Raw genomic sequence first — 115,343 nt, 5'->3', positions numbered from 1 at the left:
CGCGCGGTAAGCGTCCTGCGCGCGCTCCTCGAACGCGGGCATGGCGCCTTCGCTCTTCTCGCCTTGTGTGGCAATGGCGGAGTCGCGTCCCAGCCCGCCGCCCAGCACCGTCGCGCCACCCGGCAGCGGATCGCTCACGACTACCCAACGCATGTCGGCCTGCGCGTCGATATCGAGACGCACGCGCAGCACGGCACCGCGTACGAAGCTCTCTCCCGAGCGCTCGGCGGCGTCCTGCACCTGAACGCTGCGCGTCACACGATAGCCTGCCGAGAATGGCGCCTTGAGCGGCACGGCGGCCAGGCTCTGAATCGTCGCCCACGGCTTGCCGGCACCGGATTGCTCGAGACGCAGCACGTCGCGCGCAGAATCCGAACCAGCCGTCGCGTGGCCCAGCCAGGGCAGCGACACCGCAGGCGGCAGCGTGCCCGCCTTGAGCTTGTCCCAGTCGACGGTTTGCACACCGCCAGTCGTCTGGTTGTCGCGCTGCCACTGAATCGCCGTCTGCCCCGTGGGCGTGTCGCGTTCGAACCGAGCCGAGAAGCGATCGACCGCCAGACCGCCCCAGACATTGGCGGTCGTCGTCGACCAGGCCCCTCGCGTCTGCAATCCCAGCAGGCCGATCACCAGGCGCGGCATCTCGTCCTTCCACGCCGGGTTCGCGTTCATCAGAAGCGCCAGTCTGGCCGCATTCGTTTCCGGACCCACCATCAGCCACCACAGGCCGTCGCTGCCCTGTGTCGAGAACCCGACACGCGTGCCCTGATACGACAGGCGCGCACGCAGGATCTGCTCGGCCTGCGCCAGACGCTCGGCCCGTTGCGGCACATCCGGCAGCCGTTGCAGGATTGCATACCAGTCGATGACGGCGGACGTGGGCCAGTCGTTCGGTGCGAGCGTGAGCGAGCCCAGCATGCGCGCGTTCGCCCGGCCATAGCGCGACAGCGCTTCGATGGCGGTGAGCTTGCGCAGGGTCAGGTCGTCGCGCGGAGCCCAGAAGCGGCGCGTGAGACGCCCTTCCACGAACGCCGTCAGACCGTCTTCCATTCGCGCCAACGCATCGTCGGGCAGTCCATACGCGGGATCGAGCGCCTTCGCCTCATGGCTCACGGCCAGCAGGTAGGCGGTCAGCGTATCGCTACCCTGGCTCGCAAATCCTTCCTGCGGCGGGAAATAGCTCGCCAGGCCGTCTTCGTCGAGATACGACGGCAGCATGCCCATGACGCGCTTCCACTGGGCGACGTCGCGCAGGCCGAGCGCCTTCGAGGCCTGCTGTTCCAGACACGCGTACGGATACAGCTCGAACCAGCGCCTCACGCCCGGTAGCCCCTGCGACAGACGCGGCTGCATGCTGACGCGCACGCCGCCGCGCAGCTTGCCCGTACTGTCAGCCACGGCGCCGGCAGGCGGCGCCATCGGCAGCGTGAGACTGCCTTCGACCTGGGTGAGCACCGACTGCTGCACGCTTGCGGGCAACGACGGCTGCACGTCCTGGCCAACCTTGATCGCGTCGCTTGCGGCGGGCGCGCCCCCTGCCGCGGGTGCCTGCGCACTGACTTCCCACACCAGCCGCTGCGCGCGCGTGTCGGCCGCGCCCGTCGGGGCCGTGACTTCCCACGCCACTTCGCGCGACTCGCCGGCCGGTACATCGATGCGTTGCGGCGCCAGCGTCAGTTGCGTCGCACGCGCCGTCAACTGCACCTGCATGGCGTGTTGCGTCGTGTTGCGCACGGTGAATTGCGCCCGGTAGTTGTCGCCCTCGCGAACGAGCGGCGGCAAGCCGGAGATCAGTTGGAGGTCCTGCGTGGTGCGGATGGTCGCCGAGCCCGTACCGAACCAGCCGAGCGCCTGCGCGCCGGGCTTGCCGTCGTCCGCCACGGCCACGATGCGGAAGCTCGACAACGCGTCGTTGAGCGCAACGTCCACGCTCGCCTCGCCCTTGTCGTCGAGTACGACGCGCGGCTGCCACAACAGCAACGTGTCGAACAATTCGCGCGTGGGACTCTTGCCACCGCCGCCGCCCGCCGGTACCGCCTTGCGGCCGTAGTGCCGGCGCCCGATGATCTCCATCTGCGCCGTGGCGGTCGTCACGCTGTAACTGCGGCGTTGCCACATGGCGTCGAGCAGATTCCAGCTCGTGTTCGGCGCCAGTTCCAGCAACGCCTCGTCAACGGCCGCCACCGCGACCTCGGTGCCTGCCGCAACGGGCTTGCCGTCCGGCTGGGTCACCTTGATGCGCACTTTTGCGTGGCCGCGCACCGGATACGTCGCGGCATCCGGTTTCACTTCCACGCCGAGCCGCTGCCCCGCCGTGCCGACACGCAATTCCGTCAAGCCGAAGCGATAGGCCGGCTTGCCCAGGTCCACGAGGCCGGTGGGCGCCTGATACTCCCGTCCCTCGTACCAGAACGCCCGGAACCATTCCAGCGGTTGCTTCCAGCCCCACTGGAAGAACGAGTACCAGGGCACTTCGTGGATCCGCCCGCGCACCGCGAGCACCGACACGTAAACGTTCGGTCCCCACGATGGCTCGACCTTGAGCGAAACGTTCGGGTCCTTGCCCGAGATCTCCATCGTGCGCGTTTCCATCACACCTTCGCGCTCGATCGCAACCAGCGCCGTGGCCGACCGGAACGGCATGCGTACCTGAAGCTTGGCGGTCTCGCCCGGCTCGTAGGTCTTGCGCTCGGGCAACACGTCCATGCGGTCGGTGTTGTCGCCCCCGAACCACACCTCGCCGCGCCCTGTCACCCAAACACTCGTTGTCGACGTGCTCAGGTTGTTCCTGTCGTCCTTCGCCTGCGCCACCAGCGTGATTTCCCCCGGCTGCGAGAGCGAGACATCACACGACAACAGGCCGTGCTCGTCGGTCTTTCCACTGCATACCGTGCCGAGGTCCTTCACCTCGGTTCGATTGTCATAAGCATAGAAGCCGCCCACCATGCGCTTGCGGCTGCTGGTGGTGATACGCGCCTCGGCGCGTACGTCCATCGCCACGCCGGATTTCGGCTTGCCTTGCAGATCGAGCGCCAATGCCTTGACGGGCAGTTTGTTCGTCACCGACACCCAGCTTTCGCTGCGCACGCCGGTGATCAGGTTCGCGGGCCACAGCGTTGCGTTGCCGCGAAGCGTCTGAATCTCGCCGTTCGGATCCGCAAAGCTGGCCTCGAGCACCAGGTCGCTCGGACGGTCGACCTTCGGCAGGTCCTTGAGCATGAGGCTGCCCGCACCGTTGCGATCGAGCACGAGACGTTGCTTGTCGGCCACCAGCTTCTGGTCGCTCGACCCCGAGCTCTCGTCGTTGCCCGGCTCATCGTCGCCGGCTCCCGACTGCGCCTGAGGCGGCCGATACGGCGTAAAGCTGAAGTCGTCGTATCCGTCGAACGTCAGGTCACGCACGCGCAACAGTGCCGACACCCGCACCGGCAGGTTACCGGCCGGGCCGCCGGCCACGTAATTGACCTGCACGTTCACGGGCGCTTCGGTCTTGTTGATGAGCGGCGATTTCGCCGCGTCACGCACGCCGATCGATCCGGCCAGCACCGGCAAGCGGAAGGCTTCCACTCGGAAATGCCCGGCGTCGAGCGACGAAGGATACGCTTTCGGACGCGAATCAGTGTCGGTGTAATCGAGCGTGACCGAGTACTCCCCGAGTTTCGCCCCTTGCGGGATCTGGAAAGTGTTCTCGGCCAGGCGTCCGTTACGCCACTGAACCGGCTGCGTATAGGTCTGCCCGGAGCCTTCGTGCGTAATCGTCAGTTGCGACGGCAGGCTGGCGGGCAACGCCAGTCCCCGCATCGTTTCCTGGCGAATGAAGTGCTTCATCGAGACGGTTTCGCCTACGCGGAACAGCATGCGGTCGAAAACCGTCTGCGCGCGAATCGTGGGACTGTCGCCGCCGTCCGTCGGCACGTGGAAGCGCCAGGGTTCGATACCGCGATTCCAGTCGGACGACACGAACGCCATGTCGGGGTCGCTGCCTTGCGTGCGCGCCACCACGAAGTAGCCCGAACGCATCGTCTTCTCGCAATATCGGTACTTCTCGAGCGACTTGTCGATCTTCGCCACACCGGTCTTGTCGGTCACGGCGGTGGCCACTTCGCTGCCGTCGCAGTCGAGCACCCGAACTCTTGCGTTGGCCACGGGCTGCCCCTTGTCGAGCGTTGTGACCCACGCCACGGCATTCTCGCGGCCCATCTTGAAATGCACGCCCAGATTGGTCACAAGCACCGTGGTGCGCACGTACATCGGCAACGACTTGCCGAGCAGTGCCGCGCCCAGCGACGGTGAAGCCAGTTCCACCACGTAGAAGCCGGGCTTCTGAAACGGTATGCCAACCACTTCGAACGGGCGCGGATTGTTCTCCTTGGGCACCGGCAACGTCAGCGCCTGCACGCCCGGCAAGCCGGACAGCAGCGACAGACTTCGCGTGTCGTAGCGGGTGACCTTGTCCTGGACGATCGCCGCCGCGTTCGGCCCGAACGCCTCCTTCGCCGCCGGCGCGGTGAGGATCGAGGGCATCTCCTGAGCGATCTGCTTGCGCGTCATCGTCGTTTCGTCGAAACGCCGCACCCGCGAGAGCCAGTTCATGACCTCGGCATCGTCATCCACGCGCAACTGCATCGTGCGCCCGTTCGCTGCCGTGGCAGCCACCTGGCCCGACATGCCGAGTCCTTGGATCTGCAATGCCGGCTCCACCTTGCGCAGCGTGACCGGCAGCATCGGCGGCATGCCCGGCTCCGCGAAGCGCTCGACAATGCCGAATGGCGCCGCGGCAAACTTGGCCAGCGGCGGCATGGTCGCCGTCTTCGTCTTCAACGGGAATTCGCCCGCATTGTCGAGCGCGCGACCGCTATCGTCGGTGAACCCCTTCGGCAAGGTGAGGGTGAGCTCGGCTTTCTCGGGGAACGGGGCATCGAATGTCACGTCGCTCACGCTGGACGTGCGGTCGGTGTCGCTGAACTTGGGCGAGCGCTCGGCCCCGGCGCCCTGCAGGCGGATCCTGGCGGCCATGTCGCGCGCGACCGGCGAGTTGAACGTCAGACGCAGCGGCCGCAACGGCGTGCACGGTGCATTGGCGTTCTCGCGCTCGCAACTGAAGCTGGCGGTAAATGGCTCACGCACTTCGTACTCGAACCGGCGCGCCTGCTTCGTCGGCACCCCCGACGGCGTGGCAATCCCCGCACCCCATACCAGATGCATCTTTGCCCCGGCAGCCAGGGTGCGGTTGCATTGCAGCATGACGACGCGCGGCGCCTGCTTTTCGAGGTTGAATCGCTTGAGCAAGGCCGTGCGCGTGTCGCCTTCGATCGACTTCACCCCGATGCGCTCGCCCAACCCTTCGGTCTCGCACCAGGCGTTCTTGCGCACCGTCTCGGTCGCAGCCTCGCCATTGAGCGTGAGGATGAAAATCTGGTTTTCGTCGATGGGACCGTACGACGGACGGATAGACGTGACAGCCGGGCCGCCCGTGTTGAAGCCATAGCGTGTCGTGCCGGAAAGCGCCGTGCCCGAGACCGCCGCCAACGTGCTGCGCATCTCGACCGAGCACTTCGCGCCCGGCGGCAACGGTTGCTTGAAATCGTAGACCCAGATCTTCGGTTCGAGCCAATGGCCGTCGCCGGTGAGCGATGCATCCGCGCAGCGCACGGTGGCCGGCGCCTGGGCTCGCGGGTCGCCCGCCGGGACCATGGCTTCGTCGAACTTGACGACCACCTGATCGACCGTTGCCACCTCGCCTTGCGGGCTGACACTGACAACGCGCGCCGCATGCGCGAACGGCGTGACCCACATTCCCAGACACAGTGCTGCCCACGCCAGCGGCGCGGCCGGCCAAACGCGTTGCGATCGGCTGTACATGCCGGACTCCTCTCGAGTTCAGGTGAGGCGATTCTAACTCGCAGTCTTTGGCATCTCGAACCGTTTCCCAAGCAATGTGAGACGGAAAACGACATTTGGGATTCGTGGCATGGACCCCTCGGAATAGTCTGCGTCCGAAGTCGGGCTATGTCACACTGGCGTCTTCCCGTGCCTGACTGTGCGCCCTCATGTCCATCGCCTTTCTCCATCCCAAGAAAAACGCGCTGGTCTATCTGGTCAAGATACTGAGCGGGTCGCTGATCGTGTGGTTCGGCCTTCGTGCCGCCGGCTTCCCCGAGCCGTACTGGGCCATGATCTCGCTCATCATCGTGACCGAACCCGATCCCCTGCAGGCGCGCAGCAACTTCAAGGCACGCTCGATCAACACGATCACCGGTGCGGTCGTGGCCTGTGCGGTGCTGCTCATCATGGGGCCGGGTTTGGCGGCAATGCTCGTGGGGATCACCGTCGCCACGCTCGCGGCGATGCTGGTGCAGAACTATCCCGCCAATTGGCGCCTCGGGCCGGCCACGGTCGTGATTCTGATGTCGGCCGCCCTGAGCGGTCAGGGACAAGGACTGCACGAAGAGCTCAGCCTCGCCATGCTGCGCGTGATCGAGGTGTTGGTCGGCTCGACCGTCGCCCTCATCCAGTCGCTGGTCTATGGCCGCTACGTGAAGCCGTGGCTGATGCCCGCCGACTGATGTCGGACCGTCTCGTTGCGTGATCGAGCCTTGGGCTCGCAGACGCTACAAGAAGCCCGGACAGGTCCTCGTCGCCTCCCTTCAGCGCTGCGACTGTCGGTTCGCCAGATAGTGCAGCGGCAGTGCATTACTGCGCTTGAAAGCGCTCAGCACGATGTTCGAGCGCACGTTCTCGACGCCCGGCACCTGCATCAGCCGCTTCATCACGAACGCCGACAGGGCGTTCAGGTCCGGAACGACGATCCGTAGCAGGTAATCGGCTTCGCCGACCACCGCGTGGCATTCGAGCACTTCGGGCAGCAGATCGATCTCCGCCTGAAATCGTTCGATCACCTGATCGCCATGATGCTGCAAGCGCAGCGTGGTGAATGCCGTCACAGCCAGACCCAATGCCTCGGGTCGCAACACCACGCGATACCCCTCGATCACGCCCGCGGCTTCAAGCCGTTGCAGGCGGCGGCCGATCTGCGACGCGGAGAGCGCCACGTGTTCCGCCAACTGGTGATGGGTGGCACGCCCCTCCTTCTGCAGCGCATCCAGAAGGGCCAAATCGAAGCTATCCAGATCAAGCATGACGAATCTCCGCAATAAATCATGTTTTTATGCGAAATTTATGCAAACGCCTTTCACCACAGGCGCATTATGCGCCCATTTCGCATGCCATGCGCACTACACTTTCAATCATTGTCACCGCTTGATTGAGTCGTTCGCATCATGTCCCTTACTGCCATGCTCGAAGAGCAATTCGCCGCCGGTCTCACGACCCGGCCCGACTTCACCATCGATCAGCCCGTCGAGCAATACGGCGCGGTCGATCACGCGGTGTGGCAGCAGCTTTACGAACGTCAGACAGCCTTGCTGCCGGGCCGCGTCTGCGATGCCTTCATGGACGGTATTCGCGCTCTGGACATGGACGCACGCCGCGTGCCGGAGTTCGAACGTCTGAATGAAAAATTGATGACCGCCACCGGCTGGCGAGTGGTGGCCGTGCCCGGCCTGGTGCCCGACGATGTCTTCTTCGACCATCTTGCCAACCGGCGCTTTCCGGCGACGTGGTGGATGCGCCGTCCCGACCAGCTCGATTACCTTCAGGAACCCGACTGTTTCCACGACGTGTTCGGCCACGTGCCGCTGCTCGCCAACCCCGTGTTTGCCGACTTCATGCAGGCTTACGGCAAAGCCGGCAAGGTGGCGCAATCGCTGGGGGCGCTCCCGCTGCTGGCACGCCTGTACTGGTACACGGTCGAATTCGGTCTGATGCGTGACGGCGACGGCTTGCGCATCTATGGCGCGGGCATCGTCTCGAGCCGCGCGGAGACGGAATTCTCGCTGACCTCGCGCGAGCCGAACCGCATCGGGTTCTCGCTCGAACGGGTGCTGCGCACGCAATACCGTATCGACACCTTCCAGCAAACCTATTTCGTGATCGACGACTTCGCCCAGTTGTTCGAGGCCATGCGCGCCGACCTGCCCGCGCTGTTCGGGGCATTTGCCCAAACCGCAGCCTTCGAAGCCGGCGAGCGTCGCGTCGACGACACGCCAATCCTGCTGCCGGCATGATGGCACGGCCCGGGTCGTCCGGGCCGAATTTTCCGTCACGCCCACTCCGTCCACCCGGGCCGCCCGGCGCGATCCCGGTTTCACACTATCGGAAGGCGCTTACACACGCGCCACATCCGCCTGTGGAACAATAGATCGCATGAATCGGCACCCCCGCCGGTCTTTGAAAGGAATGCCATGACAACACGACTCTCTTCCGAGGCACGCGCGAGCCTGGCCGAAGTGCTGCCCGAGTGGCACCAGGTGGTCGGCCGCGACGCCATCCAGCGCAGTTTCACGTTTCACGACTTCAGGGAAGCCTTCGGCTTCATGGTTCAGGTCGCATTGAGCGCCGAGAAGATGAATCATCATCCCGAGTGGTTCAACGTCTACAACCGTGTGGACATTACGCTCTCGACGCACGACGCCGACGGCCTGACCCAGCGCGACATCGATCTCGCACGTGAAATCGACCAGTTCGCCGGCGACCGCGCCTCGAGCTGAGCGCCGCCGGGCGAAATCACAGGCTCAGCGCTTCGGCGCGAGCAGCGTGCCGCGGCAGTCCTTGCTGCCGCAATGACAGGCGTATTCGCGTTTGAGCTTTGCCGTGTACCGCGCGTCAATGACCAAACCGTAGTCGTAGAACAGCTCTTCGCCCGGCTCGATGTCGCGCGTGGCGTAGATGTAGACATGCTCTCCCTCTTCCCGCGCTTCACAATTCGGCGAGCAGGCGTGATTGATCCAGCGGGCGTTGTTGCCGTCAACCTTGCCGTCGATGCAACGGCCATCTTCCAGGCTGAAATAGAAGGTGTGCGTCGGATGCGCCGGATCATGCGGATGTCGGCGCAAGGCTTCGCGCCACGAAATGATCTCGCCCTTGTATTCGATCACGCGATCGCCCTTCTTGAGCCGCTTGACCGCGTACACCCCTTTCCCGTGGACGCCCGATTTCCTGACTTCGATTCTGCGCTTGGCTGCCATCTGTATGCGACGAGGTTTCGTGGATGCAAAAAAGCGCAGTGTACAGGCACGCGACGTTCATGTGCGTGACAAGTCGCGACGAAAAAAAACGTCACCCGGTTGCGGATGACGTTCTCTCCCCCCTCTGTGGCGCCCTGCGTGCGCCGGGACGACCGCGGCGCAACTCAGGTTTTGCTGTACAGCTTCCAGACCCTGCGCTGCGTGACGATGTCGGCGCCCTCGTGCGCGTTGCAATCGAGCGGCAATCGCGAATCGTCGTATGTGACGTTGAAGTGATTGCAGTGGTATTGCGCCTTGCCACGCGCCGACACCTCGAAGTGGCTGCAGGTCAGGCACATGCGTTGCGGCGGCATGTCGCCGCGCTCCTGCATCATGAAGATCATCTTCACGAGCGAACGGTAGAGCTGAGCGCCCTCCTTCTCGCCAAGCGAGTCCGAGGCACTCGTCAGGAAGTTCGGCCATTGCGACGCTTTCTTGGCCGCCGTCTTGCCACGCGCGGTCAGGCGCAGCGCCAGGGCGCGTCCATCATTGGCATCACGTCGTTTCTCGACTAGCCCTTTGTTCTCCAGCGTGCTCACGGCCTCGCTGACCGTGGCCGACGTGAGCGCGGCGTCCTCCGCGATCTCGCCCAAACGCATCGGCACGCCGCGCATGAGCAAGAGCGTGAGGATCTCCCCCTGTGTCGGTGTCAATCCAGCCAATGCCGCGCCCTCCCAGGCGTGGCTCCGTAACGCGGTCCCCATACGCAACAAACCTGCTGTCACTCGCTTGGAGAGCGCTTCATCTAGTGGGGTCGGAGTAGCCATGATTTTCGTTAGGATTTCTAAAAACTATACGTCGGTAAAACAGCTTGTCAAATAAACTCACAGGCGGTGCATCACACGTCTCATCAACAACTTTCCTGATATTTCGGCGCCCCGCCCGGGGGAAACCCTAAACGACCACTTCCGTGTCGATACGCGACGGCAAGTCGCTGTTGAACCTGCCGCCCCACCACGATTCCATTGTGTGTTCTGAGTTGGATTTTGGCGTATCAGTTCTTGTACTGATCTCCCAAATCCTACTCAGGATGTTTACAAAATATTGGTGTCCTGCGCACTGACGTCGAGCCGCGTCGCATGTCCGAAAACACTTCGCATCCCATGCGAACGACATGAGGCGTCAAACAGATGCGCCGCACGACGTCACGCAGAACCGCCTCGTATCCCTCACCAAAATCCCGTCTTCGTGCGAAGCCTCGCCAGGCATGGCTCACAGCCCTTGGCGATCCTTTCACCCACCCTGCGTTCCCGCACGCGCCGCGCGGAAATTTCTCTCGATCCTCGAAGCGCCCTGTCGCGCGTCGCCCACTTTTTCGGGCGCGCACCAACCGTCCTGCGATTCGGACAGAACGCAAATGATTCGAAACGCAACCGTCAGTCGTCAGTGACCGAAGGCCGCGATCAGCAAAAAAGTCGGATTCGCGCGTCCGCCGAAAACGCTTCGGGACACGCAGCAAGAGAAATTTGACAGTACCGGCGATTTCGCTCGTTACCGCCAGCAAAACCAGCATCAATCATTTGTTACACCACGCACGGCAAGTCGGAAATCGAAGTGGCGAGATTGTATCCGCGAACCAGACGGGTCACGCAAAAACATCAAAATTATCCACAAAACCGTGTTTTCGGCACCCCGATGCACAAAAAATAGGCGCCTGTGGATAACTTTCTGGATAAGTTGTCGGACTAGATGTGCACGGGTTCGGGATAACTTCCGAATCTTTCCACAGGGGCCAAAAACTGTTCCGAGTTGTTCCCGGGATACCCGCTGTTTGTCCATCCAGTTCTCATTACTCCAATGTCCTGTTTACACAGCGTTAACTGTGGTTATCCACAGGAATGGACCGCCTTTGTTAACTACTACTATGTATACATACAGTAAACCTATTAAAACCTTAAAACCTTGCTACGAGCGACGCGAAAAGCGGAAAACCGGTGCTGCCTGAACGGTGGAAAACGCAGCGCTCGCGATGCGTGATTCGAGCCTGTCCAGCGCACCGGAGCCCCCACGCGGCACAAAACGGAAGCACTTCCTGCCGGGTGCCGCACAAACGGCAGGGCCGGCGACGCCCGGGCAATAAAAAACCCCGCCAAGGCGGGGTTTCCTCACACCGACGGCATAACCACCGGCACTGCCGACTACAAACCGGGCGTGAACCCCACGGTTTGCGGTGCCTTCAGGTCATGCAGCCCATCGCAGGCACTGCTGACGCACCATTTCGTTGAGCGACTTCGCGTCGGCATGCACTTCGCGCAACCACACGGCGTCGTTCTTGCCCGATGACACCAGTTGCGCGATCTCGTCGCAGGCCGCTTCGGCCTCGAGCACCGCTGCATGGGGCTTGATGATCTCCAGCGTTTGCGCAATGTGTTGCCCCAACGTGGTGCGCTCACCGCTTTGTGGATTCACGTATGCGCCTTCCAGACCGAAACGGCAGGCCTCGAAACGGTTGAACGTATAGACGAGGTAATCGTCTTCGCTGAGCACGAACGGACGCTCCTCGAGCAGATAACGGGCCAGAGACTGGATATAACAGGCGATGGCGGCCGCGCGGTCGACCGAGAGGGGGGTATCCATCACCCGGACCTCAATCGTCCCAAAACCCGGTTTGGGACGGATGTCCCAGTAGAAGTCTTTCATGCTCTCCACGACGCCGGTCTTCACCATCTTGTCGAAATACGTCTCGAAGTCTTCCCACTTGAGCACGAACGGCGCGCGACCTGACAGCGGGAACGCGAAAACGGAGTTCAGACGGGCTGAATGGAACCCGGTGTCCACCCCTTGGACATACGGCGACGAGGCCGACAGCGCGATGAAATGGGGGATGTAACGGGACATCGCGTGCAGCAGGTAGAGCGCACTGTCCGGGTCCGGACAGCCGATGTGCACGTGCTGGCCGAAGACCGTGAACTGCTTGGCCAGGTAGCCATACAGTTCCGAGAGAAAGTGAAAGCGTGGCGAGTCGTAAATCGTGCGCTCGCTCCACCGCTGGAACGCGTGGGTTCCGCCACCGCACAGGCCGACGTTGAGCTGCTCGGCGGCGCCGACCAGCACGTCGCGCACCCTGCGCAGTTGGGTAACGGCGTCGCTGTGGTGATGACAGATATCGGTCGACAACTCGATCATGCTCTCGGTCATCTCGGGCTTGATCTCGCCGGGGTGTGTCTCCTTGGCGACGAGGCGCATCAGGTCGGCGGCCGCTTTGGTCAGATCGTAATCGTGACGATTGACCAGCTGCATCTCGAGCTCCACACCGAACGTGCAAGGCTTCGAAGGAATGAATTCTTCTAATGACATGGCTTAATCCTTCCGTTCGCCGACAAGGGCCAATGCCCAATAGACCACCAGCGGTCCGGCCAGTTGCAGCAGCGCGATGGCACACATCACCACGGCCTTGAGCATTGGATCGAACTGCGGGTAGATGTCGTACGTGTCGGCAACGAGTACGAACGCGAGACTGGCCATCGGGCACAGCGACATCCCGAGCGCGACGGCCTGCCTGTAGCTGATGCCCGCCTGGTGGGCCACGGCCACCGTGCCGACCACCTTGGCCAGGCCGCGCACGACGATGATCGCCAGTGCGGCGAGTCCGCCGAGCACGAGGTACTCCCACTGGAACGCCAGCGACGTGAGCACGAAAAGCACCACGGCAAGCAGCCAGCCGGCGGTGCCGAAGTAGGCAGGCCAGAGCTGCGGGCGCTCGTCGAGATTGCGAAAGATGATCCCGGCGAGCAGCAGCGTGAGCGAGTTCGGCAGCTTGAGCATGTGCACCAGCGCGACCATCAGCATGATCAGACCGATGAGCATCACAAAGGCGTGATGATCCTGGCTGCCGAACTTGCGAAACACCAGATTGCAGGCCTTGGCGAGCACGAACGCCAGCACGATCGAGCCGACGAGCAGGTACAGCGGGTGGAAAAGCACCACCCAGAAGCTGGAGTGGTACGCCTGGTGCATCCAGCCATAGACCAGCTTGACCGCCACCACGGCGTACACGCTATTGAGCGCTGCCAGGGCCATCAGACGCTCGGTGACCTGGCCTTCGGCACGAAGTTCGTTCTTCAACTGGATGACCACCGCCGGCGAGGTCGCCATGCTGATGGACGCGATGAGCACCGCCGTCAGGGCAGAGACGCTGAAGACACGCAGCACGGCATAGACCGCGATGAACGTGAGCAAAGCTTCGAGCGCACTGGTGACGATGATCCAGGGATTGGCCCGCATCCACTTCAGATTGAGGCGACTGCCCAGCTCGAACAGCAGCAGGCCGAGCGCCAGGTCGATCAGTAGCCGTATGGCAGCGCTGGTCTGCGCATCCAGCATCGATGAAAGACCCAGGGTGCCACCGACCAGCCCGACCACCGCGTAACCGGTGATGCGCGGCAGGCGCAGTCTCCGGAAACAGATTTCCCCCGCAAGGCCGGCAAATACCAGTGCCAGCCCGGCGAAGAAAACGGGATCGGGCGCCGGCGGCCAGCCCGGGAAAAGGGACAGTTCCGACGTCATTAATGCTCGCTTTGCGCCGCTTGACGGCGCATCAAGTGGTGAAAAGGAAAGAAAGTCGCGCGCGGGGTTGCAGATAAAGGACAAATGCGCGACGAACCCGAAGGGTTGGGCTCATTTTGCCACACTCGGTTTGCGGCGCTTTCAAACGGCCGCTCGACCGGCATGAGGCGTGCGCGCCGATGGCGCGACGCCCCCGCACGGAGCGGGCTATCAACCCATTGAGGGTCAGATTGAAATTTCAGAGCGATGCGCCGTCCACATCAAGTATTCCTGGCGGCCGGGGACTTGGGGCGGTTAAGGTTCGTGGGGCTTGTCAGGCCTTCCGAAGCGATTGCATGAGATAGCGCGCCGGGTCGACCGCATCGGCCAGATCGCTGCCGATCGGCCACGGCTCGCCTTCGATCTGGCTGGCCACCAGCTCGGCGCAAAGCGACGCGAAGACCAGCCCGCGAGAGCCGAAGGCAAAACTCGCGTAGAGCCCGTCCAGGCGCGGGATGTCACGCAGGTGCCCGCCCGCCAGACGTTTTCGCTGCGGCTCGATGGCAGCGAGATCAGGCAACTGGCCCGCCATCGGCAACCGGTCGGGCATTAACGCCCGGAACGCCGTGCGGCCGCCCAGCTCGGCGGCGGCCTGTTCGCTCGCGAGGCCGGCCTCGCCGAAAGCGTCGGCGTGGCCCGGCAACAGTGCCGCGAGACGTCGCAGGTTGGCCTGATGATCGCCGACACGGACGTCTTCAGCGGGGTCATCGAAGCCGTACGTCGCTCCGGTGACAGGGCCGGCGCCGCCGAGCGGAGGCGGCGCGACGTAGCCGTCGCCACACACGGGGATGCGCAGCCCGGCAAGCGTGTCCGGAGGCAGGAACGTCAACTGCCCCCGCACGCGTTTGACGGGTACGAATTCGGGCGGAAGATAGGCCGAGAGCAAGGTTTGCGAGACGTCGGCGGCGGTCACGATGGCCACGTCCGCCTCCGCCAGCACGCGGCCGGTTTCGTCGAGCGCAGCCCAGCGGCAGGCGGTGGCCCCACGTCCGTCACCGGCTACAGGGTCCGCACCGCCACCCACCCTTTCGAGACGTTCGACGCTCACACCGTAGCGTGCGTCTAGCGAAGGGCCCGCCGCGACCAATTCGGCACGGCAGAGCATCGCCGGCGCCAGCGAGCCCCCCTCGGGATACCACACACCGCCATGGGCGAGCGTCTCGCCCGCCAGCGCCGATGCGTGTTGCGCGTCGACCCACTTCGCATACGTTTCGGGATAGCCATGCGCGGTCACGAGTTGCGCCATGGCCTCGGCCTCAGCCTCGCTCGTGGCGACCTGGAGCAGGCCGTCCGCGCGCCCCGGCAGTCCGCCAGGGAGCGTGCGCCATTGCGAGAGCGCGTAAAGAAAGCCGGCGCGCGTCAGTCGAGACAGCACGTTGTCGTCGGCCGAGAGCTGGGGATGGAACACGCCGGCGGGATTGCCCGAGGCCGCCATACCGGGCGCCTGCGCACGCTCGAACAGCCGGACTCGCCAGCCGCGCGCTACCAGACGCCGCGCCATCGCGGCCCCCGCCATGCCGGCGCCGACGACGATGGCCTCCCGCGCCCGTGGCGGCGCTGGTGGCGGCGGATCGTGGCGACGCATGCGATAGGGGGGCGCGTAACGGCCCGCGAGCATGTCGCGCTTGCGCCCGTAACCGGGGCGCCGTGCCACGTCGAAACCCGCGGCGATCAGGTCGCGCCGGACTTGTCCCGCGGCGGTATAGGTGGCGATCGTCGCGCCGTCGCGCGCCAGGCGCCCGAGTGTCCTGAAGACCTCCGCCGACCACATGTCCGGGTTCTTCGACGGGGCGAAGCCGTCGAGATAGAACGCATCGGCCCCGGCGCGCAACAGCGGCATGAGGTCGAAGAATTCGCCGAAGCCCACGCTCAGGATCACACCCGGCGCAAGTTCGAGTCGGTGCCACCCTGCCACGGGCGATGGCCAGACATCGCACAGCCGCTGCATCAGGGGCGCGAGCGCCGTCATGCCGGGCAGCACCAGCATGGGCTCCAGCATGCACCGCAGATCCTTGGCCCGGAACGGCGACTTCTCCACCGAGACGAAATGCAGTCTTTCCGGGCGCTGCGGGTCGTCGCGCCACGCGGCCCAGGTAGCGAGGAAATTCAGACCCAGGCCGAAGCCCGTTTCCACGATCACGAACTGCTCGCGGCCCCGCCAGCGTTCCGGGAGATCGTTGCCACCCAGAAAAACATGCTGCGCCTGACCGAGTGCGCCGTCGGTGCTGTGGTAGACGTCGTCGAATACCGTGGAGTACGGCGTGCCGTCGTCGGCGGTTGCCGGTTCGGCCGGCCGGATCGGGCCGACGCCTGGACGCCGGCTCATTCGGCCCCCCGCTCTTCGGTCACGATCTCGATCAGCCCGGGCAGCGACACCACGCCAAGCCATTTGCCTTGCGCGTTGGCGACCGGCACCCAGTCGGCGTGCATCTTGCCCACGGAGCGTAACGCGCTCACAAGCGCCATGTCGCCATCGAGCGCCTTGCAAGGCGTGATGGCGTCGGCCCACTGCGCCGGCTCGCCGGTGGCCTGCCGTCGCCACCAGTTCGCGGCGTCGAGCGTGCCGGCCAGACGCCCGTCTTCCGCGCGCACGACGAGATTGCGGTAGCCGGTGGCGATGAAGCGCTCGCCAATGGCATCCGCCGGCTCGGCGGCGCTCACCACCGAATCATTGTCGACCGCGAGCGAAGACAGACGCATCTCGCTGCCCTCACCCGTCATCGAAAGCCAGCGGCCCGCGACCTGATTGCGACGCAGCGACTTGGCGTAGACGGAGTCCGATCGCAGCGTGTGCGCGGTCAGGTACGCCGTCACGCAGGCCAGCATCAGCGGCAAGACGACCTGATAACTCAGCGTCATCTCGAAGATCATCAGAATCGACATCAGCGGCGCGTACGTCGTTGCCGCGAGAAACGCCCCCATGCCGACCACGGCGTAACTGCTCGCCACCGATGCGGTGGACGGGGCGAGCGCGTTCATGGCAATGCCGTACAGGCTGCCCAGCGCCGCGCCAACGAACAGCGTCGGCGTGAATACGCCGCCCACCGCGCCCGAGCCGGCGGACGACGCCGTGGCGAGCACCTTGAAGACCAGCACCATCGCGAGGGCCTGCCAGGCCCAATGCGTATGCAGGATCGAGTTCACCACGCTGTAGCCATTGCCCCAGACCTGCGGGACCTGCAACGAGAGCACGCCGACCACAAGTCCGCCCAGCGCGAGTCGCAGGAACAGCGGCACCGGCATCGAGCTGAAACGCTGCTTGGCCGTATCGAGCAAACGAAGGAACAACGGCGCCAGTATCCCGGCGAGCACGCCGAGGCCCACGTAGAAGAAGACTTCCCAGCCGGAGACGAAATCGAAGCGCGGCATCTGGTACACCGCTTCGTAGCCGAGGAACTGGCGAATCACGATGTTCGCGATGACCGAGGCGACGACCAGCGGTCCGAGCGTTGCCGTCGAGATCGAGCCGTACACGATTTCCGAAATGAACAGCGCTCCGGCGATCGGTGCGTTGTATGCCGACGTGATCCCCGCGGTCGCGCCGCAGGCAACGAGCAGGCGCAGCCTTTCGGGGGGAAATGCGAGGATGCGGCCGACGAGCGAGGCAAACATCGCGGCGAGCTGCACCATCGGCCCTTCGCGGCCGATCGAGGCGCCCGACGCTACCGAGCACAGCGACGACAGGCTCTTGACCAGCGTCTGGCGCAGGCTCAGCACGCCGGTGCCGATGGCGATCGCTTCCATGTAGTCGTCGGCGCCTTTTTTCGGCACCCACAGCGTGGCGTACTGGAGGATCAGCCCAGCCACCAGCCCCCCGACGGTCGGCAGCAGCAGCCGCTGCCACCAGTTCAGGTTCTGCGCCAGTTCGACCATGCCGCTGCGATGCCCAGCGAGCAGGAACTGCATCCCGGAGAGCGCCTCGCGAAACGCCACGGTTGCCAACGCCCCCAGCAGACCGACGATGCCGGCAAGCAGCAGCGTGATTTGCAGGGTGTTCGGTGCGAATTGACGCCGCACCCACACAACGACGGGCAACTTGGCCCAGGCGGATACTGCTGACACGGATAGGAGACGGTCGTGATCGGAATTGGGTCTCATGGTATCGACCGACGCCCATTTTTGAAAGCACACCCCGGCCACACCGGCTGGCGTCGGTACGATTGGCGCTCAAAACTGAGGATTGCTCAGCTAACGCATTTTTTCCCGACGAATTTCGGTTGGCGGCGGCGTGCGACCCATTCCGGGATCTCGAGACAGGCTCGGAAAGCCGCCCCTGCGATTTCATGATCCCATTCGCGCCACGGACCGCTCGCGGGATGGCTCCGCATCGCCTCAGGCATCCGGCGTACCGGAATCCCGAACCTGCTCCCGGCCTCACCCCGCCTTTCTCCCTGGCTTCTCACCCCGGCTTCTCACCCCGGCTTCTCACCCCGGCTTCTCACCCCGGCTTCTCACCCCGGCTTCTCACCCCCGCTTGTCCCGGGCGAATTCCTCCTGAAACTGAGGCGGCCTCAGATAAAGCATTTTTCAACGCCATGCGCCGGGGGATCGGCTCGCAGACAGATGGTGTCGGAAGTGAGCGCACAGCCTGCCGGATGCCGATCGGTGCCGAGCTCGCGCGAGTGGATAGCTGCGGCGGCGTCGAATGCGGCTGCGCGTAACCGCAGCACGGCGCCGACACCGAGCCGTATTCGGGTAACCGTAAATTGCTTTCGTGGAAGGCGGCTTGTCGTCGGTGGGTCACTGCCATCACGCAACTGGCGACATTCCACGCGGTGAAATAGAATGGCGCGCAATCGAAATGGAATTGAGACGTCGTACGAGAATGGCCGTTAGCAAAAAGGGCGCACAGAAATCCCCAGTGCGTCTGGAAGAGCAGTTGGGGTTCGCGTTGTACTCGGCGTCGCTTGCCATGACAAAGGCACACAAGCCGATGCTCGACAGGCTGGGTCTGACCTACTCGCAATATCTCGCGATGGTCGTGCTATGGGAGCAGGACGATATCGCCGTCAATCAGTTGGGGGCGCGCCTCGGACTCGACTCCGGCACGCTCACCCCGCTGCTGAAAAGACTGGAAACCATGGGACTTTTGACGCGCCGTCGTGGTGAAGCGGACGAGCGTCAGGTGTTCATCGACCTCACGCCACGCGGCGTGAATTTGCGTCGTGAGGCGCGTCAGGTGCCCGCCCAGGTGCAGGCGGTCACCGGTCAGTCCGACGCCCAGCAGAAGGCCTTGCGTACGTTGCTGCTGCAACTGCGTGACGCGCTGGCCGACGCCTGAAACGCAAAACACGCGCTGTCTTTCGAATGAGCGCGCGTCATTGAGTTGTGCGCAATGCATTTCGCAATGCATTGCGCAATCGGTGATGTATCAATGTGCGGGAACCAGCATTTCCAGCCCGTCGATCTTCTGCACCGTGTAGCCCGCGTCGCGCCATGCGTCGAGCCCGCCGAGCAGCGGCCGCACCTCGGCGAAGCCCTGCTGACGCAGTTGCTGCGCCAGGCGTGCGGCCGTCACCTCGTTCGGACAGGCGCAAAACACCACGATCCGGCGATCTCGCGGAATATCGCGCAGTTTTTCGCCGATCTCGTCGGGCTCGATGGCGAGCGCCCCGGGAATCGTGAACGGATCGATGGCGCGGCGCGCGGCCGAACGCACGTCGATCACCACCGGCGTGACTTCGTCCTTCATCCAGGATTCCAGCGTGGCAACGCCAATGCGCGCCATGCGCAACGAGCGCAGCAGCCGGTAGCGGTTGAGCCAGCGGTTGAGCAGGTACAGCACGAAGACAAGCACCACGAGCCACAGCACGCCGCGACCGAGCGTGTCGAAGGCGTCGAGCACCGACACGATGTGCGACGCGAACACCACGCCGAGCGCCACGGCGACACCCGACCACAGAAGCGCGCCGATGGCGTCGTAGAGCAGGAACGTGCGCCAGGACACACCAAGCGCGCCGGCCATCGGCACCGACAGGGCCGAGAGACCCGGCACGAAGCGCGCAAACATCAGCACGCGCACCCCGTGACGGCCCATTGCCCCTTCGGTACGGCTCACGCAGGTGTCCGGCGAAATCGACAGGCGGCACATCAGACGCAGGATGTGATGACCGTACCGCCGCCCGGCGAGGAACCAGAGGGTGTCGCCCAGCAGTGCCGCGAAGACGGCGAGTGCGACGATCAGCATCGCCGGGAAAAGCGAAGTCGACGCCGTGACGATGAGCGTGGGATAGGCCGGCAGGGGCAGCCCGAGTGCCTGTCCGAAGATGTTCAGAAAGACGAGCCAGAGTCCGTAGCGGGCGATCAGTTCGAACAGCATGCCGACACCTGTTGCAAGAAGAGTGAGCGCAATCCGGCGCAATACGGCATGGTAGCGCCCGGGCGTGACGGCCAGAAGCCGGCAAGCCGAAAAGTACTGTTGCTTTTCTGGAACGATCGCCGGCCGGCGCCGGGTCAGTGTCCCACGGCGGCTTTGGTGCCGCGCTTCGGCCGGGTCAGCCAGACCAGCGCCGCCATGGCGAGAAACACGTAGCCGGACAGGTGGAAGATGTCGTTCGTGGCCAGCATGAAGGACTGGCGGGTGACCAGATCGTTGAGCATGCCGAAGTCGGACCCGTTGCCAAGCCCCAGTCCCTGACGCAACTGGTCGAGGTAGCTCGTGGTTGCGCTCGAATACGGCGTGATGTTCTCGGCCAGACGCGCGTGATGGTAAATGGCCCGGTCTTCCCACATCGTCGTGCTCACTGCGGTGCCGATGGCCCCCGAAAGCGTGCGAAAGAAGTTCGACAGGCCCGAGGCCGCGGCGAGCCGGTCGTCGGAAATGCTCGATAGCGTGATGGTCGTGACCGGCACGAAGAAGCAGGCGATGCCGATGCCCTGCACCAACCGCGGCTCGATCACTTTCGCAAACGACAGATTCAGCGCGAAATGCGAATTCCAGAACGACACGCCCGCGAACACGAAGAATGCGAACGAGGCGACCGCGCGAAGGTTGAGCCGCTCCATGTTCTGACCGATGATCGGGGATAGCACGAGGGCGAGCAGGCCGACAGGCGCGGTGGCCAGACCCGCCTTGCCCGCCGTATAGTCCATCACCGTTTGCAGCCACAGGGGGAAGATGACCACCGAGGCGAAGAACGTCATGAAGCCGAAGGAAATCACCACCACGCCCAGCGCGAAGTTGCGATCCCTGAACAACGTGAGGTCGACGATGGGCTTGTCGGACGTGAGCTCCCAGATGACCAGAAACGACAGACAGATCGCCGCCGTGAGCGCGAGCGTGACGATCAGGCTGTTGTTGAACCAGTCGCGATCCTTGCCGAGGTCGAGCATCATCTGCAGCGAGCCCACGCCGATGGCGAGCAGCGCGAGGCCGATCAGGTCGATCGGCAGCTTCTGCGTCTTCGTCTCGTGCCCGCGCAGCAGAATGAAGCACGATATCGCCGAGAAGATGCCCACGGGCACGTTGATGTAGAAAATCCACGGCCATGTGTAGTTGTCGGTGATCCATCCGCCGACCACCGGGCCGAAGATCGGTGCGACGATCACCGTCATCGCCCACAGACCGAGCGCGAGGCCGCGCTTCTTCTCCGGAAAGCTGCGCAGCAGGATGGTCTGCGAGAGCGGCACCATCGGGCCGGACACGAGGCCCTGGAGCAGGCGAAAGAGGACGAGCGTCTCCATGTTCGGCGCCAGGCCGCACAGCATCGACGCGACGGTAAAGGCCGCGACCGACATCACGAACAGCCTCGTCTCGCCCACGCGCCGGGCCATCCAGCCTGTGAGCGGCACGGCGATGGCGGCGGCTACGGCGTAGGAGCTGATCACCCACGTGCCCTGACTGTTCGAGACCCCTACGCTACCCGCAATGGTCGGCACCGCCACGTTGGCGATGGACGTGTCGAGCACTTCCATGAACGTACCCAGCGCAAGGCCGACCGTGAGTAGTGCCAGTCGCGCGCCGGTCAGCGGTGCCCCCTGCGGCGCCGGGGTGGCGGTGGAATGGGTCGTGACCGCGTCGGTCATGTGAGACGTCTCCCTGAAATGGCGGCCGAGCCTCGCCGGGCCCGGTCAGTGTCCAACCTGGATGGTGCCGCAGTTCGGCGCCCATGTGCGACGCGGGTTTGGAACGCCGACTCTAAATGTCGGTGCCAACCCTCCACGGCTCGAGGATGGCGTCGCGCGCTGCGGCAATCGTGCGCCGGGCGGGGGCTTGCGCGACGATGCGCTCGACGGTTTCGGCGCCGGTGCGGCAAATCGACGTCGTCTGGCGAATCATGGTCGGTTTTACCCCTTGACGCCGACGGACCGTCGAGATTGAATCGCGCTGACGCCCGACGTGTTCGATGCCACGTCGTGTCCCCCTGGGCGTAGTCGTGCAGGCGCAAATAATAGATCGCTCTTCGTCGTCCTTTGGGGCGTTCCGACGGTAGCAAAATCACAGGACAAGCCTATGCAGCCAGGAAGCGTCGTTCCCCTTCAATACAGTGAGTTTCTCGTTCTGCTTTCGTTCGTGATATCGACGTTGGGCGCGTATGTCGCTTTGGTGGCGGCGTCGCGCATTCGCGACGACGACGGCGGCATCAGCCTCGGTTATCTGACCGTATCGGCACTCGCGCTGGGGGGTATCGGCATTTGGGGCATGCATTTCATCGGCATGGCTGCGCAACGCATGCCGTTCCCCGTGTCGTATTCCCTTTGGCCGACGCTCGGCAGTCTGGTGCTGGCGGTGTTGGTCTCGGGGGCGGCGCTCTGGTACGTGGCCAGGGCGCCCTATCGCAATGCGATCCGATGCGTGATCGCCGGCGTGGCCGGCGGGCTCGGCGTTGCCGGCATGCACTATCTCGGCATGAGCGCGGTGCGCACGCAGGCGTATTTCGAATGGGACACGACGCTCGTGGCGCTGTCGGTGCTCATTGCGATCGTGGCGGCCAGTGTGGCGCTCTGGCTGGCGTTTCACCTGGAGACAAGCCTGCAACGCGCGTTGGCGGCGCTGGTGATGGCTGTCGCCGTCTGTGGCATGCACTACACGGGCATGCGCGCGGGCACGATCATCTGCACGACACAGACACGTGCGCAAGTCAGCATGCGATTGCACGGCGACACGTTGCCGTACGGGGTGTTTGCCATCGCCTGCGTCGTGCTGCTTGCGATGGCGGTGTTGCTCTACCGCACGTCACGTCGGCGGCGCGAGCGGATGGCGGCGCGTCTCGACGCGCTCGTGCGCCAGCGCGCGGGGCCCGTCTGATGGGGGCGCGAAAGCCGCGGGCACCGGAAAAGCAGAAACGCCGGCCAGTCTCTCGACGGGCCGGCGTTTCGGTATCCGGGCGCCTGTCGGCGCGGCACGCTGTTCAGTGCAGGATGGGGCTGCCTCCTACTGGCATGACATCGCCCGTTTCGATCAGGTCGACAATGAAAAACGGTTCGGTGTTGAGCTCTTTCGATGCCCCGGGCTGTCCGGAGTACCAGCGCACCATCGCCATATCGCCCAGTACACGGGTCACGATCCCCATGGCGCCTTGCGGTACTGCGATGTGATTGGATTTGACGATCGATCCGACTTGCACTTGAACCTCCTGCGAATGACGAAAAACCGACGTGCTGCCGTTCGGCCGGCGCGTCGTCATCCGACTATACCGTATTGCGTTGCGGGCATTGACGAATTCTCGTCCGGCGCGGCCAAAAAGCCTTCCGGCGTCGTGCCGTGATGCTCGGCGAGCACACGGTAGTGCGGCCCGCGCGGCGTGCGAACGGAATGAACGAGCGCATAGCCGTCGCATTGCCAGAGGAGCGGACGCGGATGCGGGTCCGACGGCGCGCGCCGCGCATGGCGCAGCAGTGTCACGTGCGGGCGGAATGCTTGCGTGAGCACGCGGGCCCCGGTGGCGCCCCATTGCGAGAGCAGCGCATCGCGTGTCGCGACGAGATTGTCCGGCACGGCCGCCGCACCGGCCCAAACGATCTTGCGATCCGACCAGAAGCCGAGATGATCGAAGGTGAGCGTGAACGGTGCGAGCGGTGTGCGCTGCATGAGTGCCAGAAGGATCGGCAGGCGGGCCGGATCCACTTCGTCGAGAAAGGCCAGCGTGAGATGCAGGGTCTGGGCGCGCAGCACACGTCCGCCGCATTCGGCATGCGCCGACACGGCCCATTCGTGAAGCTGCGCGCGTACGCCCGGCCCAGGCCACAGGGCGAGGAAAAGTCGCATGAGAACACCAGGGATCGGAACCTGCTGATGACTCTCATAGTAGACGCGCGTCCGGTCGAATGCCAGCCGCGCGCTCCGCACGGTCCGCGCGATCAGTTCGTTGAAATACCGGGCGTAATGCCACGACGACCGCGACGGGGCGATTCCGCCGGCTTGTCTTCGGGCCTGGCCTGCACCGGCGGGTGCATGATGCTGTTCCAGTTGTTCTGGATCGCCGTGTCCGTCATGTCGCGCGAGACGGCGCGCGAGATGTCGGCACTCGGGTTGATCGCCTGGCCCGGTGCCACGCCCGCTGCGGCGCTGTTGGTCGTGCCTGCGCTCGACGGGGCTGCGGTGTTCTGCGCGTGGGCGCGCGGCGCGAACGCGATCGAGGCGACCACCGTTGCGAGAGCGACGGCCAGCATGCGCCATGACGACTTGCGCAGCGACGGCGTTTGCACGGGGAGCGTCGCGACCGAGGTGCGGGAGGTGCGCGAGAGACGCGATGCGGACGAAACTGGCGAAGCGAGCGTTACGGGTGAATGGCGGGCCATTGGGTGTCTCGGATGAAGCGACGCGAATTCGCCGGCGACGGCCCGTCGCGGGACCAGCGTCGGCGTCACGCCTTATGTGTGGAATCAGTACCCGGGCGGCGGCCGCCATCCCGGAGGCGGGGGCGGCGGCGGCGCGTACCGTTGCACCGGTTGCGAAGGCATCATGTCCCCGCGCACGGGCACGCGGTTGCCGCTCGCATACATGCACTGAACGTAGGCCTGATCATAACGGCTTTGCGTCAGGTATGCAGACGACTGCGCGTTGCCCATGCCGACGGCGCTGCCGGTGAGCAGGCCGGCACCGGCGCCGATGGCGGCCCCCGAGCCGCCCCCGAAGGCGGCGCCGGCCGCGGCGCCGATGGCCGTGCCGATCACGGCGCTGCCGATCGCGCTGTTATTGGCGGCGGTTGCCGCGTCCATGCCGCCGTTCTGGCCGGACGCGAACTGGCGGCAGTTGAAGTCGTCCCGCCGGAACTGGTCGAAGGTCTTGCTGGTACCCGGCAGCGCCATGACGCTCGGACCGGTGGGCACGACGGCGCAGCCCGCGAGCGCGGCGGCGGCAAGTGTCACGGCGAGTGGCGCGAGGCGGCGCCACGCTCGCGGTGGGTGTTCGTTGCGACGCATGTGTGTGGGTGCCGACGACGGCGACATGCGCGCGCCGCGAACGAGAGTAGCAAAGGCCATGGCGTGTCTCCCGATCAGTTCGACGCCGGTTGCGCGGGCACTTCGCGCCATCCGGCCGGACACGTTTTCACGTACGGGTAATAGGCGCCCGCCTTGTCGCAGTAGTACCAGGTGTCGCCGTTGGTGCCGGGGAGATTGCCCTGTGCGCCGGGTTGCGGCTGCTCGATGTACTGCTGCGGCTGACTCGGCACGACGACGACCGGCGGCGCGTAGTACGACGGCGGCGGGTAATAGGGATAGCTGTAGGGATAGGGGTAATAGCCGGGACCGACCCAGACACCCACGCGGCCATGCCAGGCAAAGGCGCTGCTGCTCACGGCGGCAGCGGCCACGGCGACCAGGCCGAGGACAACAGGAAGACGTTTCACGACACGGACCTCGAAGAACGAACGCCGGACGCGGTGGATTCCGCATCGCGGATACGCGTCGCGAACGAGAGGCTTGCGACCTTTCGCGACGCGATACCGCTCAGGTGTTCATGCTCCCGAGTCTAGGCGCGACGGCCTTCCCGGGCAATTACGACACGTGTCGGAAGTGTTTCAAAGCATTACGCTTTTCGTATGCAGGGGGTCACTTCCCGATGCAAAACCGGCTGAAAATCACGCCGAGCAGATCGTCGGAAGTGAATTCGCCGGTGATGGTGCTGAGCTGTTCCTGCGCAAGACGCAGTTCCTCGGCGAAGAGATCGAGCGCATTCGCGTTGCGACGCGCATGTGCGTCCGCCATTTCGATGTGCTCGCGCGCGGCGCGCAACGCCGACAGATGACGTTCACGGGCGAGAAACACGCCTTCGTTACCTGCCTGCCATCCGGCAATCCGCAACAACTCCGCGCGGAGCAGATCGATCCCCTGCCCGCCCTTGGCCGACAGACGCACGCCGAGTGGCGCCGCGCCCTCCTTGGGCAGCACCGTCGCCGGTTCTCCCGCGAGATCCGTCTTGTTGTACACGCGCACGATCGGCACGTGCTTCGGCAACTGCCTTGCGATCGCCTCGTCTTCCGGCGTCATGCCAGTACGGGTGTCGAGCAGGTGCAGCACGGCGTCTGCCTTCGCGATCTCGCTCCAGCTGCGCGCGATACCGATGCGCTCGACCTCGTCTTCGGTCTCGCGCAGCCCGGCCGTGTCGATGATATGCAGCGGAATGCCGTCGATCTGGATCGTCTGCTGCACCTTGTCGCGCGTGGTGCCGGCAATCGGCGTGACGATGGCCAGTTCCGCGCCGGCCAACGCATTGAGCAACGAGGACTTGCCGACGTTGGGCTGCCCCGCCAGCACCACGTTGATGCCCTCGCGCAGCAACGCCCCCTGGCGCGCCTGCGAGAGCACCTGCGCCAGTTGTGCACGAATTCGTTCGAGTTGACCGAACGCGTCGGCCGCCTCCAGAAAATCGATCTCCTCTTCCGGAAAGTCGAGCGTCGCTTCGACCAGCATGCGCAAATGAATCACCTGATCCACCAGTGCATGAATCTCGCGCGAGAACGCGCCATCGAGCGAGCGGCTTGCCGAGCGCGCCGCGGCCTCGGTACTCGCTTCGATCAGATCGGCCACCGCTTCGGCCTGCGCCAGATCGAGTTTGTCGTTCAGAAACGCGCGGTGCGTGAATTCGCCCGGCTCCGCCAGCCGCACGCCAAGCTCGGCGCCCTCGTCGAGGCAACGCTGCAGCAGCAATTGCAGGACGATGGGACCGCCGTGGCCCTGCAGCTCCAGCACGTCTTCGCCCGTGTACGAATTCGGCCCCGGGAAGTACAGCGCGATGCCGCGATCGAGCGCCTCGCCGTTGGCGTCGAGAAAAGGCAGGTACGACGCATGGCGCGGCTTGAGCGGCTGCCCGACCAGGCGCGCGATCACGCGTTGCACCGCGTCGCCGCGATGCTTGCCGAACGACACGCGCACCACGCCGATCCCTCCGCGTCCGGGGGCGGTGGCAATGGCGGCGACAGGAACGGCGGAGACGGAGGCGCTCATGGAAGGATTCGTGGAAAACAGAGGCTTATTTTGACATGCACCAAACAAAACCGCCCGCGAGAGACTCGCGGGCGGCATCGTCAGACGGTCCGGACGCGAAGCGTCAGGAGGTCGCCTTCTTTTCCTTCTTGGTGCCGAGCATTCGGTTGATCGACCATTGCTGCGCGATCGACAACGAGTTGTTCACCACGTAGTACAGCACCAGGCCCGAGGGCAGGAAGAGGAACATGACCGAGAAGATCAGCGGCATGAACATCATCATCTTGGCCTGCATCGGATCCGGCGGCGTCGGGTTCAGCTTGGTCTGGATGAACATCGACACGGCCATGAGCACCGGCAGGATGTAATACGGATCCTGCGTGGACAGATCGTGAATCCAGCCCAACCAAGGCGCGCCGCGCATTTCCACCGACGACAGCAGCACCCAGTACAGCGCGATGAACACCGGAATCTGTATCACGATCGGGATACAGCCGCCGAACGGATTGACCTTCTCGGTCTTGTACAGCTCCATGAGCGCCGCGTTCATCTTCTGCGGATCGCTCTTGTAACGCTCGCGCAGCGCCTGCATGCGCGGCGTGATTTCCTTCATGCGCGCCATCGACTTGTAGCTGGCGGCCGAGAGCGGGAAGAAAATCAGCTTGATGATCACGGTCACCGCGATGATTGCCCAGCCCCAGTTGCCCAGCAGGCCGTGCAGCTTCGAGAGCAGCCAGAACAGCGGCTTGGCGAGGATCGTGAAGTAACCGTAGTCCTTCGTGAGCTCCAGGCCCGGCGCGATCTGCTCGAGCATGTGCTCTTCCTGCGGACCGGCAAACAGACGGGCATCCACCGTTTCGGTGCCGCCGGCAGGAATGCTCGCGAGCGGCTGCTTCACACCGACACGATACAGGCCGTTGTCGAGCTTGCCGATGTAGTTGTCGCGCTCGGCGCCCTCCTTCGGAATCCAGGCCGTGGCGAAGTAGTGCTGCACCATGCCGATCCAGCCGTCGCTCGACTGCTTGATGTACTTGGCCTTGTCCTTGTCGATGTCGCTGAACGTGATCTTCTGGAACTTCTCGTCGCTGCTGTAGACCGCGGGCCCCGTGAACGTGTGCGAGAACTTCGCGCCGCTGATCTCGCGGCCGTCGCGCACCAGTTCCATATACAGCGTGGGCTTGATGGCGGCGTCGGTCTTGTTGACGATCGTGTTCGACACGTCGATCACATAGCTGCCGCGGTGGAACGTGTATGCACGTACCAGCTGCAGACCGCCCTTGACCGGCGACTCGAACTTCACCGTCAGGGTGTCGCCCGTCATCGTGGTCGGACCCGGCACCTGCGTGAAGATGTCGTTGTGATTCGGGAAGTCGCCGCCGATCAGACCCGTGCGCGCGAAATACTGCTGGCTCGGCGTGTTGTCGAACAACACGACGTGCTTGTCGGCTTCCTCGGCGTCGGGCCACTTGGTGAGCGCGAGGAACGACAGCGTGCCGCCCTGCGTGCTGATGTCGGCCTCGTAGACGTCGGTCGTGATGCGCACCTTTTGAGCGGTGGCGGCGGCCGGCGCGTTGCCCGGTGCGCTACCCGCGGCGGCACCGGCGTTGGCGCCTTGCGGCAGGTCGTTGGCCGGCGTCTTGTTCGTGCCCGTGGCGGCCGGGGTCGAAACCTCGGGCGTCGGGAAGAACAGCGACGAATGGCCATTGGCGCGTTGCCAGTTGTCGAAAAGCATCACGACAGACAGCGCGAAAATGACCCAGAGTACGGTGCGTTTGATGTCCATGCGGTAACTCGTGGTGGACGAAACTCAGGAATGGCCCGGCGCGCGGCGCGTAACTGCCGATGCGGCCGCGGGCCCGGTCGAGACCGTCCGCTTCGCTCGCGACGCATCGCTTCCGGCAACCGTGTCGGCGCCTTCGGCAGGAGAGTCGGGGACGTTGCAGACGTGTCGTGCCGGCGGTACGGGATCGAAACCACCGGGGTGAAACGGGTGACAGCGGCATAGACGCCGGGCCGCGAGATAAGTGCCGTAACCGGCACCATGCTCGATGATGGCCTCGCGTGCGTAGTCGGAGCAGCTCGGATGAAAGCGGCAACGGTTCCCCAGCCAGGGACTGATCGCCAGCTTGTAACCGCGCAGGAGCAACAACAGCACGCTTCGCATCTCGATTCCGCCTGTCAGTCCGGCCGAGAGGCCGGGTGGCGGCGCATGCCCGGGAGTCGGGCGCTACCGTGTGAGGACTAACTACCTTCCGTCTTGTCGCCGGTCGGGCGATGCCTGCGGGCGGCCTTTTCCGCAGCATCGAAGAGCTGCGTGAATTCCGCGTGACACAGTGTGTTCAACACTGGTGCCGCCGCCGCCGTGTACGTCCCCTTGTCGAAACGCCGGGTCAATCGCAGCACGAAATCCCAGCCCGCCAGAGCCGCGCGGCGCTGACGGAACATCTCGCGCGCCTGACGCTTGATCAGGTTGCGAGTGACCGCGCGAGGCGCATGCTTCTTGCCGACGACAATGCCGATGCGGCCCTCTTGAGGCATGGCATCGACAGGGGTGTCCGGCGCGCTGTCGCGCCGGCGCATGTACAACACGAAGTGCGCGCTGCGACGCAGGGGGCGCAAACTAAAAACGGATGAGAACTCATCCGTTTTGAGAAGTCGCGCGGCTTTGGGAAACCCCAGGGCCGGGACTTCGCGCCTTGCGGATTTGACGCGCAAACCGCGGTACGACCGAGATCCGCGATTAAACGGCCAGGCGCTTACGGCCCTTGGCGCGACGAGCGGCGATGACCTTGCGGCCGCCACGGGTCTTCATGCGAACCAGGAAGCCATGGGTGCGCTTGCGGCGCGTCACGGAAGGCTGAAAAGTACGTTTCATGATGCACTCACTGTGTGAAAAAATTCCCGCGCAGCAGCATCGTGAAACGCCACATGAGCACCGTGAAAACCTGCAAATTCAAGGACTTTCACGCTCGGCCCAGCCGTCGGGAGTTGGATAGGAATCCGGTTATCTTTCTAACGAACCCGCTATTTAATCGGCTTTTCCGTTGTGTGTCAATAGGTTAGCCATCACGGAAGATGCGCATGTGCACGATCGGTGCCTGGGTTCTCGCAGACGCGCCATCCGGCGGTACCGGGGCTGTGGATAATGGCAGGAAAACGACGGGGCATCTTTTTCTGCCGGTGGATAAATGCCGTTCAGGGGAGATATTCACGCGCTCGCGGCAAAACGACACCATTGCCCCGCAAATGCGCAGCCGTCGCGCGAAGTCAGGCCGGTTAACGCGGCGAGGCCGCCCGGAGATGCCGGTGCTGTGGGCATTCCTGTGGATAACTCGCTTTGCCGACGCTTTGGCGTTAAAATCCCCCATCAATTTTTTACCCAGCAGAGTACCGGTGACGCCGCCATGTGGATAGCGCGCCGGGTTTTGTCGTTTGCGCGCGCCGAAGCCGGCCGCCCGCGCGAGACAAGGCCCGAACGCAGCGCCATGGTCGAGGATTGCCGGTGGTCTGCATTGCGCCGCCGGTCCGACACGACCTGGCCGGTGACCCCGTCGGAATTACGCATCGAGACGGGCGCGCCGGCTTGGTTCTGGCCGTTCTGCCCCCATATCCAATGTTACGGATGGTGGATGGCCAGAGCGCCGGACGAAGCCCTCGGACAAGCCCCGCGCCACCCTGGATAACACGCTGCATGAACGACTTCTGGCAACACTGCGCGACACGTCTCGAACAAGAGCTGACGCCCCAGCAATTCCGCACCTGGATCAAACCGCTGGCGCCGCTCGACTTCGACGAACAGGCGCGCACGCTCAAGATCGGCGCACCCAATCGCTTCAAGCTGGATTGGGTGAAGAGCCAATTCTCGGGGCGTATCCAGAGCATGGCGTCGGACTATTGGAATGGACCGATCGAGGTGACGTTCGTGCTCGATCCCAAGGCGGGCGTGCGTGTTCCCTCGTCGACGCCCGCCCCGGCGCCCGTACCGGTTCCGACCACGCCGGCCGTGCCTGCCGGCGTGGCGCGCCAGAATCCGGCCGCGGCTGCGGCGCAAACGGCGGTGGCCGGTGCGCATGCGGCCGATGTGGCGTCGCTCGACGGTGAGCGTCCGGATCTGGAAGCGAGCGAAGCGGAGGCGGTGCGCCGCAATTGGCGCGTCACGCCGCAGGAGCCCGCGCAAATCAGCGAGGCCGAGTCGATCTACGAGCGTTCCAAGCTCAACCCGGTGCTCACGTTCGACAACTTCGTGACGGGCAAGTCGAACCAGTTGGCGCGCGCGGCGGCGATCCAGGTCGCGAACAACCCGGGCACGTCGTATAACCCGTTGTTCCTGTATGGCGGCGTCGGCCTGGGCAAGACCCACCTGATCCATGCCATCGGCAACCAATTGCTGGCCGAGAAACAGAATCCGCGAATCCGGTACATCCACGCGGAGCAATACGTGTCCGACGTGGTCAAGGCATACCAGCGAAAGGCGTTCGACGAGTTCAAACGTTACTACCATTCGCTCGATCTGCTGCTGATCGACGATATTCAGTTCTTCTCGGGTAAGAGCCGCACGCAGGAAGAATTCTTCTACGCGTTCGAGGCGCTGATCGCGAATCGTGCGCAGGTGATCATCACGAGCGACACGTATCCGAAGGAAATCACGGGGATCGACGACCGTCTGATTTCGCGTTTCGATTCCGGCCTCACCGTAGCCATCGAACCGCCCGAGCTCGAAATGCGCGTGGCGATTTTGATCAAGAAGGCGCAGGCCGAGGGTGTGGGCTTGTCGGAGGACGTGGCGTTCTTCGTGGGCAAGCACCTGCGCTCCAACGTGCGTGAACTGGAAGGCGCGTTGCGCAAGATCCTGGCGTACTCGAAGTTCCACGGCCGGGAAATCACCATCGAGCTGACCAAGGAAGCGCTGAAAGATCTGCTGACGGTTCAGAATCGTCAGATTTCCGTCGAGAACATTCAAAAGACGGTGGCCGATTTTTACAATATCAAGGTCGCCGACATGTATTCGAAAAAGCGGCCTGCCAATATTGCGCGGCCGCGTCAGATTGCGATGTACCTGGCGAAGGAGCTCACCCAGAAGAGCCTGCCGGAAATTGGCGAGCTGTTCGGCGGACGCGACCACACGACAGTGCTGCATGCGGTACGCAAGATTGCGGAAGAGCGAGGCAAGGATGCGCAACTCAATCACGAGTTGCACGTGCTGGAGCAGACGCTCAAGGGGTAAACCGGTGTGTCCGGGGGACGGCGAGGCGGGGTCGCCGGCGTCCCTGTGGATAAGCTGGGGGTGGTTTGGGGGGCACTGGTGTTTTCGGGCACAATAGCGGATCGGCGCACAACGCGTCCCCGGCTCGTCCACCGTGTTTTCCGCCCTGTTATCCCATCTGCAAGCGATTGATAGATAAGGGAATCTTCGGGTTTTCAGCCGCAACCGGCACCCGTTAACAGTTACTACGAAGGATAAATATGCAATTGGTCAAAACTCAACGAGACAATCTGCTGCGGCCGCTGCAAATTGTGAGTGGCATCGTCGAGCGTCGCCACACGTTGCCGATTCTGGCCAATTTGCTTATTCGCAAGCACGGGCAGGACATTTCGTTCCTGTCGACCGACCTCGAGTTGCAGATCACCACCACCGCCGACTGCGGTGCCGGCGCCGACGATGTGGCGACGACCGTGGCGGCGCGCAAGCTGCTCGACATTCTGCGCAACATGCCGGACGCCGAAGTGGCGTTGTCGCTGTCGGACAAGCGTCTGACGGTGCAGGCAGGCAAGAGCCGTTTCCAGTTGCAGACGCTGGCTGCGGAAGACTTCCCGACGGTGGCCGAGGCGAAGGATTACGCCGCGAGCTTTGCGCTGCCGCAGCGGGCATTCCGTCAACTGCTGGGCATGGTGCACTTCGCGATGGCGCAGCAGGACATCCGTTACTACCTGAACGGCATGCTGCTCGTGGTCGAGGGCGAGAAGATCGAGGCGGTCGCCACGGACGGTCACCGTCTGGCGTACTGCAACACGACGATCGCGGGCGAGAAGTTCGCGCGTCAGGAAGTCATCATTCCGCGCAAGACGATTCTCGAGTTGCAGCGTCTGCTCGAGGACATCGACGATCCGGTGCAGATCGACGTGGCGCCGAGCCAGGTGAAGTTCCGTTTCGCGAACGTCGAGCTGGTGTCGAAGCTGGTCGAGGGTAAGTTCCCGGACTTCAACCGCGTGATCCCGAAGGGGTACAACAAGAGTTTTGTGATCAGCCGTGAAGAGTTGCATCGCTCGTTGCAGCGTGCGGCGATCGTGACGTCGGACAAGTTCAAGGGGGTTCGCTTCCTCGTGAGCGAGAACCTGCTGAAGATCAGCGCGAACAACACCGAGAACGAAGAAGCGCAGGAAGAAATCGAGATCGACTACACGGGCGAATCGGTGGATATCGGTTTTAACGTCACGTATCTGCTCGATGTGCTGTCGAACCTCAAGGTCGAGCAGGTGAAGGTGAGCCTTGGCGACGCCAATTCGAGCGCGCTGATCACCTTGCCGGACAACGACGATTTCAAGTACGTCGTGATGCCGATGCGCATTTGAGCGGAGTTTCCGCCATACGCGCCGTCACATGCGCGAAGGGGCCGAGCGCCCCTTTGGCGTTTCTAGAGAATTATCCTTTTGCGGGATAAGCCGACTTCGTGGCGCCAAAAGCGCACGGAGACGACAGGTCATGAAGCAGTAATTCGTCAGTTAATGACGCAGTAACCGGAAGATTGTCATGAGCGAACAGCAAAAGCAGGCCGAAAGCGGCTATGGTGCAGCCTCCATCCAGATCCTCGAGGGTCTGGAGGCTGTGCGCAAGCGTCCCGGCATGTACATTGGCGACACGTCGGACGGCACGGGCCTGCATCACCTGGTATTCGAGGTGCTGGACAACTCGATCGACGAGGCGCTTGCCGGATACTGCGATGACATCCACGTGACCATTCACGCGGACAACTCCATTTCCGTGACGGACAACGGTCGCGGCATTCCCACGGGCATCAAGTTCGACGACAAGCACGAGCCGAAGCGTAGCGCGGCGGAAATCGTGATGACCGAGCTGCATGCGGGGGGCAAGTTCGACCAGAACAGCTACAAGGTGTCGGGCGGTCTGCACGGCGTGGGCGTGTCGTGCGTGAATGCGTTGTCGTCGTATCTGAAGCTCACCGTGCGTCGCGATGGCAAGAAGCACTTCATGGAATTTCACCGTGGGGTGCCGCAGAATCGCGAGATCGAGGTGGTCGACGGCGTCGAGACGTCGCCGCTGAAGGTGTTGGGCGATACCGACAAGCGCGGCACGGAAGTGCACTTCCTCGCTGACGAAACGATCTTCGGCAATGTTGAGTTCCACTACGACATTCTCGCCAAGCGTATGCGCGAGCTGTCGTTCCTGAACAATGGCGTTCGGATTCGTCTGACGGATCTGCGCACGGGCAAGGAAGACGATTTTGCCTTTGGCGGTGGCGTGAAGGGTTTCGTCGAGTACATCAACAAGTCGAAGACGGTGCTGCATCCGACGGTGTTTCACGTGATGGGCGAGCGCGACGGTATCGGCGTGGAAGTCGCCATGCAGTGGAACGACAGCTACAACGAGACGGTGCTGTGCTTCACGAACAACATTCCGCAGCGCGATGGCGGCACTCACCTCACGGGGTTGCGCGCGGCCATGACCCGCGTGATCAACAAGTACATCGTTGAGAGCGAGATGGCCAAGAAGGCCAAGGTCGAGACGACTGGCGACGACATGCGCGAGGGTTTGACGTGCGTGTTGTCGGTGAAGGTGCCGGAGCCGAAGTTCTCGTCGCAGACGAAGGACAAGCTGGTGTCGTCGGAAGTGCGTGCGCCGGTGGAGGAATACGTGGCGAAGGCGTTGGAGGACTTCCTTCAGGAAACGCCGAACGACGCCAAGATCATTTGTTCGAAGATCGTCGAAGCCGCGCGCGCGCGGGATGCGGCGCGCAAGGCGCGTGAGATGACGCGTCGCAAGGGCGTGCTCGACGGCGTGGGTCTGCCGGGCAAGCTGGCGGATTGCCAGGAGAAGGATCCGGCGCTGTGCGAGATTTACGTGGTCGAGGGCGACTCGGCGGGTGGCTCGGCGAAGCAGGGTCGCGATCGCAAGTTCCAGGCGATTCTGCCGTTGCGTGGCAAGGTGCTCAACGTTGAGAAGGCGCGTTTCGACAAGCTGATTTCGAGCGAGCAGATCGTGACGCTCATCACGGCGCTTGGTTGCGGCATCGGCAAGGACGACTACAACATCGACAAGCTGCGTTATCACCGGATCATCATCATGACCGATGCCGACGTGGACGGTGCGCACATTCGCACGCTGCTGCTGACGTTCTTCTATCGTCAGGTGCCTGAGCTGATCGAGCGCGGTTACGTGTACATTGCGCAGCCGCCGCTGTACAAGGTCAAGCACAACAAGGACGAGCGTTACATCAAGGACGAAGGCGAGTTGGCGCAGTACATGCTGAAGTTGGCGATGAACAATGCCGAGCTGACGCCGTCGACGGGCGCCGCGCCGATTTCGGGCGATGCGCTGGGCGAGTTGACGCGCAGCTATCAGTTGGCTGACAGCGTCATCGAGCGATTGAGCCGGCTGTATGAGGCGTCGGTGCTGACGGCGGTGACCGAAGGCGTCGAGATCAATCTCGACAACGAGGAAGCGGCGAAGCAATCGGCGCTGGCGCTGGAGGCTGCGTTGAGCGACGATCCGCTGGCGCCGGAGATCACGATCACGGCGGTGATGGAAGACGTCGAGAATGCGGATCCGGTGGCGGCGCTGCGTGTGGAGCGTCGGCATCACGGCAACGTGAAGTTGAGCATGATCACGCAGGACTTCCTGCAGTCGGCGGACTACGCGCAGTTGCAGAAGACGGCCGAGACGTTCAAGGGGCTGATTGGCGAGGGTGCGACGATCAGGCGCGGCGAGCGTTCGCAGCCGGTGTCGAACTTCAAGACGGCGATGAAGTGGCTGATGGCCGATGCCGAGAGCAAGGTCTCGAAGCAGCGCTACAAGGGGCTGGGCGAGATGAATGCGGAGCAGTTGTGGGAAACCACGATGGACCCGACGGTCCGCCGCCTGCTGCGCGTGCAGATCGAAGACGCGATCGCTGCCGACGGCATCTTCACCACGCTCATGGGCGACGACGTCGAACCGCGCCGTGCATTCATCGAGACGAACGCGCTGCGGGCCGGGAATATTGATGTTTGAGTTTTTTTGTAGATAGACGCATAACCCGAGAAAAAAGGACCCATAAGTTGAGAAACTTATGGGTCCTTTCTATTTATAGTTCGGATTCATCAGCGCACATCTGTGCTCGTCGGATTTCACGAGCGCGGTCGTTGACGTCTGTCAGTTCAAAGTAGACAAAACGCGGAATTAGGCAAATTTGGTGACGGTGAACGGAATGCGAAACAGCACAAAGCCGCGTTGGCGATGATGAAGAACCGGGACATATCAGTCGCTGAAATCAGTCGACAATTCGGTGTGTCGAGGTCGACGTTGTACAACCTGCAAGCCAAAAGCAATCGAACTGTCGAGTTGCGAGTTTGCGGGACGCGTCCCGCGCGTCAGAAGATGCAATGCATGCGTCGTGACATTCGACGAACTAGTAGCGAGCTGCGGCTGGCGTTGCCTCTTCACCACTAGTACGCCGCGCAGGTTGTCGTCAAACCGACAGGCCAATCCCAGATGGGCTACCTTCCGGAATCAAGTCGTCGATAGCGGATTCCACGACTCGCAGTTGCAACAAACGAATAGACATAGCCTGCTCGCTGACGCCGAACATCTTTGCCATTGCGGCAATATCTAGCTCGTCCCAGAGGTTGCGTTGAAGCGCGGCATGCTGGAGAAGTGGAGCGGGCATTAAAAGCGCTGCAGCAAACCTGTTTGCCTCACGTTCTTCTTGCGGGGTCGTCGTTGAGTCGGGGGCCATGTATTCCCCCGGTTGCCCCACTCTCTGATAGATACGCATCTCGGTATCTATAAATACCCGGTCACTGCTTCGATGATGAAGCCTTAAATGGCCCAACTCGTGAGCGATGGTGAATCTTTGTCGATTGGGATGATGCGCAGCGTTGACAATAAGGTGACACTCGTTCCCCTTAGCTATCAAGGCGCCTGACACCTGTGGCTCCAATTCATCATATCGAAGGGTCGTGTTGTAGGCAGACACCACCCGACCTAAGTCCACAGGAGTAGAGACTGCGCCAGCGTAGCGCAACGTTTCCTGTGCGATTTGTTCGATTGCCTCAGCAGAATAATTAGCCATTACTGCCTCGTGCGTTCAGTAAGGTGTCCAGAAGCTCTTTAACTTTCGGCGTCGTCTGGAATACTTGCTCACCGAAGGCGAACTTCTCCAATGCAGGTCTCTCAACTGTTGGTTGCTGCACTTGCTCGAGAACAGGAAGCATTTCGTTCAGAGGCACGTCAAAGACGCTACAAATCCGGTAGAGCACATGCAAAGGCACTTTTTGAGTGCCCTTCTCAATGTTTGTTATCGATGTACGCTCGAGCCCGACTAGCTCGGCCAGCTCAGCTTGGGTTTTCCGCCCATCTGCGGCGTTTTCGCGCAATTCGCGAACCTTCGAGCCAATCGTCTTATATAAGAGTTGGTCGTCTATCACTTCTTTTCTCCCCAGTGCGCCTCTAATGTAGGTGCCAGTGAGCCGAATGTCAATAATGTTGACATCGAGTGCAAGGTTTTCCTGCGAGCAAAATGTCATCCATAATGACAATGTCAGTAAAAATCACATGAAAGTGCTATTATGGCAGCATGTGGAAAATCGCATGTGACGTTTACCAATATCGTGAGCCGTGGTAGAGTGTTTCAAGCACTTACCTATGCGGCAACGACCACAGGAGGAAAAATGACCAGCCAATAAAAAAGGGTCAACCTTTCGATTGACCCTTGTGCGAACTCGCCAAAATGGCTCGTTCGGCGTCAGAACCTCGAGTTTCGGCGTGTTCGTGCGCGGCGTCAATCCTTTTAGCGTTTCCAAGCAACTACTTGCCCACTCGGTCGAGTGGAATGGGCAACTATTGACTAAAGGATTGTCAACAATGCCAGCCAAACATGTAAGTATTACGGTAGACCGCACCAGTCGTTCCATCGAACCCGGTGCCGTTTATGGGCGTCAATTGCGCGAAGTCGGCCAGGTCTCGGACAGCGATGAGGTGCTGCTCGAGGTCAACGGGGATGTGGATGTGCCCGTCGGCCACGACGACATCGTTTTTATTCGCGGCGGCGAAGTTTTCAGCATCGCAGCGAAAGGCAATATCGGCGAAAACCCCGTGCTGCGTAAGCCGGTACGCTTCACTCTGAACGATGCACCGGTGCCCGCGTCGTCGCACGGGCCCCATGCGAAATTCCTCGGTGCACAACTGAAACATCTCGCTGGCGTAAGCGAGGACGATGACCTGTGGTGTGACCTCGAGGGTCTCGCCGACGTGCGTCTCGAAAGTGGTCAGCGCGTTGTGGTCCAAGAGGCTGACCACTTCTTCACGGTTCATAGCGATGACCATCGCTATGATGTCACCGTACTCGTCGACGGCGAGGCGCAAAAGCGCCGTTTCCCTTCGCGTATCACGGTTCGTCAAGCGATTCGCCGCTGCCTCCCCCGCGCGGACCGGGACAATGTCGACTCGTTTCAAATGGTTGACACGCATCTGGGCATGAATCCGCTGCAGCCGGAAAAAACGCTCCATGACTCTGGTGTTCGCGACGGGCACGTTCTGTCCATTACCAAGAAAGACGGCGGAGGTGGAGCGAAATGAGCACAGCGGCCATCGTCAACCCCGAGAAGTCGAAAGACATCTTCACGAGGGCGATTCGGCCGCTACTGTCTGAAGCTGATGCGTACTCGAGCGCGGGCATCGTAGTTATCGCGTTCGAGTATCCGTACCTCGATGTCGAACTGGGCTGGCATTTGCACGGCACCAGCATCCGTTTGCGCATCGACGGTACGGATTACAGCTACAGACCAGTTCGCGGCTGGTGGATTGACCACGCCGGCAATCCACTTCTCTCTGGCCGAGGCAGCGTTCCAAACGGCCCCGGATTTCATCACCATCGCGTCACCGATGAGCCGGGTTGCTGGTTCTGCTTTCTCGGTTGGCGGGAATATCACGACCATCCCGGCCATCAGCAGGTGTCTTGGGCTGCACTGCGCTCGCAGAAACGCTACGGCGTTTGTGGGCTCATCGCGCAGCTGCATCAGGACATAAACCGTCCAGGGGTAACCAAATCATGAAGTTCGGAACTTGGTTCATACCGATTGCTGTGCTTGAGCAGACCGAGAGGGCGTTTATTTCAGGAAACCACGAAGTCTTCGTCATCTGGACGGCCTCGGCGTCACAAAATCCTCTCGTTGATGCTAACGTCCTTCGAAGTGTCGTACCGCAACAGCAGCCAGGCGAAACGCCTACCGGCGTCTACGTGCATATCCCCGGGGCCGAATTACAGCGGATTCAAGTCGACAACTACGCGAGAGGTGAGCGGTCCGTCGTCCAGCTTCACACACACCCCGGCCCCGATGTGCGCATGTCGGATTTGGACCGTGAATGGGAAGTTGTCCGGCACGTTGGTGCGCTAAGTATCATTGTTCCGTTCTACGGTCGCGGCGGCCTTAGTTCGTTCGATGGGGCGAATGTCTATGAGCGCGAAGAAGCGGGTTGGCGATTGTGGACGCCGGCGGAAGCCTCCACTCGTCTGGTGCGCGTATGACTCAGGCCTTTGACAAAAACGTGCAGGCGCTTGAATCACTCTTCAAGTCCAAAGACCTGGCCTTACGTCTGGCTGGTACACGCATCGCCGTCGTTATGCCTCCGTCGCAGGCATCCAAGGCGGCGTTGCTGCTCGCCGACTTCTTGGTCGATTGCCTTGCGCGCCTCTGGCCGCAAATCGACTTTGTTGGTGAAGGCAATGAGCAGCTAGTCGAGCGCGCTGTGGGTGTGGCGAGGTCGGGCGGAGGTGTCACGACTGGCTTTACGTCGCAGTGGAGTCCGCCATACGCGTGCGTTATTGCGGTCGGATGCGACGCGCCAAGCCAGGTCAGCCCAACGGTACGCATTGGGGCCGACGGATGGGGGGCGACGATAGGTGAAAATGCGAGTTGCGGGGATAGCGCAAATCCAACCGGTCCGGCGTTCGCCGCGGCATTAGGCGCCGCGCAGCTTTTCTTACAGGTGTTCAAGCTGGAACTCCGGGACACGGGAGCGTGCGAAATCGAAAGCTGCGTTTTCGACGTGCGGACCATTTGCAGCGCGCCTGGCCTTGAAGTTACTGATTTGCATCTATCGCACACGACCTTCGTAGGCGTTGGCGCCGTAACGCACGGGTTGATGGGTGTCCTTGAGCGCTGGCCGTTTCCTGTCACTGGCGACGCACGTTTGGTGGATGCTGATTCGTACAGCGCGTCCAACGGGCAACGCTACGCGTTCATGAGTTCAGACAATGCCGGCAAACTGAAGGTTGAAGCCGTACGAGCGCGGCTGGCTGCAGTGCACCCTAACCTGCGTTTGGAATCATATGCGGAGGACCTGAACACCCATTGCGCGTCACACGGTTACCCGAATGGCGAAGCGCGTTATGTTGTTGGTCTTGATTCCGCTGAGTCACGCCGACACGCCGCGTTAAAGTATCCGGGGCACTGCGTCAATATGTGGACTGAGGGCGTACGAATTGGGGCTGCACGATATTTTCCGACAGACGAGAGCGCGTGTCTCGGTTGCGACTATTTGGAGGATGTCAGCAAGTTGCATGACGAAGTCGCGGAAGTTCATCAAATCACTGGCCTGGCTCCTCACGTCGTTCGCGAGCTGCTGGACAGCGCGCGCGGTCTCACGCAAGCGGAGGCGACGACAGTTTCGGCCACGGCAGGCCTGCCAATCGACCGAGTTGTTGGTGAGCCATTGCGCTCAGTGCTTCCACTTGCGTGTGCCATTGGGAAGCTTCAGGTGGCAAAGAGCGGTGAACTAGCTGACGTTCCGTTTGCTTTCTCGTCGCTTATGGCTGGTGTGGCTGGCTTCGTCATGTTGCTTCGTGACGTCACTGGTCCGTTCGACCGGAGTGAGGGGTGGACCGAGCACGTTTTTAAGCCGCCACACCAGTTGATGTGGACGCGGCGCATAGCGCGGCTGGAATGTGCATGTTGCGCTCCGGTTAACGCGGCGGAATCGGAACCGTGCTAGTTGTTCCCGGACACCGTGTACGGCGCGGTGTCCGGGACTAGGGTTTGGCCGAGGGGGCTACACGGAGCCGCCTTCGAGCTTTTTGATAAAGACGAGAATTTTCGATTTCGTCGGGGGCCGAGCGCTGCAGGGGTGCAAAGCAGCGCTAGCGTGTCTTCCCACGAAAGCGGTAAAGGTCATGTTTCGCTACTCAATCGCCGAATTTACCCCGCCGGTTTAGGCGCGGCTTCTACCGTCACAGTGGAGCCAGTAAATCCACTTGATATGTACAGCGGTCGGCCATAGAATCATTTTGAATCAGCGCCGCTGCAGTGGTTGTTTAAAAATTAGTACTTCATAGCAGTTATCGAGACAAGACTAAATTCTAGATGCAAGTCCGGACGCCGACAGAACACGTTGTTTCTCGTAAAGACTGTCTCGGATGTTTCTGCCTGGGCTCCCGAGGGCCTGGCGAGCGACGCGTTTCGCATTTTAATCGTTGTTCCCCAGAAGACATTGATGATGCCGCAGTGATGCGCGTTGCTTGCGCTCGGTCGCTCGCTTCGCGCTTGCTCCGTCAATTGAAATCAGCGAGACTTTTATATGCAAATGTTGTTGACGTCGCCGGATGCGGTGTTGGTTGCGGGGATTCCAAGTCCTGCCATTGCTGAAGTGTTATCGGATTTTGCGGCGTTGGGAAATCCAGTGGCACTTTTGTCGAACCACTCCGAGCCAGCTTGGTTTAAACAAACATTTGTCAACTCGCAAGTTCAGTTCCTGCGCAGTCCGGGGCGGCAGGACGGTGGTGTGGTGGCCCACAATGCGCAACGCTTCAACCTGAAGAGCCACGATGTGCTTGTCCTTGCGAGCAAGCTAGAGGACATCCAGATGGCGAAGAATGGGCGTGCGGTTGTTATTGGTGCTGGATGGTCAAGCAATCAAACCGTCTCGGACCTTGGCATTCGAGCTGCCAACCCGACGGACCTCTCGCAGGTAATTGCGCTGACGGCCGGCTGGCCTGGGCAATGGTGGTACCAGGGAAACGCGCAGCGTTATAGCGTTTATGCATTGGCGGACCTGTCTCAGTTGGGCAAAGGGTTCGACCAGCAAGTCTTCGCTGGAAAACTGAAAAGTACGGTGAAAGGGGGAGGCGTTCACCTCAACGCGCTTCTTGCGGTTACGGCTCGCTCGCTCCTCATGCTCGGTGCCGGAGAGGTGAAGAACTTCGTCTGGGGTGTCTACCCATCCTCTAACAGCAGCAACACGGACGACGAAACGCTGAGTGATTTCACGCATCGACTTCGAACGACGGTCTCCCGCGTTCATTACGCAAAGCGGGGGGAGCCCCTCTTCGTTCGCCATGCACCGTCTGTCAAGCGTTCCGGAAGCGGTTACACGGGCGATAGGCATGACCCAACCGGACAAATGACGACTGTGCATTTGAACCCGTTCTATCGAAAAAACGGCAGCCTGCGGGGTAAGAAGATTGTTGTCGTTGATGATTGCACAACTTACGGCGTTTCGTTCGGCGTAGCCGCTGCGTTTCTTCTGAAAGCCGGCGCAGAGTCCGTGACTGGCATTGCTCTTGGCAAATTCGGAAACCGACTGAGCGCTTACCAGATTGACTTGGACAGCGACCCGTTTGCACCGGTCAGTCCGAACAACTTTACTTGGTCACACGCCGCCCTTACCGGTGCCTCGAACTCTGGCAGTCAGGCAGCCCTCACATCGCTACTGACGTAGCCGGTTGGACTAGGATGCTCTCGCCTGTGCGCCATCAAAAAATCAAAATGAGGTCAATGGAAAAATGAAGAAGGTCGTCCTTTTCGATTTCGACAGCACCTTGGCAAAAACAAAGTCGATTCGCGAAATACGAGAATCGCTCGATTATGATGCGCTGACGAGCGAATCGATGCAGCGTGTGGAACCGTATCGCCCGGTCCCGGAGTTGCTCAAGGCGCTGAAAGCAAAAGACGTCTTGGTTGGAATCGTCACAAATGCGGGGCGTGGCTACATTGACCGCGTACTTGACCACCTAGGCATGGTGAACGACTTCGACGTTGTTGTTTCCTACACCGACGTGAAACGAGCGCAGAAGCAGCCCAAGCCCGCACCGGATGGAATCCTGCTCGCCTTGGAAGCGCTAGGCGTAGAACCCGGCCCTCACGTGTTGTTCGTTGGCGACGAATATATCGACATTGTCGCTGCCTATAACGCGGGCGTTACGCCAGTCGTTCCAAGCTGGGCATCTCGCGAGACCGTTTCGACGGCACCGGCGGTTACCTTGTCGTCGAAAAATGTGATGGATTACTTTGACGACCCCACGAACTTTCAGCTGTTTGGGGAGCGTGCCGCCCAGCATGCTTCCATAGAGTTTCCGCGTAACGCGACCTTTTTCCTCCCGCTCGACCTTTCAGGCAACGTTGTTACCGTTGTCGAGCAAATGAGGATTCTATGCTTGGGCCGATACTTCAACCAGAAGTCGGTGGTCACTGCCACTCTTCATGAATCGCACGCGCTGTCGCAGCACATTGTGCTCAAGGAGAGTACTCCCTCGTTTGAGTTGCAAGACTACTGGGAGGACGTGGTGTTGCACGTCCTTCGGAAGGGGCCGGAATATATTTTCCGCAATGAGCATCCCTTCGACCTTATTTCGGTCGTACCTGGCAAGGCGGGAGGGCATCCGAGACTTGAAAATTTCCTCACACGGGTTCAAGAGCAAGCCGGGAAGGAATTCTCGGATACCTGCTTTGATGGGACCCTATTAAAATACGTTAACGACGCGCAGAAGCAGAAGACGTTGTCGGGTGACCAACGTGCGATTGAAGCGGTGCGGGCCCTTCAGTTGTCTGAAAACGCCGGCGGCCGTATCGCGGGGAAGCACGTGTTAGTCATCGACGACGTGGTCACAACCGGGTCGACGCTATCGCGAGCTATCAACCTGATGGAGCAATCCGGGGCGGCCTCCGTGACAGGGCTCGCGTTTGCGAAAACGGTCAGCGTCCAACAGGACGATAAAATCTGTCCAATGTGTACGCGAACGATGCGTATTCGGCGAAATGCCGCCCATGGAAGCCACTTTTGGGGGTGCTCTGGCTACGGCGCAGACGAAAACCCATGCGCCTACACGGAGGATATGCAGAAGAAAGCTTGCCCTGCATGTGGTCGCCCAATGGTGCGCCGGATGAACCGAAAAGACGGTTCACGGTTCTGGGGTTGCAGCGGCTACAATCTGACTCCGTCCTGTAACAATACTGAAAATCTCGAATAGTGCCCGTATCCGACTACACAAGCAGGGTGTTGATAGCAAGCAAAGTTAAGGGAGTCGGGCGCAAGACTCTTCGAGCATTGACGATGGAGCCGTTGTTTTTCCAAGTCAAGCTTGAAGAACTGGCCGAAACTTTCCCCGAACTGGCTGCGTTTCAGCCCGCCAGTCTGGTTTATGAGAAGGCGCTCCGGGAAGCTGAGGAGGATGTCCGGCAAGCAACCGAGCACGGTCATGCGATTCTGTGTCCCCTAGATTCCACGTATCCTAAATTACTTGCCCAGACCGACGACAGACCGGCGCTTTTGTACGTGGCCGGTGACTCGTCGCGATTTTCATCGAAGGCGCTCGCGGTTATCGGCACTCGCAAGCCATCGCTGCACGGCATAGTCACAGCCGAACGCATAACGGAATTCTTTGTTACGGCTGGTTGGCAAATAGTCAGTGGGCTGGCACTAGGCTTGGACACGGTTGCTCACAAGCAAACGTTACTCCATGAAGGCTCAACAGTTGCGGCGCTCGCTCACGGACTAGACACGATATATCCAAAGGAAAATGCTACTCTGGCCGAGTCCATTCTGAAAAAAGGCGGGTTGCTGGTTTCAGAATACAGCTACAAGACGCCTTCCTTCGCTGGACACTTCGTCGAGAGAGACCGGATACAAGCGGCATTGTCGCGGGCAGTTGTGATGACCCAGTCGGACAAGGGGGGGGGGAGCCTACACGCAAGCCGAGCCGCCCTCAGATATGGGCGCTTCCTCATCGTCCCAATCGCGACTCGCAAGGACGTCACCACTGGCTACGAGAAGGCACGAGGAAACATTGCCCTGACGACTGGGACAGTGCAGGAGAAGACTTCAATCCTCAAATGCAGTGAGTCAGACCTCGAGCGGCTGCTCATCCTCTCTTCCAAGCGCGAATACGACTTTATAGAGAAGAAGTTGTCGGCGTGAATGCTGGTGGGCTGTGTGGCGACCGAGATTGAATGTTGGCGGTCGCGACGCACGGCCGAAGACCTCTCTTCGTTCTACTGGAACCTCAATGCTGTGCCGCATCGGTTTGACACCAATATGCTGGCCACGGGGCGGTTACCGGGGAAAGAAGTTCATGGTTGGCACTAGCAGATACCTCGGCGAGCTCGTATATCACGAATTGTGCAAATCGTAAGCGAGTGGCCTTGGGCTGAGTTTTTCCACGTCGTCTCGATGCTCGAAGAAAACCTTCGGAATTCGGATGGGAAGCGGAAGAATCAGCGGCATTATCCGTTTAGCTTGAAAAAATGTTCCGCATTGACTACGTTAGGTTTGTATCAGCGCAACGCTGATATTCAGTTTGATGAAATGAACCTGTCTTAGCAGTGTGCCCGCACTCGCGGCCGAGCCCTATTTATGAGAGGGTACGACGCAGGAGCGGGCAATGGAACAGGTCATCTTCTGGAGGGCTCGGTGGGGCGTCTTGTGGCGCGACGCCGAGGGATACGCTTATACCGTCGCCGTTTCGACGGATGCTGCTGCCATTCACTTCGGACAGCAACAGGCTGCTGGGGCGCACACGGGGGAATCGTGCCAAGACAGCGGTTGTCGCCAAATTTGTCACTGCCACAAACTAGGCAAGGTTCGATGTCATGAACCGTCCTTCGGCCACGTAAATCCTGGTCTCCCCCCGCACCATGTTGGGCGCCGCAACTCCGATTTCCGACACCTTGTAACGCTAACGTTACAAGGATGTAACGCAAAAAATATTTTTACCGAAAAAATCCCTTCGCAGTTAATCATTTTTTGCGAGTTCGCGTGTAACGTCGGCGAAGGCACATCTATTTTTTGCGAAAATACTTCAGTAAGCTGCGCGGTTCATAGCTCGATTGACCGCCTGATGCTCAACAGCAACCGCACTTCATTTTCGTACGTGCCCACTTTCACAGGGTGGTTTGCACGCGTCACAACGCGCACCCCGGGCAACGCACTGCGGCGCAATGCCGGAGGTGCGCTGTGAGTCCAACGCCCGCATCCTACGGCCGGCGCGGCCGTCTGAACTCGGCCAACACCGGCATCCGTCACAACGCTTCAACTTACGGCAAGGCCAAGCTCGGCACCTATTGCGAGAAGGGGGATGGCCATCTCATCGTCGAATCCGATGCTGAACGATTCGTCGCTCATCTTCTTGCCATTGACCCGCGCGTCATGGCTTTTCAGCCGCAACCGTTTTGCGTCGATTTGATTGACCAGCGCCTGCTGTTTACGCGGCAGGCTGTGCGGGACGCGTGGCACAGGCATCGCGACGTGCCAGGGCCAAAGTTCTACACGACCGATTTCAGTATCGACTGGCAAGACGGTTTGCACGATGCCGTTGAGGTCAAGGTCGAGGGATTTGAGGGCGACGACGTGTACTGGGCCAAGGTCGCCCGGGCTCGTTCGATTCTGGCTGCCAATGGTTACCCACTGCGCACAGTCGTCCTTCCTGCGAGCGAGGCCCATCCTGTACGGATGAATTCGTGGACGCTCAAACAGGCGACGCACCAGATTCGTACGTACCTGACCGACGAACTCGTTGAGCGCGTCACACGTCGCTGTGAACAAGGCCCCGTCCTGTTGCATGTGCTGTGTTCGGACCTCGCGCTTTTGCCAGGTCTAATTCCCGTCCTGCTAGTGGCTGGTGTGCTCAGTGCGGACCTCGTGCGTCACCGCATCTGCGGCACGCTCGAATTGTCTCTCGCGTATGGCGACCTCGACCACCTCTGCCTGCTGGAGGGCGTCGAAAAGTGACCCACACATTGCTTCTTCACGATAGGCTCGCTCCGCCTGGAAATCATGATGCCTATCTAGAAGTCCTTGACCCCAAACCAAGGGGAGGATGCGTCAAGGTGTTCGATGCCAACAGGCGCGAGGACAGGTACATCGAGGTAGCGTCCGTTCTCGGTGACCTCTACGCCGGCAAGCTAACCGTCCTTCGGACGGGAAAGCCGCGATTCAGCCTCGCGGCGCAACCCGACGACGAGGCACTGCACGAACGAACGCGTTTTCTCTCGAACGTCATGCGGCGCATCACCGTTATCCAGAAACAGCGAGGCCTCAGTTTCCGGCAGGCATACGCTATCGCGAAGGATGCGTACAACCTGGAAGCCACGCCGCAGTCGCCGCCCTTCCCCCCGCAATCCACCATGTATCGATACCGGAAGTGCGACATGGCTGGACTTCCGCTCCTTCGTGGGGACAAGAACAAGGGCAATCGCACACCCCGCTACCCCGCGGAAGTCATCAATACGATATGTACAGCTGCCGAGCAGCATTTTCTTGTGCCAATGTCTCGGTGGTCGCTGGCGCGACTGACCGACTATGTCGACCATGCCGTGCGCGGTACATGCCTGCCTGCGACGCACCCTCCGATAAGCTCCAGGTTCGTCAGAAGGACCATTGAGCGCTTCGTGACGACGGATACGGAGCGCGACCGGATGCTCCCGAGTGATGTCGGCGCAGCCAAGTCGCTCGCCAAAAGGCGCATCCGAGCAGAACTGCCATTTGAGCGTGTCGAGCAGGACGCGTTACACCTGCCGTTTGTCGTGCAAACGCCAGGCGGTGTCAGCAGCACGATTTACCTTGTGCATGCCATTGACTGCTGCACGAGTTATCCACTCGGTTGGCGCCTGGTTGTCGGCGCACCTGTCGATGCCGACACACTCGCGTGTGCGGAGATGTACATGTCAGCCATGAAGGTGAAGCGTTTCGAGGAACTGGCCATCGACCACGCCATGAACGTGTGTGGCACACCGGGACAACTCATCTTCGATAACGGTGCAGAGGCCAAAGGCAGCCGTATCCAGAACCTGGAGAAACTTGGCACGGACGTCAAACACTGTAAATCAAGAAATCCTCAAGAAAAGCCGTTCATCGAGCGCTCGAACCGTTCGCTCAAGAATGGCATGGAGGGGCTGCCTGGTTGTACGCGTGTGGACGGAGAAGACGGAAAGCGTGACCCCATCGCGCTTGGCGACGAGCTCATGACGCTTGATGCGCTTGAGCGCTGGATTGTCCGCTGGTACTACGAAAAGTGGGTGCACACGCCGCTTGAGCGTCTGCAGTGGGACGTCGTCCTGACGGATTCGGTGACCGGCGATACGCCGGCCGAGCGCTGGAAGCACTTCGAGTCATCATGCTTCGCGATTTCGCTACCGCCGTCGCGTTCGGAATGGCTGGCGACGCTTTACGAACACACGGAGCGCAGGTTGAGCCGGAAGACCGGCATCACGATAGAGGGGTTGCATTACAAGGGCAATGACATACCAGCATTGCTTGAGAAATATGGCGAGCAAAAATTCCTGAGGGTGCTGTTCAACCCGGATGACTTCAGGCACGTCTACGTCTATGAAGGCGACGACCTTCCTGTCGTCACGCTCTCGTTCGAGCACCTTCGACCCGAAACGCCGGCCTGGTCGTTCACTGAGGCGAAGGAGCGATTCAAGAAGCATAAGGCGTCCTTCAAGCAGGCACCACAAGCCGAAAAATTCGACCAAGACATGCGCGATAAAGTCGTCGCCGACTCGCATGCGAGCAGGGGGAAAAAGTCGAGCAAGCGCGAACGAAACCGCGAGACCGCGCGCCGTGCAAAGGAGGCTCAAGCCATCGAGCGTGCCTCCAGGCAACCAGTCCCGCATCCGCCACCAGCAGGAAAACCGTTGGCGACTAAGGACATGGTACCTGCTGCGCTACCGCCTATGGCAGTAATGCTTGACGACGTGTCCCCACTACCCTTGCTGGACCGTAGTAGCGGAGATTTACTGTAATGACACCCGCAAAGCAATTACGCGTCGCAATCGAAAAATGCGAACTCCCTCATCCACTGTTCCTGGAGCACTTCAAGCCGCTAAGGCGACGCATTGAGGATGCGATAGACGGAGGGGCGAGTCGCATTGAGCGTGTCATGGGGCCGTCGCGCGTCGGCAAGTCGATGCTTATCAATGCATTGAGGCGCGCATTTCCCGAAACGCCAGTGAATGGACGACGCCATGTGCCGGTGCTGGTGGTGCCTGTGCCCACCCCCGTATCGCCTTTACAGTTGCCATCAAGCGTTCTCGCCGCGCTTGGCTTGCCAGTGCTACGCAGTATTACGACGGTGGCAATGCGCGGCAGGATGCTGGACCAGTTAAATCTTGCTGGTACGCGCGTTGTGATGTTCGAGGAGGCGAGCCACCTCGTCGAGCCAGGTGCCCGCATGCCACCGCGCGGAGCCGGCGATTGGTTCAAGGAACTGGCGGACTCGGGTAATCGTACTGTCTTCATGTTTGGCGTGCCTCGTCTGGAGCGCCTATTCGAATGTAACGAGCAACTGCGCACCAGAGCGTCGGCTCGACGCCTGCTGCTTCCCTATGACTCGCGAGTCCCTGAGAACATGCAAGCGTTTCACACCTGTGTGGCGACGTATGCGAATCTCTTTCGCGAATCGGGTTATCCGATAGACCTGCCGACACCAGGGCTTACCTTGCAGTGCTATCTCCTGACCGGCGGACTGATTGGCGTGCTGAGCCGGTTCATGCAGGAGTTGGCGGGCCAGATGGCGTATGAGTCGCCGCGCTCGCTCACGTTTGCTGACTGCCAGGCGGCCGCCAATGCTATTGAATCCGCAGGGTCGCGTCATTTTCGAGCGTTCGAGCATCCTGACGCTCTGCGTACAGGTGTCGCGCCTGCTGCTCTGCATCAGGCCTTCGTGCAGGTGATGAATGACAACGACCTCTCGGTTCCCGTTTTTCATGAACAGCCCGAGGGTGCCCAATGAGCCTGGTCGTAACATCTGCGCCCCACGACGACGAATCGGGAATGGGGTACTACCGCAGGCTCGCGGCCGACAACGTGCTGTCCAACTGGCGCGAACTGGCAGGAATCGCCGGCGTCCAGCGTTCGCGCGGCGCGTTACTGGGGCATGCTGATTTCGTTGCCGGCCAGCTTGGCTTGGAAAGCGAGTGGGCACGTCAGGCAAGCGCACAGGAAGCGGTTTCCCGTAGCTGGGGGCGCCTGCATCGCTCTCAGACCGACGCTGTTTGCCCGGCCTGCCTAGACGAACCGTATCTGAGGCATTACTGGGAACACACGTACGTCACGGTATGTCCTCATCATCGCATTCACCTGGTTGACCGATGCAGCGATTGCGGAGAGTCGTTGTCTGTGCATCGGTATCATATCGACCGGTGCGATTGCGGTCATGAACTGCGCATGCTTCCCCGCGTCGCCGCGACGCATGCGCAGCTCTGGCTATCGACGTTGATTGCGAGCGCTGGCAAACAGTCGAACGGCGTCGCACCGGATGTGCATGGCGTTCATGTCGAGATTCTTGCGCGGGTTGTTCAAGCACTCTGTTTGTATGCCGACCCGACACGGCCATTACCTCGTCGAAGCGCGGCATTGCCGAATTCCGTCGCCGAGGCCGTCGATTTCCTGGCGCCTCTCGAAGAGCTGCTCGCAGACTGGCCCGCAGGCTTTGGTGCTCACGTCGACAAGCGTATCGCAGCAGGCAACCCCGAAGCGCGAACGCTCAACACGCTGCTGGGGCGCTGGTATGTTGACCTGCGCAAGCTCTGTCAGGACACCGCCCTTGAGCCGTTCCTCAAAATCATTATTGAAGTTGCGGCAGAGCGATTTGACGGCATCCTTGGGCTTGACTCGGCGAAAGCTCTCGCGGAGGACGCGACAGAATATATACGTGCTCCCGACGCAGCTAGAGCCATCGGCATCAGCGTATCCCGACTACACAAGGCCATCCAGAACGGAGAGTGCGGATGCCGCACGCGGCGCGCTGGAACCCGTGGCCAGCTCTATGAAATCCCGCAGGCGGAAGTGGCGCGAATTCAGGAGCGGCGCGGCCAATGGATGACCAGCGCGCAAGCCTGTGAACTCGCGGGCGTACCGTCGTCGGTGCTAGAGCACATGATGGCCGCCGGTGTGATTTGCTCGGACGTCAACTGGCGTCAGGACATCCTGAAAGGTGGTCTGGTCGAGCATCGCTCCATATTGGAACTGGTCGACCGAATCCGAGAAGCTGCCGAACCCACATCGGCCGCAGACGATGAGAAGCTCACGTGGGCCGGGCTGACCAGCAGGAGGATGGGTGACCGGCAGGCCATCCAGTCCGTGATGCGGGCTATTGCTGAAGGCCGGGTGAAGGCTACCGCGTGCGGTCGTCGGCTCGGCGACATGGCATTCCTTCGCGCCGATGTGGCCTCATACTTCGGCACACCATTACTCGAAGCGGGCATGTCGATTCAGCAGTTGTCCAAGTTCACGGGGTGGAAGTGGGAGAGCATTTCGCATTGGATAAACGAGGGCCTGCTGGATTCTCAGTCGATTGTGCTGCGCGGTCAGGGCTGCCGGGTGGTGCTACCTCATCAACTGTTGGCGTTCCGGCAAACTTTCGTGCCGCTCGCGGACCTGGCGCGTGGCATGGGTACCAAGTCATCCGCATTGTCGAGATTGTTGCCTGGCGTCGAACTCGTGGGTGCGCAGCGACTCCCGGGCGGTGCTGTTCGCGGCGGATTGATTCGCATCGCGGAGCTGGGTCGGCTGGCCGTTATTGGGGCAAAGGCTGGGCAGGACCTGTTCGTGTCCGCCTCCCCGGTTCAGTGAGAGCATGGAGTCTCTCGTGCCCGTTCGAGAATGCGAGACGACCTCGCAAGTCTGGCTAGCAATCCGATGGCTACCCCCGGAGACAGGGAAGGATGGTGACTCTGTCCAGGGCTGTCTGGTATCACGCGGTTTCATCGATTTTGAAACTTCTCACTTTCAATGAAACCGCGACACCGACGCGAGGTGCACATGGCAAGCATGACTTCGGCATGGCATGTTTGGAAACATCAGGAATCAGTGAAAGCGAGGTCCCATCGCTGCAACTGCAGACACGGGCTGAACCGACCAAACCTTCGCTATCCTCTTGCTCACCTAAAGGGTTCAGCCAGAAAAGCAGGTGTACACCCTCACAACCTCGCTACGGGTGGTGAGGCTGAGCCCAGCCCTCCCTGGCGTGTTTGCCTGGGATGCGCCTTCACTCAGCCGCCACCCAAACCACTACGGTATGGAGCCGGCCTCGCCCGGCAGACTTTCGTTCCGCGCCTCTGCCTTCGCCAGCGCGCCGGATTTCTCAGAACTTCCCCCCAGAATCCGGTGTCCCCTGCGCGCTGGTGCTTGTCGCCTCGTCCGCGCAGGCGGCAATTACTACATCACCGAGGCCCATCGATGGATGGGGCGGCCCTTCTATCCGGCGGCGTGGCGCTCGGCGGAAGCACGTAGAGTCTTGCATAAGAGTATATGCATCTCCGATGGGCATGAAATGCGAATGGATTTGGATGGTCGATGTGCCAGGCAGATGATGGGAAGAGGACCTAAGCTAACAGGAGAGCGCTGTCACTCACGCTCATCGCGGGGAGTGAGCCTGCCACGCCAAAAAAGGAGAACGATGATGTCGTCAGAAAATCAAATCGCCCTGGACATTGCGCTTCGCAAGTTTCACGAGCTCGGATTGGCAGATGGCGACCTGGGCTATGAGTATTGGTATCGAGTTGCCCAACTGCTCAAGCGGGCAGCCGGGATGCAGTCGGAAATCGATGCACTGTCGCGAGAGCTCGAAAAGTGCCGCGCGATGCAAAGTAATCCATATCGGCGCTCGCTCAAAAAGGCCTAGCCCGGCATGTCGGACGTGGGTAGCCGGATTTTCGCGTAGTAGGGCAAAAGTTTTGCGGGCACTCTGACGCGTCTCTTGTACGCCTTTCTCTGAACGAGCGCCTGTCAACTGGTCTGCAAGTCAGGCCATGCCCAATGTGTTTGGTTGGTCTATATCGGGCTCAATGCGCGAGATGGCGGTCAGCCACCGCCCACTCCGAACTCTCCGACAAAGTCCCTGGTATTTGAAAGCGCTAGTTGGTACTCAGGCGGTGTCTGTCTGGCCGGCTCAGTGGCAATGCGTAGGTCTTGGACCGTGTACCCAACCAAGCATCGGCGTACTCGCAATGTTCTGCTTTCCTCGCCGCCTAGGTACTCGTCCCGAAGAAGCCGGGCTTGCCCGTCCGGTAGACCTGGATGAGCTTGCACGATTAGTTTGACGAACTCGGACCAGTCCTTGTCCGTCTGCGCGGCGGCCGGCGCTGGTTCAGCATCGAGAGCAGCTTGCGCGATGCGTCCTAGCGCGAAGTCTCGAAAGGCTTGCCGTTGTACACACCATGCACGAGCGTGCCACCGGCGCGCAGCTCGAACGAGCACATGCGGGTAGACAAGGCGGTCCTGGCCTTCCGGGGCTGCCAGCGACCGATAGCGGATGCGGAGCCCTACGCGTCTACGGCAGGCCTGAGTGATGATGGCAAAGAGGGCTGGGCGGACCGGTGCCAAATCAAGTCGTAGGTCTTCGACCGTGGAGTCGATGTGTGAGGCGCCAAGCTTTTGAATCAGTTGCAGGTACTCGTCAGGGCTTTTGCCGGCCAGCCTTGGTCGGAACGACTGTGTGGCGGTGATGGGCGCGTACGGCGTGGCTCGCGTGACCGTATCGGTGAACTCCGCCAAGAACGCCGCCAGCAGGCGGCTGGCCTGTACGGACTGGATGCCGAACACCTCGCGCAGACGACTGTTATCAATTTCGCCTTCCCAACGAAGCAGCAGTTCCATGTCTCGCAGGCGCAGCTGCGCTGGGGTAAGTGGCATGCCCATATGTTATCTTGCAAGATAAGTTATCCTTGAAGATAATACTTCAAAAGTGCATGGACCAGGCAAGGTCCAGTGGGAGCAATCAGCCTTGATACCGTCTGACCTGTTGCCGGACCCCATGACCCCACCAGCGGGTCATCCTGTGTTCTTTGAGGCTGAGCGTCAGCGGTTCTTCCGTGCCCTGAACAGCTCTCGCCGGGAGCTTGTGGCTGCTTGCCTACGGGCACTCTATGACCGACTGCACGGCCCTATGGCTGACTATGCCCACAACCTCACGCGGGATGCGCTGCGCGAGCTCCTGCTGCCGGTTGTTCGGCAGTACCAAAGCGTCAAGGCGCAAGAGGGTGGCGACGATGAGCTGAGCAGAGCGGAAGCCGATGACCCGCAGGCGCTCGTCGGCATGGTCATCCGGGCACTGCTAACCGACGCTTGGCTGGAGCAATTCGCCGACCGCACCGGCCTCGTCACGGCCTTCCGATTCTCTCGACCAGGGAAGCTGTTCGCGGAGGCCCTCTGGTCGTTGGACCGCCCGAGCCGCAGCCGGCAACGGAACATGCGGGGCTGTCGCAATGCATTGGAGGCGGCACTCTCCGACCGAGGTGACGCGCACGACCTAGTCGACGCTTACGAGTACGCCGAGAAAGTCATCGAGGATTTGACCGATGGCATCGACTACTTCCAGGAGCTGGTCCGGCACCTGATGCAGACCGCTTCGGTGCAAACGCAATGGAGCGAGTTCGTCGAGTTCCTGGACCGCTTCCAGCGTGACTATTCCAAGCAGCTCACTGCCGATAACGCAATGCTTAACCGGCAGGCCATCGTGCAGAAGCTGGAGCGGCTTCGTCTCGTCCCCGAGGCCAAGTTCAATCGGATGGACGAACAGCTGCGAGACATTGCCCATTGGGCCGTGAAGGAATACGTGGGCACGTCCGTCTATGACTGGCTACTGACCCGCATTGAAGACATCGTCGATGCTGCGTGCCAGTCGAAGCAGCCTGGCTTCCTGAAGGCCATGGAGACTTACCTCAAGCGGGTCAATGGCTTGGCGCTGCAGTCGATGATGCTGCGCGCAGGCCAGACCCGGCATGCCTACCTTGCTGCGATTCAGCAGGTCGCAGAGGCCTCCAAGGAGCAACAGGACCAGCTGCTCATGCACATCGGGCAGTTTCTGGCGCCAGCTGAGGTGCGGTTGCTGGACCCCGCAAGCTTCAAGCTCCGGACGGCCGCCCAGCGCCGCAAGGCGGTCACGATTTCCGTTCGGCCGCGACCCTCTCGCGAAGAGCGCTTGGCTGCTGCTATGGCCCGCGCCGAAGCGGAGGCCTTCTCCATCCCCAACGAAGAGGTTGCTCAGCTGCTTCGGCGCGACCTGCGCATCTTTCAGCATCCCATTCGAGTCTCAGCGCTCCCAACGGCCACCGCCCGCGAAACCCTCCGTGCCATGCAGGCCGTGGAAGCGGTTCGAAGCGAGGTCGGCGCAGACCTGTCCATCAAGAAGCTGCCCACCCCCTTGGAAAACGGGCTCTACAGCGGCAACGACTACGAGATTGACCTCAAAAAATGAGCCTCCTGTCGCACGTCAACGAACAACTAGCGCTTGCCAACATCAAGCCAGACCGGTTCCGGGAAATCATCAACCGCCTGATGGCTTACGGTGCCATCGTGCGTGAAGAGGACCGGGTTGAGCAACTGCTGTATGACGACGCAAGGCGCGTCGAGGGCTTGCTGGAGGACTACTTCGACATTGCTGGCTTCCGTTTGCACCACGACAGCAATAATCAGTTCTATCGCCTCTACGTGGCGGGCGCCGTAGTCGATGGACTGCCTGAGGACATCCTGGAGCCGACGCCATCGCTGCGGACTCGGGTGTCTCCCGACTTCGTTGCGATGGCCCTTGCTCTGCGCTTCCTGTACCAGAACAAGCTCAATACGGGCGACATCCAGCCCCAGGGCGAAGCGCTGGTTAGCTTCGAGGAAATCGCGGCCACCATGCAGACGCAATTAAAGCGTCCTCTGCCGAACGGCATGGGCGACAAGATGACCTTGCTGGCCGAGTTGAAGCGGCATCGCCTGCTCAGCTACACGGCCGAGTTTTCGATTTCGGATGAAGACGCGCTGCTCGCAATCCGGCCAACCATCCTGGGCATCGTGTCCAACGACGCGCTGAGTGCAGCTCTGGAATCAGAAGGCGTGGTTGACCAAGAAACGTCCGTCGAGGAGAGCGACCAATGAAGCTCGACCGCTTGGTTCTTGTGAACTGGGGACAACTGCAGCCCGGCAACTACGAGCTGGGAAACATGACGCTGCTCACTGGCCCAACGGGTGCGGGCAAATCGACGATGCTCGATGGTCTTCAGACCATCATGACGGCAGCCTACCAAGGTATCGTGGCCTACAACCCTGGCCAAGAGGAAGTTCAGCAAAACCATCGCCGCGGCAAATCCAAACGCACCCTTGAATCCTTCGTGGTCGGCGCTGAGTACAGCCTCTTCTCTCGGCCGGCAGGTGCCCAAGGCTACCTCGCGGCGGTCTTTCGTCCAGGGCCCGAGGACGGCTCGGCCAAGATGTTCACTGCGCTCGTAGCAGCCTCGGCGCGCGTGGAAGGCTCAGGAGAGCGGCGAGACGCGAAGCTGGAGCGTCTCGTTCTGGTCATCGTCGAAGACGCTGCGCTGTCGGTCGAACAGTTCTTTGAGGACATGGACCAAGGTATCTGTGTGCCGGTCGAAGACATCGTCAAGCGACTGAGGGCTAAGTACCCGAAGGTCATCACCTACGACGACCACAAGCGCGACTACCTCAGCGGGCTTTATGGCAGGTTCCGCGGGCGCATGTCCATTCCCTGGGACGAGGCTCAGAACGCGGCTCGGGCATGGTCGCAGTCGATTGCCTACAAGCCCATCGGCTCGGTTCATGACCTGGTTCGGGACGACATCCTTGAGTTCGATGGAAAGCTGCTGCAGGAGAGCATCACCCGCATCAGTGACCTGATGCGCCAGGTGACGAGCTTGAAGGTTGAAGGCAAGCGCATTGAAGCGACCGTCACTCGACTTCGCGAGCTGAAGGAGGTCATCGGCAAGACGACGGCTACCTTCGAAGAGCAGGTCCAACATGACTTGCTCTTGGCGAAGATGCAGCTGGCAGCGGACGAAGAGCGCGTCGCTTTCGAGCGGAAGAAAATCAAGGATGACAGCGCGCTGGCCGACCAATACGAGCTCAAGGCCAAGACCGAAGCGCAGTTGAAGCGCAACGTTGATAGCAGCCGCATTAATATCGCAGCGAAGTTGAGCGGCATTCCGGCCCACACCGAGAAGAATATGCTTGACGAGCGCCTAGAGCGGGCGACGTCCGCCGCGCGCGCCAAGCTCGCTGAACTGCATGCAGGTCTCCTCGCTGCAGCACACATCAAGAACACCGGTGACTCTATCGTCAAACGGCCAGTGCCGGAACAGTTCCCGAAGCTGGGCGCGTCTGTAGACGTCGTGGCCAAGGCCCTTGCATCCACCAATGTGGACCGGCTGGCCGGGCTGCTCAATTCCGTGGCGGACGCAAACGGTGATGACGTCCTGTCAGTAGAGAAGCTGTTTCAGTTGGCCGCCGCATTTGACGGCATCGACGTCGGCCTGGGCCAGCTGCATAACTCGTTGGTCGGTACCGAGGACAGCGTGCTCATGGCGGTCGCTGCTGAATCGACATCCCTCGGCCAACGCGTGGAGGCCGCTAAGAAGGAGCGCGGCGAGCTGGCTGACCGCAAGCAACGTCTTGCGGCAGGTGCTGGCAACTACAACCGGGACACCGTCCTCGCGCTGGAGCGCATTCGAGAGAGGCTTCCCGACGCGGGTGTCCAGGTGTTGTGCGACCTCGTCGAGCCGGTGTCCGAAGCGTGGCAGGGCGCCATCGAGGGCTACATGGACGGCGCGCGCTTCAATTTCATCGTCAAGCCGGACTGGGAAGCCCGCACGATTGACTTCCTGCAGTCCTGGGGTTCGCGCTCGAAGGTCGTTCAAGGCAAGCGATGCTTGGAGCGTGCCGACCAGTCTCGTGTGCCGAGCACTTCCATCATCCACGAGTTGCGCACCGACCACCCTATCGCGCGGGCCTACCTCATCGAGCAGTTCGGGTCTGTCGTAAAGGTGGCAGACTCCGAGGAGCTGCGGCGGACCCCGCGCGGCCTCACCACGGACGGCAAGGGTAGTGGCGCGATGACGATGTTCATCTGCGAACGACGTGACTTTGTACTTGGTCGCAAGGCTCGTGAGCGGGCGCTGCAGACCACCACCGAGAAGCTGGAAACCGTTGACCGTGACATCCAGGCGCTAGAACAATCCCAAGGCACGTTAGATGGCTTCCGGAGAGTGCTCACATCGCTGAAGGAACCGCCCTTTGATGCGGCACCCTTGGCGCAGCATGCCGGCGACCTAGACGCCACACGTCTGACGCTGTCGCAGCTCGACTTGACCGAAGTCGAACAGTTGAGGGCGGAGCTGGCTCGACTGGAAGAACTCATCCGAGTACATGATTTGGAAATTGAGGCGGCCAAGAAGGCAGTCACGCTGGCCGAGCAGCGCATCATGGCTGCGGACGCCGTCATCAAGCGCATCAACGAGGGCCGGGACGCTCGCTTCCAAGAGCGCGAAAACCAGATTCGCCGCCTGAAGCACCTCTGCGAAGCGAACTCAGAGAAGACGTACACGGTGATGGCCCAAGAGGTGGACGACCTCATTGCGTCTCACACGTACGACTTCCCTGCCGTCCAAGCACGGCTTGGCCATCTGCGTACGCAACCCGAAAAGCTCTTGGGCGACGTGCGCGAGATGCTGGCGGAGTACAACGCTGCTGTTCGTGCGGACGAACGCTTTCAGGCCGCGCTGCCGCACCTTACGGATGCGCTATCCTTCGACCCCTACTACGGTCCCCTGGTCCTCCTCGGGCGCTCGGTCAGCACGCTTCACAACGAGCTGGAGAGTATCGGGCTGTACAACAACCGCGCGAAGATTGAGGAAGCGGAACGCTCTTTCCACGACGTCTTCACCAAGCAATTCTGCGTTGAAATCAAGAGCAAGGTCGACGATGGCGTGCGGATGCTGCGCCAGTTGAACGTCGAGCTCGAGAAGCTGAAGTTTGGCACCGACCGCTTCAACATCGACTGGTCAAAGTGGGAGCCCGAGTTCCAGGAGTATTACGGCTTCTTCTCAGCCGTTGCGGAACTGGCCGATTCGCCGGAAGCGGTGGACTTGTTTGGGGAGACGGAGCTTTCGCCTAAGCACGTCGAGGTCCGTGACCGCCTGGTCAAGCTACTCCTGGACCAAGACCAGGACAGGGCTGGGCGCGAGTTGCTGCGCATCGCTGACTACCGCAACTACCGACGCTACGAAATCTGGAATGATTCGGACAGCGGCGGCCGCATCGCCCTGTCGACGTGGGGGACGGGCTCTGGTGGTCAGTTGGAGACGCCGGCGTACATTGTGCGCGCCGCCGTTGTGACCAACCGCCTGCGCCTGTTCGAGAAGGGTGCCAGCTTGAAGTTGCTTGTTAGCGACGAGTCTTTCTCTCGCATGGACGAGCCGCGTGCACGTGCCGTCCTGCGGTATCTGCGAGATAGCATGGGCCTTCAGCTAGTCAGCGCCATGCCGACCAAGCACGCCGGCGCGCTGCGCCCTGAGTTCGACCGCGAGTTCAGCTTCAGTCGGATGAACGTGCCAGACAACGGTGAAATTGACTTCGTCTCCGAGTGCGATGAGCGCCTCTTCAAGAAGGACCGCATGCGCGAGGTCTGGGAAGCGCAGCGTCAAGAGGTTCGCGAACAAGCTAAGCTGCTCTTTGATGCGGCAGAGCCTGAAGAAGTCACGGGAGCTGCGAAGTGACAGAGCAGCCGCTTTGGCTTCAGTCTTCGCCTGTACAGCAGCTGCTGAACCTGCTCGTGGACCGAATGGACTCTGCCGAGCAAAGGGGAAGCGCTCGTACCCAGTCGGTCGCTCTCTGGGAGCGGACTTGGCCGGCTCTCTACAACGCGCAGCGGGAGTCGGAAAAGGAGGAGCTTTGGGGCCATGCCGTCGAGTTGGTGCGTTGGGGGTGGCTCACGGTCAAGCCAGCCGGCGCTATCCGCTCCCGCTCTGGCTATGCCGACTCGCCGCGAGTCACGGTTGCCAACGAGGTCGAGGTGAGAAGGACGGTTGGTCGCGCACAGCGCGTCAAGTCCCCAGCGGAGCGCTGGCGCGAGGCTGTCCGCGACGGGCTCCAGGGGGCCGCCGAGGTCAAGGCCGCTGTCTCGGAGTTCTGCATCGATATGCCGGACCACACTATGACAGAGGTTGTCGAACGGCTGAACGAGCTCCCCGCTCTAGCCGGCAAGCCCATGCTGCTCCGCGAAGTCTCCTCTCAGCTGTTCTGGGGCATGTCGAAGGTCCTGGACAAGCGGCAGGGCCTCGTCGCCGCAGTCTTAGGTGTCGATGAGTGCCCATTTCCGGAGTCTCCGATTCAGCTGCAGGTGTTCCTGCCGCCGGCGGGCTGCCGGGGCGTGCTGTTCATCGAGAACCTCATGAGCTTCGAGCGCGCCATTCGCTCGACGAGCTCGGCGTTCGACGGGCTGACGCTGGTCTACGCGTCAGGCTTCAAGGGAAGTGCTCAGCGGCTGCGCACGCGGGATGGTTGCTCGCTCTTCTACGCGGCGCGTGGCGGCATCAGTCAAAACCTTCGAGATGGCTTCGAGGCCTGGCTCTTTGACAAGGATGTCATTCCGGCCTTCTTCTGGGGGGACCTGGATTGGTCTGGCATGCGCATCCTGTCTGCTATGCGCACAAGTTTCCTCGGCCTCACGGCTTGGGAACCAGGCTACTCCCAGATGCTGGCCGCTCTCATAGAAGGCAAGGGGCATTCACCGGAAGCCGCCGACAAGCAAGGACAGAAGGCGCTAGGCACCTCCGGTTGTGCCTACGCGGACGCCCACCTGATACCCGCCCTGCAGTCCTACGGAAGGTTTGTTGACCAGGAGCAAATCAACCCATAGCGTCCCTCTATGCGGCGGCGACCTTGAAAGAACAATGAAAACCTAGGAACAACATGACCGAAACTGCCTTCTACGTCCTCGTTGCGCTGAGCATTGTTTCGCTGGTGCTGCTGTTGGCGCTGTTGCTGCGCAAACCAAAGTTTGAGACGCCAGCGGACCTCAATGCGAGGCTGGGACTGCTCGAACAGTCCTCCCAGAGCTTGGTGCAAGCAGTCTCTCGCAACGAGGGCGGCATGCAGCGCATCGAGCAGCAACTGCGCGGGTTCACAGAGGCAACCGCCGGTGCGATGGCCGCCTTCAAGACGGCAATGGATGAGCAGCTCGAGCGCACGGTGGCTGAGGCTCGGAACGGTCGCGCGGAGCTCAACCAAGGGTTCCAAGCATTCGAGACACGTTTAGGGCAGCAGATTGGAACGCTTTCGAGCAGCGTTGGGGAGCGCGTGACCGAACTGCAGAGAACGACGGCGGAAAGTCTCGAGGCGAGCCGGAAGGTCGTCGACGAGAAGTTGGGGCAGACGCTTGAAGAAGCGAGAAGGGGCCGCACCGAGCTGACCAACGCATTCAGTGCCTTTGAGGCAAAGCTCGAGCAACGGTTCGGGTCGTTTGACACATCGCTGGCGGCGCGATTCGAGGCGCTGCAAATCGCTCTTACCGGCCGGCTTGATGCTTCCAGCAAGGCGTTGATGGACTTACTCACCCAGGCACAGACCGACGCAGCGAATGCTCGGGCTGAGACGTCCCAAGCGCTGGCGAAGTTTCGCACTGAAATGACCGAGCACTTGGGTACTGTGGCGCAGGAGACCGGTAAGTCTCGTCAGGCTCTGTCCGAAAGTGCTGCGGCGTTCGAGACCCGCATCCAGGAGCGCTTCGAGGCCCTCACCGTGTCCACTCGGGGCACCCTTGACTCTCTCAAGGCAGACATCACCAATCAGCTTGGGGTGATGGCCACTGCCTTGAAGGACCAGCTGGAGGGCAATGGCAACCAGATTCGGAATCAATTCGCGACGTTGCAAGAGGCCGTTGCGCAGCAACTCGGCGTTATGGCACATGGAACGCAGACCAGTTCGGAGCAGCTTCGCACGGCATTGAATGAACGCCTGGCTGCCATCCAGCAAGACAACACGACCAAGCTTGAAGAAATGCGGCGGACCGTCGACGAGAAGCTCCACGCGACGCTTGAGCAGCGGCTGGGCGACTCCTTCAAGTTGGTCAGCGAGAGGCTTGAACAAGTTCATGCCGGCTTGGGTGAAATGAAGAATCTTGCCGGAAGCGTGGGAGACCTCAAGCGAGTCATGACTAATGTCCGTACTCGCGGCACGTGGGGCGAGGTGCAGTTGGGTGCCATCATGGAGAGCCTTCTAACGGCCGAGCAGTTCGACCGCAACGTCAAGACGGTTCCCGGGAGCAACGACCTCGTTGAGTTCGCCGTCAGGATGCCGGGAAAGGGCGATGACGCGCCGGTGTGGCTGCCCGTTGATTCGAAGTATCCGATAGAGCACTACCAACGGTTGCAGGATGCACACGACTCCCTGGACAAGGTCGTTATCCAGCAAGCGTCAGCGGCTTTCGAGTCGTCAATCCGAGCCGAAGCCAAGAAAATCTCGACCAAGTACGTCAGCCCTCCTCACACGACAGACTTCGCCATCCTCTTCTTGCCTACCGAGGGACTGTTCGCGGAGGTTGCTCGCATCCCGGGCCTAGTCGAGGCGCTTCAGAACGAGCACCGCATCGTAGTGGCCGGGCCGACGACGCTTGCGGCGATGCTGAACAGCTTGCGGCTGGGCTTCCGCACGCTGGCAATCGAGAAGCGCTCGTCTGAAGTGTGGGGGATTTTGGGTAGCGTTAAGACCGAGTTTCAGAAGTTCGGCGACATCGTTGATGCCACCAAGAAATCGATTGATGCCGCTGCCAAGAAATTTGATGAGGTGGGCCGGAGAACTAGGGCAGTTCAGCGGAAGCTGCGGGACGTTGAGGCGTTGCCAGTTGCAGCCCAGCCTGCGGCCTTGGCGACGGAAGAGTTGCTGGGACTGGACGAGGATGATGACGCTGCTATGGCACCTGCTGTGCAGGCTTAATCGCGCCTGGGAAAACGGCTAAAACGCCTTGTACAGCAGGCAGTTTTCTGAAGTAGTGGAGCCGTAGGGGAGGAACAAAGCACAATGGCAACTTTAGGTGGCGGCATTGGCTATCCGCAGTGGACAACAAAAGCAGAAAAGCGCGGCCTGGACCCATTGGGTATGCAAACGACCAGCGTCGCGCTGTACCAGCAGCTCGTACCTGGTATCAGCAATGTGACGCTGCGCATGCGGTACTACGGCCTGTACGCTTGGCTGGCGCGGCGCTACGCATCGGATGTGGGCGACACCTCAGTGGAGCGATGGTGTCTGTACTTGAGACGCGCGGAAGCCTTGTATGCGCTGGTCTCCGTTCATGCTGGCGGCGAACGAGGGGTGGCCGGCGTCGACTGGGCGACGCGCGCGCTGGCGGCCCCCGGAGCCGACATAACGTTCCATGCCGCTACGGACCGCGCCGACGGCGAGCCGCAATACCTGAAACAGAAGTTCGGTGCGTTTGGTGCAGCCTATGGAAGCCAACTGCTAGACATCGGCGTCCTTGAGACCGTGCCCGGCCACGACGTCCCTGTACCCACGCGCGCCATCGGCGACCCGTTGGCCGATGCCTTTCAAGCGGCCATCGGAGCCGCCGCCGATGCCTTTCTCGCGGCGGCCCAGGCCGGAGCCATCAGCAGGGCCGACCTCGCTCGGCTGGACGCGATGCTTCCGTCGCGCATCGTGGCTGATGGGCCCGAGCGAGACCTCTACGAGAGCTTGCTGCTCGCAGGCGCCCATGGTCAGAAGGCCCAAGCAGCGTCCCGAAGCCACACCCTGCGTCTGGTGCTGAGGATTGCGAGGGACCAGGGCAGTTCGGTCAGGACCGAGAAGCTACGCTGGTCTCTGTATGGCTCACAGTACAACGCCGTAACCGCCTTTGCAGCGCTCGGCGCCGAGGAGGATAGGCAGCGATTTGCCTGGGCCGTGTACCAGGCCAACGACCTGCTGCACCTGTGCTACGAGACCATCCTCAAGCTCGCCCTCGACATCCTCGGAGGCTCACCCACTGGCATGCCGTTCGAGAGCCTGGTCACCCAGACGGTCTCTCGGCTTATGTCGGCTCTCGATACGTACGCCGCCGACTCCTGGAATGGCCTCTGCGACTCGTTGACCCTTGCGGACGACCCGGTGTCGGACATGGACCCGATGAGCGAGATGTCGCTGCAACAAGCGGTGTTGCGCAGCGCGAGACTGGAGGCGGTGACCAGCGAGGACTCGGCACGCTCTGCCATCGTGCTGCTTGCCGTTCTGCACAAGCGCTTCAGCGGGCTGCTCGAGCGCATCGCCCGCGACCTGCCAGTGCTGGCGAACGGGGACTTCCTACGCTCGCTCGTGACGGAGCTGCGTTTCCTGGACGAGCACTCGGCAGAACCGTTGCACGCGCTGCTTGCCCGCATCGTCCGGCAGCGAGTGCTCGACCGTCACTTGTGGGTCGCTATCCAGAAGTTCCGGGGGGCGGGCGACTATACCTTCTTGCTCGAATCTGACGACGGGCGCGTGCGCCTGCGCCGGAAGGACGGCCCGGTGCTCACGAATCCCCGACTGTCCTCGGCGGTAGCGTTCCTGGAGGACATCCACTTGCTGAGCGCCAACGGCACCACGCCGGCAGGTCTGCGCCTCCTCGATGCCGCATGAAGCTCTTCAACTACTTCGCCGTCGGCGGCTTCCACACCAGCATCGTCTCGACCTTTGGCGTCGACTTCGATGCCTATGAGGCCATCGCGCTACCACGTCTTCGCGACGCAGGCTGCAACAACAATATCGTGGTGGCCGATACCCGGATGCTCGCGCAGGCTCTGGCAGACGACACGCGCCGCCCAAAGTTTGCGGGGCGCCGCTACTCGGTTGTCGGTGCGCACTGTGCCGGTGTCTTTCACCCGAAGCTGACGCTGCAACTGGGCAAGGCGTCGGGGCGGCTGCTCGTGAGCTCGGCGAACATGACCATAGCCGGACTGGCCGGCAATCTCGAAGTCGCCGGAGAGGTCACGGTGGCTGAAGATGCCATGCAGGCCGCGCCGCTGTTGCGAGCCGCTGTGGACTATCTCCTGAAATTCCTGGACCCCGGCTCGGTCGCTCGACGCCAGGTCGAATGGGCCCTAAAGAGGACGCACTGGCTGCCGGCAACGGCCTCTACTGAGGCGGTTGTCGAGTTGCAGGAAGGGATGCGATTGGCCTTCCTCCCGAGTGACGATGCCAAGGGCATCGGGCAGCGCTTTGTCGAGTTCATCGGCGACCGTGCCGTAAAGCGTCTTGTGGTGGCGAGCCCGTACTGGGACCACGACCTGCGCACGCTGCTCAGTCTTCAAGGGCGCTTCGCCGGCGTCAACGCTGCGGTGCTGATACAGCCGCAGGCGGCCTTGTATCCCGTGCACGCCCATCCGAGCTCGGGCGCATTTGCGCTCTTTGACGTCAGCAACGCGCCGGGTGCGGCGAGCAGATTTGCTCACGCGAAGTTCGTCATCGCGGAGGCGGCGGACCGCGATTGCGTCTTGTTTGGCAGCGCGAACTGCACCGAAGCGGCGCTCGGCACACCGGGTCAGGCGGGTATAAACGAGGAAGCCTGCCTGGTACGCGAGCTGCCCGCGGGCGAAGCGGTTCGAATGCTCGGCCTAGACGAGGTTCTCTCATCCGATGCGGGTCTTGACGCCGCCGAGGTGCCCAGCTTTAGCCCGGCCGATGACATACCTCTGTCCAACCTCGAGGGCAAACTGGCCGGACGGTTCGAGCTGTCGGGCAATCTGCTGCGCTGGTGGCCACCGGCAAGCCTAGCGACCGAAGGGGTCACCCTCCAGCTCCTGGACCAGCTCGCAGAGCCGGTTGCCGGCACGTTGACGCCCGTGGGAAGCCGGAGAAATCCGGCGACCTATCGTTTCGACGGCACCGTCGCACCGCACTTCGCACAGGTTCGCTCAGGCGCGTTCGAGTCGTCGCTGGCAGTGGTGGTGGTCGAGCAGGCGATTCATCAAACCCAACGTCGCGCGTGGGGACGCGGCGTCGAGAACGCGCTGGACCTGCTCGACGACGAGGCGTCCGAGGGGCTGTGGCTTCTGGAGGTGATTCAGCGGCTCACCGAAGCCGAGCGTGAGATGCGCGGGCCTCGCGGCGTAACCGAACAGCCGCCCCAGCGGAAAGCTGTCGCCGACCAGGCGCCGGACTCTCGCGTGCTGCCCTATGAGGAATTCGTCGCGGGTCGACGGGTCGAGGTTAGCTCTGCTGCGCTGTCGAGCAGCCATCTCGCCTCGACCCATCACGAATCGGTAAGGAGCTTTCTCAATGCCCTCATCGGCAAGCGCGCGGCTCTGGACCTAGCCGAGGCGCCGGACGAAGAGGACCAGGCGCCAAATCTGGGCTTGGGCGATGAGACCTCCGACGGCGCTGCCGCCATGGAGTCCGGCGACCTGCCGCCGACCTCCGCGGGGGCATCTGCAGCAACCCCGACGGCCGAGTCGAAGCGACAACTGGAGCGTCGCCAGCGCTACGTTCAAGACACGCAGCGCAGCATCGTTTACGGGGTCGAGGCCTTCCTCAAGGGCTTGCGCGAGCAGGCTCAGGGGCAGTTGCTGAGCGTGGTCGACCTGCTTCGGCTTCGGGTGCTCCTGGTGGTGGTGGTGGGTGCTGGCAGCAAGAAGACGGACCTGCGTCCCAAGGACGTAGACGCCCAAGTTCATCGTCGCCAGGTCCTTCCCTCCGGCGGGGAGGCAAGCTGGCGACGCCTCGTCGGGCGGCTGCTCTACGACTTCTTCCGTGACCATGTGGGAACCCGTGCGCCGCTTATCAAGAGCCTGCGCCTGGAGTCCGACGATAGCCAGGGCTTTCCCGAGGACGTGCTCGAGTGTTGGGCCACCTGCTTCTGGGCGCTGTGTGCCATGCGCGTGGCCGTAAACGACGCCGGCGCTGCGTTTACCGTATCCAACTCGGAGGCCGGCCTCGCCGCGGACCTGTATCGGTTCACCGGCCTACTCCCGCAGCAGGCACTTGGTGCAGTCGTGCGCGAGGTATTCGCTGGCATGAACCGCCGCTACGCTGAACGCCTTGGCGTAAGCGCCGAACGCGTCGAATTGGAACACCGGGACCTTGTGCATAGTGCCTGAACCTAGGCACCTCTTTGCACTCTTGTGGCGCCCTCAAGCGTTCTCCGCTCCACCCCCGCGATTGAGGCAATAGTCAATGCAGTTCGTCGTTTACCGCCTTTTTGAAGTGTTGGAGGTGCCGGTTAGCTGCCTGTCGCCTTCGGCAGTTCCTCGCCGGGTGTGCGGTTAGTTCGACGCTACGGTTAATGGCTGCAAACGGTTCATCGCCGCCGTAGGCTTCCAGTCGTTAACGTCTCTTGATGGCCTTGTTGCGGTCGGTCCTATTGTCGACGACCCCAGCTGGGGTAGTGAACATGTCCACATTCGCTCGAGGTTTCATCGTAGGTGAGAAGTTTCAAAGTCGATGAAACTTCATGATACTGGCGAGCCGGCGCCGAATTTTCGCTTCTTGGAGGGGCAAGGCCGCTGGCGCGGTACTTTCGCCAAGAGCCTTATCACTGCTCGAGTATTCTGCCACTCGAAGTACATGCCGCCGGAGACGGATGCCACTACAAAGGCTCCAAAAGCCAATTCGGCTGTGGAGAGTTTGGCATCGCCACGTTCAACGAAGAGCAGCCATAAGCCAAGGTTCGGCTAGAGGACCACGCTGAATTGCTGCTGGTCGAGAGAAATGGTCGCAATGATGGACTCAAACTCCACCATCAAATCCGGATGGTGCTTTGCGACGTATTGACGAGCTGATTCGTTTTCTAGGAGCTTGGAGAGATACCCTTTCGCGAGCACCAGATTTAACACGTCTTGCCCGAAGTTCTGTTCAACGAGCTTGTACTGTCCCTGCAGATTGCTCATCTCCCGCTCCATTTTTGCCATCTGCTCAGGGCTAACGCCGGTCAGTTTGCGTGGCTTCTTGCCATCTACTAGCAGCGCGGCGGGTGTCGCCACCAACAATGCTTCAGCGTAGGCGACGGACGCATTGTTCGCGGCTACCATTAGCTCCACACATTCCACCTGTCGCGTGGGCTTCATTTTTCGAATAGCGCGAACAAGTTCCGCCGAGAACTGCCGGTCTCCGAGGAGTTCGACTGCTTCCGGGCAAACGCCGTCGAGGAGCGACATCTTTTTGATAATTTGGGATACATCGACGGAAAGCGCTTTGGCCAATCGCTCAGGGGACACGCCCCTGTCAATCACGCGCCGAATCATGTAGTGCTCCTGGATTGTCGAGAGGCGATTGACCCGATTGTTGTACGTGTACCCTTCGTCGTCGGTCGCGACGAGACAGGAAACATACTCATGCCCCAGGTCTTGGATGGCGAGCAAGCGTAGATGCCCATCCAGCAAAACGTGTTGACCGGAAGACGGGTCCGCGGCCGTTACAGATAGTGGCTCAATGAGACCGACCTCCCCAATGGAAGTCCTGATTTGCTTGTATTTCCGCGATTCGACCACGGTCGCCGGTGTTCTGCGCGAAGGCAAAATGCTGCAGACGGGCACTGTCAACGGCTCGGGGATAAATCCAAGTGTGACGCCAGTCATGCAACACTCCCGTTTTGCCAGACCCGTTCGGCCAGGTATTTCGGAAGGCTGGAAAGTCCTTCTGCGCGTAGGAGATTGATGAAGTTCTCGTCGGCAAACAGCTGCCTCAATGCACCGACGACAAACAACAGCCGCTGTTGAGTGAATTCAGCTTTCCTGACCATGGATTTCTGGCGCTCTACCTCATGCTCATAAGTTCGTACGAGACTCGATGTCGTGACGGCGGCACGTTTGCTCGTCATGTGACGCGCGGTGCTTCGACCGAGTACCTTTCTGCGTTCGATGACTCGACGAGCGTTCATCAGCTGTTTGCCGCGCAATTTTCCGGACTCGTAGGCATCCTGGAGCGCTGCCTGAACTTCAGCGTCATCGTCGCCGGCACCGACAATGGTCAGGGCCGCATTCAGAGGAACAAGCCCTTTCTCCACAGCAACGACAAGTCGTTCTTCGCCCTGATGCAGCAGTGTCAGGATGCCGTGAACGTAAGTCGACGTGAGGCCGGTTTTTTCGGCGATGACCTTCGGCGCATAGCCTTGCTCTTGCAGTCGCCGAATGCCGGCTAGCCGCTCGATGGGGCGGCATTGTCTGCGAGCGATGTTCTCAGTCAGACTCATGACAAACGCGTCCTCGTCGCTGACGCTGACAACGAGTGCAGGAATAGTCGTTTCGCCGAGCGAGCGGAATGCCTTTAGTCGTCCTTCGCCGCATACGAGCAGGTATTTCTCTACGCCGCCGGCCGTGGCTCTTGGCGTGACCACGATGGGCTTTTTGAGACCAATGACCTTGATGTTGTCGACGATTTCCTTGAAGACCCGACCATTCCGTTCGCGTGGATTGATAACTTCAATCTGAGAGACGGGGACCATTCGGATTTCGTCAGGCTGCTGCCGCGGGCTCACGCTACTCTCCTCAGACGGGCACGCTCAGCCATGCCATAGAGGTAGTCCAGCGTGTCGAAACGATAGCTTTCAAACTCAATGGGATTCTGGTCGGCCAGATGAATGCGGGGTTGGCAAAAATCCAAATGCGGCAACAAGTAGTAGTCCAGCGTCGACTCATTCGTCTGGTCGAGCCGTACTGCCACGGTGATGTCTGGCAGAAGGCTGGCGTCGAAACGCACCTTCCAATGATTGCGGCCATTGTCATGGGCCTGGCAGCGCGCGAGCACGATGCAGGCCGTGAACTCGTTGTTCACCATCAGTAGGTCGGTGGCTGGGTCACGCACGACTATGCCGCCCAAATCTGCGATTCTCGTCTCCGTTTGCGAAACGATTTGCGGATGTAGTTGCCGCAGGAAGCGGTTGGTTTCGATATAACGATAGTCTCGACCAGGCGTGAAGCCGACTGTCTGGTAGGCGCGTATCAGGCTGCCAAAACGGTACGCGTAGACGGTCGAAGATGGCATGCCGTCGGTTTCATCAATCACGACGCCCGACAAAAATCCGCGGCTTCGGTAAAGGTTGCGCAGTCGTTCAATCAGCTCCTCATTTGAATAGCGCCGCGCTCTCGCTCTCATGATGCCCTGGGCTGTGTAGAACGTTTCACTTGGCACAATCGACTGAAATGCACCCTCCTTGCGAATCCACATGTCAGGCGTGTTGGTCACTCGCGTCTTCTTCAGTTTGAACGACACACGGTTATAGACGTTGTTGCCGATGTACTTCTCGTTTGTCAGCACTTCGCGTACCGTGGCTCGTGTCCACTCCCGGTCGAGGTCTGTCCTTACTCGCATGCCGTTCAGACGCGCCGCAATTTCGTATTCATCGAGTGCCTCGTTGATGAACCAGTCGTACATTAAATTGACGGTTCTCACCTCGTTGTCTGGCCCAGGCATGAGAATTACCCGGTCCGTCTGTAGGCTTTTATGTTCGCCGCGGCGCAGTTCTGCCTTCATGAGCCCATGGTCATCGACCAACACGCGCCGAAGGCCATAGCCCGCCGGGCCTCCTTGCCGAAAGCCCATTTCAATCAAGCGGCACTGTCCAGCGAAAACCTTCGCCGATAGTTCGCGGCTGTACTCCCCGGCCATGGCTCGCTTGACCCCTTTGACGATAGTCGAGACAGGGGACCCGTCGTTCTCGAACTGCTCGGCGCAGTACGCTACTTGGATGCCAGCACGACGGCAGATGTACTCGTAATACGCGCTTTCGTCGGCATCCTGGAATCGCCCCCATCGACTCACGTCGTAGACGAGGATTACGCAGAAGTCAGCTGTACCATTGGCCACGTCAGAAATGAGATTTTGAAGCGCTTGCCGGCCGTCGATTCGAAGACCGCTTTTACCCTCATCGGCGTAGGTGCGGACGATTTCGAAGCCGCGGCGCGCCGCGTAGTCTCGAATCCGGTCGCGCTGGTTCTCGGTCGAGTATTGCTGGTGTTCGGTCGACATGCGGACATACTCCGCTGCACGTCCGGCAGACGAATTGGCTACGACTGGTGCATCAGCGTTATTGAATGACATGCTCCACCCCGCAACTCAGATACGGACACGCGGCAGGCATCGGGCGCAATGGAACGTCAAATTCGAGCGTCGCGGTTTCACATCAGGTGGTCGCGTTCGAAAACGAACGGTGACAAGGTAAAGGTAGCAGGCCCGACACCAATCCGTATCAAGTCATCTCTTTGCAATCACGTTGGTGTTGCTGTAGGCGCAGATAGAACGGCTATGTGGACGGTCCACGCGTTCATTTTTGCAACGCCGACATCGTCCGCGTGAGACAGTACGTAGAAGCCTGAGCCCAGCGGCCGGGGGAGTCTGATGACATCCATCTTTGCAATGGGCTTGTGACTTCGCCGGGCGTTGCGTAGCCGCTGCAGACTGCGGTTGTGCTCGCGATACGCCGGATGCGAAGCGCGATATTCGCGCCAGTAACTGGCGTGGCCGGCGCGCCATCTCGCCTGCGCTCTGGCCTGGTTGTCCCGATAGTCTGCGTCGATACGAAGCCGGCTTTTTTGCCAGTCGCGTCGACGGGCGCGTTGGCAGGCTTTCGAGGAGCAATATCGCTGACGGGGAACATGTGCCAGCGGCACGAACGCGGCGCCACAGGCGGAACAAAGGCGGGTGGAGTTCATGGGGGCTCCTCCAGGTCGGGTTAGAACGAGCACGCGGCTGCTGGACCCGCCAACGAAATCACTGGCCTGAGCGGGCAGAGAGGGACGCAAGTGCTCACCAAGCAGATTCCCACCAACCGTGAAAATTGCTAGAATTCGCCTAGTTCAAGCGTAGTTTTTCGAAATTCGTCCGGAAGCGCGACCGCTGTCCGCTGATGGGGTGAGGCAAATCGGCCTCTCGTTTGGCGCTGGATTTGAAACAGCGTCGGGCGAAATTTCTCGGTTTTTGCGGCCCGCTTTCTCGCTTTATGGGTTCGCCCCTCCTGCAAGTCCTTTGCCAGCAAGGCACTCTTTCTCACCTTTTGTATCCGTCTACATTTTTGTGCGGGGAAACAGAATTCGTGAGATTACACACTAGGTTGTAAGACTGAAATAACGAAGTTGCTGAGATTATCTGGACTCGAATTGTGGTGGCATTTGCACTGCCGGGTTCGAGCCTAGATAACGGCACGTCGACCGTCGCGAGACACGCGTAGAGGGCCTTGAATTTCAAGGCCCTTTTTTTGTTTGAGACATAGGCGTTAACCTGAACACATCCCCTGTCTAGTATTTGCGATCCGTCGCAGCTTGCCTCGGCGTACTTAGTACTGCTTAGATGCCAGCAGGTTTGCAGCCCAACTGACCTGCCCCCTTCAATCGGGCCAATGGGCTTCTAGCAAAGTCCCTTTAAACCAGCTCCTGGAAAGCGGCAGGAGCATCCGCGGTTGCCCGATGTTTCGCCGCAAACTCTGACGGCGCAAGGTAGTTCAGTGCGCTGTGCGGCCTTTGCTCGTTGTAGTCCTGACGCCATGCCGCGATGACAGCCCGAGCGTGCGTGAGCGTCGTGAACCAGTGCTCGTTGAGGCATTCGTCGCGGAACTTGCCGTTGAACGATTCGATGTACGCATTCTGCGTTGGCTTGCCCGCCCGAATCAACTTCAGTGTGACGTCGTTCGCATACGCCCACTGGTCAAGCGCGCGGCTCGTAAATTCGGGGCCCTGGTCTGTTCGCACCGCCTTGGGATAGCCACGGAAGCGAGCTGCACGGTCTAATGCCCGAGCGACATACAAACCTGAGATGCCATGGTCGACGACGATGTCGACAGCCTCTTTCGTGAAATCGTCGACGACGGTCAGGCACTTCACGCGCCGGCCGTTGGAAAGCGCATCCATCACGAAATCGATTGACCACACCTCGTTGGGTGCGCCCGGCAATGCCAGTTGCTCGCGCTCAATCATGACGACGGCGCCGCACAGCTAACCCTGCCTCACGGTACAGGCGATAGATGCGCTTGTGATTGGCGTGCGTGCCTTCCCGTTCCACCAGGGCGTGCAGCCGGCGATAGCCGAATCGACGACGTTCGTGCGCCAACTCCACCAGACGCGCCGCTAGCACTTCATTCTCGGGGTCCGGCTTCGCGTCGTAATGCAGCGCGCTGCGAGAAAGCCCGACAAGCCGGCAGGCGCGGCGCTCGGAGATGTTGACCTTCTCCCGAATCGCCGACACCGCTTCGCGTTTGGCTTGCGGGCTCAGGGCTTTCCCTTTACGACGACCTTCAACGCTTCCATATCGAGCATTGCTTCGGCCAGCAGCTTCTTCAGCCGGGCATTCTCCACCTCGAGGTCCTTGAGCCGGCAGGCTTCCGAGACTTCCATGCCGCCGAACTTTACGCGCCACGTGTAGAACGACGCGTCACTGAACCCATGCTTCCAGCATAGTTCCTTGACCGGCATGCCAGCTTCAGCTTCCTTCAGAAATCCGATGATTTGCTGTTCCGTAAAGCGCTTCTTCATGTTCGTCTTCTTCTCCGAAAACGAACTTTACTAGACTCCGGCTGGCCCTGTTTGTAGGGGGCAGGTCACGGCAGCCGTAGCGCATCGGTGTCCAGTGTGAACCCGAAAAGTCGTCAATTCATTCCGCCTTGCGACTGTCCACCAATCTTCCGATAAAGATACGCCAATGATCTCCGCACCGAAAAATTCAAGTGGCCACAGGTCCGTATTCAAAAAGCCGGATCCGAACAAAAGCGATTCCCTCATTGCTTGCACCAACACGGCCAACCTGTATTTCAACAACGGCGAACCGTCGGTAAAAGATCGACTACAGCGGACCGATTCACGCAAGTTGAATCCAGGATTCTATTCCTTGAGTATCGGGCCCAACGCCGATTCGCCACGGGTGGCGAAAATGTTGATCGACAATATTCAGAACTTCCTTGGAAGTAACACGGATTGCAAATCAATAAAAGTCAAATTTCACAGTTTTAATAATGATTCGTTGTCGCGAGTAAGGGATATTGAGCGGGCTGTTGTTGATGGGTTTCCAGGAATAGAGATCCGTTACGAAAGAAAGTTGATTGACAATGGATCGATGAAAATGAAGAGATTCTCAAACAACATGATCCGCCATGTCGGAGAGTTGAATAATAAAAGAAATCTTATGTACGAGGCGGAGTTTTACAGCTCGTTCAGCGATGGAAAGAATACCGGTACCGCAGATAGATTTTTAGTGGAAAAAGAGGCTTTGCTGGACAAATATCGTGCAGATATAGGTAGGGCGGTGGTTGGAATTAAATTTGATATCGTCGCGCAGAGAAAGGAGTACGCCTACCAGGGCGATGATTGTTGTCGCGCGTTGGAGAAGCTTGTTGCCTGCGATCCTCTTCTACTGGATTGCACGATATTCGTATATTTGTGTATCGCTTTGTCCATGAGGGATGAGCTTGGCAACTTGGGTTTCAATGCGCTTGTATCTAAGGAGCGTGGCGGAAAGTTGTCGTTGAATGCGATAGGGATGCGAGGGTTATTGGCGGATTTTGGTTTTAAAATCGAGGGGCGGCCCGAAGGCGAGTTGACCAAGGGGAATATGGTTTTTATTCGAAGCGTTAACGCGGCTGCATTTCATCCTGCGTCCGTAATGAATTCTCATAATTTGATTTGCATTGGCAGGGACGCGAGCGAAGATCGTCAACCCTTGCTCCTCGGGTTCGGCAAGGAGCCGCCATTGTCTTTGCGTCAGTGGCAGGAAAGGATGAGTTCCATTGCTCAAGAGAATTTAACATATGCGGATTTGCAATTGCTGCAATATCTATCAAATCAAAATACCGTTCCGGTCGGATCTTCTATTAGCTATAGAGCGGCATGGGAGGAGATCGTAAAATTAAACGGCAAGGAATTGATTCGAAGCGAGATGGCTTCGCTTGGCGAAAGCAATATGCGGACTAGATACAGAACGTCGAACGTGAAAACGCCGAAACATTTCATTAGTCAGGAGTTACGCGTCAACGCATTTGAAATTGCGTGAAGGCGAAGCTGAGTGTTCAGCCAGCAAGATGGCGGGCGACGAGGTTCAGGGACGGATCCCGCCCTCGCCCTGCACCGGTCCGACGACGGTGTCCTCAACGGTTTACCGCCCCCCTTCTTGACTGACATCATGCTTAGGTGGAAAAGCGTTTGCCACACCGGCGATAGGCGCGCATTCTTTAAAAAATGTCCTTCAGGGTGATCCGAATGAACAGGATACGTTGGGCGTTGGTGGCGGGAATGGCGATCGTGGTGGCCATCTGGCTGGCAGCGCACAGGCAGATCTTCTTTCTGAGCGAAGTTTTTGCGATGCGTCACGAATGGATCCTCTTGACGGGTCTGTTCGCATTCGCCGCCATGGCGGTTGCGGTGATGTTGTCGGTACGTCCGGTATCGATCGAGCCACCGATGGGTGGACTGGACAAGATGTACCGCCTGCATAAGTGGCTGGGCGTGGCCGCCCTGTCGGCTGCCGTCGTGCACTGGTTGTGGATCAAGGCGCCGAAATGGGCCGTGGGTTGGGGCTGGCTGGTGCGTCCTCCCCGGGGCGCGCGTCCGCAATTGGAAGGCGTGGAGGCCTTTTTTCGCCAGCAGCGCGGCCTGGCCGAGACGATGGGCGAATGGGCCTTCTACGCGTTGATCGTTCTCGTTCTCATTGCACTCATTCGACGCATCCCTTACGGCTACTTCCGATACACGCACCGGCTGATGGCCGTCATTGCCCTCGTGTTTTGCTGGCATGCCGTCGTGCTGACCGAGTTTCGCGATTGGTCCAATCCGGTTGGCTGGTTGACGGCCCTGCTCGTGGCCGGCTGTGTCGTGGGATCGATCGTGGGTCTGTTGGGCCACATCGGACGCCGCCGGCAGGTATCGGCGCGAATTACCGAACTCGAACGCTTCGAGCACAATCGCGTGCTCAAGGTCGTGTTGCATCTGCAAAAGCCACGGCCCGGCCATCAACCCGGCCAGTTCGCCTTTGTGACCTTTGACCCCCGGGAGGGAGCGCATCCCTTCACCATCTCGTCCGCCTGGACCGGTGACGACACGCTGACCTTTCTGATCAAGGGCGTGGGCGACTACACGCGCCGGTTGCCGGACACCCTGCAGGTCGGCGGCCACGCCAGGGTCGAGGGGCCTTATGGGACCTTCCAATTCACGGGGCCTCAGCAGCGGCAGATCTGGATCGGCGCCGGCATTGGCATTACCCCCTTCATCGCGCGCCTGAAGGCGTTGGCCGTCGAGCACGACAAACGCAAGATCGACCTGTTCTACGTGACCCAACTGCCCGATCCGGTGTTCGTGGAAAGATTGCGGAAACACGCGGAAATGGCCGACGTCACCTTGCACCTTCACATCAAGGGACGAGACCCGCGCCTGACGGGAGAGGTCGTTCGGGAAGTGCTGCCGGACTGGCAGTCCGCCAGTATTTGGTTTTGCGGCCCTGCCGCCATGGGCGAATCGCTTCAGGCCAACATGCAGAAGTGGGGCCTGGATCCGGCAGCCTTCCACCGGGAACTGTTCGACATGCGCTGAACCACCGGGCGACGTGTCGTATGCCGTCGCCGCCGGTCCCAGCCATCGGTGAATGTCATGCCCGCTCGCCCGCGCACGTTTTCAGCGCCGCGACGAACAACGATGCGAGCGGTGAGAGCGGACAGTCCTTGCGCCATGCCACCCCCATCGGGGCCGGCAATCTCGGCGAGCGCAACGACAGGATCGAGATCTCGCCCTTGTCGCGCAACGCATACGCGAGACGACTCGGCAACACCGTCATCGCATCGCACGACTGCAACATACCCAATGCGAGCGGGATGGAAAACGCCTCCACGATCACCGCCGGCCCCTGCACGCCATCCGCGAGGAACTGCGACTGAATGGCGTGGCTGATCGGCGATTCTTTCGGTGGCAACATCCAGGGGTATTTCGCCACCTCGCGCCACGTCAACGCCGGCACGTTTTCCAACGGATGACCGCTGCGGCAAATCACGAGCAATTCCTCTTCGAACAATGGCTCGAGATTGACCGCCGAGCGGAAATACTCCGGCACGAGACGCCCCACCACCAGGTCGAAACTTCCGTCGTGAAGACCGGCCGCCAATCCGAACGAGCCGCTCTCGCGTACGGTAATGACACATCTGGGCGCCGACCGCGTGATCAGGGCGATGGCCTGCGGCAGCAATTGCGGCATGGCGACGAAGAGCGCACCCACGGCAAGGCTCTGCCGATGCTCGTTCATCAGATCGCGAAGCTCATCCTCGGCGGACCGAAGATTTCCGAGGATCAACCGCGCGTGGCGTGCCAGCGTACGCCCGAACGTCGTCGGCACCACGCCGGCCGCCGTGCGCTCGTAAAGCTTTACGCCGAGTAGTTCTTCAAGCCCGGCGAGCGTCTTCGAGAGCGCCGCGCGGGTAAGGTTCAGATGATCGGCGGCCTTCGCCAGGCTATGCGTCTCGTCGAGCACGGCCACAACCTGAAGGTATTTGAGCTTGAGGCGCGACGGCGGCGCCTGACCGGTGCTGACATTCATTTTCAATCTCCGACGGTACATCGACCGCAAGTCAGTTTCGTTCCCACTCAACGCCGCAAAGGCGGCCCGCTTGCCGCTCCGACATCCTCTCACCGGTCTCGCGTGCGCGTGCTCATCACGTCAACCCGCGGTTGATGGCCCGTTCCAAAAATTCACCGGCCGAGGGTTGTGCCGAACCTAGAATCATTTCCCAGAGCCGACGTGCGCCAGCGGACGGATCCCGGATCCCCGAGCGCGGGTCTGCGCGCCCCCGCAGGGGCATGCGGGCCGCAATGCCTTCAATATGTTTAAACATCAATTATATATATTTAAAACATAACGCAATCCTGCCCCCTGAACACAACTCGGGGATGCGACCGATGCGTAGCAGGCCATGCCTACCGGCGAATGCCTTGCGAAAGCTGTCTTTGTGATGCATCCAAAACAATTCAGGGGAGATAACGTGAATCTTCATGGCATTGGCACGCGCTCGCTGGTCGCCGCGGGCTTCCTGAGTGGCGCATTCGCCACGACGGCGTCGGCACAGAGCAATCTTGAAATCAGCGGCCTGCTTGGCGCGGGCGTCGGCTATACGAGCAATGTCGACGGCGGTGCTGCCGTCACGGCAAATCCGGGTGTGTTGCGCCCGAACGCAGTGATCATTCGCGGCGGAGAAGACCTCGGCGATGGCCATCGCGCCGTCTTTTACCTCGGCACGCTGTTCAGCATCCTCAATGGCAACGTGTTCGGCGGCCCGGCGGCGCTGTTCTCGCGTGAGTCGTATGTCGGGCTGGCGAATCGCTTCGGCACGCTGAGCGTTGGCAACCAGCGCGACTTCATGTTCGACAGCCTCACGCTGAACCGCTATCCGGGCAGCTTCTTCGAAGGCGCGTATGCCGCGCACCAGGGACCGTTCCCGAGGTTCGGCGTCTCGTACTCTGCGCAAGGCTCGTTCGATTTCGATCGCGTCAACGGTGAGGCGATCGCGAATACGGTCAAGTTCAAGAGCGCCGATTTCTCGGGCCTGACGTTTGGCGCCATGTACGGTTTCGGCGGCGTGGCGGGCAGCTTCGGGCGGTCGAGCGCCACGAGCTTCGGCGTCAATTACGAGCGCGGCAACGCGGGCATCGGCGCCGCGTACACGATGGTCAAGGCGCCGCAAACGAACAACGGTAACGACGGTATCCGCAACATCGGACTCGGCCTTCGCTACGGCTTCGACAAGCTCACGATCTCCGGCCTCGCCACCGTTTCGCGCAACACGGCCACCGGCGCACAGATCGACGTGTTCGACGTCAGCGCCGGCTACGACTTCACGGCGGCGTGGTATGCGTCGGTGACATACAGCTACATGCACGGCAACGCGCAACTCGACAACCATCGCGCCAACCAGGTGACGTCGCTGATCGGCTATCGCTTCTCCAGGCGCACGACCGTGTATGTCGATGCCGCGTATCAGATCGCCTACGGCGAGGGCGCCAAAGCCCAGGTGAACGCGTCGACGGGGCCATCGGGCAACGACCGTCAGTTCATCGGCACGCTGAGCATCCAACACACTTTCTGAGGCAACCGTGCCCAAGGAGGCAGCACATGAAAGACGAAATACAGCAAGGACGGCGCGATCTGCTAAAGCTTTGCGGCGCGCTCGCCGGCAGTACCGTCGCGCCCGCACTGCTGGCGCCCGTTGCGGGGATCGCCAGCGCGGCGGACCCCCGCAAGGCGACGTCGAACGAGGAATACATTCTGCGCGGGGGGTATGTGTTGACGATGGACTCGTCGCTCGGCGAACTCCCATCCGGCGATGTGCATGTGAAGGCAGGAAGGATCGTCGCCGTTGCCCCACGCATCGACATGCGGGACGTGCGCATCGTCGACGCGAGCCGCAAGATCGTGATGCCGGGCTTCGTCGACACCCATCAGCATCTGTGGACGAGCGTGCTGCGGGGTTCGCTGCGCGGCGACGATCCGAAGTTCGGCTATTTCCCGAGCAAGGCGCGCGCCGGCGCGGTCATGACACCGGACGACTTCTATCACTCGGTGCGCTTTGGTGTGGCGCAGAACCTCGCGTCGGGCATCACGACGGTGCACGACTTCTGCCATAACGTGCCATCTCCCGCACACGCGGATGCGGACATGCAGGCGCTCGAGGATCTCGGCGTACGCGCGCGCTTCTCATACGGCAGGTTCGGCGAGCCGTCGACCCGACCGATGGACTGGCAGGACGTCGAGCGCGTGCGTCGGACCATCGTGCCCAAGCGCTCGCGCCTGACGCTGGGGGTGGTCGTCGCGCCGACCACGGACAACAACGGCACGATGCGCCAGAGCGTTTTCGACGATCTGAGCGTGTCGATGGCGCACATCCAGGCCATGAATCTGCCGTACACGCTGCACTACGGCAATCTGACGCATGGCATCGTCGATGTCATGGCAAGGCATGGATGGCTCGGTGCCGATCTTCTGCTCGTGCATCCGCAGGGCTTCACGGCAGCCGAGCGCGAAACACTCGTCGCATCGAACGTCAATATCAGCATCGCACCGGTCATCGAGCTGCAATACTCGACCGTACGAAGTGGCTACACACAGTTCGCGGAAATGGAGGCGCTTCACGCGCGCATGGGGATCTCGATCGACTCGTCGGCGGCGTCGGCCAACGCGAACTTCTTCAATGAAATGCGGGCGTTGCTGTGGGCGCACAAGGCGCGAGGCACGCAGGTGCCGCTCACCCCGCGCCGGCTGGTCGAACTCGCGACCATCGACGGTGCGAGAGCGCTCAATCTCGCCGACCGCACGGGGTCGCTCACGCCGGGCAAGCAGGCCGACATCGTCCTCGTTCGCATGGACGATCTCGATATCGCGCCCGTGGTCGATCCGTTCAACTCGCTGGTGTACTCGGCGCAGCCCGACAACGTGGACACGGTGATCGTGGACGGTCGTGTGCTGCGCCGGGACGGCAAGTTCGTGTCGATCGACACCGATGAGATCATTCGCGACGCCACGCGTTCGGCGCAACGTCTGAGGAAAGCGGCGGGACTGGCGTGAGCGGTGGTTCCTCCACGGCCGGGCGCGGCGATCCTACTCCACCCCGAAATGACCGCGCTCGTTGATTTCCCGGATCAGCGCCCTGAGCGCACCGACGATGCGTTCGGTCAGCCCTTGTGGCGGCCGGTGCTGCGCCCACACCAGCCCCACATCCATCGACGGCACGCCGATACTGAGATCTCTTCGAAGAATGCGTCCCCCGTCGATGGACCAGGGCCGGTAGACGAGATCGGAAAGAATCGACACGCCATACCCCTGCGCCACGAGGCTTCGGATCGACTCGATCGAACGCGTTCGAAAATGCGCCGCCGGGTCTACGTTGGCTGCACGCCAGTACCGCTCCACCGTCTGCACGTGCTCGTCCATGTCGAGCAGGATGAAGCGGTGCTCACGCACGTCGTCCAGCGTGACGGACGGCAGATCGAGCAGCGGATGGCCCGGACTCGCCCAAAGTCGGCGCGTCGAACGCAGCAACGTTTGCGACACGAGGCCATGGGCGACGACGTTCGAGACGAGCAATAGCGCGAGGTCCACGTCACCACCGAGCACGGCGTCTTCCAGTTCGTGACGCACGCCTTCGATCAGCGTCAATTCGACATTCGGAAATCGCTTGGACAGCATGCTCGCCACCGACGGCAGCAAATACGCGGAGATGGTTTCCGTCACCGCCAGTCGCAGCGTCCCGCCGGCATCGTCCGGCAAGGTGCGCGCCTCGTGAAGCGCATCGTCGGTGGCATTGAGAATGCGATAGGCGTGACGCAGGAAACGCTCGCCGGCATCGGTAAGCCGAAGGCCCTTCGCATGCCGTACGAACAGTGGCGTTCCTACGATGACCTCCAGATTTTTCAGCGCGATCGTCAGTGACGACTGCGATGCACTGCAGCGCTCCGCCGCGCGCATCACCTGCCCGGTTTCGGCCACGGCGACGAAATACTCCACCTGACGAATTGTCGGTTTCATTGAAAATATCAATATTGCAAACTATATTTTTTATATTAGTAATAAAACCATGCCCTGTATAGCCTGATCGCATCGACATTCAATGAGATGCATGGGACATGGTTCAGGAGGTCAAGTCCGGGTTTTGCACACTGTGCAGATCACGTTGCGGCACGCTCAATCGCGTGGAAAACGATGCGCTGATCGCTGTGGAGCCCGATCCCTCGCACCCGAACGGCGCCGCCATGTGCCGCAAGGGGAAAGCCGCCCCCGAGCTTGTGCATCATCCCGATCGACTCACCACGCCCTTGCGCCGCACCGCGCCGAAGGGCGCCGCGGATCCGGGGTGGCAGCGCATCTCGTGGGACGAAGCGCTGACCGAAATCGCACATCGGCTGGGCGATATCCGACGCGAAAGCGGCGCTCATGCCGTTGCCTTCGGCGTCACGACCCCGAGCGGCACGCCGCTGTCGGACAGCATCGACTGGATCGAACGTTTCGTTCGCGTCTTCGGCAGTCCCAACACGGTCTACGCAACGGAAATCTGCAACTGGCACAAGGACTTCGCGCACGCGTTCACCTTCGGGTGCGGCATGCCCACCGCCGACTACGCGCACGCCGACGTCATCATGCTCTGGGGGCACAATCCGACCAGCACGTGGCTGAGCCAGGCGAATGCGATCGCACGAGGCCGCGCGCGCGGCGCGCGCCTGCTCGTCGTCGATCCGCGCAAGACACCGTTGGCTGCCGACGCCGACGCATGGTTGCCGGTGCGCCCAGGCGCGGACGCCGCGCTGGCGCTCGGACTGGCTCGTCGGCTGATCGACCAGAATCGCTACGACGCGAAATTCCTGCGTCGCTGGACGAACGGCCCGCTGCTGGTGCGGGGCGACAATGGTCACTTCCTGCGCGCTCGCGATATCGCGCACGGCGATGAGCCCAGCGATGACTTCGTGATCTGGCGCGCGGACATGGGCGCACCGCATGCCTACGACACCGCGCAGTCCATGAGTGCCGCCGATGCCGACGGCGCCGCGCTCAGGGGGGCGTTCCGCGTCACGCTCAGGGACGGCACGTGTCTGGAGTGTCGGCCCGCCTTCGATCACCTTTGTGAAGCGCTCGCGCCCTATGACGCCGACGCCGTCCAGTCGCTTTGTGGCGTATCGCCGGAGCAACTGGACGCCGCCGCGGGATTGTTCTCGGGCACACAACGTGTGGCGTACCACGCCTGGTCGGGCGTTGCGCAACATGCGAATGCCACCCAGATCGAGCGCGCGATCGCCGTGCTGTACTCCCTGACCGGCAGCTTCGATCGGCGCGGCGGCAACCGGGTGATGACGCGCCAGCCGGTGAATCCCGTTGCGGAGCATGATCTGTTGAGTCCGGCGCAGCAAGCCATGGCGCTCGGTATCGACGAGCGGCCGCTGGGTCCTCCCGCGCGTGGATGGGTCACGGCACGCGACACGTATCGCGCCATTCTCGATGGCGTACCGTATCGCGTCCGGGCCATGTTCTGTTTCGGAACCAATGTGCTCGCCTCGCAAGCCGATTACGAGATGGCCCGGCGAGCGCTCGAATCATTGGAGTTCCACGTGCATTGCGATCTGTTCGAGACGCCGTCGGCCCGCTATGCCGACATCGTCTTGCCGGTCAACACGCCGTGGGAACGTGAAGGCCTGCGAGCGGGGTTCGAGATCGACGATCGGGCGGACGCGCTTATACAGCTTCGTCAGCGCATGGTGGCCCCGCGCGGCGAATCGCGCAGCGACAACGACATCGTGTTCGATCTGGCGGTTCGCCTGGGTATGGGCGACGCGTTCTTCGGCGGTAACCTGGAGGCGGGCTGGAATTATCAGTTGGCGCCAACGGGACTCGACGTGCAAACGCTGCGCGCGCACCCCGAGGGCATGGCCCGTCCCCAGCCGCAGTTCGAGCGTAAGTACGCCAAGATCGAATCGGGCCGGGTGAAGGGGTTCGCCACCGAAACGCGCCGGGTGGAGCTCTACTCGGAGCAACTGCTACGGCACGGCTACTCGCCGGTTCCCGTGCATGTGAAATCGATTCCGGCGTCAGAAGACGAAGCCCGCCGCTTCCCGCTGCTGCTTGGCTCGGCCAAAAACGGCTATTACTGCCACAGTCAGCATCGGGGTCTGGCAAGCCTTCGTGCTCGTGCGCCGGATCCCGTCGTCCACGTCAGTTCTTCCCTCGCAGATCGCAGGCAGATCGCGCAGGGCGACTGGGTGCGCGTCACCACACCGGCCGGTGTGGCCCGCTTCCGGGCCGCGCTCGATGAAGGGCTGGCTGACGATGTGCTGCTTGCCGAGTATGGCTGGTGGCAGGCATGCGACAGCGTCGGGCGTCCGGGATTCGCGATGGCCGGGGAGCTCGGCAGCAACTTCAACGCGCTCATCACCACCCGTGAGATCGACCCGATCAGCGGGTCGTCGCCGCTGCGCTCGTTCCGCTGCGACGTCGAGCGCGACCCGGCCAGCGATCCGGCGCGGCGTCCCTGGACCGGCATGGCGCCGTTCCGCATCGTGCAGACGTCGCCCGCGGCTCAGGGCGTGCGCGCCATCGCGTTCGAGCCGCTCGACGGGCTTGGGCTGCCCGACTACCTGCCCGCGCAGCACATCACCGTACGAGTGAAGATTCCGGGGCACGCCGAGCCGCTCACGCGCGCTTACTCGCTGACCGGACCCGACGTCGAGCGAGGGCGCCGCAGCTACCGGATTGCGGTGCGTCACCAGCAGGGCCGGACGGCAGACGGCCGATCTTCGGAGGGCATCGTCTCGAGCTGGCTCAACACCGGTGCGCGCGTGGGCGACGTCGTGGAGATCGGCGCGCCGTCCGGCCGCTTCGTGATCCCCGTGCGGACGCGGCAGCCTCTCGTCTTTTTCGCCGGCGGCATCGGCATTACGCCGTTCCTGTGCCATCTCGAATCGCTCGCCGAGCGCATGGACGATGCGGGACACGAGCCCCCGGAGGTTTGGCTGCACTACGCCAATCGCTGCGGCGACACGCACGCATTTCGTGATCGACTGGCCGATCTGGCGCGACGTGTGCCGAGTGTCCATATCCTCAATTACTACGACGCCCCCGGCACGGACGATCGTGCTGGCATCGACTATGTATCGACCGAACGCGTCTCGGCCGCCGTGGTCTCCGACGCGCTGATCGCCCGTCGTGCGCGCTTCTACCTGTGCGGCCCGGAGCCGATGATGGCGTCCGTCATGGCAGGGCTGGCCGCCCGAGGCGTCCCCGCGCACGACATGTTCAAGGAAGCGTTCCGCTCGCCGGGCGCTCCGCGCGTCGACGCGAACGCGGCATGGCCCGTCAGATTTTCCCGCTCGAACAAGGAAGGCCTATGGACACCGGCACACGGCAGCCTGCTGTCGTTTGCCGAATCGCTTGGCCTGTCGCCGCCCAGCGGTTGCCGCGTCGGTCAGTGCGAGAGCTGCGCGGTGAGGGTGCTGGCCGGTGAGATCGACCACCTGGCCGATGTCGCGTTGGACGAGCCCGGCATGTGCCTGAGTTGTCAGGCCATACCGCGCAGCGCCGTCGTCATCGACGCCTGAAGATTCATTGCCACGAAAGAACGGAGTCATCCCCATGAAACACATCGACGCCGCCGCCACGCGCGCCGCCCTTCCCTTCGGTCCGCTGCTCGACGCGCTGCGCACCATGTTCGTAGAGGGCTGCGAAGTCCCGCTGCGCCATACGCACGTCATTTCCGGCGGCGCTACCGGCGGCGCTACCGGGGGCACTGCCGAAGCGGCTACGACAGTGCTGATCATGCCCGCGTGGCAGCCGGGCGGGTATCTGGGCATCAAGACCGTCAACATCGCGCCGGGTAATGGTCGGCGCGGCATCCCGGGGCTGCACTCGACCTATTTGCTGTACGACGCGACGACCGGCGCACCGCTCGCGCAGATGGACGGAGACGAGATCACCTCGCGCCGTACGGCGGCAGCCTCCGCGTTGGGTGCGTCGTATCTGTCCAGGGACAATGCATCGCACCTCGCGCTGCTCGGCGCAGGACGCGTCGGATCGCTCGTGCCGGCCGCGCATCGCGCGGTGCGACCGATCACGCACGTGACCGTATGGGATCGAGATGCCGACGCCGCGGCACGCCTGGTCGCGCGGCTTCAAACCGACGGACTGAATGCGCGTGCCTGCACGAGCGCCAAAGCCGCCGTGGAAGGCGCGGATATCGTGACTTGCGCGACGCTGGCCACGGAGCCGGTGGTGCAGGCGGCCTGGTTGGCGCCGGGTGCCCACCTCGACCTGATCGGAAGTTTCACGCCGCAGATGCGCGAAGCGGACGACGCCTGCTTCGCCGGGGCGACGCTGTTCGTCGATACCGACGAGGCGCTCGCGAAGTCGGGTGAGCTGCTCGGGCCGATGTCCCGTGGCGTGTTCTCGGCGGCCGACGTGCGCGGCACGCTGGCCGACCTCTGCCGCGGCGGACGGGTCCGGCGCGGCAGCGACGACGAGCGCACGGTGTTCAAGGCGGTGGGCACGGCGCTCGAGGACCTCGCGGCGGCCACGCTCGTGTGGCGCGCGAGCCAAGCCGCCTGAACGCCTCGACGACGACGCCTCCACGCATGGAACATCAGGCTCACAGACCAGTGGTAGTACGCAATACCCATACAGAGGAACGCACGACATGAAATCGGGAAACTCACTATCGAACACGCTACCGTCGCCGGAGGAAGGCGGCTTTCTCGAGCGACTGGCGGCATCGGTCACACGTTGGTCGGAACGCTGGTTTCCCGACGCGTATCTGTTTGCCGCGCTGGCCGTTATCGTATGTGCCGCCGGCGCGCTCGCGATCGGCGTACCCGCGGCGAAGGTCGGGGTGGCCTTCGGAGACGGCTTCTGGAGCCTGATTCCGTTCACGATGCAAATGGCGATCGTGGCCATTTCCGGTTATGTCGTGGCGGTTTCTCCACCGGCCGCGATGCTGATCCGCAGGATGGCCGCCTTGCCCCGCAGCGGTCGCAGCGCGGTGGCGTACGTGGCCTTCGTGAGCATCGCGCTCTCACTGTTCAACTGGGCAATCAGCCTGGTGTTCAGCGGCCTGCTGGTGCGCGCCATTGCGCGTCGGGACGACATTCGCATGGATTACCGGGCGGGGGGCGCGGCCGCCTACCTCGGCATGGGGGCGACCTGGGCACTGGGGCTCAGCTCCTCCGCGGCGCAGTTGCAGGCCAACCCGGCCAGCCTGCCCAAGGCGCTGGTCGAAATCACGGGCGTGATTCCGTTCTCGGAGACTATCTTCCTGCCGCAGTCGATGGCGATCGCGGCCGTGTTGACGGTCGTCTCGGTCATCCTCGCTTACTATTCGGCACCGCGCGATGCCCGCGCCAAAGTCGCCGCTGATCTGGGGGTGTCGCTGGACGACACGACCAAGACGTATGTGCGGCCACAGCGTCCGGGCGAATGGCTCGAATACAGTCCGCTCGTCACGGTCCTGATCGTTGCGCTGGGGCTGGTGTGGATCGGTAACGAGTTCACGACGAAGGACCCGCTCATCGCGATTTCGAACCTGAACACCTATAACTTCGTCTTCCTGATGCTGGGCATGCTGTTGAACTGGCGCCCGCGCCGCTTCCTCGACGCCATCGCCAGGTCGGTGCCGTCCGTGGCGGGGGTACTCATTCAGTTCCCGCTGTATGGCGGCATTGCCTATCTGCTCACGAAAGCACCCGGCATCGACGGGCAGACCCTGTCTCACCATCTGTCGAGTTTCTTCGTGGCCGTCTCGTCGCAGGCGTCGTTCCCCGGCGTGATGGGCGTGTACTCGGCGGTGCTGGGCTTCTTCGTGCCCTCGGGCGGCGGCAAGTGGATCATCGAGGCGCCCTACGTGATGCAGGCCGCGAACGATCTGCACGTGCACCTTGGCTGGGCCGTAACGGTGTACAACGCCGCCGAAGCGCTGCCGAATCTCATCAACCCGTTCTGGATGTTGCCGCTGCTTGGCGTGCTGGGTCTGCGCGCGCGTGACGTGGTCGGCTACACGTTCACGCAACTGCTGGTGCACTTCCCGGTGGTCATCGTCATGCTCTGGTGGCTCGCCCGAACGCTCGAGTATCGCCCGCCGGTCATGCCGTGAGCGTCCGGACGTCCGGACGTGGCTCCGAGAGCGGGAATCGGCGGGTGCCGTGTGATTTCTCCGCCGGCAAGGCAAGTGCCACCCTCGCGGGCGTCCTCCGGTGCGTCCGCAGGTTGGTTGGAGTATCTGTAGTGTTACCATATGCGCCCGTTGGCGATGACAACGCTAACTCATTGATTTTTCTGCGTACGTGGCCGTGTTGAATCGGCGCTGCGGGAGCTTCGAAGCGATGTTGAAGCCAGCCGGCAGTACTGACGCGGGACGGAAACTGGAGAAGGCCTTGAAGTGAATTCAAGGCCTTTTCTTTTACCCAACGCACTTTTTTGATTGAAGGGAACACCATCTTGGCATCATCGGAACACGATCAGCACCGCGACGGCGGCAAGGCGGGCGCGCCTGCGCCGGGGGAATTGCGCCGTACGTTGTCGGCGCGCCACCTGACGATGATCGCGGTGGGCGGGTCCATCGGGACCGGCCTGTTCGTGGCCTCCGGCGCCACCATTGCACAGGCCGGGCCCGGCGGCGCCTTGCTCGGCTACGTCCTGATCGGTCTCATGGTCTATTTCCTGATGACCAGCCTCGGCGAACTGGCTGCGGCCATGCCGGTCTCGGGCTCGTTCTCGACCTATGGCGCACGCTACGTCGAGGAGGGATTCGGCTTCGCGCTGGGCTGGAACTACTGGTACAACTGGGCCGTCACCGTGGCGGTCGACCTGGTGGCGGCGCAACTGGTCATGGCGTACTGGTTTCCGCACGTGCCGGGCGTCTATTGGAGCGCGCTGTTCCTCGCCATCACCTTCGGGCTCAACGCCCTTTCGGCCCGCGGCTTCGGCGAAGCGGAATTCTGGTTCGCGCTGGTCAAGGTGATCGCCGTGCTGGCCTTCGTGGCGATGGGCGTGATGATGCTGCTCGGCATCATCCGTGGCGGTGAAGCCGGCGGAGCGGTCAACTGGACGGTGGGCAACGCACCCTTCGCGGGAGGCTTCGCCGCATTGATCGGTGTGGCGATGGTCGTGGGCTTCTCATTCCAGGGAACCGAACTCATTGGCATTGCCGCGGGCGAATCCCAGGACCCCGCGCGCAATCTGCCGCGCGCCGTGCGTCAGGTGTTCTGGCGCATCCTGCTGTTCTACGTGGCGGCCATTCTGGTCATCGGCCTGCTCATCCCGTACACCGACCCGCATCTGCTGCGCAACGACGTGACCGATATCAGCGTGAGCCCGTTTGCGCTGATCTTCGAGCGCGCCGGGCTGCTGGGCGCGGCGTCGATCATGAACGCCGTGGTGCTCACATCGGTGCTCTCGGCAGGCAACTCGGGCATGTACGCGGCCACCCGCATGCTCTACAGCCTCGCGCGCGATGGGAAGGCGCCGCGCGTGTTCGCCCATGTCTCGCGCAACGGCGTGCCCCTCTGGGCGCTGTTCGCCACCGCCGCCGTGGCCGCGCTGTGCTTCTTTACCTTCGTGTTCAGCCCCAACGCGGTCTACATCTGGCTGCTCAACACGTCTGGCATGACCGGCTTCATCGCATGGCTGGGTATCGCCATCAGCCACTACCGGTTCCGTCGCGGTTATCTGAAACGGGGCGGCGATCTGGCCAACCTGCCCTACGTGTCGCCGTTCTTCCCTTTCGGACCGATCTTCGCATTCGTGCTGTGCCTCACCATCACGCTGGGACAGAACTACGAGGCGTTCCTGCAAGACCGGATCGACTGGGGCGGCGTGGTTGCCACTTACATCGGCATTCCGCTGTTTCTCCTGATCTGGGCGGGTTACCGACTGGCGCGCCGCACGCGCTTCGTGAAGTACGCGGACATGAAATTTCCGGACGCGCGTCCGCGCCCGCGACAAACGCCCCCGATTTCCGACGCGGCGCCCGAGATGTCCTGAGCACGGGGTCGGCTACGCCGAGGCCCTTCTGAAAAAGCCCCACGAGTCCTTCGGCGCGTGGGGCTTTCAATTGCGGGCAGCGCTCGTCGGCGCCGGGACTAGTGACTGATCATCCAGGGCCTGCCGCCGGGGCGCTTGAGGCCCCCGGACGCGTCCTTTCCCGCGCCTGCGAGCGTCACCTTTGCGCCCGAGCAACAACTGCACCCCGGCCGGTGGTGACGCGCCGGGCCATCGCGCGACTGGCGCGGCGCATTGGCCGCCCGCTCGTTCGTCGCGTGCGCGGCGCGGCTGGCACTGCCCATCAACGCCAGCGACGGTGCCGTCACCACGCGCGTTCCCTCGTTACCGCAGTCCGGGCAATGGCATGCGGCGTCGCGATCGGCAATGCGTCGCATCACCACGAACGGGCCACAGTCCGCGCATTCGAAATCGTAAATCGGCATGTTGTCGTCCTCCGTCTGTCGCGATGCATCACGACTTCACGAGATCGGGGGAGCACGGCATGTCCACCCCACCCACCCCGCTCTTCACGTGCTGGATCGGCCCATCGGCATTCGGACGAATGTCGAAGTCGAAGATCTGCGTGGGCAGCCACAACGTGGCGCACGCATTCGGAATATCGACGACCCCGCTGATATGACCCTGCACCGGTGCGCATCCGAGCAGCGAGTACGCCTGCGCGCCTGAGTAGCCGAACTTCTTCAGGTACTCGATCGCATTCAGACACGCCTGGCGGTAAGCCACCGTCACGTCGAGATAGTGCTGCCCGCCCTGCTCGTCGACGGAGATGCCTTCGAAGATCAGGTAGTCGTTGTAGGCGGGCGTGATCGGACTCGGCTGGAACACCGGATTGCGAATGCCGTACTTCGCCATCCCGTCCTTGATGACATTCACGCGCATGTGCACCCAGCCGGCCATTTCGATCGCGCCGCAGAACGTGATCTCGCCGTCGCCCTGGCTGAAGTGAAGGTCGCCCACCGACAATCCGGCGCCATCCACATACACGGGAAAGAACACCTTCGAACCCCGCGACAGATCCTTGATGTCGCAATTGCCGCCATGCTCGCGCGGCGGCACGGTGCGCGCGCCGGCGGCTGCGGCCTTGTCCCGGGCCGCTCCCGTGAGCTTGCCCATGTGCGCGGTCGCGGCAAAGGGGGGATTCGCCAGCGGCGGCACGCGCTGCGGGGCGGTCGCGATCAGTCCGGTCTCGCGAGCGTTCCAGGTTTCGAGCAGCTTGGGGTCCGGCAGGCAGCCGATCAAGCCCGGATGAATCAGGCCGGCAAAGCTCACGCCCGGAATGTGACGCGAACTCGTGTACAGCCCGTGGAAATCCCAGATCGACTTCTGCGCGTGCGGGAAATGATCGGTGAGAAATCCGCCACCGTTCGTCTTGGAGAAAAAACCGTTGAAGCCCCACTGACTGTCCGGCTTGGCTCCGATGTCCAGCAGATCCACCACCAGCAGATCGCCGGGCTCCGCCCCCTTCACGCCCACCGGCCCCGACAGGAAGTGCACGATCGACAGGTCGATGTCGCGCACGTCGTCCGCGCTGTCGTCGTTCTTGATGAAGCCGCCCGTCCAGTCGTAGGTCTCGAGGATGAAGTCGTCGCCGGGCTTGACCCAGCACGCCATCGGAATGTCCGGGTGCCACCGATTGTGCACCTGTTCGTTTTCGTATGCGGACTGGTTCAGGTCGACCTTGATGAGGGTTTCAGCCATGCGCTCGCTCCTGGTTTCAAATGCCGGCGGAAGACGCCGACGATCTAATGGGCGCCATCCGGCGCCGGTTTTGCACGCAGAGGTAATCGAGGACGTACGACATCTAAGGCAAATTACTTTGCACTACACCGGATCACAGCATAAACCGTCGCATGTGCCAGACATTATTTCTTTTACTATCGTCTCGCGATCCTAATTGATGTTCGGATGCCATGTCGTGCGCAGCGCCCGGCCGGATGACACATTCAGAATTGGCGAAATCGGATAGCGAATTCGCAAGATGAGGTGCGATAAGCATGGCAGCGTGAGCCGTTCGCTGCCAAGGAGATCGCGATATGCCGCCGTTGCCCATCCCGGATATCAGTCTGGTACCACCGTCCGACATGGAAGAGTCGTGCCGCTCGAGCGCGACGCCCGACATCGGATGGCCGCTCGATGGCGTGGCCAACGTGCCGGAACCGGCGTGGTCGCTTCCCTTCCCTCCGGTGTCGGTGGATACCGATACGGCATTTCAGTTTCAGACGGATTTTCTGGGGTTCGCACACGACATCCCGGAGGACTTCGTGGCGCATTGGGCGCAGGCGGTTCGCCATGGCGGCGGTACCCCCGGTTGGCAGGCGTTCGTCAGGTACTGGATGGCACGAATGCCCGGTGACGATAAGCGCTACGCGCTTTTTCAACATTTGATTCGTAACTTCGACCGGCTCGAGATCCATCTGCGGCTTGCGGCGCTGGAGTGCGTGCTCACTGACGGTCCCGATGGACGCGCCGCAGTGTTGCGCCATTGGCGGCGGCTTGGACTCGGAAGATTCGCGCGAGCGCACTGGCCGACAGTGCGTCGTCTGTTGCGCGACGCCGCGATGGCGCGGTGAATCTGGCGCCGCCGATTCAGACGCGGGCGGGTCGATGTCCCGCAAAGCGCGCTGGGCATCGGCCCGGCAGGGTACGGAAAATGAAAGTCGAGCGAGTGTAACGCAAAGGGCGTTATCGATCCGGTGACAGGATGGTTCTTCCTTCCACCGTATGGAGATCGACCATGAATCCTGCGCAGAACACCGGCTTTTCAGCCATTCCCTTTGCGGTCCCGGACGTGCGTGGCGCCGAAGGTCCAGTGCCGGGTGCCGGCGCGTTTCATGAATTCGTCGACGACATGGCAGGCGTTGGCCACGCTCCCGTCGGCATTGCGGGTTCACCAGGTTTCACGGAGTCTGAACTTATCGAAATCGCTTTCGGGAATTTGTGCCGGGCACTCAAGGAAGAATTCCATTACGCAATAAAGATTTGCAAGGACTTGCGCTGGCTGCGCGAGCTCCTTTGTGCGAGGGGCGAGCCCCCTGAAGCTGCGGCTTTGCGCCTGTTCGATGAGCTCAAGAGACTGCACGAGACGGACGTCCTTCACGCATTCAATATTCTGCTTCGGCTCCCGTCGTACGATTACGTGCCACTCGATTTGCATGCGGTCAAGGCGAAAACCTATGAGTGGAGCTGGATCAGTCAATTCCCGAATTACCTGTGGGTTTCCATGCGCGAAGCCGTGAGCAGTGCCATTGAAGGATCCGCCTCGAACGTCATCGCGCAGGCGATGCGTCATCCAGGCGATCACCCAGGGGCGTGACGACGCCAAAAAACGAAAAAGGCAGAAGACCTTTCGATCTTCTGCCTTTTTTAACCTTGGTGCCGACGGCGAGACTCGAACTCGCACAGCTTGCGCCACTACCCCCTCAAGATAGCGTGTCTACCAATTTCACCACGTCGGCTTTGTCCTGCAAGGGAGCGCGATTGTAACGGGAAAATCGACTTTTGTGAATGCCTCGCTCACGAAATCCCCTGCCGCCCGCGCCGGTTCCCTTCAGGCGGCGAGCCGCTTCGTGCCGCCGACGACGGACAACGACGGCGCATGTGCGCCGCCCGGGCCGCGCGACTCGAACGACTGACTGTCGCGCAGGCGGAAGCGCGCCACGGTCTCGGCCAGCATGCGAGCCTGCTCGCTGAGCATGGCCGACGCTGCTGCCGACTCTTCCACCAGCGCCGCATTCTGCTGCGTGGCCTGATCCATTTCCGAGACTGACCGGTCGATCTGGCTGATGCCGGTGCTCTGCTCGGTCATCGCCCCGTGGATCTCGCTCACCAGACGCTGCACGCGGGCAATGCCGTCGACGATTTCATGCATCGTCGTGCCCGCCGCCTGTACCCGCTCGGTGCCGCTTTTCACGTTTTGCACCGATGTCTCGATGAGCGCCTTGATCTCCTGTGCGGCCGCCGCGCTGCGCTGCGCCAGCGTGCGCACCTCGCCGGCCACCACGGCGAAGCCGCGCCCCTGCTCGCCCGCGCGGGCGGCTTCGACCGCCGCGTTGAGCGCGAGAATGTTGGTCTGGAAGGCGATGCCGTCAATGACGCCAATGATTTCCGTGATGCGCTCCGACGATTGCGTAATCGCGGCCATGGTGCCCACGGCGTCGGTCACCACCTGACCGCCGCGGGCGGCGGCGGCGCTCGCGTCGTTGGCCAGACGCGTGGCGTGTTCGGCCGTGTCGGCGGTTTGTTTCACGCTGGAGGTGAGTTCCGTGAGCGCGGACGACGTCTCCTGCAGCGAACCGGCAGAGGCCTCGGTGCGCTGCGACAGGTCGCGGTTGCCCATTTCGATCTCGCTGGTGGCCGAGGTCATCGACGACACGCCGGAGCGCACGTCGAGCATGACCGAACTGATCTTGTCCACGAAGGCGTTGAACGACTTCGAGATCTGCGCCACTTCGTCGTGGCCGATCACGTCAAGACGCTGCGTCATGTCGCCGTCGCCCGAACCGATGGTATCCATCGCGTCGCGTACGATCGACAGGCGCTTGAAGGCGCGCGACGTGAAGATCGTGGCGATGACCAGCGCGAGCAAGGTCAGCACCACCAGCGTGACGACCGTGGCGGTGAGCACGCGCGTCAGGCCGGCGGTTGCTTCCGCGCGGTCGAGTGCGACCACGAGGTACCAGTCGGTGCCGGGAATGCGCTTCGCCCGGAGCAGCTTCGGTGCGCCGGCGAGCGTCATTTCCACCGGCGCCGCCCCATTCGCGGCCATACCCGGCAGCGATTCGGCGGTCAGTTGCGGTGCGACTTCGGTGGAGGGCTTGAGCGAGAACTTGTTGTCCGGGTGGGCGATCACCTGCCCGTCGCTGGCCACCACGAGCGCAAGGCTCGACGGTGTGGGATGTACCGCCTTGATGATGTCCTGCACGCCGGTCAGGGCGACCGCCCCGCTCACCGCGCCGGCGGTCTGGCCGTCGCGCACGATCGGCGCGGTGAAAGCCACGTACGGAATGCCCGTCGACGAATCGCCATAGGGCTTGGTGACGGTAAGTTTGCCAGCCGAAACGGCACTCTTGTACCAGGGGCGAGCGGTCGGGTCGTAGTCTGCCGGCGTGGGCGCGGTGGAGAAGAACGTCTTGTCCGACCAGCCGACGCTGGTGATCGGGAAGTCGTTGGTCTTGCCCATGAGCTTGACGAGGCCCGCGGGATCGCCCTTTTCCACGACCTGCGACGTGGCGACGACAGCCTGCGCCTTGTCGGCCGACCAGCGATCGATGGCACTGGCGTTGCCGTCGGCCACGGCCGAGAGCGTATCGTCGATGCTCGACATCATGCTCCCGCGCACGATCACGTACGTCGTGACGCCTGAGAGAATCAGCGCGCCCACCACCGTCAGGCAGGCAATGAGCAGAATCCGGGTTCGCAGGGAAGTGACTTTCATGGGCGATCTTCGATAGGCTCGCATGCGAGCCGTGGGGTCGGGGGGGGCAACCGCTCGGCGCGGGACTTGCGGTGCCCTCGCGTGGAGACAGTGCTGCGCTACTCCCTCGCTTACGGCCGCGCGGGGCGGGAACTTTAGTGAGCGAAAGTCAATGCGCCCGCGTTGCGTTTCAACCGTCGATGCCGAGGCATACACCGGGCGCCCCTCGGATTCGTCTCAATGCTTGTCGTCGACGAAGGGCGACCCGGTATCGCGCTTGCCGTTGCGAAGCGCCAGGCGGGCCTCGTTCGCGAGGGCTTCGTAGCGCTTGCGAAAGCGCGCGAGCTCCTTCTCGTCAAGCTCCTCGAGGTCGAGCAAGGCGTTATGCGCCCCTTCCATGGCCCGGATCAGCTCATCGAGCTTGATGTGCATGGCCGCCGTGTCGCGGTTCTGGGTGTTCTGGAATGTCACAAGCGACGGCCGCCATCGATGAGCGGTTGTCGTCGCTTGCGGTCGCCGAATACGGCCAGCGGATCACCCCGCGAATATCCCAAGCGTTCTCGACGGGTGGCCCGATGCCAAAATCCGGTGTCAACAACTGAAAGTGTGCCGCGTTTTCGGTGCCAATCTGAAATACCAACCTACCTGAGGAGTCGAGTCATGGGCATTGTTTCAGAGATGGAAGTGCGCGGCATCCCGCCTGCTCCGGCGTTCATCGAGCCGCATGCGCCGGCGCAGGGTGGCGTCGCCTGCGATCTGTCGCGCGTGACACACTCGGCCACCGCACGTTTTGATGGCGACGCCGCACCGCTGCGTACACGCAAGGGCGCCTCGGTTGCCGGTGCCGCAAGCAACGATTCCGTGGAAGTCGCATACACGGAATTGCGCAAGGACTGGCATGCGGCGGCGAATAGCGAAAGCCGATGGTCATCCATGCGGGCGGTTCGGGTCCCCGCCTCGTTCAACAGCTTGAGCGAGATCGAGAAACGTCGGTGTGTGCAGTGGATCGTTGACGAGGCCGTCGGACTCAACCGGAACAATTTCTGGAAGGCGCTGATGTTGACGCGCGCCCTGGGGCCGTATTACCGAGGGACGATCAGCCGCCGGGACTATAACGACTTCAGCCGCATGGGGTCCTCGACCGGCGCAGACGGCACCTATATTCGCGGCCAGATGACGAGCTATGGGATGGTCAGGGATTACTACGCCGCCGCAATGCCGGCCACGGCTTCGGTCACGGAGGATCAGGAGGATAGCGCTGCGGTAGCGTCGGTACGCTCGGGCACTGCGGCCGAAGGCGCCTCATTTCCTGCCGGCGTGCTGGTTCGAAGCCGCCTTTGACCCGGCAGCCAAGGTGACGCGTGCCGTTGCCGCCGGGGACCGCCGCGAGGTGAACCTGATGGTTTCGGCTCGCTGCGACCCGACATGACGGGATGGCGCTCGACGTAAATCTGTCGGCCCCCGGCTGGCCGATCAAGGACCGCTGGTCGCGACACTCGCGAGATCCGGGAATCGCAGCTGGGTGGCGTGGCAGCCTTCGGCCAGTTCGTCGTCATGCGTCGAAAAGAACACGCAACTGTTCTTGCCCAGCTCGCTGAAGAGATCGATCAGCACGCTGCGCGACGGACCGTCCAGGCCGCCGCTCGGTTCGTCGGCAAGGATCACGCGCGGCGAGCCGAATCGCGTGGCGCTCAGATAGAACTTCCGGCGCGTACCCAGTGACATCTGATCGAACCGCTTTTCCATGTGAGGCATCAAGCCAAAGCGCTCCACCCATTGCAGAACGTCCGCGCTCACATCGACTCGTCGCGCAGCCGCACGCTGCGCAAGAAACCCCATCCCCGTCTGCGCGGGCTCGGTCAGGCAATCGAACGGCACCACGGCCAGCGCGGCTTGCGCGGCGTCCGTCGCGCTCTGCATCGAATGCCCGTCGATCCAAACCCGGCCGCCGTGGGCATCGACCGTGCCCGCGAGCATGCCGAGCAGCGTGGTCTTGCCGCCACCGCCCTCGTCGCGCAATGCGAAGCAGCCGCAGTCGGCCTGAAACCCGAGGTTCTCGAACAGAGTGAAGTCGCCGAAACGTTGGGTGAGATGCGCGAAGCGGAGCAGGGGGCCGGGGCGTGTCATTTCAGATAGGCCTTGATCACGTGGAGGACAGGTGCCAATTCGGCTTCGCGATGCGCTTCATCGGACTCGTGAACGAGGTGATCGACCAGATGTCCTTCGATCACCGCGCCCATCAGACCGTTGACGGCGCCGCGAATGGCGGCAATCTGCTGGAGAATCTCCACGCAGTCGCCTTCCTCGCTCAACTGACGCTCCAACGCCTGCGTCTGCCCTTGTATGCGACGCACGCGTGCCAGCAATTTGCTCTTGTCCCGAATCGTGTGCACGGTCTGTCGCGCCCTCGCAATTTTTTGACGATCAATGTGCGAAAAATGCTAACACAAATATACTGTGGGGGAGTATATTCGCGATTCCCTGTTCAACTCGATCGAGCGTGGCGTCATGACGGAGTTCTCGACCCTTCTGCAGCAAGGCAACGCCTGGCTGTTCATCCCGAGCGCGATCCTGCTCGGCGCATTGCATGGTCTGGAGCCCGGCCATTCGAAGACGATGATGGCGGCGTTCATCGTCGCAATTCGCGGCACGGTCGGGCAGGCCGTGTTGCTCGGCCTCGCCGCCACGATCTCGCACACGGCGGTCGTGTGGCTCGTGGCCATGGCCGGCCTCTATTTCGGGCGCAATTGGAACGCGGAAGCTACCGAACCGTACTTTCAACTGGCGTCGGGTGTGCTGATACTCGGCGTGGCGGCGTGGATGCTCTGGCGCACCTGGCGCGATAACGCTCACGCGCACGGTCACAATCATGGGCACGACCACGACCACGACCACGACCACGACCACGACCACGACCACGACCACAGCCACGACCACGGCCACAGCCACGGCCACGGCCACGATCACGATCACGGGCATCCCCGCGATCAGCGCCCCGCCCAGCATCCGCATGCATCCGCCCAACCCGCCGGGCTCGCGCTGGCGGCTGATGAGTATCAGGACGCTCACGAGCGAGCTCACGCCCGCGACATTCAGCGGCGGTTCGCCGACCGCAATGTCACCACGGGGCAGATCGTGATGTTCGGACTGACGGGCGGGCTGGTGCCGTGTCCCGCGTCGATCACGGTGCTGCTGCTGTGCCTGCAACTGAAGCGTTTTGCGCTGGGCGCGGGCCTCGTCTTGTGCTTCAGCATCGGCCTGGCGCTGACGATGGTGGCCTCGGGAACACTGGCCGCGCTCAGCGTGCGACACGTGTCGCATCGATGGGGCGGGTTCGGCGAGTTCGCTCGCAAGGCACCCTACGTCTCCGGCGCGCTCATCGTTCTCGTAGGACTTTACGTGGCCTATCAGGGCGCGTCGCATCTGTTCTTCGGCGCTTGAAGCGACGCCAGCCGGGCGGGGCGCATGGACGCCATCGGCGCCGGACCGACGTGTGCGGCGCGTTGCCCCACGGTGTGCAAGAATCGGCTCATCCGGTATCGCTCCGATGAGGCCCCATCATGACCGCTCCGAAGGACATCGCCCCCGAACCCACGGCTGCGCGCGTTGCATTATGGCGCGCACTGCATCTCGAAGCCGACGCGGCCCCGCCCGTGCTCGCCGACGACATCGGACTGAAGCTGCTCGATCCGCCGGACGACTGGCGGGAGCGCGGCGACATGGATCCGACGTTCACGCGCCCGTTTCGGGCGTCCATCGTCGCGCGGGCGCGCTTCATCGAGGACCTCGTGATCGAGCAGGTGCGGCGCGGCGTGAGCCAGTACGTGATTCTCGGCGCGGGGCTCGACAGCTTCGCGCAGCGGTACGCGTCGTTGGCGTCGTCGCTTACGATTTTCGAAGTCGACCGCCCCGGGCCGCAGCGATGGAAGCACGATCGCCTCATCGCGCTCGGCTACGGCGTGCAGGACTGGCTTCGTTTTGTGCCGGTCGATTTCGAAGCCGGACAATCGTGGCGCGAGGCACTGGTGCGGCACGACTTCGATGCGAGCCGACCGGCCGTGATCGTTTCGACGGGCGTGAGCATGTATCTGTCGCGCGAGGCCAATGCCGCGACGCTGCGCGAGGTGTCGTCCTTCGCGCCGGGCTCGACGTTGGCGATGACGTTCCTGCTGCCGCTGGAGATGGCCGATCCGGACGTACGCCCCGGGCTGGAGATGGCGGAGAAGGGCGCGCGCGCCAGCGGCACGCCGTTCATCAGCTTCTTCACTCCGGACGCGATGATGGCGTTCGCCCTCGAAAACGGCTTTCACGATGCCCGGCACATCTCGGCGGCCGCGCTGACCGAACGATACTTCGCGAACCGAACCGACGGCCTGCACCCGCCGCGAAATGCCGAGGAGCTGCTGATCGCGACGACGTAAGCGATGCGCTCGCGTGCGGCCGACGTTGCCCGATATCGTCCGCCGCCGCATCGCATCGATCCTGCGCTGTGAGGCCGGCACGTTCGCGCTATGCTGCCCGCTGCGCAAGAATCGATACCGCTAACGGAGGCGTGGCATGACATTGACCGAACTTCTCGTTCCGACCTTTTCGCAGATGCTGCGTGGCCTGTCGGCATGGCTCGACAAGGCTGCCGACTACGAAAGCGCGAATGGCAAGCATCCCGATGCGCTCATGACGCTGCGGCTCGCGCCGGACATGTATCCGCTCGCCGCGCAGGTGCGCTTCGTGTGCTACCAGGCGATGGAGCCCGCTTACCGCCTGCGCAGCGAAGCGATTCCGCAAGCGCTCGTGACGCTTCAGAAGGAAGGCTGGAATGCGGAACAGCATCCCGGCACGTTCGCCGACGCCAAGGCGTGCCTTGCGAACGCGCTCGCCTTTCTCGACACGCTGGCCGCGAATGCGCTCGACGCCGGTGAATACATCGACATTTCCCTGTCGCTCCCCAACGGTGTCATCTTCGACATGACGGGCGAGCAGTACGCGCGCGACTGGTCGCTCGCGCAGTTCTATTTCCACATCAACACCGCCTACGGCATCCTGCGTCAGCACGGCGTGGAACTTGGCAAGGCCGATTACGTGGCGCACGTGCTTGGGTATCTGCGCCCGGGGACCGCGCCGCAAGGTTAAGTTCGTCGCCACACGCTTTGCCGCACCCCTCGCCGCGCGTCATTCCGCCATCAGGAACGGCGGTCCGAAGCGCGTGGCGATGTGCTCCGTCGACTCGAACAGTTCGCGCAGCACCTGACTCGTGCACGTGGGCTGCACGTACAGATAGAACGCCACATCGGGCAGACGCGGCAGGCCGTCCGCTTCCGAGAGCACACGCATGTTCGCGTCGAGCAGTTCGGTGGTGCGCGCTGTCACGCCCAGCCCTGCGCTGATCGCCGCCTTGATGCCGGTGAGCGTGGGCGAGATGAAACTCGTGCGCCACGCGATGCCCGCGGCGTTCAGCCGTTCGATGGACAGTCGCCGGAACAGGCTCAGTTCGTCAGCCATCACCAGCGGCACCGGCGCCGACGCGTTGAAGATGAAATCGTCCGCGCAGATCCAGACCATCGGCGACGTCCGGAGCTTGATCCCCGGAAATCCCTCGTCGTAACGCGTGGAGATCGCCAGGTCCAGCTCCTTGTCGCGCAGCGCATCCATCAGGTGGGGGCTGCGTCCGACGATGATCTCCAACTGCAATTCCGCCGACAGCTTCGAGAGTCGTCGCAGCATGCTCGGCAGGATCGAATCGGCGACGTCGTGGGGCGAGCCGATCCGCAATTTTTCGGCCGGGCCGCGCGTTTGCATGACCTGCACCGCCTGATCGTTGAGCGCGAGAATCTTGTTCGCATACGCGACGAGCCGCAGGCCGTCGGCGGTCATCGTCTTCTGCCGCCCCTGCTTTTCAAACAGGGCGCATCCCATTTCCTGTTCCAGCCGTTGCATCTGCTGCGTGATGGCCGATTGCGTGCGCCCCACCCGCGTGGCGGCCGCCGCAAACGTCTCGTGCTGCGCGATCGCCACGAAGGTGCGCAGCAGGTCGATGTCCAGATTTCGCATGATCGTCAAAGTCAATACTTCAGAAACGCTAATGTTTCCGGGATAAAAATTAAATTGTTCTCAGGAATTTTGGTGGATAACCTGCCTGACACTCAAGCAATATTTATGTGACGGGGGGCAAAGCCGGCGCTGACCGGTCCCCCGCTAATCGATTCGCCGATCCATGATCGCCCAGGATCGCACCCAAGGAGACTCAGGACCATGTGGCAACGACACCTTGCAGCCGCGCTGTTCGCGACACTCGCCGTGACGGGCGTCGCCCGCGCCGATCAACTGGCCGACATCAAGGCGCGCGGCACGCTCGTTTGCGGCACGCAGAACGCGAGCGAGCCTTACGCGTTCCCCGACGCCGCGACGCGCAGGATCGTCGGCTTCGACGTGGACGTGTGCAACGCCCTCGCCAAGGGGCTCGGCGTGAAGCTCGACCACCGCGCCCTGTCGACCGACGCGCGCATCCCCGAACTCAAGACGCGCCGCGTGGACGTCGAGGCGGCCGCCGTGGCGTGGATGCCCGCGCGCGCGGCACAGGTCGACTTCAGCGACCAGTACTTCGTCGCCCCGATTCGCGTGCTGGTGCGCGCCGACTCGCCGGTGCAGACACTCGACCAGCTCGCCGGCAAGAAGATCGCCGCATCGGAAGGCTCGAGTTCGGCGGCCGTGTCGGTCACGCGCCTGCCCGATTCGAACCTGTTGACGTTCCATGACATCTCATCGGCCTTCCTCGCCCTGCAGCAAGGCAAGGTCGAGGGGCTGGTCGCCGGTCAGCTGATTCTCGCGCGCTTCGCCAACGAAGCGGCCACCAAGGGTGGGCAGCAGTATCGTCTGCTCGCCAAGCCGGTGTTCGAGGAGCGCTGGGGCGTGGTGATGAACAAGGGCGAGCCCGCGCTGCGCGAGGCCGTGAACAAGATTCTGCTCGACTACGACAAGTCGAACGGCCTGCAGGAAAGCTTCGACAAGTGGCTCGGCAGCAAGTCGGCTTACAAGTTCACGCGCGACTACAAGGTCGAGCCGATCAAGGTGCAGTAAGCGAGACGCGGCACAATGTTCGATCTTTCGTTTTTGCTCGACGACGGCTACCTGAAGCTGCTTCGCGACGGGGTACTGACCACGCTGCGGCTGTTCGTGGTGTCGGGTCTGATGGCGATCGTGGTGGGCATTGTGCTCACCACGCTGCGCGCCCTGCCGGTGAAGCTCTTCAAGGGCTTCGTCATCGTGATCGTGGAGTATCACCGCAACGTGCCGGTGCTGGTGCAGATCCTCGTGTGGTACTTCGGCGTGCCGCAACTGCTGCCTGCCGGCATGCGCGACTGGATCAACGCCGGCAATACCGAGTTCTTCTTCGCCTCGGTGGCGCTCGCGCTCAACGCCGGGGCCTTCATCTCGGAAGACCTGCGCTCGGGGCTGCGCGCGATACCGCATACGCAACAGGAGGCCGCGTGGTCGATCGGCCTGACGTACCTCCAATCATTCCGCTACGTGATCCTGCCGCAGGGGATTCGGGTGGCGTTGCCCGCCCTGCTCAACCAGGCGTTGCTTCTTTTCAAGAACAGCTCGTTGGCAATGGCCATCGGTGTGCACGAACTGCTGTACCGCACGCGTCAGATCGACAACCTGACGTTTCGCACCTTCGACGTGTTTCTGGTGGCCACGATTCTCTACCTCATCGGCACGCTCGCTCTGATGGCGCTCTCCGAGCACTTCGCCAAACGCCGCGCGGCGCCCTCGGGAGTCTGAGCCGATGTACCAGATCCTGCATGACTACTTCGCGTTGTTCCTCGTCGGCAGCTGGCCCAACGGACCGCTGGGCGGCGTGGCGGTCACGCTCATTCTGTCGGCGCTCGGGCTGCTGATCTCGTTTCCGATCTCGGTGCTGATCGGCATGGCCCAGGTCTCGCCCTGGCGCGCCATGCGGCGTGCGGCCGGCGTCTGGACGCGGCTCGTGCGCGGCATTCCGCTGCTGATGATCATCTTCTGGGCGTACTTCGCCGTGCCGCTGCTGGTGGGCGCCGAAGTGTCGGCCTTCACCACGGCGGTGTGCGCGATCATCGTCTACGAGAGTGCGTTCCTGTCCCAGATCGTGCGCGCCGGTCTCGAAGGGTTGCCGCGCGGCCAGATGGAGGCGGCGCGCTCGAACGGACTATCCTGGCTGCAAAGCATGCGCTACGTGCAATTGCCGCAGGCGCTCGCGAACATGCTGCCGTCGATCGTCAATCAGTTCGTATCGATCATCAAGGCGACGTCGCTGGCCTACGTTATCGGTGTACCGGAGCTCACCTACTCGGCCGCTCAGGTCAATACGATCGTGCTGACCAAGCCGCTGCAGACGTTCCTCGTGCTTGCAGCTTTCTATTTCGTGTTGTGTTTCGCCATTTCGCGCTTCGCCGGCTGGCTCGAGCGTCGCATCGCCCGCCAGCGCGCGGGACTGGCGTAAGCACAGGTTTCCACAAGGAGAACGCGACCATGTCCATGCTCGCATTCGAGAAAGTCGACAAGTTCTACGGTGAGCACCATGTCCTCAAGGGCATCGATGCCACCATCGGCCGCGGTGAAGTCGTGGTGGTGTGTGGACCGTCGGGGTCGGGCAAGTCGACGTTGATTCGCACCGTCACGCGGCTCGAGGCCATTCAGAAGGGACGCATTCTCTTCGAGGGCAAGGACGTCAATGCCCGCGACGTAAAGCTCAACCAGCTGCGTGCGCGCATCGGTTTCGTCTTCCAGAGCTTCAACCTGTTCCAGAACCTTTCGGTGCGCCAGAACCTGGTGCTCGGGCCGACCAAGGTGCTCGGCATGTCGCGCGAGGCGGCCGAGGCGCAGGCCGAGACGCTGTTGGCCAAGGTGGGGCTCGCGCACAAGATCGACGCCATGCCCGCCAATCTCTCGGGTGGCCAGCAGCAGCGTGTGGCCATCGCTCGGGCGCTGGCCATGAAGCCGCCGCTCATGCTGTTCGACGAGCCGACGAGCGCACTCGATCCGGAGATGGTGCAGGAGGTGCTGCAGGTCATGCGATCGCTGGCCGGGGAGGGGCTCACGATGATGATCGTCACGCACGAAATGGGCTTTGCGCGCGACGTGTCGAGCCGCGTCTGGTTCATGGATCAGGGGCAATTGCTCGAAGACGCACCGCCCGCCGAGTTCTTCAGTCGGCCCAGGCACGCGCGTGCGCAACGCTTCCTTCAGGATGTACTGCGCCCGTCGCCGACGATCAGCGTGCCACGCGAGGCCGCGACGGTTTGACAGGCTAGCCGGCCCGACGGCCGCAAGCCATTGACGACACACACGAGCGCGTCTCATCGGAGCGCGTCGAAATAACAAGGTTTCACGGAGAAGACTTTCATCATGTCCACGTCCCAACTTTCCGAACAACGTCAGGCCGCCGTCGGCGACGCCATTGCCGCCATGAAGGCCGCCCTCGCGCCGGCCGGTGAGACACGCCCGGCATTGGCCGCCGTGCTCGAACAGGTCAAGTCGCTGGCCGCTCGCGGCGCCTTGTGGAGCGAGGCGGACTTTCCGCCCCCGACCGACGGCGAACTCCAGGCGCGTTACCTGATCCATGAAGACGCCGACAAGACGTATGCGCTGTATCTGAACGTCATGCGCCCCGGCAAGAAGATCACGCCGCACAACCACACCACGTGGGCCTGCATCGCGGCCGTGGACGGCGTGGAATACAACTACGTCTATCGCCGCACCGACGACGGCAAGACCCCCGGTGTCGGCACGCTCGAGGTGAGCGAGACCGTGGTGGTCGATCCGGGCAACGGCATCGCGCTCGCGTCGGACGACATTCACGCCGTCGAGATCAAGGGCGACGCGCCGATTCGTCACCTGCACATGTACGGACGCGCGCTCGAGACGCTGACCGAGCGCATTACGTTCGACCTCGAGAAGGGCACGTACCAGGTCATGGACATCGGCGTGAAGACCCGCCGCTGATCCGCTGATCCGCTGAAGCCGCGCCGACCCGGCGCGGCCCGACGGCCTTTCCACACGGCGCAAGCGCCCCTTGCGCCAAGCGCGACACATCGCCCCCGAAGGGCGGTGCGGGCGCGCTCATCCCTACGCTTCGGCAACGGCCGGGCGAAACCAGAGAACCGATACCACGTGATGACTTCGTTCACTCCTCAATTCGTGCCGGCCGCCCGTCTCAAGGCATGGCTGCACGACGGCGCCGAAATCGCCGTGTTCGACGTGCGCGAACACGGTCAATACGGTGAAGCCCATCTCTTTTACGGCGTGACGCTGCCTTACAGCCGTCTCGAACTCGATATCGTGCGGCTCGCGCCGCGGCGTGATGCCCGCGTGGTCGTCTACGACACCGACGCCACCGTGGCCGTGCAGGCGGCGCAGCGTCTGGCCGAACTCGGCTACACCGGCGTGTACGTGCTCGAAGGCGGCACCGACGCATGGCGGCAGGCCGGCTACACGTTGTTCGCCGGCGTGAACGTGCCGTCGAAAACATTCGGCGAACTCGTCGAGATGGCATATCACACGCCGCGCGTGACGGCCCGCGAACTGGCGGCGATGCGAGCGCGTGGCGACAACGTGGTCATTCTCGACGGCCGTCCCGTGAACGAGTATCTGAAGATGACGATCCCGTCGTCGATCTGTTGTCCGAACGGGGAACTCGGCTATCGCATTCGCGAGCTGGTGCCCGACGCCACGACGCCCATCGTCGTGAACTGCGCGGGGCGCACGCGTAGCATCATCGGCGCGCAGACGCTCATCAATCTCGGCATTCCCAACCCGGTCATGGCGCTGGAGAACGGCACGCAGGGCTGGTATCTGGAAGACTTGCCGCTCGAGCGCGGCAGCACGCGGCGCTACCCGGACACGGTCGCGCCGTCGAGTGCGGCGCAGATGCGCGAGGCAAGCCGTGCGCTGGCCGAGCGCTTCGCGGTACCCGAAGTCGATGCCGCGACGTTCGCGCAGTGGGCCGCCGATCCCACGCGCACGCTGTTTCTGTGCGACGTGCGCACGCCGGAGGAATTCGCCGCGGGAACGCTGCCGGGCGCGCAACACACGCCGGGCGGCCAACTGATCCAGGCGACGGACCAGTATGTCGGCGTGCGCCACGCGCGCGTGGTGCTGTTCGATAACGACGGCGTGCGAGCGCCCGTCGTCGCCAGTTGGCTGCGCCAGTTGGGTCACGACGCGTACGTGCTGCGCGACGGTCTGTCGAGCGGCGCATCGCTGCCGGTGCGTTCACCGGGCGTGAGCGCTACGCTGCCCGAGATCGACGCGGCCGCGCTTGATGCGGCGCTGGCCGACGGCAGCGTGGCGGTCGTCGATCTGCGCCCGAGCATGAACTTCCGCCGCGAGCACGTGCCGGGCGCCCATTGGGCGATTCGTCCGCGTGTGTCGGCACCGGCGGTCTCTTCGGTATTGAATGCGGCACATCACGTCGTGCTCGTGGCCGACGAGCGCGGCGTGGCGGAGTTGTTCGTTGCCGACTGGCGGCGCGCGCACCCGGAAGACACGCGAACGTTCTCGCTGCTTGCGGGGGGCATCAAGGCCTGGATGGCGGCCGGCTACCCGGTGGTCGGTTCAGCCGATGTCCCGCCCGATGCCGAGTGCATCGACTACCTGTTCTTCGTACACGACCGTCACGACGGCAACAAGGCGGCCGCGCGTCAGTACCTGGCATGGGAGACGGGTCTGCTCGCGCAACTTGACGATGAAGAGCGAGGCGCCTTCCGAGTTGGTGAGTCCGTCGCTTCGAAGTAAGCTCCGACATGGGCGTGCGCACCGCGGCGGTGACGCATGCCCCATTCCCATTTCCCGATTCGCCGACGCTTCCTGTTACGCCACGCCCCCGAACCATGTCCCGACAATCGTCTTCCCAACGTCTCGCCACCCGCCTGATCAAGGGCGGCACGCACACGCCCGTCATTGGCGGCCACGCCGTCAATCCGCCGGTGGTGCGCGCGTCCACCGTGCTGTTCGACTCGATGGACGACATGAACGACGCCCGCCGCCGTCGCGGCACCGAACGCATGTTCACCTACGGCGCGCGCGGCAATCCGACCGGCTTCGCGCTGGAAGATGTCGTGGCGGACATGGAGGGCGGCTACCGCACGCGTCTTTTTCCGACGGGCCTGGCGGCGATTTCGATGGTGTTCCTCGCCTATGTGAGACCGGGCGACCATGTGCTGATTTCGGATTGCGTATATCAGCCGCTGCGGCATTTCGTGGAGACATTCCTGAAGCCGTGGGGCGTGCACGTGACGTATTTCCGCGCGGATGGCAGCGACGCGGCCGAGCACATGACGGCGCGCACCAAGCTGATCTATGTGGAAACGCCGGGGTCGCTCGTCTACGAGATGTGCGACATTCCCGCGCTGGCCGATCTGGCACATCGCCATGGCGCATGGCTCGTGGCGGACAACACGTGGGGTTCGGGTGTGCAGTGCCGGCCGCTCGCGCTGGGTGCCGACATCTCGGTGATGGCCGCGACGAAGTATCTCAGCGGCCACTCCGACGTCATGATGGGGACCGTCACCACGACGCAGGCGGTGTGGCCCACGCTGTCCACCATGGCCGACGCGCAAGGCGTGGCGGTGAGCCCCGACGATGCTTATCTCGTGCTTCGCGGCATTCGCACGCTGGCGGCGCGCTTGCAGATGCATGAGCGCCATGCGCTCGAGGTCGCCCATTGGCTCGAGACGTTGCCCGAAGTGGCGCGCGTGTTCTGTCCGGCGCTGCCGACGCATCCGGGGCACGCCCTGTGGCAGCGCGACTGCGTGGGCACGAACGGTCTGCTCTCGTTCGAATTCGCCAACGCCACGACCGCGCAGGCGAACCGGTTCGTCGATGCGCTGGCGCTGTTCGGCATCGGGGCGTCCTGGGGCGGCTACGAGAGTCTGGCGACAGTCGTCAATGTGCCGGGTACGCGCACGTGCGAGGACTGGAGCGCGGCCGGCCCCATCGTTCGCCTGCACGTCGGCCTGGAAGACCCGCAGGACCTGATCGACGACATGGCGGCCGCGCTGGCGGAGGTGTTCGGCTAAGGCACTCCGCCGTCAGGGCCGGGCGCCGTCGAGCGTCGTCAGGATGTGATGCGCGGCACGGATGCGCTCGTCCATCGCGTAATTCCTGTTCGCCAGCAGCACGATGCCCATCTGTTTGGACGGCACGAACGCAACGTATGCGCCGAAGCCGTTCGTCGATCCGGTCTTGTTGACCCAGGCGACCGGTGTCGGCGCCATCGGCGGCGAGAGTTCCCGCACCGGCGTGGGGTTGAGCGCCATGTGCGACGAATTGCCTTCGAGCAGGGCGTCCAGCGTCACGGGATACGGGTATTGCTCCCACACCAGATCCTGTGTCATGGGGGCATCGAAGTAATAGCCGGTGCGCGTGGCGTAGATCGCATGGCGCAATTTGCGATCGGGTACCGGCTGTCCGAGATTGGCATTGACGAAGCGCAGCAGGTCAGCGGCGGTCGTCTTCACGCCATAGGCTTCCGGTTCGAGCAGCGCAGGTGTGACCCGAACCGGCTTGCCGTCCTTATAACCCCACGCGTAGTTCGCCTGTTCGGCCTCGGGTACGCGAATGAAGGTGTGCCGCAGGTCGAGTGGCTTGAAGACGTGTTCGGCCATCAGTGTCGCGAAGTCGCCTTGCATGGCCCGTGCGGTGAGCCAGCCGAGCGCGCCGATGCTGACGTTCGAATACGTGCGCACGGTCCCGGTCGGCTTCGCGGGCTTCCACGCCTTGAGGTAGTCAGCGATCTGGTCGGTCGTACGGACGTTGTCGGGCAACTGGAGCGGCATGCCGCCGCTGGTGTGCGTGCCGAGGTTCACCAGCTTGACGTCGCCGAACGGCGTGCCGGCGAATTCGGGGGCGAAGCGGCTCGCCTTGTCGGTGAGCGACAACGCCCCGTCGGCCTGCGCATAGGCGGCGAGGGTGGCGGTAAACGTCTTGCTGACCGACCCGATCTCGAACAGCGTGTCGGCGGTCACGGGCTTGTTGGCGGCCTTGTCCGCGACGCCGTACTCGAAGACGTACGTGTGGCCGTCGAACAGGATGCCGACGGCCATGCCGGGAATGTCCTGCCGCGCCATGAGTGGGCGGATGGTCTTGTCGACCAGCGACCGGATCTCCTCCTGACGGGGATTCGTCCGAGTCGTCGCGTCGTCCGGCTCGGCCGCGAAACTGCGCGCACTGAATGCCATCCAGCCAATGGCGGCGGTGGCGACGAGCGAGGCAAACAGCGTGAGGTGTGGCTTGGTCATCGGCGAGGGTCTCCGTGTGAGGGGGCATTGCGCAAATACGGCACTGGCCGGGGCCGGTCGATGCCATTGTGAAGCGCTTGATGCGATGACCGAAGGGTAATCCCAAATGCCACCGCATCCGGCGGTGTGCGGCGTAACGGTCGTAACGGTCGTAACCTCGGGAACCGCCGTAAATCGCCGGCTCGGAAATGCCGCGCAAAAAAAACCGCCCTCGAAGGGCGGCAACACGCTGAAACGAAACGGGGGATCGGGGGGATCGGTCTTTTCAGCGCGTGGGTTGGTCGCGCCTTACAGGGCGGCTTCCAGCTCGCGGCTCTCCGCGGCGCGCATTGCACGAATCGCGTCGGCCGAGATCATGGCGTCGGCGTTGAGCGGCGGTACGTCGCCGAACAGCGGCCGGTAGACGAAATCGCCCACGTCGATCGACACTCCGGTCAACGCACAAACGCCGGGATGATGTGCTTTGCGGATGCGCCAGATCTGCGCGCCGTAGTTACCGCCCATGGCGTCGTTCCACGACACGGTGATCGTCAGTTCGCTGGAAATTTCCAGCACGCGCACGATCGGCGCGCGCCGCGTGTATGGGATGACCGGCAGACACACCACGGGCTCCGCATCGAGCATCGCCACGGTGTGCTGCCACACGCCCTTGTCACGCGCCGAAGCACGTGCGGCGCGCGAGGCGCGGGAGGTCGCCGAGGCGTTGACGGGAGCGCGGCTGCCGCCGCTTCGGTTGGAACAGTTGGTTCGGTCGCTTCGCATAGTCAGGCCAGCCGGATGCGCGGCCCGCGAAGGCCGCCGAGTTTTTCCGCCCCCAGCAACATCGTGGCGCGGGCGAACCCGTGCAACGCTTGCTGATGACGCCGATACAACATGGCGTGGCTCCACTGCGCAAACCGTCCGCGCACGATGCCACCTTTGAAGAAGCCGAATTGCCCAAGCGCACCGCACGCGTTGTAGCCCGACAGCGACACCGACGCGCCGGGATCGCGATAAGCGAACGGCGGAATAGCGCGGCCTTCGAGCCACGCGCCAAAGTGACGGCCCAAATGCGCCGCCTGTTGTGTTGCCACCTGAGCGGTTGGCGGCAGTGTGTGTTCACCGTCCGACCGCGTGAGCGATGCACAATCGCCAAGCGCGAAGATCCGCTCGTCCTGCGCGCTCTGCAGCGAACGACGCACCACGATCTGGTTCGCGTCGTTGGTCGCAAGGCCGCCGATACCGGCGAGCACGTCGGGCGCCTTCACGCCCGCGGCCCACACCAGCAGATCGCCCGGGATCAACTGACCGTCGTCGCGATAGAAACCATCGCGATCGGCGCACACGATGCGGGTGTCCGTCAGGACACGAAAGCCCAGCGCTTCGAGTTGCCCCTGCGTCGAGGCGGAAACGCCGGGGGGAAAGGCACCCAGCACCCGCGGGCCGCCCTCCACCAGCGTGAGTTTCAGGCGTTCCCCGATCCGCGGATCGCCATACCCCGCGGCCAGCGCAAACGTGCGGCTCAACTCCGCCGCCAGCGCCACGCCCGTGGTGCCGCCTCCGGCAATCACGATGCGCACCGCGTCGTCATTCACGGCGCTGCGCAGGGCTTCGCAGCGCAGCGCCGCGTGGAACGCCTCGGCCTGTGTCTGACTGTCGATGAAGTGGCATACGTCGCGCACACCGGGCAGACCGGCGTCGTCGGCCTGCGAGCCCAGCGCGAGCACGAGGGCGTCGTACGGCACGCGACGCTCGCCCAGCAAGCGCGATCCGTCCGGCGCCACCATCTCCCCCAGCACGATTTCGCGGCGCACGCGATCCAGCCCGCACAGGTGTCCCGCCTGATACGTGAAGCCATTGCCGCACGCATGGGCGAGATACGCCACCCGTGTGTGCGCCACATCGCGCGTGCCGGCAGCCACGGTGTGCAGCATCGGCTTCCAGAGATGCGTGGGATGCTGATCGACGAGCGTCACGCGCGCGGCCCCGTCGCGCCCGAGCGTGCGGCCCAGGCGCGTTGCCAGCATCAAGCCGGCGATACCGCCACCGACGATCACGATTCGGTTCGCGCGAGACATTTGGGGGGAAATGTCAAATTCAACAAGTGATGAATAAGGGCATAATATAGAGCGTGGCCCCGACGTGTCAAATGGGATGTGTCTGGGCAGGCAGGCGCGTTCGGGTCGGGTAGACTTGGCGCATTGCTGTCGCGAAATCGTTACCCCATCGCTCAATGACTCCCGAAAAAGCCGTCTCGCAAGCCGATTCACCCCGCAAGCGTTCCCGCGGACGCCCGACGTGCGACTGCGCGCATGGCGCCGATGCGTTGCTGCTCAACGCGCGGCGTATTTTTGCTCAACGTGGGTTTTATGCGAGCAGCGTGCGGCAGATCGCTGAAGCGTCGGGCGTGGATGCGGCGCTGATTTCGCATCACTTCGGTTCGAAGGAAGCGCTCTGGATTGCCGTCGTCGACCAGATTGCCACGCTCACGCAGTCGCTGATCGAGCAAACGCACCTGTTGCGTCAGTCCGAGATGGCGCCCGCGGAGCGACTCGAGCAGGCGGTGCGCGAGTTCGTGGAGGCGGTGTTCGAGAACCCGGACGTCGGCATGTTCTTCTCCACCGCGGCCACCGAGGAGGGCGAGCGTCTGGACATCATCACGCAACGGCTGGTGCGGCCGTACCGCGATGCGATGGTGCCGCTCGTGTCCGACTGGCTCGTCACGCAGCACCGACCGGTGCAGGATGCCGACGTAATGTTCTTCATGCTGACGTCAGCCATCAGCAAGACCGTGTCGTACCGGCACATGATGGGGCCGTTCCTGCCGCCGGAAGGCATGGCCGATCTGAAGCGCACGGTGCTTGACTGCGCGATGGCGCTCATCCGGCAGTGACGCGAATCGTGGGGCGTGCGGGCGTTGCGATACCCGTCGTTTAAGATAGCGGCACTCGGGCCACTCCCGGCCCGCGTCTTCTCTTTACGGTGCCCCCCAATGTCGAACGAAATCAAACGTCTGCACACCAACGCTCGCATGAGCCAGATCGTGATCGCCAACGGCGTCGTGTATCTGGCCGGCCAGGTGCCGGATGTCAACCTCTTGTCGATTACCGAGCAGACGCAGCAGATTCTGGAGCGCATCGACGGGCTGCTCGCCGAGGCCGGCGTGGACAAGACGCGGCTGCTCACGGCCAACATCTGGCTGTCGGACGCCAGGCACTTCGCCGAATTCAATGCCGTTTGGGATGCCTGGGTGCCGGAAGGCCACGCGCCCACGCGCGCCTGCGTGCAGTCGCCGCTCATGCGCGACGGTATCGATGTGGAAATTGCCGTGACTGCCCTGGCGTAACCGTCGTCAGTCCACGGGGCTCGCGATGTCGCGCACGGCGCGCGAGCCCCGCTTCCCGCCTCGTACATCTCGGAAAAAACGGCCTTCACCCGTCGGGGTTTCGTACGTCCGCACTCCAGCACTCCAGCACTACTGCGGCATCTCCTCCTGCGAATCGAGACCGGGCGCCCGTATGGCTTCTCCCCGAGGTTGTCCTGCCGCATCCTCCGCCCCGATCACGCTGATTTCGAATCGCGGCTTGCCGGCGAGCGACTGCGCCTCCGGATCTTCCGGATAGGTCTTGAGCAAGGGCAGTATCACCGAGCCGCCGATCACGTTGCGGCGACTGTTGTCGGCCGGTAATAGTCCCCACACGTTCTGATACGTCATCGGCACGCGCTCGCCATCTCGCTGGGCATTGCCCAGATACAGCATGATGTGCCCATTGATGTGGATCAGTGTCATGAGCGGCCGCCCTTGCTCGGAGAGCGTGCGCAGTCGCGTGTCGATGTCGGCGTGGCGCAGGTCGGTGCGCTTTCCGGCGCGCAACTGGTCCGACGAATGCCGGGGCAGCCACACGCCGAACGGCGCGAACAGGCTGCGTGTCTCGGCCGAGCAATCGTTGTAGAAGAGCGTGTTGCCCCACCCGTACGGACGCCCGATCTGCTGCTTCATTACCTGTGCGAGATGGCGCGGCGTAAGGGTCCAGGGCATCGCCACGATGGTGTCGGTGTCGAGCGCAGCCGTGCGGATCTGCGCGCGACGCTCGATGTCCGCCACCGGGAACATCGCGGCCTGGCGGTCATCGGCGGCGCGGATGAGCGGGAGTACGGTGCCGATCGGTGCGAACGTCCGGTATATCGGGGCCGGGGCGTCGGTGGCGTCGGCGGTGGCGTCGGCGAGCGGCGTATTGGCGCGCACGATGGCACCGAGCCGTTGCAAGGCGGCGCTGCGCCACGTGGTGACGAAGCGCTCGTCCACCGATGCGACCGTGCGCGCGTCGACCCACCCGATCAGGTCGGGCGAATAGACGAGCAGCCACGCACCGTCGACGCTGCGCGCCAGCGTGTAGACCGGTGTGCCGGGACGCAGCGCGGAGTCCTGCAAGGCGTCGAACGGATAGCCCTCGCCCGCTTCGCGAAAGTTGTAGAACGCGGGATCGTTCGTGGGCAGTTGCCGCACCAGCGCATTGTCCACCGTGATGCCGCGACGGCGCGGATCGTATCCCGGATTCGTCCGATCGGGATCGAGTTGCGAGAGCGCCATGTTGGCTTCGAGCGCCCGGATCCATGCGACGGTGTGCGGCTGGAAATTCTCACCGTACGTTTTGCGCACACCGGTTGCGCCATTGTCGAAGCGTCTGACGCGCCGTGCCTGGGAATCGCCGATCTGCCGCAGGCTTGCGGCATCGAGCAGCGACGCGGCGAGCCAGGTGCCGTTCCATGGCGACGGATCGCGCGGCGCGGTACCGAAGTAGCGCGCGCGAAACGCGTCGAAACGTCGCGCCTGTGCCTGCGAGGAAAGTAGTGGCCGGTCATAGCCGGGCGCGTCGGGGCGAATCCAGTGATCGACGTCCTGATCGTAATGTTCGATGGGGAAGCGGTCGATGTTCTCGCGCGTGACCGACGTCGCGGCCGGGGGCATTGCGGACGTGCGGGGCGGTTGTGGCGCAACCGCGCAGGCAGCCAGCAGGACGGCCGGGACCAGCAATGCCGCGATGGCGCGAAGACGGTTGGCGTGCCGCGTCGTCGGGCGCGGTCCGTCGGCGGTACGCGTCGAGCCGAGACGGAGGGTCAGACGAATGCGCATGCGCCGGATGGCGCCGCGCGTCGCGAGAATTGCACCCATGTCGTGCGATAGAGAGCCTTGATGTCGCCATGCTACTCCATCGCGACCCGACCGATCCCGGCCGGGCCCCATGGGGCTGGCGGGTGTTGCAACGACGCTTTCGAAGAAGGAACACCAGCCGTGGGGGATTGGTCGGGTGCTGTACAAATATACAGTACAATCGACCCGTGCCGAGCGTTGTCCGGATGCTGCCAGCGACTGACGCATCGGCCTGATACAGTAGTTCCCCCGAGGCGCGTACGCGCGCCGTCAGACGTCACGCTGTCATCGTCAGTCAATCAAGCGGCCTCGATATCAAGTGGATAAGTCCTCCTCGAAACCCGACCCGTCGGCCAGCCACGCCATTCGCATTCGCGGCGCTCGCCAGCACAATCTCAAGAACCTCGACGTCGATCTCCAGACCGGTGAGATGACGGTGGTGACCGGTCCTTCCGGCTCCGGCAAGTCGAGCCTCGTGTTCGACACGCTGTTCGCCGAAGGTCAGCGCCGCTATGTCGAGACCTTCAGTGCCTATGCGCGCCAGTTCCTCGACCGCATGGACCGGCCGCAGGTCGACCATGTCGAGGGCGTGCCGCCCGCGATCGCCATCGATCAGACCAACCCGGTGCGCAGCTCGCGCTCGACGGTCGGCACGATGACCGAACTCAACGATCACCTCAAGCTCCTTTACGCACGCGCGGCGGCGCTGTTCGATCGCGAAACCGCGCAGCCAGTGCGTCACGACACGCCCGAGACCATCTACGCCGACCTCATGGCACGCACCGCG

92 protein-coding genes, 1 tRNA gene and 2 pseudogenes (2 of these 95 only partly in view) are annotated in these 115,343 nt (G+C 62.3%); 52 read left to right on the top strand and 43 right to left on the bottom strand.

Going from position 1 to position 115,343, the window contains the following annotated elements; translation table 11 throughout:
• Nucleotides 1–5,859, bottom strand: partial view of an alpha-2-macroglobulin gene (locus tag W930_RS0121945; RefSeq protein WP_023872661.1) — the 5' portion only. It extends 168 nt beyond the left edge of the window; 5,859 of the gene's 6,027 nt are visible here — the first part of the coding sequence; its start codon is at nt 5,857–5,859; its stop codon lies beyond the left edge, outside the window.
• Between the two features lie 188 nt (nt 5,860–6,047).
• Here W930_RS0121945 and W930_RS0121940 point away from each other — a divergent pair, with 188 nt between their 5' ends.
• Nucleotides 6,048–6,563 carry an FUSC family protein gene (locus tag W930_RS0121940; RefSeq protein WP_023598293.1) on the top strand — a complete coding sequence of 172 codons (516 nt, stop codon included), beginning with the start codon at nt 6,048–6,050 and terminating at the stop codon, nt 6,561–6,563.
• An 81-nt stretch (nt 6,564–6,644) separates the two neighbouring features.
• Here W930_RS0121940 and W930_RS0121935 read toward each other — a convergent pair whose 3' ends face one another.
• A complete protein-coding gene (locus tag W930_RS0121935; RefSeq protein WP_023872662.1) occupies nt 6,645–7,136 on the bottom strand; it encodes an Lrp/AsnC family transcriptional regulator in 492 nt (163 codons plus the stop codon).
• Between the two features lie 141 nt (nt 7,137–7,277).
• Here W930_RS0121935 and phhA point away from each other — a divergent pair, with 141 nt between their 5' ends.
• Nucleotides 7,278–8,123 (top strand): phenylalanine 4-monooxygenase, encoded by an 846-nt coding sequence (gene phhA / locus W930_RS0121930; RefSeq protein WP_023598291.1) that lies wholly within the window; start codon nt 7,278–7,280, stop codon nt 8,121–8,123.
• Nucleotides 8,124–8,300: 177 nt separating this feature from the next.
• Nucleotides 8,301–8,606, top strand: a complete 306-nt coding sequence (locus W930_RS0121925) for a 4a-hydroxytetrahydrobiopterin dehydratase (RefSeq protein WP_023598290.1) — start codon at nt 8,301–8,303, stop codon at nt 8,604–8,606.
• A 24-nt stretch (nt 8,607–8,630) separates the two neighbouring features.
• Here W930_RS0121925 and W930_RS0121920 read toward each other — a convergent pair whose 3' ends face one another.
• From W930_RS0121920 to W930_RS0121895, 6 genes are all read right to left on the bottom strand, one after another.
• Nucleotides 8,631–9,083: an SET domain-containing protein gene (locus tag W930_RS0121920; protein ID WP_023872663.1), complete on the bottom strand. Its 453-nt coding sequence runs from the start codon at nt 9,081–9,083 to the stop codon at nt 8,631–8,633.
• A gap of 164 nt (nt 9,084–9,247) precedes the next feature.
• The gene (locus tag W930_RS0121915) at nt 9,248–9,889 is read right to left on the bottom strand and encodes a MarR family winged helix-turn-helix transcriptional regulator (protein WP_023598288.1); all 642 of its coding nucleotides are present in this window, start codon (nt 9,887–9,889) and stop codon (nt 9,248–9,250) included.
• 1,414 nt (nt 9,890–11,303) lie between these two features.
• Nucleotides 11,304–12,419, bottom strand: coding sequence for a YbdK family carboxylate-amine ligase (locus tag W930_RS0121910; protein ID WP_023598287.1), 1,116 nt, complete (start codon nt 12,417–12,419; stop codon nt 11,304–11,306).
• 3 nt (nt 12,420–12,422) lie between these two features.
• Entirely contained in the window at nt 12,423–13,628 is a 1,206-nt protein-coding gene (locus W930_RS0121905; RefSeq protein ID WP_023598286.1) for a cation:proton antiporter, read from the bottom strand.
• Nucleotides 13,629–13,941: 313 nt separating this feature from the next.
• Nucleotides 13,942–15,993, bottom strand: coding sequence for a bifunctional tRNA (5-methylaminomethyl-2-thiouridine)(34)-methyltransferase MnmD/FAD-dependent 5-carboxymethylaminomethyl-2-thiouridine(34) oxidoreductase MnmC (gene mnmC / locus W930_RS0121900; RefSeq protein ID WP_023872664.1), 2,052 nt, complete (start codon nt 15,991–15,993; stop codon nt 13,942–13,944).
• A complete protein-coding gene (locus W930_RS0121895) occupies nt 15,990–17,765 on the bottom strand; it encodes a ClcB-like voltage-gated chloride channel protein (protein WP_369798701.1) in 1,776 nt (591 codons plus the stop codon). The genes mnmC and W930_RS0121895 overlap by 4 nt, the downstream gene beginning before the upstream one ends.
• Before the next feature lie 727 nt (nt 17,766–18,492).
• Between W930_RS0121895 and W930_RS0121890 the strand changes: the two genes are divergently transcribed.
• Nucleotides 18,493–18,948, top strand: coding sequence for a MarR family winged helix-turn-helix transcriptional regulator (locus W930_RS0121890; RefSeq protein WP_023598283.1), 456 nt, complete (start codon nt 18,493–18,495; stop codon nt 18,946–18,948).
• 90 nt (nt 18,949–19,038) lie between these two features.
• On the opposite strand, the gene W930_RS0121885 is transcribed toward W930_RS0121890, so the two are convergent.
• The 3 genes from W930_RS0121885 to W930_RS30525 form a co-directional block, all read right to left on the bottom strand.
• Entirely contained in the window at nt 19,039–19,986 is a 948-nt protein-coding gene (locus W930_RS0121885) for a DedA family protein/thiosulfate sulfurtransferase GlpE (protein ID WP_023598282.1), read from the bottom strand.
• A gap of 134 nt (nt 19,987–20,120) precedes the next feature.
• Complete coding sequence (locus W930_RS0121880; RefSeq protein ID WP_023872666.1) at nt 20,121–21,692, bottom strand: DHA2 family efflux MFS transporter permease subunit; 1,572 nt, start codon at nt 21,690–21,692, stop codon at nt 20,121–20,123.
• Between the two features lie 112 nt (nt 21,693–21,804).
• Complete coding sequence (locus W930_RS30525; RefSeq protein WP_023872667.1) at nt 21,805–21,945, bottom strand: hypothetical protein; 141 nt, start codon at nt 21,943–21,945, stop codon at nt 21,805–21,807.
• Nucleotides 21,946–22,119: 174 nt separating this feature from the next.
• On the opposite strand from W930_RS30525, the gene W930_RS0121870 reads away from it, so the two are divergent.
• The gene (locus W930_RS0121870) at nt 22,120–22,914 is read left to right on the top strand and encodes an MHYT domain-containing protein (protein WP_023598279.1); all 795 of its coding nucleotides are present in this window, start codon (nt 22,120–22,122) and stop codon (nt 22,912–22,914) included.
• A gap of 103 nt (nt 22,915–23,017) precedes the next feature.
• Here W930_RS0121870 and W930_RS0121865 read toward each other — a convergent pair whose 3' ends face one another.
• The 10 genes from W930_RS0121865 to rpmH all read right to left on the bottom strand — a co-directional run bounded on the left by W930_RS0121865 (nt 23,018) and on the right by rpmH (nt 29,910).
• Nucleotides 23,018–23,233 carry a hypothetical protein gene (locus W930_RS0121865; protein ID WP_023872669.1) on the bottom strand — a complete coding sequence of 72 codons (216 nt, stop codon included), beginning with the start codon at nt 23,231–23,233 and terminating at the stop codon, nt 23,018–23,020.
• Nucleotides 23,234–23,289: 56 nt separating this feature from the next.
• On the bottom strand, nt 23,290–23,874 hold the full coding sequence (gene thpR, locus W930_RS30520) for an RNA 2',3'-cyclic phosphodiesterase (protein ID WP_023872670.1): 585 nt from the start codon (nt 23,872–23,874) through the stop codon (nt 23,290–23,292).
• A 92-nt stretch (nt 23,875–23,966) separates the two neighbouring features.
• Nucleotides 23,967–24,407 (bottom strand): hypothetical protein, encoded by a 441-nt coding sequence (locus W930_RS30515; RefSeq protein ID WP_023872671.1) that lies wholly within the window; start codon nt 24,405–24,407, stop codon nt 23,967–23,969.
• A gap of 84 nt (nt 24,408–24,491) precedes the next feature.
• On the bottom strand, nt 24,492–25,031 hold the full coding sequence (locus W930_RS0121850) for a glycine zipper family protein (protein ID WP_023872672.1): 540 nt from the start codon (nt 25,029–25,031) through the stop codon (nt 24,492–24,494).
• 74 nt (nt 25,032–25,105) lie between these two features.
• Nucleotides 25,106–25,459, bottom strand: a complete 354-nt coding sequence (locus W930_RS0121845; protein ID WP_023598274.1) for a hypothetical protein — start codon at nt 25,457–25,459, stop codon at nt 25,106–25,108.
• Between the two features lie 202 nt (nt 25,460–25,661).
• Nucleotides 25,662–27,056: a tRNA uridine-5-carboxymethylaminomethyl(34) synthesis GTPase MnmE gene (gene mnmE / locus W930_RS0121840; RefSeq protein WP_023598273.1), complete on the bottom strand. Its 1,395-nt coding sequence runs from the start codon at nt 27,054–27,056 to the stop codon at nt 25,662–25,664.
• Between the two features lie 103 nt (nt 27,057–27,159).
• Entirely contained in the window at nt 27,160–28,818 is a 1,659-nt protein-coding gene (gene yidC / locus W930_RS0121835; protein ID WP_023598272.1) for a membrane protein insertase YidC, read from the bottom strand.
• A gap of 24 nt (nt 28,819–28,842) precedes the next feature.
• A complete protein-coding gene (gene yidD / locus W930_RS29835; RefSeq protein ID WP_023872673.1) occupies nt 28,843–29,199 on the bottom strand; it encodes a membrane protein insertion efficiency factor YidD in 357 nt (118 codons plus the stop codon).
• Nucleotides 29,200–29,276: 77 nt separating this feature from the next.
• Entirely contained in the window at nt 29,277–29,837 is a 561-nt protein-coding gene (gene rnpA, locus W930_RS0121825; protein WP_369798700.1) for a ribonuclease P protein component, read from the bottom strand.
• Nucleotides 29,776–29,910: a 50S ribosomal protein L34 gene (rpmH, locus tag W930_RS0121820; RefSeq protein ID WP_010806664.1), complete on the bottom strand. Its 135-nt coding sequence runs from the start codon at nt 29,908–29,910 to the stop codon at nt 29,776–29,778. The genes rnpA and rpmH overlap by 62 nt, the downstream gene beginning before the upstream one ends.
• 816 nt (nt 29,911–30,726) lie before the next feature.
• Here rpmH and dnaA point away from each other — a divergent pair.
• The 3 genes from dnaA (at nt 30,727) to gyrB (ending at nt 36,261) form a co-directional block, all read left to right on the top strand.
• Nucleotides 30,727–32,259 (top strand): chromosomal replication initiator protein DnaA, encoded by a 1,533-nt coding sequence (gene dnaA / locus W930_RS0121815; protein WP_023598269.1) that lies wholly within the window; start codon nt 30,727–30,729, stop codon nt 32,257–32,259.
• A 239-nt stretch (nt 32,260–32,498) separates the two neighbouring features.
• Entirely contained in the window at nt 32,499–33,605 is a 1,107-nt protein-coding gene (gene dnaN / locus W930_RS0121810; RefSeq protein WP_023872674.1) for a DNA polymerase III subunit beta, read from the top strand.
• A gap of 178 nt (nt 33,606–33,783) precedes the next feature.
• Entirely contained in the window at nt 33,784–36,261 is a 2,478-nt protein-coding gene (gyrB, locus tag W930_RS0121805; protein ID WP_023872675.1) for a DNA topoisomerase (ATP-hydrolyzing) subunit B, read from the top strand.
• A 457-nt stretch (nt 36,262–36,718) separates the two neighbouring features.
• Here gyrB and W930_RS29830 read toward each other — a convergent pair whose 3' ends face one another.
• Together W930_RS29830 and W930_RS28430 are read right to left on the bottom strand one after the other, a co-directional pair.
• Nucleotides 36,719–37,321 (bottom strand): ImmA/IrrE family metallo-endopeptidase, encoded by a 603-nt coding sequence (locus W930_RS29830; RefSeq protein ID WP_080685308.1) that lies wholly within the window; start codon nt 37,319–37,321, stop codon nt 36,719–36,721.
• Nucleotides 37,314–37,676 carry a helix-turn-helix transcriptional regulator gene (locus tag W930_RS28430; RefSeq protein WP_158516321.1) on the bottom strand — a complete coding sequence of 121 codons (363 nt, stop codon included), beginning with the start codon at nt 37,674–37,676 and terminating at the stop codon, nt 37,314–37,316. The genes W930_RS29830 and W930_RS28430 overlap by 8 nt, the downstream gene beginning before the upstream one ends.
• A gap of 286 nt (nt 37,677–37,962) precedes the next feature.
• Between W930_RS28430 and W930_RS30245 the strand changes: the two genes are divergently transcribed.
• The 13 genes from W930_RS30245 to W930_RS0121735 all read left to right on the top strand — a co-directional run bounded on the left by W930_RS30245 (nt 37,963) and on the right by W930_RS0121735 (nt 53,143).
• On the top strand, nt 37,963–38,826 hold the full coding sequence (locus W930_RS30245) for a hypothetical protein (RefSeq protein WP_152552669.1): 864 nt from the start codon (nt 37,963–37,965) through the stop codon (nt 38,824–38,826).
• Nucleotides 38,823–39,302 carry a hypothetical protein gene (locus W930_RS30240; protein ID WP_152552668.1) on the top strand — a complete coding sequence of 160 codons (480 nt, stop codon included), beginning with the start codon at nt 38,823–38,825 and terminating at the stop codon, nt 39,300–39,302. The genes W930_RS30245 and W930_RS30240 overlap by 4 nt, the downstream gene beginning before the upstream one ends.
• Complete coding sequence (locus W930_RS0121780) at nt 39,299–39,775, top strand: Mov34/MPN/PAD-1 family protein (protein WP_028731323.1); 477 nt, start codon at nt 39,299–39,301, stop codon at nt 39,773–39,775. The genes W930_RS30240 and W930_RS0121780 overlap by 4 nt, the downstream gene beginning before the upstream one ends.
• Nucleotides 39,772–41,241, top strand: a complete 1,470-nt coding sequence (locus tag W930_RS0121775; protein WP_028731322.1) for a ThiF family adenylyltransferase — start codon at nt 39,772–39,774, stop codon at nt 41,239–41,241. The genes W930_RS0121780 and W930_RS0121775 overlap by 4 nt, the downstream gene beginning before the upstream one ends.
• Nucleotides 41,242–41,823: 582 nt before the next feature.
• Complete coding sequence (locus W930_RS0121770) at nt 41,824–42,963, top strand: phosphoribosyltransferase (RefSeq protein WP_028731321.1); 1,140 nt, start codon at nt 41,824–41,826, stop codon at nt 42,961–42,963.
• Nucleotides 42,964–43,027: 64 nt separating this feature from the next.
• Nucleotides 43,028–44,491 carry an HAD-IA family hydrolase gene (locus W930_RS29320; RefSeq protein ID WP_051610669.1) on the top strand — a complete coding sequence of 488 codons (1,464 nt, stop codon included), beginning with the start codon at nt 43,028–43,030 and terminating at the stop codon, nt 44,489–44,491.
• A gap of 83 nt (nt 44,492–44,574) precedes the next feature.
• Nucleotides 44,575–45,438 (top strand): DNA-processing protein DprA, encoded by an 864-nt coding sequence (locus W930_RS28420; RefSeq protein ID WP_051610668.1) that lies wholly within the window; start codon nt 44,575–44,577, stop codon nt 45,436–45,438.
• A 463-nt stretch (nt 45,439–45,901) separates the two neighbouring features.
• Nucleotides 45,902–46,477, top strand: a complete 576-nt coding sequence (locus W930_RS30235) for a hypothetical protein (RefSeq protein ID WP_152552667.1) — start codon at nt 45,902–45,904, stop codon at nt 46,475–46,477.
• Complete coding sequence (locus W930_RS0121755) at nt 46,474–47,247, top strand: hypothetical protein (protein WP_028731320.1); 774 nt, start codon at nt 46,474–46,476, stop codon at nt 47,245–47,247. The genes W930_RS30235 and W930_RS0121755 overlap by 4 nt, the downstream gene beginning before the upstream one ends.
• 98 nt (nt 47,248–47,345) lie before the next feature.
• The gene (locus W930_RS0121750) at nt 47,346–49,262 is read left to right on the top strand and encodes an integrase (RefSeq protein WP_235195569.1); all 1,917 of its coding nucleotides are present in this window, start codon (nt 47,346–47,348) and stop codon (nt 49,260–49,262) included.
• The gene (locus W930_RS0121745) at nt 49,262–50,251 is read left to right on the top strand and encodes an ATP-binding protein (RefSeq protein WP_028731318.1); all 990 of its coding nucleotides are present in this window, start codon (nt 49,262–49,264) and stop codon (nt 50,249–50,251) included. Before W930_RS0121750 ends, W930_RS0121745 begins: the two co-directional genes overlap by 1 nt.
• Complete coding sequence (locus W930_RS0121740) at nt 50,248–52,092, top strand: TniQ family protein (protein WP_028731317.1); 1,845 nt, start codon at nt 50,248–50,250, stop codon at nt 52,090–52,092. The genes W930_RS0121745 and W930_RS0121740 overlap by 4 nt, the downstream gene beginning before the upstream one ends.
• Before the next feature lie 826 nt (nt 52,093–52,918).
• Nucleotides 52,919–53,143, top strand: a complete 225-nt coding sequence (locus tag W930_RS0121735; RefSeq protein ID WP_235195564.1) for a hypothetical protein — start codon at nt 52,919–52,921, stop codon at nt 53,141–53,143.
• A gap of 179 nt (nt 53,144–53,322) precedes the next feature.
• On the opposite strand, the gene W930_RS0121730 is transcribed toward W930_RS0121735, so the two are convergent.
• The gene (locus W930_RS0121730) at nt 53,323–54,117 is read right to left on the bottom strand and encodes a WYL domain-containing protein (RefSeq protein WP_036656283.1); all 795 of its coding nucleotides are present in this window, start codon (nt 54,115–54,117) and stop codon (nt 53,323–53,325) included.
• A 289-nt stretch (nt 54,118–54,406) separates the two neighbouring features.
• On the opposite strand from W930_RS0121730, the gene W930_RS0121725 reads away from it, so the two are divergent.
• The 7 genes from W930_RS0121725 (at nt 54,407) to W930_RS0121695 (ending at nt 67,358) form a co-directional block, all read left to right on the top strand.
• A complete protein-coding gene (locus tag W930_RS0121725) occupies nt 54,407–55,717 on the top strand; it encodes a Wadjet anti-phage system protein JetA family protein (RefSeq protein ID WP_235195563.1) in 1,311 nt (436 codons plus the stop codon).
• Nucleotides 55,714–56,385, top strand: coding sequence for a DUF4194 domain-containing protein (locus tag W930_RS0121720; protein ID WP_028731313.1), 672 nt, complete (start codon nt 55,714–55,716; stop codon nt 56,383–56,385). Before W930_RS0121725 ends, W930_RS0121720 begins: the two co-directional genes overlap by 4 nt.
• Nucleotides 56,382–60,014: an SbcC/MukB-like Walker B domain-containing protein gene (locus W930_RS0121715; protein ID WP_028731312.1), complete on the top strand. Its 3,633-nt coding sequence runs from the start codon at nt 56,382–56,384 to the stop codon at nt 60,012–60,014. Before W930_RS0121720 ends, W930_RS0121715 begins: the two co-directional genes overlap by 4 nt.
• A complete protein-coding gene (locus W930_RS29825; protein ID WP_081814419.1) occupies nt 60,011–61,156 on the top strand; it encodes a DUF2220 family protein in 1,146 nt (381 codons plus the stop codon). Before W930_RS0121715 ends, W930_RS29825 begins: the two co-directional genes overlap by 4 nt.
• A gap of 53 nt (nt 61,157–61,209) precedes the next feature.
• A complete protein-coding gene (gene rmuC / locus W930_RS0121705; protein ID WP_028731310.1) occupies nt 61,210–63,231 on the top strand; it encodes a DNA recombination protein RmuC in 2,022 nt (673 codons plus the stop codon).
• Nucleotides 63,232–63,315: 84 nt separating this feature from the next.
• Nucleotides 63,316–64,902, top strand: coding sequence for a hypothetical protein (locus W930_RS0121700; RefSeq protein WP_152552666.1), 1,587 nt, complete (start codon nt 63,316–63,318; stop codon nt 64,900–64,902).
• Nucleotides 64,899–67,358 carry a hypothetical protein gene (locus W930_RS0121695; RefSeq protein ID WP_028731308.1) on the top strand — a complete coding sequence of 820 codons (2,460 nt, stop codon included), beginning with the start codon at nt 64,899–64,901 and terminating at the stop codon, nt 67,356–67,358. The genes W930_RS0121700 and W930_RS0121695 overlap by 4 nt, the downstream gene beginning before the upstream one ends.
• A 573-nt stretch (nt 67,359–67,931) precedes the next feature.
• Here the strand turns inward: W930_RS0121695 and W930_RS0121690 are convergent.
• The 5 genes and pseudogenes from W930_RS0121690 to W930_RS28415 form a co-directional block, all read right to left on the bottom strand.
• Nucleotides 67,932–68,834, bottom strand: a complete 903-nt coding sequence (locus W930_RS0121690) for a plasmid partitioning protein RepB C-terminal domain-containing protein (RefSeq protein WP_036656272.1) — start codon at nt 68,832–68,834, stop codon at nt 67,932–67,934.
• A complete protein-coding gene (locus W930_RS0121685) occupies nt 68,831–69,733 on the bottom strand; it encodes a plasmid partitioning protein RepB C-terminal domain-containing protein (RefSeq protein WP_028731306.1) in 903 nt (300 codons plus the stop codon). Before W930_RS0121685 ends, W930_RS0121690 begins: the two co-directional genes overlap by 4 nt.
• Nucleotides 69,730–71,295 (bottom strand): recombinase family protein, encoded by a 1,566-nt coding sequence (locus W930_RS0121680; RefSeq protein ID WP_023872682.1) that lies wholly within the window; start codon nt 71,293–71,295, stop codon nt 69,730–69,732. Before W930_RS0121680 ends, W930_RS0121685 begins: the two co-directional genes overlap by 4 nt.
• Nucleotides 71,296–71,462: 167 nt before the next feature.
• The gene (locus W930_RS29820) at nt 71,463–71,906 is read right to left on the bottom strand and encodes a hypothetical protein (protein ID WP_072619070.1); all 444 of its coding nucleotides are present in this window, start codon (nt 71,904–71,906) and stop codon (nt 71,463–71,465) included.
• A 705-nt stretch (nt 71,907–72,611) separates the two neighbouring features.
• Nucleotides 72,612–73,718 (bottom strand): annotated as a pseudogene (locus W930_RS28415) (IS3 family transposase).
• A 166-nt stretch (nt 73,719–73,884) separates the two neighbouring features.
• On the opposite strand from W930_RS28415, the gene W930_RS0121665 reads away from it, so the two are divergent.
• Entirely contained in the window at nt 73,885–75,228 is a 1,344-nt protein-coding gene (locus W930_RS0121665) for a hypothetical protein (RefSeq protein ID WP_145929408.1), read from the top strand.
• A 206-nt stretch (nt 75,229–75,434) separates the two neighbouring features.
• The gene (locus W930_RS0121660; RefSeq protein WP_023872685.1) at nt 75,435–76,760 is read left to right on the top strand and encodes a ferric reductase-like transmembrane domain-containing protein; all 1,326 of its coding nucleotides are present in this window, start codon (nt 75,435–75,437) and stop codon (nt 76,758–76,760) included.
• Between the two features lie 55 nt (nt 76,761–76,815).
• On the opposite strand, the gene W930_RS0121655 is transcribed toward W930_RS0121660, so the two are convergent.
• A complete protein-coding gene (locus tag W930_RS0121655) occupies nt 76,816–77,754 on the bottom strand; it encodes a LysR family transcriptional regulator (protein ID WP_023872686.1) in 939 nt (312 codons plus the stop codon).
• 442 nt (nt 77,755–78,196) lie between these two features.
• Between W930_RS0121655 and W930_RS0121650 the strand changes: the two genes are divergently transcribed.
• Both W930_RS0121650 and W930_RS0121645 read left to right on the top strand, forming a co-directional pair.
• A complete protein-coding gene (locus W930_RS0121650) occupies nt 78,197–79,297 on the top strand; it encodes a porin (RefSeq protein ID WP_023872687.1) in 1,101 nt (366 codons plus the stop codon).
• A 26-nt stretch (nt 79,298–79,323) separates the two neighbouring features.
• Nucleotides 79,324–80,772, top strand: a complete 1,449-nt coding sequence (locus W930_RS0121645; protein WP_023872688.1) for an amidohydrolase family protein — start codon at nt 79,324–79,326, stop codon at nt 80,770–80,772.
• A gap of 33 nt (nt 80,773–80,805) precedes the next feature.
• Here W930_RS0121645 and W930_RS0121640 read toward each other — a convergent pair whose 3' ends face one another.
• Nucleotides 80,806–81,732, bottom strand: coding sequence for a LysR family transcriptional regulator (locus tag W930_RS0121640; RefSeq protein WP_023598260.1), 927 nt, complete (start codon nt 81,730–81,732; stop codon nt 80,806–80,808).
• A 98-nt stretch (nt 81,733–81,830) separates the two neighbouring features.
• Here W930_RS0121640 and W930_RS0121635 point away from each other — a divergent pair, with 98 nt between their 5' ends.
• The 4 genes from W930_RS0121635 to W930_RS28410 all read left to right on the top strand — a co-directional run bounded on the left by W930_RS0121635 (nt 81,831) and on the right by W930_RS28410 (nt 89,715).
• Nucleotides 81,831–85,286, top strand: coding sequence for a molybdopterin-dependent oxidoreductase (locus W930_RS0121635; RefSeq protein WP_023872689.1), 3,456 nt, complete (start codon nt 81,831–81,833; stop codon nt 85,284–85,286).
• Between the two features lie 34 nt (nt 85,287–85,320).
• On the top strand, nt 85,321–86,289 hold the full coding sequence (locus tag W930_RS0121630; protein ID WP_023872690.1) for an ornithine cyclodeaminase family protein: 969 nt from the start codon (nt 85,321–85,323) through the stop codon (nt 86,287–86,289).
• 88 nt (nt 86,290–86,377) lie between these two features.
• Nucleotides 86,378–87,826 (top strand): short-chain fatty acid transporter, encoded by a 1,449-nt coding sequence (locus W930_RS0121625; protein WP_023598257.1) that lies wholly within the window; start codon nt 86,378–86,380, stop codon nt 87,824–87,826.
• Nucleotides 87,827–88,170: 344 nt separating this feature from the next.
• Complete coding sequence (locus tag W930_RS28410) at nt 88,171–89,715, top strand: amino acid permease (RefSeq protein WP_023872692.1); 1,545 nt, start codon at nt 88,171–88,173, stop codon at nt 89,713–89,715.
• A gap of 98 nt (nt 89,716–89,813) precedes the next feature.
• Here the strand turns inward: W930_RS28410 and W930_RS0121615 are convergent, their stop codons facing one another.
• Both W930_RS0121615 and fmdA read right to left on the bottom strand, forming a co-directional pair.
• Nucleotides 89,814–90,158, bottom strand: a complete 345-nt coding sequence (locus tag W930_RS0121615) for an FmdB family zinc ribbon protein (protein WP_023872693.1) — start codon at nt 90,156–90,158, stop codon at nt 89,814–89,816.
• 28 nt (nt 90,159–90,186) lie between these two features.
• Entirely contained in the window at nt 90,187–91,434 is a 1,248-nt protein-coding gene (fmdA, locus tag W930_RS0121610) for a formamidase (RefSeq protein WP_023872695.1), read from the bottom strand.
• 335 nt (nt 91,435–91,769) lie between these two features.
• Between fmdA and W930_RS0121605 the strand changes: the two genes are divergently transcribed.
• Together W930_RS0121605 and W930_RS0121600 are read left to right on the top strand one after the other, a co-directional pair.
• Nucleotides 91,770–92,306, top strand: a complete 537-nt coding sequence (locus tag W930_RS0121605; RefSeq protein WP_023598254.1) for a hypothetical protein — start codon at nt 91,770–91,772, stop codon at nt 92,304–92,306.
• A 164-nt stretch (nt 92,307–92,470) separates the two neighbouring features.
• On the top strand, nt 92,471–93,049 hold the full coding sequence (locus W930_RS0121600; protein WP_023598253.1) for a hypothetical protein: 579 nt from the start codon (nt 92,471–92,473) through the stop codon (nt 93,047–93,049).
• Nucleotides 93,050–93,106: 57 nt separating this feature from the next.
• On the opposite strand, the gene W930_RS0121595 is transcribed toward W930_RS0121600, so the two are convergent.
• From W930_RS0121595 to W930_RS28400, 3 genes and pseudogenes are all read right to left on the bottom strand, one after another.
• Nucleotides 93,107–93,191: transfer RNA gene (locus W930_RS0121595), tRNA-Leu, on the bottom strand.
• Between the two features lie 92 nt (nt 93,192–93,283).
• Complete coding sequence (locus tag W930_RS28405; RefSeq protein ID WP_023872696.1) at nt 93,284–95,170, bottom strand: methyl-accepting chemotaxis protein; 1,887 nt, start codon at nt 95,168–95,170, stop codon at nt 93,284–93,286.
• Between the two features lie 216 nt (nt 95,171–95,386).
• Nucleotides 95,387–95,614: pseudogene (locus W930_RS28400) on the bottom strand (low affinity iron permease family protein); the annotation flags it as partial.
• Between the two features lie 213 nt (nt 95,615–95,827).
• On the opposite strand from W930_RS28400, the gene W930_RS0121580 reads away from it, so the two are divergent.
• A complete protein-coding gene (locus tag W930_RS0121580) occupies nt 95,828–96,490 on the top strand; it encodes a hypothetical protein (protein WP_023872698.1) in 663 nt (220 codons plus the stop codon).
• A 132-nt stretch (nt 96,491–96,622) separates the two neighbouring features.
• Here the strand turns inward: W930_RS0121580 and W930_RS0121575 are convergent, their stop codons facing one another.
• Both W930_RS0121575 and W930_RS0121570 read right to left on the bottom strand, forming a co-directional pair.
• Nucleotides 96,623–97,276 carry an ATP-binding cassette domain-containing protein gene (locus W930_RS0121575; protein WP_023598249.1) on the bottom strand — a complete coding sequence of 218 codons (654 nt, stop codon included), beginning with the start codon at nt 97,274–97,276 and terminating at the stop codon, nt 96,623–96,625.
• The gene (locus W930_RS0121570; protein WP_023598248.1) at nt 97,273–97,542 is read right to left on the bottom strand and encodes a metal/formaldehyde-sensitive transcriptional repressor; all 270 of its coding nucleotides are present in this window, start codon (nt 97,540–97,542) and stop codon (nt 97,273–97,275) included. The genes W930_RS0121575 and W930_RS0121570 overlap by 4 nt, the downstream gene beginning before the upstream one ends.
• 115 nt (nt 97,543–97,657) lie before the next feature.
• Between W930_RS0121570 and W930_RS0121565 the strand changes: the two genes are divergently transcribed.
• The 3 genes from W930_RS0121565 (at nt 97,658) to W930_RS0121555 (ending at nt 100,279) form a co-directional block, all read left to right on the top strand.
• On the top strand, nt 97,658–98,590 hold the full coding sequence (locus W930_RS0121565) for a nickel/cobalt efflux protein RcnA (protein WP_023872700.1): 933 nt from the start codon (nt 97,658–97,660) through the stop codon (nt 98,588–98,590).
• Between the two features lie 119 nt (nt 98,591–98,709).
• Entirely contained in the window at nt 98,710–99,570 is an 861-nt protein-coding gene (locus W930_RS0121560) for a class I SAM-dependent methyltransferase (RefSeq protein WP_023598246.1), read from the top strand.
• 136 nt (nt 99,571–99,706) lie between these two features.
• A complete protein-coding gene (locus tag W930_RS0121555; RefSeq protein ID WP_023598245.1) occupies nt 99,707–100,279 on the top strand; it encodes a DUF1993 family protein in 573 nt (190 codons plus the stop codon).
• A gap of 39 nt (nt 100,280–100,318) precedes the next feature.
• On the opposite strand, the gene W930_RS0121550 is transcribed toward W930_RS0121555, so the two are convergent.
• On the bottom strand, nt 100,319–101,197 hold the full coding sequence (locus tag W930_RS0121550) for a LysR substrate-binding domain-containing protein (protein ID WP_023872701.1): 879 nt from the start codon (nt 101,195–101,197) through the stop codon (nt 100,319–100,321).
• Between the two features lie 201 nt (nt 101,198–101,398).
• Here W930_RS0121550 and W930_RS0121545 point away from each other — a divergent pair, with 201 nt between their 5' ends.
• The 7 genes from W930_RS0121545 to metC all read left to right on the top strand — a co-directional run bounded on the left by W930_RS0121545 (nt 101,399) and on the right by metC (nt 108,204).
• Nucleotides 101,399–102,223 carry a transporter substrate-binding domain-containing protein gene (locus tag W930_RS0121545; RefSeq protein WP_023598243.1) on the top strand — a complete coding sequence of 275 codons (825 nt, stop codon included), beginning with the start codon at nt 101,399–101,401 and terminating at the stop codon, nt 102,221–102,223.
• Between the two features lie 15 nt (nt 102,224–102,238).
• On the top strand, nt 102,239–102,931 hold the full coding sequence (locus W930_RS0121540; RefSeq protein ID WP_023598242.1) for an amino acid ABC transporter permease: 693 nt from the start codon (nt 102,239–102,241) through the stop codon (nt 102,929–102,931).
• A 4-nt stretch (nt 102,932–102,935) separates the two neighbouring features.
• Complete coding sequence (locus W930_RS0121535) at nt 102,936–103,628, top strand: amino acid ABC transporter permease (protein ID WP_023598241.1); 693 nt, start codon at nt 102,936–102,938, stop codon at nt 103,626–103,628.
• Nucleotides 103,629–103,663: 35 nt separating this feature from the next.
• Entirely contained in the window at nt 103,664–104,431 is a 768-nt protein-coding gene (locus tag W930_RS0121530; protein ID WP_048806784.1) for an amino acid ABC transporter ATP-binding protein, read from the top strand.
• Between the two features lie 102 nt (nt 104,432–104,533).
• Nucleotides 104,534–105,130 (top strand): cysteine dioxygenase family protein, encoded by a 597-nt coding sequence (locus W930_RS0121525; RefSeq protein ID WP_023598239.1) that lies wholly within the window; start codon nt 104,534–104,536, stop codon nt 105,128–105,130.
• A 171-nt stretch (nt 105,131–105,301) separates the two neighbouring features.
• Nucleotides 105,302–106,921: a rhodanese-like domain-containing protein gene (locus tag W930_RS0121520; RefSeq protein ID WP_023872703.1), complete on the top strand. Its 1,620-nt coding sequence runs from the start codon at nt 105,302–105,304 to the stop codon at nt 106,919–106,921.
• A gap of 95 nt (nt 106,922–107,016) precedes the next feature.
• Nucleotides 107,017–108,204 carry a cystathionine beta-lyase gene (gene metC / locus W930_RS0121515; RefSeq protein ID WP_023872704.1) on the top strand — a complete coding sequence of 396 codons (1,188 nt, stop codon included), beginning with the start codon at nt 107,017–107,019 and terminating at the stop codon, nt 108,202–108,204.
• Nucleotides 108,205–108,216: 12 nt separating this feature from the next.
• Here metC and blaPNC read toward each other — a convergent pair whose 3' ends face one another.
• The 3 genes from blaPNC to W930_RS0121500 all read right to left on the bottom strand — a co-directional run bounded on the left by blaPNC (nt 108,217) and on the right by W930_RS0121500 (nt 111,482).
• Nucleotides 108,217–109,425, bottom strand: coding sequence for a PNC family class C beta-lactamase (blaPNC, locus tag W930_RS0121510; protein WP_024788744.1), 1,209 nt, complete (start codon nt 109,423–109,425; stop codon nt 108,217–108,219).
• Nucleotides 109,426–109,713: 288 nt separating this feature from the next.
• The gene (locus W930_RS29315; protein ID WP_024788743.1) at nt 109,714–110,187 is read right to left on the bottom strand and encodes a DUF3331 domain-containing protein; all 474 of its coding nucleotides are present in this window, start codon (nt 110,185–110,187) and stop codon (nt 109,714–109,716) included.
• A gap of 2 nt (nt 110,188–110,189) precedes the next feature.
• Complete coding sequence (locus W930_RS0121500; protein ID WP_023872707.1) at nt 110,190–111,482, bottom strand: NAD(P)/FAD-dependent oxidoreductase; 1,293 nt, start codon at nt 111,480–111,482, stop codon at nt 110,190–110,192.
• Nucleotides 111,483–111,637: 155 nt separating this feature from the next.
• On the opposite strand from W930_RS0121500, the gene W930_RS0121495 reads away from it, so the two are divergent.
• Nucleotides 111,638–112,297, top strand: a complete 660-nt coding sequence (locus tag W930_RS0121495; RefSeq protein ID WP_023598233.1) for a TetR/AcrR family transcriptional regulator — start codon at nt 111,638–111,640, stop codon at nt 112,295–112,297.
• 99 nt (nt 112,298–112,396) lie between these two features.
• On the top strand, nt 112,397–112,750 hold the full coding sequence (locus W930_RS0121490; protein WP_023598232.1) for a RidA family protein: 354 nt from the start codon (nt 112,397–112,399) through the stop codon (nt 112,748–112,750).
• Between the two features lie 129 nt (nt 112,751–112,879).
• Here W930_RS0121490 and W930_RS28390 read toward each other — a convergent pair whose 3' ends face one another.
• Nucleotides 112,880–114,577, bottom strand: a complete 1,698-nt coding sequence (locus W930_RS28390) for an SH3 domain-containing C40 family peptidase (RefSeq protein ID WP_023872709.1) — start codon at nt 114,575–114,577, stop codon at nt 112,880–112,882.
• A gap of 298 nt (nt 114,578–114,875) precedes the next feature.
• Here W930_RS28390 and uvrA point away from each other — a divergent pair, with 298 nt between their 5' ends.
• On the top strand, nt 114,876–115,343 hold the 5' end (the start) of the coding sequence (gene uvrA, locus W930_RS0121480; RefSeq protein WP_023872710.1) for an excinuclease ABC subunit UvrA. 5,472 nt of this gene lie beyond the right edge of the window; only the first 468 of its 5,940 coding nucleotides appear in the window; the start codon lies at nt 114,876–114,878; its stop codon lies beyond the right edge, outside the window.

Origin of the sequence: Pandoraea sp. E26, assembly GCF_000681415.1 — a bacterium.
Classification (GTDB): Bacteria; Pseudomonadota; Gammaproteobacteria; order Burkholderiales; family Burkholderiaceae; genus Pandoraea; species Pandoraea pnomenusa.
Note: the sequence above shows the minus strand (reverse complement) of the source record. Positions and strands in the feature narration are given on the sequence as shown.

Excerpts from the sequence above, each read along its gene's own strand:
- W930_RS0121880 (WP_023872666.1), bottom strand. The coding sequence starts at position 21,692 with ATGACCGACGCGGTCACGACCCATTCCACCGCCACCCCGGCGCCGCAG.
- W930_RS0121740 (WP_028731317.1), top strand. The coding sequence starts at position 50,248 with ATGAGCCTGGTCGTAACATCTGCGCCCCACGACGACGAATCGGGAATG.
- W930_RS0121500 (WP_023872707.1), bottom strand. The coding sequence starts at position 111,482 with ATGTCTCGCGCGAACCGAATCGTGATCGTCGGTGGCGGTATCGCCGGC.
- W930_RS29320 (WP_051610669.1), top strand. The coding sequence starts at position 43,028 with ATGAAGAAGGTCGTCCTTTTCGATTTCGACAGCACCTTGGCAAAAACA.
- W930_RS0121890 (WP_023598283.1), top strand. The coding sequence starts at position 18,493 with ATGGCCGTTAGCAAAAAGGGCGCACAGAAATCCCCAGTGCGTCTGGAA.
- W930_RS0121885 (WP_023598282.1), bottom strand. The coding sequence starts at position 19,986 with ATGCTGTTCGAACTGATCGCCCGCTACGGACTCTGGCTCGTCTTTCTG.
- W930_RS0121530 (WP_048806784.1), top strand. The coding sequence starts at position 103,664 with ATGCTCGCATTCGAGAAAGTCGACAAGTTCTACGGTGAGCACCATGTC.
- dnaN (WP_023872674.1), top strand. The coding sequence starts at position 32,499 with ATGCAATTGGTCAAAACTCAACGAGACAATCTGCTGCGGCCGCTGCAA.
- W930_RS28390 (WP_023872709.1), bottom strand. The coding sequence starts at position 114,577 with ATGGGTGCAATTCTCGCGACGCGCGGCGCCATCCGGCGCATGCGCATT.
- yidC (WP_023598272.1), bottom strand. The coding sequence starts at position 28,818 with ATGGACATCAAACGCACCGTACTCTGGGTCATTTTCGCGCTGTCTGTC.
- fmdA (WP_023872695.1), bottom strand. The coding sequence starts at position 91,434 with ATGGCTGAAACCCTCATCAAGGTCGACCTGAACCAGTCCGCATACGAA.
- W930_RS0121915 (WP_023598288.1), bottom strand. The coding sequence starts at position 9,889 with ATGGCTACTCCGACCCCACTAGATGAAGCGCTCTCCAAGCGAGTGACA.
- W930_RS0121775 (WP_028731322.1), top strand. The coding sequence starts at position 39,772 with ATGACTCAGGCCTTTGACAAAAACGTGCAGGCGCTTGAATCACTCTTC.
- W930_RS0121725 (WP_235195563.1), top strand. The coding sequence starts at position 54,407 with ATGGCTGACTATGCCCACAACCTCACGCGGGATGCGCTGCGCGAGCTC.
- W930_RS0121555 (WP_023598245.1), top strand. The coding sequence starts at position 99,707 with ATGACATTGACCGAACTTCTCGTTCCGACCTTTTCGCAGATGCTGCGT.
- W930_RS30525 (WP_023872667.1), bottom strand. The coding sequence starts at position 21,945 with ATGATTCGCCAGACGACGTCGATTTGCCGCACCGGCGCCGAAACCGTC.
- W930_RS0121905 (WP_023598286.1), bottom strand. The coding sequence starts at position 13,628 with ATGACGTCGGAACTGTCCCTTTTCCCGGGCTGGCCGCCGGCGCCCGAT.
- W930_RS0121690 (WP_036656272.1), bottom strand. The coding sequence starts at position 68,834 with ATGACTGGCGTCACACTTGGATTTATCCCCGAGCCGTTGACAGTGCCC.
- W930_RS0121730 (WP_036656283.1), bottom strand. The coding sequence starts at position 54,117 with ATGGAACTGCTGCTTCGTTGGGAAGGCGAAATTGATAACAGTCGTCTG.
- W930_RS28420 (WP_051610668.1), top strand. The coding sequence starts at position 44,575 with ATGGAGCCGTTGTTTTTCCAAGTCAAGCTTGAAGAACTGGCCGAAACT.
- W930_RS0121870 (WP_023598279.1), top strand. The coding sequence starts at position 22,120 with ATGCAGCCAGGAAGCGTCGTTCCCCTTCAATACAGTGAGTTTCTCGTT.
- W930_RS0121495 (WP_023598233.1), top strand. The coding sequence starts at position 111,638 with ATGACTCCCGAAAAAGCCGTCTCGCAAGCCGATTCACCCCGCAAGCGT.
- gyrB (WP_023872675.1), top strand. The coding sequence starts at position 33,784 with ATGAGCGAACAGCAAAAGCAGGCCGAAAGCGGCTATGGTGCAGCCTCC.
- W930_RS0121580 (WP_023872698.1), top strand. The coding sequence starts at position 95,828 with ATGGAAGTGCGCGGCATCCCGCCTGCTCCGGCGTTCATCGAGCCGCAT.
- W930_RS0121920 (WP_023872663.1), bottom strand. The coding sequence starts at position 9,083 with ATGGCAGCCAAGCGCAGAATCGAAGTCAGGAAATCGGGCGTCCACGGG.
- W930_RS0121635 (WP_023872689.1), top strand. The coding sequence starts at position 81,831 with ATGGTTCAGGAGGTCAAGTCCGGGTTTTGCACACTGTGCAGATCACGT.
- yidD (WP_023872673.1), bottom strand. The coding sequence starts at position 29,199 with ATGCGAAGCGTGCTGTTGTTGCTCCTGCGCGGTTACAAGCTGGCGATC.
- W930_RS28405 (WP_023872696.1), bottom strand. The coding sequence starts at position 95,170 with ATGAAAGTCACTTCCCTGCGAACCCGGATTCTGCTCATTGCCTGCCTG.
- W930_RS0121925 (WP_023598290.1), top strand. The coding sequence starts at position 8,301 with ATGACAACACGACTCTCTTCCGAGGCACGCGCGAGCCTGGCCGAAGTG.
- W930_RS0121680 (WP_023872682.1), bottom strand. The coding sequence starts at position 71,295 with ATGTCATTCAATAACGCTGATGCACCAGTCGTAGCCAATTCGTCTGCC.
- W930_RS29315 (WP_024788743.1), bottom strand. The coding sequence starts at position 110,187 with ATGCGAAGCGACCGAACCAACTGTTCCAACCGAAGCGGCGGCAGCCGC.
- thpR (WP_023872670.1), bottom strand. The coding sequence starts at position 23,874 with ATGCGACTTTTCCTCGCCCTGTGGCCTGGGCCGGGCGTACGCGCGCAG.
- W930_RS0121850 (WP_023872672.1), bottom strand. The coding sequence starts at position 25,031 with ATGCGTCGCAACGAACACCCACCGCGAGCGTGGCGCCGCCTCGCGCCA.
- W930_RS0121895 (WP_369798701.1), bottom strand. The coding sequence starts at position 17,765 with ATGAGACCCAATTCCGATCACGACCGTCTCCTATCCGTGTCAGCAGTA.
- W930_RS0121780 (WP_028731323.1), top strand. The coding sequence starts at position 39,299 with ATGAAGTTCGGAACTTGGTTCATACCGATTGCTGTGCTTGAGCAGACC.
- rmuC (WP_028731310.1), top strand. The coding sequence starts at position 61,210 with ATGACCGAAACTGCCTTCTACGTCCTCGTTGCGCTGAGCATTGTTTCG.
- W930_RS0121660 (WP_023872685.1), top strand. The coding sequence starts at position 75,435 with ATGAACAGGATACGTTGGGCGTTGGTGGCGGGAATGGCGATCGTGGTG.
- mnmC (WP_023872664.1), bottom strand. The coding sequence starts at position 15,993 with ATGAGCCGGCGTCCAGGCGTCGGCCCGATCCGGCCGGCCGAACCGGCA.
- phhA (WP_023598291.1), top strand. The coding sequence starts at position 7,278 with ATGTCCCTTACTGCCATGCTCGAAGAGCAATTCGCCGCCGGTCTCACG.
- W930_RS0121640 (WP_023598260.1), bottom strand. The coding sequence starts at position 81,732 with ATGAAACCGACAATTCGTCAGGTGGAGTATTTCGTCGCCGTGGCCGAA.
- W930_RS0121535 (WP_023598241.1), top strand. The coding sequence starts at position 102,936 with ATGTACCAGATCCTGCATGACTACTTCGCGTTGTTCCTCGTCGGCAGC.
- W930_RS0121720 (WP_028731313.1), top strand. The coding sequence starts at position 55,714 with ATGAGCCTCCTGTCGCACGTCAACGAACAACTAGCGCTTGCCAACATC.
- W930_RS0121630 (WP_023872690.1), top strand. The coding sequence starts at position 85,321 with ATGAAACACATCGACGCCGCCGCCACGCGCGCCGCCCTTCCCTTCGGT.
- W930_RS0121700 (WP_152552666.1), top strand. The coding sequence starts at position 63,316 with ATGGCAACTTTAGGTGGCGGCATTGGCTATCCGCAGTGGACAACAAAA.
- W930_RS0121545 (WP_023598243.1), top strand. The coding sequence starts at position 101,399 with ATGTGGCAACGACACCTTGCAGCCGCGCTGTTCGCGACACTCGCCGTG.
- W930_RS0121715 (WP_028731312.1), top strand. The coding sequence starts at position 56,382 with ATGAAGCTCGACCGCTTGGTTCTTGTGAACTGGGGACAACTGCAGCCC.
- W930_RS0121745 (WP_028731318.1), top strand. The coding sequence starts at position 49,262 with ATGACACCCGCAAAGCAATTACGCGTCGCAATCGAAAAATGCGAACTC.
- W930_RS30235 (WP_152552667.1), top strand. The coding sequence starts at position 45,902 with ATGGAACAGGTCATCTTCTGGAGGGCTCGGTGGGGCGTCTTGTGGCGC.
- W930_RS0121695 (WP_028731308.1), top strand. The coding sequence starts at position 64,899 with ATGAAGCTCTTCAACTACTTCGCCGTCGGCGGCTTCCACACCAGCATC.
- W930_RS0121770 (WP_028731321.1), top strand. The coding sequence starts at position 41,824 with ATGCAAATGTTGTTGACGTCGCCGGATGCGGTGTTGGTTGCGGGGATT.
- W930_RS0121550 (WP_023872701.1), bottom strand. The coding sequence starts at position 101,197 with ATGCGAAATCTGGACATCGACCTGCTGCGCACCTTCGTGGCGATCGCG.
- W930_RS29820 (WP_072619070.1), bottom strand. The coding sequence starts at position 71,906 with ATGAACTCCACCCGCCTTTGTTCCGCCTGTGGCGCCGCGTTCGTGCCG.
- W930_RS0121490 (WP_023598232.1), top strand. The coding sequence starts at position 112,397 with ATGTCGAACGAAATCAAACGTCTGCACACCAACGCTCGCATGAGCCAG.
- W930_RS0121940 (WP_023598293.1), top strand. The coding sequence starts at position 6,048 with ATGTCCATCGCCTTTCTCCATCCCAAGAAAAACGCGCTGGTCTATCTG.
- W930_RS0121525 (WP_023598239.1), top strand. The coding sequence starts at position 104,534 with ATGTCCACGTCCCAACTTTCCGAACAACGTCAGGCCGCCGTCGGCGAC.
- W930_RS29830 (WP_080685308.1), bottom strand. The coding sequence starts at position 37,321 with ATGGCTAATTATTCTGCTGAGGCAATCGAACAAATCGCACAGGAAACG.
- W930_RS0121540 (WP_023598242.1), top strand. The coding sequence starts at position 102,239 with ATGTTCGATCTTTCGTTTTTGCTCGACGACGGCTACCTGAAGCTGCTT.
- W930_RS30240 (WP_152552668.1), top strand. The coding sequence starts at position 38,823 with ATGAGCACAGCGGCCATCGTCAACCCCGAGAAGTCGAAAGACATCTTC.
- W930_RS0121645 (WP_023872688.1), top strand. The coding sequence starts at position 79,324 with ATGAAAGACGAAATACAGCAAGGACGGCGCGATCTGCTAAAGCTTTGC.
- W930_RS0121575 (WP_023598249.1), bottom strand. The coding sequence starts at position 97,276 with ATGACACGCCCCGGCCCCCTGCTCCGCTTCGCGCATCTCACCCAACGT.
- W930_RS0121600 (WP_023598253.1), top strand. The coding sequence starts at position 92,471 with ATGAATCCTGCGCAGAACACCGGCTTTTCAGCCATTCCCTTTGCGGTC.
- W930_RS0121910 (WP_023598287.1), bottom strand. The coding sequence starts at position 12,419 with ATGTCATTAGAAGAATTCATTCCTTCGAAGCCTTGCACGTTCGGTGTG.
- W930_RS0121615 (WP_023872693.1), bottom strand. The coding sequence starts at position 90,158 with ATGCCGATTTACGATTTCGAATGCGCGGACTGTGGCCCGTTCGTGGTG.
- W930_RS0121565 (WP_023872700.1), top strand. The coding sequence starts at position 97,658 with ATGACGGAGTTCTCGACCCTTCTGCAGCAAGGCAACGCCTGGCTGTTC.
- blaPNC (WP_024788744.1), bottom strand. The coding sequence starts at position 109,425 with ATGACCAAGCCACACCTCACGCTGTTTGCCTCGCTCGTCGCCACCGCC.
- W930_RS0121560 (WP_023598246.1), top strand. The coding sequence starts at position 98,710 with ATGACCGCTCCGAAGGACATCGCCCCCGAACCCACGGCTGCGCGCGTT.
- W930_RS0121665 (WP_145929408.1), top strand. The coding sequence starts at position 73,885 with ATGATCTCCGCACCGAAAAATTCAAGTGGCCACAGGTCCGTATTCAAA.
- metC (WP_023872704.1), top strand. The coding sequence starts at position 107,017 with ATGTCCCGACAATCGTCTTCCCAACGTCTCGCCACCCGCCTGATCAAG.
- W930_RS0121605 (WP_023598254.1), top strand. The coding sequence starts at position 91,770 with ATGCCGCCGTTGCCCATCCCGGATATCAGTCTGGTACCACCGTCCGAC.
- W930_RS0121735 (WP_235195564.1), top strand. The coding sequence starts at position 52,919 with ATGATGTCGTCAGAAAATCAAATCGCCCTGGACATTGCGCTTCGCAAG.
- W930_RS0121935 (WP_023872662.1), bottom strand. The coding sequence starts at position 7,136 with ATGCTTGATCTGGATAGCTTCGATTTGGCCCTTCTGGATGCGCTGCAG.
- W930_RS0121655 (WP_023872686.1), bottom strand. The coding sequence starts at position 77,754 with ATGAATGTCAGCACCGGTCAGGCGCCGCCGTCGCGCCTCAAGCTCAAA.
- dnaA (WP_023598269.1), top strand. The coding sequence starts at position 30,727 with ATGAACGACTTCTGGCAACACTGCGCGACACGTCTCGAACAAGAGCTG.
- rpmH (WP_010806664.1), bottom strand. The coding sequence starts at position 29,910 with ATGAAACGTACTTTTCAGCCTTCCGTGACGCGCCGCAAGCGCACCCAT.
- mnmE (WP_023598273.1), bottom strand. The coding sequence starts at position 27,056 with ATGAGCGCCTCCGTCTCCGCCGTTCCTGTCGCCGCCATTGCCACCGCC.
- W930_RS30515 (WP_023872671.1), bottom strand. The coding sequence starts at position 24,407 with ATGGCCCGCCATTCACCCGTAACGCTCGCTTCGCCAGTTTCGTCCGCA.
- W930_RS0121625 (WP_023598257.1), top strand. The coding sequence starts at position 86,378 with ATGAAATCGGGAAACTCACTATCGAACACGCTACCGTCGCCGGAGGAA.
- W930_RS0121520 (WP_023872703.1), top strand. The coding sequence starts at position 105,302 with ATGACTTCGTTCACTCCTCAATTCGTGCCGGCCGCCCGTCTCAAGGCA.